The sequence below is a fragment of the Actinokineospora lacus genome (assembly GCF_053813445.1).
On sequence record NZ_JBQERA010000001.1, the window covers coordinates 277681 to 391210 of the forward strand.

General features: G+C 72.1%; 107 protein-coding genes, 2 tRNA genes and 1 pseudogene (2 of these 110 running past the window's edge). 42 read left to right on the top strand and 68 right to left on the bottom strand.

Annotated elements, in window-relative coordinates; genetic code table 11:
- Nucleotides 1-1079, top strand: the 3' portion of a protein-coding gene (locus ACTG9Q_RS01395) for an APC family permease (protein WP_455570705.1). 109 nt of this gene lie to the left of the window's left edge; only the last 1079 of its 1188 coding nucleotides appear in the window; the start codon falls outside the window, past its left edge; its stop codon occupies nucleotides 1077-1079.
- Here ACTG9Q_RS01395 and ACTG9Q_RS01400 read toward each other — a convergent pair.
- Both ACTG9Q_RS01400 and ACTG9Q_RS01405 read right to left on the bottom strand, forming a co-directional pair.
- The gene (locus ACTG9Q_RS01400) at nucleotides 1057-1212 is read right to left on the bottom strand and encodes a hypothetical protein (protein ID WP_455570706.1); all 156 of its coding nucleotides are present in this window, start codon (nucleotides 1210-1212) and stop codon (nucleotides 1057-1059) included. The two genes, ACTG9Q_RS01395 and ACTG9Q_RS01400, sit on opposite strands and share 23 nt — an antisense overlap.
- Nucleotides 1212-2078, bottom strand: a complete 867-nt coding sequence (locus ACTG9Q_RS01405) for a class E sortase (RefSeq protein ID WP_455570707.1) — start codon at nucleotides 2076-2078, stop codon at nucleotides 1212-1214. The genes ACTG9Q_RS01400 and ACTG9Q_RS01405 overlap by 1 nt, the downstream gene beginning before the upstream one ends.
- Nucleotides 2079-2203: 125 nt before the next feature.
- Here ACTG9Q_RS01405 and crgA point away from each other — a divergent pair, with 125 nt between their 5' ends.
- Both crgA and ACTG9Q_RS01415 read left to right on the top strand, forming a co-directional pair.
- A complete protein-coding gene (crgA, locus tag ACTG9Q_RS01410) occupies nucleotides 2204-2470 on the top strand; it encodes a cell division protein CrgA (RefSeq protein WP_455570708.1) in 267 nt (88 codons plus the stop codon).
- A gap of 126 nt (nucleotides 2471-2596) precedes the next feature.
- Complete coding sequence (locus ACTG9Q_RS01415) at nucleotides 2597-3013, top strand: PH domain-containing protein (RefSeq protein WP_455570709.1); 417 nt, start codon at nucleotides 2597-2599, stop codon at nucleotides 3011-3013.
- A gap of 87 nt (nucleotides 3014-3100) precedes the next feature.
- Here ACTG9Q_RS01415 and ACTG9Q_RS01420 read toward each other — a convergent pair whose 3' ends face one another.
- Entirely contained in the window at nucleotides 3101-3967 is an 867-nt protein-coding gene (locus tag ACTG9Q_RS01420; protein ID WP_455570710.1) for a rhomboid family intramembrane serine protease, read from the bottom strand.
- A gap of 5 nt (nucleotides 3968-3972) precedes the next feature.
- Nucleotides 3973-4521: a peptidylprolyl isomerase gene (locus ACTG9Q_RS01425; RefSeq protein ID WP_455570711.1), complete on the bottom strand. Its 549-nt coding sequence runs from the start codon at nucleotides 4519-4521 to the stop codon at nucleotides 3973-3975.
- A gap of 98 nt (nucleotides 4522-4619) precedes the next feature.
- Here ACTG9Q_RS01425 and ACTG9Q_RS01430 point away from each other — a divergent pair, with 98 nt between their 5' ends.
- Nucleotides 4620-5282, top strand: coding sequence for a hypothetical protein (locus tag ACTG9Q_RS01430; RefSeq protein ID WP_455570712.1), 663 nt, complete (start codon nucleotides 4620-4622; stop codon nucleotides 5280-5282).
- Between the two features lie 47 nt (nucleotides 5283-5329).
- Here the strand turns inward: ACTG9Q_RS01430 and ACTG9Q_RS01435 are convergent, their stop codons facing one another.
- Nucleotides 5330-5860, bottom strand: a complete 531-nt coding sequence (locus ACTG9Q_RS01435) for a DUF2020 domain-containing protein (RefSeq protein ID WP_455570713.1) — start codon at nucleotides 5858-5860, stop codon at nucleotides 5330-5332.
- 120 nt (nucleotides 5861-5980) lie between these two features.
- Between ACTG9Q_RS01435 and ACTG9Q_RS01440 the strand changes: the two genes are divergently transcribed.
- Nucleotides 5981-6445: a DoxX family protein gene (locus tag ACTG9Q_RS01440; RefSeq protein ID WP_455570714.1), complete on the top strand. Its 465-nt coding sequence runs from the start codon at nucleotides 5981-5983 to the stop codon at nucleotides 6443-6445.
- Nucleotides 6446-6534: 89 nt separating this feature from the next.
- Here ACTG9Q_RS01440 and ACTG9Q_RS01445 read toward each other — a convergent pair whose 3' ends face one another.
- The 11 genes and pseudogenes from ACTG9Q_RS01445 to dnaN form a co-directional block, all read right to left on the bottom strand.
- Nucleotides 6535-7380 carry an alpha/beta hydrolase family protein gene (locus ACTG9Q_RS01445; RefSeq protein ID WP_455570715.1) on the bottom strand — a complete coding sequence of 282 codons (846 nt, stop codon included), beginning with the start codon at nucleotides 7378-7380 and terminating at the stop codon, nucleotides 6535-6537.
- A 391-nt stretch (nucleotides 7381-7771) separates the two neighbouring features.
- Nucleotides 7772-7844 (bottom strand) — tRNA-Ala (locus tag ACTG9Q_RS01450).
- 34 nt (nucleotides 7845-7878) lie between these two features.
- Nucleotides 7879-7995: pseudogene (locus ACTG9Q_RS01455) on the bottom strand (DLW-39 family protein); the annotation flags it as partial.
- Nucleotides 7996-8115: 120 nt separating this feature from the next.
- A tRNA-Ile gene (locus ACTG9Q_RS01460) sits at nucleotides 8116-8189 on the bottom strand.
- 53 nt (nucleotides 8190-8242) lie between these two features.
- Complete coding sequence (locus tag ACTG9Q_RS01465) at nucleotides 8243-9097, bottom strand: DUF3566 domain-containing protein (protein WP_455570716.1); 855 nt, start codon at nucleotides 9095-9097, stop codon at nucleotides 8243-8245.
- A gap of 12 nt (nucleotides 9098-9109) precedes the next feature.
- Entirely contained in the window at nucleotides 9110-11611 is a 2502-nt protein-coding gene (gyrA, locus tag ACTG9Q_RS01470) for a DNA gyrase subunit A (RefSeq protein WP_455570717.1), read from the bottom strand.
- 35 nt (nucleotides 11612-11646) lie between these two features.
- Nucleotides 11647-13629, bottom strand: a complete 1983-nt coding sequence (gene gyrB, locus ACTG9Q_RS01475) for a DNA topoisomerase (ATP-hydrolyzing) subunit B (protein WP_455570718.1) — start codon at nucleotides 13627-13629, stop codon at nucleotides 11647-11649.
- A gap of 206 nt (nucleotides 13630-13835) precedes the next feature.
- Nucleotides 13836-14351, bottom strand: coding sequence for a DciA family protein (locus ACTG9Q_RS01480; protein WP_455570719.1), 516 nt, complete (start codon nucleotides 14349-14351; stop codon nucleotides 13836-13838).
- A 205-nt stretch (nucleotides 14352-14556) separates the two neighbouring features.
- A complete protein-coding gene (recF, locus tag ACTG9Q_RS01485) occupies nucleotides 14557-15711 on the bottom strand; it encodes a DNA replication/repair protein RecF (protein WP_455570720.1) in 1155 nt (384 codons plus the stop codon).
- A gap of 2 nt (nucleotides 15712-15713) precedes the next feature.
- Nucleotides 15714-16625: a phosphogluconate dehydrogenase (NAD(+)-dependent, decarboxylating) gene (gene gnd / locus ACTG9Q_RS01490; RefSeq protein WP_455570721.1), complete on the bottom strand. Its 912-nt coding sequence runs from the start codon at nucleotides 16623-16625 to the stop codon at nucleotides 15714-15716.
- 22 nt (nucleotides 16626-16647) lie between these two features.
- On the bottom strand, nucleotides 16648-17781 hold the full coding sequence (gene dnaN / locus ACTG9Q_RS01495; RefSeq protein ID WP_455570722.1) for a DNA polymerase III subunit beta: 1134 nt from the start codon (nucleotides 17779-17781) through the stop codon (nucleotides 16648-16650).
- 658 nt (nucleotides 17782-18439) lie between these two features.
- Between dnaN and ACTG9Q_RS01500 the strand changes: the two genes are divergently transcribed.
- Nucleotides 18440-19543 (top strand): S1 family peptidase, encoded by a 1104-nt coding sequence (locus tag ACTG9Q_RS01500; protein WP_455570723.1) that lies wholly within the window; start codon nucleotides 18440-18442, stop codon nucleotides 19541-19543.
- Nucleotides 19544-19645: 102 nt separating this feature from the next.
- Here ACTG9Q_RS01500 and dnaA read toward each other — a convergent pair whose 3' ends face one another.
- Nucleotides 19646-21166 (bottom strand): chromosomal replication initiator protein DnaA, encoded by a 1521-nt coding sequence (dnaA, locus tag ACTG9Q_RS01505; protein ID WP_455570724.1) that lies wholly within the window; start codon nucleotides 21164-21166, stop codon nucleotides 19646-19648.
- Nucleotides 21167-21551: 385 nt separating this feature from the next.
- Here dnaA and rpmH point away from each other — a divergent pair, with 385 nt between their 5' ends.
- From rpmH to ACTG9Q_RS01545, 8 genes are all read left to right on the top strand, one after another.
- Nucleotides 21552-21689 carry a 50S ribosomal protein L34 gene (gene rpmH, locus ACTG9Q_RS01510; RefSeq protein ID WP_455570725.1) on the top strand — a complete coding sequence of 46 codons (138 nt, stop codon included), beginning with the start codon at nucleotides 21552-21554 and terminating at the stop codon, nucleotides 21687-21689.
- Nucleotides 21690-21703: 14 nt separating this feature from the next.
- Nucleotides 21704-22072, top strand: coding sequence for a ribonuclease P protein component (gene rnpA, locus ACTG9Q_RS01515; protein ID WP_455570726.1), 369 nt, complete (start codon nucleotides 21704-21706; stop codon nucleotides 22070-22072).
- Nucleotides 22069-22353 (top strand): membrane protein insertion efficiency factor YidD, encoded by a 285-nt coding sequence (gene yidD, locus ACTG9Q_RS01520; protein ID WP_455570727.1) that lies wholly within the window; start codon nucleotides 22069-22071, stop codon nucleotides 22351-22353. Before rnpA ends, yidD begins: the two co-directional genes overlap by 4 nt.
- 3 nt (nucleotides 22354-22356) lie before the next feature.
- A complete protein-coding gene (gene yidC, locus ACTG9Q_RS01525; protein WP_455570728.1) occupies nucleotides 22357-23463 on the top strand; it encodes a membrane protein insertase YidC in 1107 nt (368 codons plus the stop codon).
- 41 nt (nucleotides 23464-23504) lie between these two features.
- Nucleotides 23505-24020: a Jag family protein gene (locus ACTG9Q_RS01530; protein ID WP_455571294.1), complete on the top strand. Its 516-nt coding sequence runs from the start codon at nucleotides 23505-23507 to the stop codon at nucleotides 24018-24020.
- Between the two features lie 139 nt (nucleotides 24021-24159).
- On the top strand, nucleotides 24160-24822 hold the full coding sequence (gene rsmG / locus ACTG9Q_RS01535; protein ID WP_455570729.1) for a 16S rRNA (guanine(527)-N(7))-methyltransferase RsmG: 663 nt from the start codon (nucleotides 24160-24162) through the stop codon (nucleotides 24820-24822).
- Between the two features lie 54 nt (nucleotides 24823-24876).
- Nucleotides 24877-25773, top strand: coding sequence for a ParA family protein (locus ACTG9Q_RS01540; protein ID WP_455570730.1), 897 nt, complete (start codon nucleotides 24877-24879; stop codon nucleotides 25771-25773).
- Nucleotides 25770-26735 carry a ParB/RepB/Spo0J family partition protein gene (locus ACTG9Q_RS01545; RefSeq protein ID WP_455570731.1) on the top strand — a complete coding sequence of 322 codons (966 nt, stop codon included), beginning with the start codon at nucleotides 25770-25772 and terminating at the stop codon, nucleotides 26733-26735. The genes ACTG9Q_RS01540 and ACTG9Q_RS01545 overlap by 4 nt, the downstream gene beginning before the upstream one ends.
- Before the next feature lie 88 nt (nucleotides 26736-26823).
- Here the strand turns inward: ACTG9Q_RS01545 and ACTG9Q_RS01550 are convergent, their stop codons facing one another.
- The gene (locus ACTG9Q_RS01550; protein ID WP_455570732.1) at nucleotides 26824-27774 is read right to left on the bottom strand and encodes a D-alanine--D-alanine ligase family protein; all 951 of its coding nucleotides are present in this window, start codon (nucleotides 27772-27774) and stop codon (nucleotides 26824-26826) included.
- 74 nt (nucleotides 27775-27848) lie between these two features.
- On the bottom strand, nucleotides 27849-29168 hold the full coding sequence (locus ACTG9Q_RS01555) for an aminotransferase-like domain-containing protein (protein WP_455570733.1): 1320 nt from the start codon (nucleotides 29166-29168) through the stop codon (nucleotides 27849-27851).
- 145 nt (nucleotides 29169-29313) lie between these two features.
- Here ACTG9Q_RS01555 and ACTG9Q_RS01560 point away from each other — a divergent pair, with 145 nt between their 5' ends.
- A complete protein-coding gene (locus ACTG9Q_RS01560) occupies nucleotides 29314-29943 on the top strand; it encodes a GNAT family N-acetyltransferase (RefSeq protein WP_455570734.1) in 630 nt (209 codons plus the stop codon).
- Between the two features lie 85 nt (nucleotides 29944-30028).
- Here the strand turns inward: ACTG9Q_RS01560 and ACTG9Q_RS01565 are convergent, their stop codons facing one another.
- The 9 genes from ACTG9Q_RS01565 to ACTG9Q_RS01605 form a co-directional block, all read right to left on the bottom strand.
- Nucleotides 30029-31165, bottom strand: coding sequence for an N-acetylmuramoyl-L-alanine amidase (locus tag ACTG9Q_RS01565; RefSeq protein ID WP_455570735.1), 1137 nt, complete (start codon nucleotides 31163-31165; stop codon nucleotides 30029-30031).
- A gap of 168 nt (nucleotides 31166-31333) precedes the next feature.
- Entirely contained in the window at nucleotides 31334-31663 is a 330-nt protein-coding gene (gene trxA / locus ACTG9Q_RS01570; protein ID WP_455570736.1) for a thioredoxin, read from the bottom strand.
- A gap of 22 nt (nucleotides 31664-31685) precedes the next feature.
- Entirely contained in the window at nucleotides 31686-32672 is a 987-nt protein-coding gene (gene trxB, locus ACTG9Q_RS01575; protein WP_455570737.1) for a thioredoxin-disulfide reductase, read from the bottom strand.
- 123 nt (nucleotides 32673-32795) lie between these two features.
- Complete coding sequence (locus ACTG9Q_RS01580) at nucleotides 32796-33542, bottom strand: hypothetical protein (protein WP_455570738.1); 747 nt, start codon at nucleotides 33540-33542, stop codon at nucleotides 32796-32798.
- A complete protein-coding gene (gene sigM / locus ACTG9Q_RS01585; protein ID WP_455570739.1) occupies nucleotides 33539-34165 on the bottom strand; it encodes an RNA polymerase sigma factor SigM in 627 nt (208 codons plus the stop codon). The genes ACTG9Q_RS01580 and sigM overlap by 4 nt, the downstream gene beginning before the upstream one ends.
- A gap of 53 nt (nucleotides 34166-34218) precedes the next feature.
- Entirely contained in the window at nucleotides 34219-35769 is a 1551-nt protein-coding gene (locus ACTG9Q_RS01590) for a protein kinase family protein (protein WP_455570740.1), read from the bottom strand.
- A gap of 167 nt (nucleotides 35770-35936) precedes the next feature.
- Entirely contained in the window at nucleotides 35937-37556 is a 1620-nt protein-coding gene (murJ, locus tag ACTG9Q_RS01595; RefSeq protein WP_455570741.1) for a murein biosynthesis integral membrane protein MurJ, read from the bottom strand.
- A gap of 17 nt (nucleotides 37557-37573) precedes the next feature.
- Nucleotides 37574-39736 (bottom strand): DUF6049 family protein, encoded by a 2163-nt coding sequence (locus ACTG9Q_RS01600; protein ID WP_455570742.1) that lies wholly within the window; start codon nucleotides 39734-39736, stop codon nucleotides 37574-37576.
- A complete protein-coding gene (locus tag ACTG9Q_RS01605; protein ID WP_455570743.1) occupies nucleotides 39733-40281 on the bottom strand; it encodes an NUDIX hydrolase in 549 nt (182 codons plus the stop codon). The genes ACTG9Q_RS01600 and ACTG9Q_RS01605 overlap by 4 nt, the downstream gene beginning before the upstream one ends.
- A gap of 153 nt (nucleotides 40282-40434) precedes the next feature.
- On the opposite strand from ACTG9Q_RS01605, the gene ACTG9Q_RS01610 reads away from it, so the two are divergent.
- The gene (locus tag ACTG9Q_RS01610; protein ID WP_455571295.1) at nucleotides 40435-41898 is read left to right on the top strand and encodes a CCA tRNA nucleotidyltransferase; all 1464 of its coding nucleotides are present in this window, start codon (nucleotides 40435-40437) and stop codon (nucleotides 41896-41898) included.
- Here the strand turns inward: ACTG9Q_RS01610 and ACTG9Q_RS01615 are convergent.
- Nucleotides 41815-43038, bottom strand: a complete 1224-nt coding sequence (locus ACTG9Q_RS01615) for an MFS transporter (protein ID WP_455571296.1) — start codon at nucleotides 43036-43038, stop codon at nucleotides 41815-41817. The two genes, ACTG9Q_RS01610 and ACTG9Q_RS01615, sit on opposite strands and share 84 nt — an antisense overlap.
- Nucleotides 43039-43345: 307 nt before the next feature.
- Between ACTG9Q_RS01615 and ACTG9Q_RS01620 the strand changes: the two genes are divergently transcribed.
- Both ACTG9Q_RS01620 and ACTG9Q_RS01625 read left to right on the top strand, forming a co-directional pair.
- Nucleotides 43346-43927: a YqgE/AlgH family protein gene (locus ACTG9Q_RS01620; protein WP_455570744.1), complete on the top strand. Its 582-nt coding sequence runs from the start codon at nucleotides 43346-43348 to the stop codon at nucleotides 43925-43927.
- Nucleotides 43928-43950: 23 nt separating this feature from the next.
- Nucleotides 43951-44508: a DUF1349 domain-containing protein gene (locus ACTG9Q_RS01625; RefSeq protein WP_455570745.1), complete on the top strand. Its 558-nt coding sequence runs from the start codon at nucleotides 43951-43953 to the stop codon at nucleotides 44506-44508.
- Here the strand turns inward: ACTG9Q_RS01625 and ACTG9Q_RS01630 are convergent.
- Nucleotides 44505-44909 carry an SdpI family protein gene (locus ACTG9Q_RS01630; RefSeq protein ID WP_455570746.1) on the bottom strand — a complete coding sequence of 135 codons (405 nt, stop codon included), beginning with the start codon at nucleotides 44907-44909 and terminating at the stop codon, nucleotides 44505-44507. The two genes, ACTG9Q_RS01625 and ACTG9Q_RS01630, sit on opposite strands and share 4 nt — an antisense overlap.
- A 196-nt stretch (nucleotides 44910-45105) precedes the next feature.
- Between ACTG9Q_RS01630 and leuS the strand changes: the two genes are divergently transcribed.
- Nucleotides 45106-47916 (top strand): leucine--tRNA ligase, encoded by a 2811-nt coding sequence (leuS, locus tag ACTG9Q_RS01635; RefSeq protein ID WP_455570747.1) that lies wholly within the window; start codon nucleotides 45106-45108, stop codon nucleotides 47914-47916.
- Nucleotides 47917-48116: 200 nt separating this feature from the next.
- The gene (locus ACTG9Q_RS01640; protein ID WP_455570748.1) at nucleotides 48117-48581 is read left to right on the top strand and encodes a hypothetical protein; all 465 of its coding nucleotides are present in this window, start codon (nucleotides 48117-48119) and stop codon (nucleotides 48579-48581) included.
- A 7-nt stretch (nucleotides 48582-48588) separates the two neighbouring features.
- Here the strand turns inward: ACTG9Q_RS01640 and ACTG9Q_RS01645 are convergent, their stop codons facing one another.
- Both ACTG9Q_RS01645 and ACTG9Q_RS01650 read right to left on the bottom strand, forming a co-directional pair.
- Nucleotides 48589-49431: a ribokinase gene (locus ACTG9Q_RS01645; RefSeq protein WP_455570749.1), complete on the bottom strand. Its 843-nt coding sequence runs from the start codon at nucleotides 49429-49431 to the stop codon at nucleotides 48589-48591.
- A gap of 264 nt (nucleotides 49432-49695) precedes the next feature.
- A complete protein-coding gene (locus ACTG9Q_RS01650) occupies nucleotides 49696-51816 on the bottom strand; it encodes an MMPL family transporter (RefSeq protein WP_455570750.1) in 2121 nt (706 codons plus the stop codon).
- Between the two features lie 138 nt (nucleotides 51817-51954).
- Between ACTG9Q_RS01650 and ACTG9Q_RS01655 the strand changes: the two genes are divergently transcribed.
- On the top strand, nucleotides 51955-52695 hold the full coding sequence (locus ACTG9Q_RS01655) for a TetR/AcrR family transcriptional regulator (RefSeq protein ID WP_455570751.1): 741 nt from the start codon (nucleotides 51955-51957) through the stop codon (nucleotides 52693-52695).
- Here the strand turns inward: ACTG9Q_RS01655 and ACTG9Q_RS01660 are convergent.
- From ACTG9Q_RS01660 to ACTG9Q_RS01685, 6 genes are all read right to left on the bottom strand, one after another.
- Complete coding sequence (locus ACTG9Q_RS01660) at nucleotides 52692-53249, bottom strand: TetR/AcrR family transcriptional regulator (RefSeq protein ID WP_455570752.1); 558 nt, start codon at nucleotides 53247-53249, stop codon at nucleotides 52692-52694. The two genes, ACTG9Q_RS01655 and ACTG9Q_RS01660, sit on opposite strands and share 4 nt — an antisense overlap.
- Nucleotides 53250-53277: 28 nt before the next feature.
- Nucleotides 53278-54168, bottom strand: coding sequence for a LysR family transcriptional regulator (locus ACTG9Q_RS01665; RefSeq protein ID WP_455570753.1), 891 nt, complete (start codon nucleotides 54166-54168; stop codon nucleotides 53278-53280).
- 36 nt (nucleotides 54169-54204) lie between these two features.
- The gene (locus ACTG9Q_RS01670) at nucleotides 54205-55386 is read right to left on the bottom strand and encodes a glycine C-acetyltransferase (RefSeq protein WP_455570754.1); all 1182 of its coding nucleotides are present in this window, start codon (nucleotides 55384-55386) and stop codon (nucleotides 54205-54207) included.
- A complete protein-coding gene (tdh, locus tag ACTG9Q_RS01675) occupies nucleotides 55387-56415 on the bottom strand; it encodes an L-threonine 3-dehydrogenase (protein ID WP_455570755.1) in 1029 nt (342 codons plus the stop codon).
- A 79-nt stretch (nucleotides 56416-56494) separates the two neighbouring features.
- A complete protein-coding gene (locus ACTG9Q_RS01680; RefSeq protein ID WP_455570756.1) occupies nucleotides 56495-56773 on the bottom strand; it encodes a DUF6191 domain-containing protein in 279 nt (92 codons plus the stop codon).
- Nucleotides 56774-56797: 24 nt separating this feature from the next.
- Nucleotides 56798-57001 carry a hypothetical protein gene (locus ACTG9Q_RS01685; protein ID WP_455570757.1) on the bottom strand — a complete coding sequence of 68 codons (204 nt, stop codon included), beginning with the start codon at nucleotides 56999-57001 and terminating at the stop codon, nucleotides 56798-56800.
- Between the two features lie 59 nt (nucleotides 57002-57060).
- Here ACTG9Q_RS01685 and ACTG9Q_RS01690 point away from each other — a divergent pair, with 59 nt between their 5' ends.
- Together ACTG9Q_RS01690 and ACTG9Q_RS01695 are read left to right on the top strand one after the other, a co-directional pair.
- A complete protein-coding gene (locus ACTG9Q_RS01690; RefSeq protein ID WP_455570758.1) occupies nucleotides 57061-57966 on the top strand; it encodes a helix-turn-helix domain-containing protein in 906 nt (301 codons plus the stop codon).
- Nucleotides 57967-57971: 5 nt separating this feature from the next.
- Nucleotides 57972-58139: a DUF397 domain-containing protein gene (locus ACTG9Q_RS01695; RefSeq protein WP_455570759.1), complete on the top strand. Its 168-nt coding sequence runs from the start codon at nucleotides 57972-57974 to the stop codon at nucleotides 58137-58139.
- Here ACTG9Q_RS01695 and ACTG9Q_RS01700 read toward each other — a convergent pair.
- The 4 genes from ACTG9Q_RS01700 to ACTG9Q_RS01715 are packed head-to-tail and all read right to left on the bottom strand — an operon-like array spanning nucleotide 58123 to nucleotide 61714.
- A complete protein-coding gene (locus ACTG9Q_RS01700; protein ID WP_455570760.1) occupies nucleotides 58123-58737 on the bottom strand; it encodes a DUF1707 SHOCT-like domain-containing protein in 615 nt (204 codons plus the stop codon). The genes ACTG9Q_RS01695 and ACTG9Q_RS01700 overlap by 17 nt on opposite strands.
- Before the next feature lie 9 nt (nucleotides 58738-58746).
- Nucleotides 58747-59382: a response regulator gene (locus ACTG9Q_RS01705; RefSeq protein WP_455571297.1), complete on the bottom strand. Its 636-nt coding sequence runs from the start codon at nucleotides 59380-59382 to the stop codon at nucleotides 58747-58749.
- A gap of 11 nt (nucleotides 59383-59393) precedes the next feature.
- Nucleotides 59394-60527 carry a MacS family sensor histidine kinase gene (gene macS, locus ACTG9Q_RS01710; RefSeq protein ID WP_455570761.1) on the bottom strand — a complete coding sequence of 378 codons (1134 nt, stop codon included), beginning with the start codon at nucleotides 60525-60527 and terminating at the stop codon, nucleotides 59394-59396.
- On the bottom strand, nucleotides 60524-61714 hold the full coding sequence (locus ACTG9Q_RS01715; RefSeq protein WP_455570762.1) for an AI-2E family transporter: 1191 nt from the start codon (nucleotides 61712-61714) through the stop codon (nucleotides 60524-60526). Before ACTG9Q_RS01715 ends, macS begins: the two co-directional genes overlap by 4 nt.
- A 62-nt stretch (nucleotides 61715-61776) precedes the next feature.
- On the opposite strand from ACTG9Q_RS01715, the gene ACTG9Q_RS01720 reads away from it, so the two are divergent.
- The 3 genes from ACTG9Q_RS01720 (at nucleotide 61777) to ACTG9Q_RS01730 (ending at nucleotide 69340) form a co-directional block, all read left to right on the top strand.
- Complete coding sequence (locus ACTG9Q_RS01720; protein ID WP_455570763.1) at nucleotides 61777-64014, top strand: hypothetical protein; 2238 nt, start codon at nucleotides 61777-61779, stop codon at nucleotides 64012-64014.
- Between the two features lie 188 nt (nucleotides 64015-64202).
- Nucleotides 64203-64961: a hypothetical protein gene (locus ACTG9Q_RS01725; protein ID WP_455570764.1), complete on the top strand. Its 759-nt coding sequence runs from the start codon at nucleotides 64203-64205 to the stop codon at nucleotides 64959-64961.
- Between the two features lie 197 nt (nucleotides 64962-65158).
- Complete coding sequence (locus ACTG9Q_RS01730; RefSeq protein WP_455570765.1) at nucleotides 65159-69340, top strand: beta strand repeat-containing protein; 4182 nt, start codon at nucleotides 65159-65161, stop codon at nucleotides 69338-69340.
- Nucleotides 69341-69412: 72 nt separating this feature from the next.
- Here the strand turns inward: ACTG9Q_RS01730 and ACTG9Q_RS01735 are convergent, their stop codons facing one another.
- Nucleotides 69413-70165, bottom strand: a complete 753-nt coding sequence (locus tag ACTG9Q_RS01735) for a dioxygenase family protein (RefSeq protein WP_455570766.1) — start codon at nucleotides 70163-70165, stop codon at nucleotides 69413-69415.
- A 178-nt stretch (nucleotides 70166-70343) separates the two neighbouring features.
- Between ACTG9Q_RS01735 and ACTG9Q_RS01740 the strand changes: the two genes are divergently transcribed.
- Nucleotides 70344-70709, top strand: coding sequence for a nuclear transport factor 2 family protein (locus ACTG9Q_RS01740; protein WP_455570767.1), 366 nt, complete (start codon nucleotides 70344-70346; stop codon nucleotides 70707-70709).
- Nucleotides 70710-70764: 55 nt separating this feature from the next.
- On the opposite strand, the gene ACTG9Q_RS01745 is transcribed toward ACTG9Q_RS01740, so the two are convergent.
- The 10 genes from ACTG9Q_RS01745 to ACTG9Q_RS01790 form a co-directional block, all read right to left on the bottom strand.
- A complete protein-coding gene (locus ACTG9Q_RS01745; RefSeq protein WP_455570768.1) occupies nucleotides 70765-71802 on the bottom strand; it encodes an MAB_1171c family putative transporter in 1038 nt (345 codons plus the stop codon).
- Entirely contained in the window at nucleotides 71795-72256 is a 462-nt protein-coding gene (locus ACTG9Q_RS01750) for a hypothetical protein (RefSeq protein WP_455570769.1), read from the bottom strand. The genes ACTG9Q_RS01745 and ACTG9Q_RS01750 overlap by 8 nt, the downstream gene beginning before the upstream one ends.
- Nucleotides 72253-72678, bottom strand: coding sequence for a helix-turn-helix domain-containing protein (locus ACTG9Q_RS01755; protein ID WP_455570770.1), 426 nt, complete (start codon nucleotides 72676-72678; stop codon nucleotides 72253-72255). Before ACTG9Q_RS01755 ends, ACTG9Q_RS01750 begins: the two co-directional genes overlap by 4 nt.
- A 337-nt stretch (nucleotides 72679-73015) precedes the next feature.
- Nucleotides 73016-75220 (bottom strand): replicative DNA helicase, encoded by a 2205-nt coding sequence (gene dnaB, locus ACTG9Q_RS01760; protein ID WP_455570771.1) that lies wholly within the window; start codon nucleotides 75218-75220, stop codon nucleotides 73016-73018.
- 407 nt (nucleotides 75221-75627) lie between these two features.
- Nucleotides 75628-76083 carry a 50S ribosomal protein L9 gene (gene rplI / locus ACTG9Q_RS01765; RefSeq protein ID WP_455570772.1) on the bottom strand — a complete coding sequence of 152 codons (456 nt, stop codon included), beginning with the start codon at nucleotides 76081-76083 and terminating at the stop codon, nucleotides 75628-75630.
- 14 nt (nucleotides 76084-76097) lie between these two features.
- Entirely contained in the window at nucleotides 76098-76346 is a 249-nt protein-coding gene (rpsR, locus tag ACTG9Q_RS01770) for a 30S ribosomal protein S18 (protein ID WP_455570773.1), read from the bottom strand.
- 37 nt (nucleotides 76347-76383) lie between these two features.
- Nucleotides 76384-76893: a single-stranded DNA-binding protein gene (locus ACTG9Q_RS01775; protein ID WP_455570774.1), complete on the bottom strand. Its 510-nt coding sequence runs from the start codon at nucleotides 76891-76893 to the stop codon at nucleotides 76384-76386.
- A 10-nt stretch (nucleotides 76894-76903) separates the two neighbouring features.
- Complete coding sequence (gene rpsF / locus ACTG9Q_RS01780) at nucleotides 76904-77194, bottom strand: 30S ribosomal protein S6 (protein WP_455570775.1); 291 nt, start codon at nucleotides 77192-77194, stop codon at nucleotides 76904-76906.
- Nucleotides 77195-77281: 87 nt separating this feature from the next.
- Nucleotides 77282-78142: a hypothetical protein gene (locus ACTG9Q_RS01785; protein ID WP_455570776.1), complete on the bottom strand. Its 861-nt coding sequence runs from the start codon at nucleotides 78140-78142 to the stop codon at nucleotides 77282-77284.
- Nucleotides 78143-78234: 92 nt separating this feature from the next.
- Nucleotides 78235-79260 carry a hypothetical protein gene (locus tag ACTG9Q_RS01790; protein WP_455570777.1) on the bottom strand — a complete coding sequence of 342 codons (1026 nt, stop codon included), beginning with the start codon at nucleotides 79258-79260 and terminating at the stop codon, nucleotides 78235-78237.
- Nucleotides 79261-79451: 191 nt separating this feature from the next.
- Here ACTG9Q_RS01790 and ACTG9Q_RS01795 point away from each other — a divergent pair, with 191 nt between their 5' ends.
- Nucleotides 79452-80222, top strand: coding sequence for a deoxyribonuclease IV (locus ACTG9Q_RS01795; RefSeq protein WP_455570778.1), 771 nt, complete (start codon nucleotides 79452-79454; stop codon nucleotides 80220-80222).
- 47 nt (nucleotides 80223-80269) lie between these two features.
- The gene (locus ACTG9Q_RS01800) at nucleotides 80270-81637 is read left to right on the top strand and encodes a glycosyltransferase family 87 protein (RefSeq protein WP_455570779.1); all 1368 of its coding nucleotides are present in this window, start codon (nucleotides 80270-80272) and stop codon (nucleotides 81635-81637) included.
- Here ACTG9Q_RS01800 and rarD read toward each other — a convergent pair.
- The 4 genes from rarD to ACTG9Q_RS01820 form a co-directional block, all read right to left on the bottom strand.
- Nucleotides 81634-82548 (bottom strand): EamA family transporter RarD, encoded by a 915-nt coding sequence (gene rarD, locus ACTG9Q_RS01805; protein ID WP_455570780.1) that lies wholly within the window; start codon nucleotides 82546-82548, stop codon nucleotides 81634-81636. The genes ACTG9Q_RS01800 and rarD overlap by 4 nt on opposite strands.
- Nucleotides 82549-82633: 85 nt before the next feature.
- A complete protein-coding gene (locus ACTG9Q_RS01810; RefSeq protein ID WP_455571298.1) occupies nucleotides 82634-84181 on the bottom strand; it encodes a glycosyltransferase family 87 protein in 1548 nt (515 codons plus the stop codon).
- A 228-nt stretch (nucleotides 84182-84409) separates the two neighbouring features.
- A complete protein-coding gene (locus ACTG9Q_RS01815) occupies nucleotides 84410-86824 on the bottom strand; it encodes a transglycosylase domain-containing protein (protein ID WP_455570781.1) in 2415 nt (804 codons plus the stop codon).
- Between the two features lie 655 nt (nucleotides 86825-87479).
- The gene (locus tag ACTG9Q_RS01820) at nucleotides 87480-87884 is read right to left on the bottom strand and encodes a DUF5318 domain-containing protein (RefSeq protein WP_455570782.1); all 405 of its coding nucleotides are present in this window, start codon (nucleotides 87882-87884) and stop codon (nucleotides 87480-87482) included.
- A 255-nt stretch (nucleotides 87885-88139) separates the two neighbouring features.
- Here ACTG9Q_RS01820 and ACTG9Q_RS01825 point away from each other — a divergent pair, with 255 nt between their 5' ends.
- The 5 genes from ACTG9Q_RS01825 (at nucleotide 88140) to ACTG9Q_RS01845 (ending at nucleotide 93044) form a co-directional block, all read left to right on the top strand.
- Entirely contained in the window at nucleotides 88140-88679 is a 540-nt protein-coding gene (locus tag ACTG9Q_RS01825; RefSeq protein WP_455570783.1) for a PadR family transcriptional regulator, read from the top strand.
- Nucleotides 88680-88754: 75 nt separating this feature from the next.
- Nucleotides 88755-89846: an inositol-3-phosphate synthase gene (locus ACTG9Q_RS01830; RefSeq protein ID WP_455570784.1), complete on the top strand. Its 1092-nt coding sequence runs from the start codon at nucleotides 88755-88757 to the stop codon at nucleotides 89844-89846.
- Nucleotides 89847-90067: 221 nt separating this feature from the next.
- Nucleotides 90068-92110, top strand: coding sequence for a PhoX family protein (locus ACTG9Q_RS01835; RefSeq protein WP_455570785.1), 2043 nt, complete (start codon nucleotides 90068-90070; stop codon nucleotides 92108-92110).
- Nucleotides 92111-92163: 53 nt separating this feature from the next.
- Nucleotides 92164-92841 carry an SDR family oxidoreductase gene (locus tag ACTG9Q_RS01840; RefSeq protein WP_455570786.1) on the top strand — a complete coding sequence of 226 codons (678 nt, stop codon included), beginning with the start codon at nucleotides 92164-92166 and terminating at the stop codon, nucleotides 92839-92841.
- 53 nt (nucleotides 92842-92894) lie between these two features.
- On the top strand, nucleotides 92895-93044 hold the full coding sequence (locus ACTG9Q_RS01845; protein WP_455570787.1) for a hypothetical protein: 150 nt from the start codon (nucleotides 92895-92897) through the stop codon (nucleotides 93042-93044).
- A gap of 352 nt (nucleotides 93045-93396) precedes the next feature.
- Here the strand turns inward: ACTG9Q_RS01845 and ACTG9Q_RS01850 are convergent, their stop codons facing one another.
- The 7 genes from ACTG9Q_RS01850 to ACTG9Q_RS01880 all read right to left on the bottom strand — a co-directional run bounded on the left by ACTG9Q_RS01850 (nucleotide 93397) and on the right by ACTG9Q_RS01880 (nucleotide 99853).
- Complete coding sequence (locus ACTG9Q_RS01850) at nucleotides 93397-94704, bottom strand: amidohydrolase family protein (protein ID WP_455570788.1); 1308 nt, start codon at nucleotides 94702-94704, stop codon at nucleotides 93397-93399.
- Between the two features lie 21 nt (nucleotides 94705-94725).
- Nucleotides 94726-95733 carry a nitric oxide synthase oxygenase gene (locus ACTG9Q_RS01855; protein WP_455570789.1) on the bottom strand — a complete coding sequence of 336 codons (1008 nt, stop codon included), beginning with the start codon at nucleotides 95731-95733 and terminating at the stop codon, nucleotides 94726-94728.
- A 78-nt stretch (nucleotides 95734-95811) separates the two neighbouring features.
- Complete coding sequence (trmB, locus tag ACTG9Q_RS01860) at nucleotides 95812-96450, bottom strand: tRNA (guanosine(46)-N7)-methyltransferase TrmB (protein ID WP_455571299.1); 639 nt, start codon at nucleotides 96448-96450, stop codon at nucleotides 95812-95814.
- An 86-nt stretch (nucleotides 96451-96536) separates the two neighbouring features.
- Nucleotides 96537-97109, bottom strand: coding sequence for a hypothetical protein (locus ACTG9Q_RS01865; protein ID WP_455571300.1), 573 nt, complete (start codon nucleotides 97107-97109; stop codon nucleotides 96537-96539).
- 308 nt (nucleotides 97110-97417) lie between these two features.
- A complete protein-coding gene (locus ACTG9Q_RS01870) occupies nucleotides 97418-98146 on the bottom strand; it encodes an ABC transporter permease (protein WP_455570790.1) in 729 nt (242 codons plus the stop codon).
- Nucleotides 98146-98910: an ABC transporter permease gene (locus ACTG9Q_RS01875; RefSeq protein ID WP_455570791.1), complete on the bottom strand. Its 765-nt coding sequence runs from the start codon at nucleotides 98908-98910 to the stop codon at nucleotides 98146-98148. The genes ACTG9Q_RS01870 and ACTG9Q_RS01875 overlap by 1 nt, the downstream gene beginning before the upstream one ends.
- 4 nt (nucleotides 98911-98914) lie before the next feature.
- The gene (locus ACTG9Q_RS01880; RefSeq protein WP_455570792.1) at nucleotides 98915-99853 is read right to left on the bottom strand and encodes an ATP-binding cassette domain-containing protein; all 939 of its coding nucleotides are present in this window, start codon (nucleotides 99851-99853) and stop codon (nucleotides 98915-98917) included.
- Between the two features lie 251 nt (nucleotides 99854-100104).
- Here ACTG9Q_RS01880 and ACTG9Q_RS01885 point away from each other — a divergent pair, with 251 nt between their 5' ends.
- Together ACTG9Q_RS01885 and ACTG9Q_RS01890 are read left to right on the top strand one after the other, a co-directional pair.
- Nucleotides 100105-100683, top strand: coding sequence for a TetR family transcriptional regulator (locus ACTG9Q_RS01885; RefSeq protein ID WP_455570793.1), 579 nt, complete (start codon nucleotides 100105-100107; stop codon nucleotides 100681-100683).
- Between the two features lie 16 nt (nucleotides 100684-100699).
- The gene (locus ACTG9Q_RS01890; protein WP_455571301.1) at nucleotides 100700-101605 is read left to right on the top strand and encodes an SDR family oxidoreductase; all 906 of its coding nucleotides are present in this window, start codon (nucleotides 100700-100702) and stop codon (nucleotides 101603-101605) included.
- An 8-nt stretch (nucleotides 101606-101613) separates the two neighbouring features.
- Here ACTG9Q_RS01890 and ACTG9Q_RS01895 read toward each other — a convergent pair whose 3' ends face one another.
- Both ACTG9Q_RS01895 and ACTG9Q_RS01900 read right to left on the bottom strand, forming a co-directional pair.
- On the bottom strand, nucleotides 101614-102270 hold the full coding sequence (locus ACTG9Q_RS01895; protein ID WP_455570794.1) for a response regulator: 657 nt from the start codon (nucleotides 102268-102270) through the stop codon (nucleotides 101614-101616).
- 34 nt (nucleotides 102271-102304) lie between these two features.
- Nucleotides 102305-103492, bottom strand: a complete 1188-nt coding sequence (locus tag ACTG9Q_RS01900) for a sensor histidine kinase (protein WP_455570795.1) — start codon at nucleotides 103490-103492, stop codon at nucleotides 102305-102307.
- A gap of 152 nt (nucleotides 103493-103644) precedes the next feature.
- Here ACTG9Q_RS01900 and ACTG9Q_RS01905 point away from each other — a divergent pair, with 152 nt between their 5' ends.
- From ACTG9Q_RS01905 to ACTG9Q_RS01925, 5 genes are all read left to right on the top strand, one after another.
- A complete protein-coding gene (locus ACTG9Q_RS01905; protein ID WP_455570796.1) occupies nucleotides 103645-105240 on the top strand; it encodes a dynamin family protein in 1596 nt (531 codons plus the stop codon).
- A 45-nt stretch (nucleotides 105241-105285) separates the two neighbouring features.
- Nucleotides 105286-105696, top strand: a complete 411-nt coding sequence (gene grpE / locus ACTG9Q_RS01910; protein ID WP_455570797.1) for a nucleotide exchange factor GrpE — start codon at nucleotides 105286-105288, stop codon at nucleotides 105694-105696.
- A complete protein-coding gene (locus ACTG9Q_RS01915; RefSeq protein ID WP_455570798.1) occupies nucleotides 105693-107525 on the top strand; it encodes a dynamin family protein in 1833 nt (610 codons plus the stop codon). Before grpE ends, ACTG9Q_RS01915 begins: the two co-directional genes overlap by 4 nt.
- Nucleotides 107526-107635: 110 nt before the next feature.
- Complete coding sequence (locus ACTG9Q_RS01920; RefSeq protein WP_455570799.1) at nucleotides 107636-108436, top strand: hypothetical protein; 801 nt, start codon at nucleotides 107636-107638, stop codon at nucleotides 108434-108436.
- Between the two features lie 363 nt (nucleotides 108437-108799).
- The gene (locus tag ACTG9Q_RS01925) at nucleotides 108800-110626 is read left to right on the top strand and encodes a phosphoenolpyruvate carboxykinase (GTP) (protein WP_455570800.1); all 1827 of its coding nucleotides are present in this window, start codon (nucleotides 108800-108802) and stop codon (nucleotides 110624-110626) included.
- A 118-nt stretch (nucleotides 110627-110744) separates the two neighbouring features.
- On the opposite strand, the gene ACTG9Q_RS01930 is transcribed toward ACTG9Q_RS01925, so the two are convergent.
- Together ACTG9Q_RS01930 and ACTG9Q_RS01935 are read right to left on the bottom strand one after the other, a co-directional pair.
- Entirely contained in the window at nucleotides 110745-111656 is a 912-nt protein-coding gene (locus ACTG9Q_RS01930; protein ID WP_455570801.1) for a MaoC/PaaZ C-terminal domain-containing protein, read from the bottom strand.
- Nucleotides 111656-113020: a 3-oxoacyl-ACP reductase gene (locus ACTG9Q_RS01935; RefSeq protein ID WP_455570802.1), complete on the bottom strand. Its 1365-nt coding sequence runs from the start codon at nucleotides 113018-113020 to the stop codon at nucleotides 111656-111658. Before ACTG9Q_RS01935 ends, ACTG9Q_RS01930 begins: the two co-directional genes overlap by 1 nt.
- An 87-nt stretch (nucleotides 113021-113107) precedes the next feature.
- Between ACTG9Q_RS01935 and ACTG9Q_RS01940 the strand changes: the two genes are divergently transcribed.
- On the top strand, nucleotides 113108-113530 hold the start of the coding sequence (locus ACTG9Q_RS01940) for an acetyl-CoA C-acetyltransferase (protein WP_455570803.1). Its footprint extends 858 nt past the window's final position; the window shows 423 of its 1281 coding nt (coding positions 1-423); its start codon is at nucleotides 113108-113110; the stop codon falls past the right edge of the window.

Sequence of the window (113530 nt, forward strand, 5' to 3'; positions counted from 1 at the left end):
TCCTGCTCGTCGCCCTGGTCGTGGCCGGGTTCGTCGCCTACTGCAACGCGACCGCCTCGGCCCAGCTCGCCGCGGTGTACCCGGCCTCCGGCGGCACGTACGTCCACGGCCGGGAGGTGCTCGGGCCCTGGTGGGGCTTCACCGCGGGCTGGGGGTTCGTCGTCGGGAAGACGGCCAGTTGCGCGGCGATGGCGATGACCTTCGCCGCGTACGCCGCGCCGGGGTTCGAGCGGCCCGCCGCGCTCGCCGCCGTCGCGGTGCTGACGGCGGTCACCTGCGCGGGCATCACCCGCACCGCCGCGGTCACCAAGGTGCTCCTGGCCGTCGTGCTCCTCGTCTTGCTCAGCACCGTGGCGGTGGCCCTTCCCGCCGCCCAGGCGCCGGACTGGGCGGGGAGCGGGCCGCTGGGCGTCCTGCAGGCGGCCGGGCTGCTGTTCTTCGCCTTCGCCGGGTACGCCCGGATCGCCACGCTGGGCGAGGAGGTCCGCGACCCGGCGCGCACCATCCCGCGCGCGGTGCTCGGCGCGCTCGCCGGGGCGGTGGCGGTCTACCTGCTGGTCGGGCTCACCCTGCTGCTCGTGCTCGGTCCCGCGCGGCTCGCGGCCTCGGCGGCGCCGCTGGTGGACCTGGTCGGGGCGGCAGGCCTGCCCGGCTGGGCGGTGGTCGTGCGGGTCGGCGCGGCGGCGGCGTGCCTGGGGGCGCTGCTGGGGCTGATCGCGGGCGTCGGGCGGACGAGCCTGGCGATGGCCCGCGAGCGTGACCTGCCCTCCGCGCTCGCCGCGGTCCACGATTCCACGCCGCGGGTGGCGCAAATCACAGTGGGCGTGGTGGTCTGCGTCCTCGTGGTGGTCGCGGACCTGCGGGGCGTGGTGGGGTTCTCGTCATTCGGGGTGCTCGTGTACTACGCGGTGGCCAACGCCTGCGCGTACCGGCAGCGGCGGCGGGTGCTGCACGCCGTCGGCCTGGCCGGGTGCGTGGTCCTGGTGCTGACCCTGCCGCCGTGGTCGGCGCTGGCGGGCGCGGGGGTCCTCGCCGCCGGGCTGCTCGGGCGGCTGGCTATTCGGTCGTCACCTCGTTGAACGGCAGCTTCGGCTCGACCCACGGGAACACGACGAACATCAGCAGCGCGACCACGCCCGCCGCCAGCAGGACCGCGGTCAGCGCGCGGACCGCGACCGGGCCGGGCAGGTGCCGCCAGATCCAGCCGTACATCAGAGCGTCTCCTTCAGCTCCGGCGGTGTGGCGCCGGGGTCGTCGGGGTTCTTCGCGTACTGCTTGACCAGCACGGCGTGCACGATGAGCCGCTGCCGGTCGGAGAAGCGCGGGTGGCACGTGGTCAGGGTCATCAGCGCCGCCTGCTCGCCGACGCTGCTCTCCGCCCCGGGACGGCCGGGGACGGCGGCGATGACCTCGCCCTGGCCCGGGGTGACGATCTGCTGCCCAAGCACCTGCTCGTAGGGCGCGCCCAGCGGGGACACCCCGGTGCAGCGCGGCTCGGCGGCGTGGGTGCTCGGCCAGTCGGCGGCCTCGCCCCGCTTGGGCAGCACCCGGTAGACGAACCAGCTGAGCCGGGTCTCCACCACGATCGCGTCGCAGGAGTTCAGCAGGTCGATGTCGTTGAACGGGGCGCCCTTGCCGACCCGGTGCCCGGCGACGGCGAAGTTGCCCGGCTCGCCGGGGTAGGCCGTATCGGGGTAGTGGCCGGGGCCGATCTCCAGGGTCCGCTCCGTGGTGCCTTCCAGGACCGTGAAGGCGTAGTCGGCGCCGAAGGCGGGGATGAACATCTTGGCGAAGCCCGCGCCCTCGTCGAGGCCGTCGAAGCGCTCGACCCGCCGCGGGTCGTCGGCCGGGGCCGGGTCGGCGTCCCAGCGCTGGTCCAGCGCCGCCGTGGCGTCCTCCTGCTTGGCCGCGGAGAACAGGTCGGTGACGTAGACCTCGTAGACCACGAAAAGCAGCACCACCAGGCCCAACGTGATGAGCGCCTCGCCGACACCGCGCACGGCCGCGCGCGCCCTGTCGCCGCGCCGCGGGCCGTCGGGGGCCGCGGGCGCCGCTGTGCCGACCATGCCCACCCGCATTTCTCCCCAGGATCGTTGGCGACTGGTGATCCGGCCACCTGCTCCGTTACGTTAACGTGTTGCATCGGCGCGAGTTGCGCCCATGCCGCGCGCACCCCGATTAGCTCCAGCCAGGCGAGGACAGCATGCCGAAGTCGAAGGTCCGCAAGAAGGCCGCCTACACACCTCCGGCCGACCGCCGGACACCGGTGAAGGTCAAGCCCGCCGGACCGTCCCACCCGCTCTACATCACGATCATGCTGGGCATCATGGTGCTCGGGCTGGCATGGCTGGTCGTGAACTACATCGCCGGGGACAAGATCCCCTTCATGGCGGATCTCGGAAACTGGAACTTCGCCATCGGCTTCGCGCTGATGATCGCGGGTCTCCTGATGACGATGCGCTGGCGGTAGCCGTTATCCACACACGGTCAGCCGATACCCCCGATCGGGGTCTCAAGGCTTGCGACGTTCAGCCCACAGGGGCTAAACCACACGGATGTAAGTCATCCCCATTGTGGATAACTGCTGTGGACAACCATGAGCGAGCCTGAGCTGACCTGGTCGCCCGACCCCGCCGCGGTAGGCGTGGCGTGGGCGCTGAGCGCCGCCGCGGTGGTGGCCGCGCTGCTGGTGGACGACGTCCGCGGCAGCGTGCTGCTGGTCGTGGCCGCGGCGATGCTCGGGCTGCTCGCCCTGTTCGGCACGGTGGCCCGGCCCCGGCTGGCAGCCGACCACGACGGGGTGAGCGTGCGCGGGCTGACCGGGCGCAGGCACTGGCGGTGGGGCGAGGTCAACGTGCGACTCGTGCGCACCCGCAGGCTCGGCCGCGACAGTGCCGCGGTCGAGTTGGACGCCGACAACGCCGAGCCGCCCGCCTTGGTCCTGCTCGGCCGCTTGGACCTGGGCGCCGACCCGGAGGACGTCGCCGAGGCCCTGGTCCGGCTGCGGACATAGGGCGCTGCGGACATAGGGCATCGGGTCAGTCCGGCTGCGGACATGGCGCGGCGGGTCCGCCGGCTGCGAGCCCAGAACGCCGCGGGCCTAGAACAGGGCCAGCAGCTGCGCTTGGCGGAACAGGACCAGGCCGACGAGCGCCACCGCGATGAGCGCCACCGCGCCCACCTGGAACGGGACGCGGCGCGCGGGTGGGGCGTAGGCGAAGGCGAAGGCCACCCCGGCGCCGACGACGAGCCCGCCCGCGTGCGCCAGCAGCGAGACGTTCGGGATCACCAGGCTGGTGACCACCAAGAGCCCGAGCACCATGAGGACCAGCTGCCACGGGTTGGCCGCCCGCTTGAGCCGGATCGCGATGACCACGAACGCGCCGAGCAGGCCGTAGATGGCCCCTGACGCGCCCGCCAGCGGCCTGCCGTCGCCGAACAGGAAGTCGGCGACCGAACCGCCGAGCATGGCCATCAGGTAGAGCACTGCGAAGCGCGCCCGCCCGAGCACGGTCTCCACGTCCCGCAGGAACCACAACGAGACCATGTTGACCAGCAGGTGCACCGGTCCGTAGTGCAGGAAGCCGTGGGTGATCAGCCGCCAGAACTCGCCCGCGGCGACCAGCGGGCTGAACTCCACCAGGGCGCTGAAGAACGCCGAGCGCTGGTTGCCCATGACGCTGCCCGCGAGCGCCGCGGTGATCACGTACATCGCGACGTTGACCGCGATCAGGGCGGGCACCAGCACCGACTGGGCGCCCGCCTCCGCGCCCGCGACCGTCGTGGCCCGCCGGACGGTCCTGCCGCCCTCGTTGACGCAGTCGACGCACTGGTAGCCGACCGACGCCTCCACCAGGCACTGCGGGCAGGACGGCCTGCCACAGCGCGTGCAGGACAGGCCAGTCGGCCGGTCGGTGTGCCGGGCGCAGACGGGCTGGCCCGCCTGCGCCCCGTGCGGTGTCCCCATGGCGCTCAGGCGCGCTCGATGGTGACCTTGGTGATCACGATGTCCACGGTGGGCCGGTCACCGGGGCCGGTGCTGGTCCTGCCGATGGCGTCGATGAAGTCGCGCGACTGCTGGTCGGCGGCCTCACCGAAGATCGTGTGCTTGAAGTTCAGCCAGGTGGTCGGACCCACCGTGAGGAAGAACTGCGAGCCGTTGGTGTTGGCCCCCGCGTTCGCCATCGCCAGCAGGTACGGCCTGTTGAACTGCAGTTCCGGGTGGAACTCGTCGGCGAACTTGTACCCGGGCCCGCCGCGGCCGGTGCCGGTCGGGTCACCCCCCTGGATCATGAAGCCGGAGATCACCCGGTGGAAGATCGACCCGTCGTAGAACGGGCCGGACTTGCCGCCTTGTGCGTTGGGCTCGGAGTAGTCCTTCGTCCCCTCGGCGAGGCCGACGAAGTTGGCCACCGTCTTGGGCGCCTGGTCGGGGAACAGGTTCAGGCGGATGTCACCCTGCGAGGTGTGCAGGATGGCCGTCACCTTGGTCCCGACGAGCGATTCGTTGCTGTCTGCCACCGCCCCATCGTGCCATCTTCGGCGGGATCGGTCGGGAAGGGGCAGGATTGGGCGGGTCACGTATCCGTTACCAACACAGAACGGACAGAGGTGAAGCCATGACCCGGGCCGGAGAGACGGTGGGCAAGGCCGTCGGCACCGGCTGGCGCGCTGTGCGCCAGGGTGCCGCTCGCGCCGGAGCCGCGGGCGCCGAGGCGGCCCACGCCGCCGAGCACAAGCTGGCGGCCAGGGGCTTGGCCCCGCAACAGGTCGCAGAGGCGATCGCCGAGAGCGCCCAGGTGGCTCGGCAGGAGCTGCAGGAGACCAGCAAGCGCACGCGCAAGCGCCTGGCCAAGACGGCCAAGCAGACGCGCAAGGACCTGGCCAAGGCGGCCAAGCAGGCCCGCAAGGACGCGGGCCGCTCACGGGCCGCCAAGGGTGCCGCCTCGGCGGTCGCACCGCTGCGGGCGCAGGCCAAGGCGCTGAAGAAGGATTACAAGCCGCAGGTCAAGCAGTACCAGGCCGAGCTGCGCGAGCAGGTCAAGGCGGCCAAGGCCGCGGCGAGGGCGGCCGCGAAGGACAACCGCTCGCCGCGGCGGTGGCCGTGGCTGGTGGCCGCGGTCGCGCTGGCCGCGGGTGCCGCGGTGGTCCTGCGGGGCAAGCAGGCCGAGCCGGAGCGGACCGCGCCCGTGGTGCCCACGCCCGCGCCCGCGCAGTCCGCCGCCGAGCGCAACGGGCAGACCAAGCCCGAGGTGCGGATCACAGCGGAGAAGAACAACTAGGTTCGGCAGTACTGGGCCGCACCCCCGTTGACGGGGGTGCGGCCCTTTCACATGCCCAGGCTGTCGATGACGGTCTCGGTGATGCGGCGGGCCTTGATGGTCTGCTCCTGGTTGGTGGTGACCACCACAGCGGCGCCGTCCTTGGCCACGGCGTAGACCGCGCCGTCGTCGCCGGAGAGCGAGCCGCCCTGCCACCCCGCGGGCGAGCGGGCCGGGTTCGAGGTGGCGACCGGGACGGCGGCGTCGACAACGGCGGTGGCCACCGCGGGCTCGCCCTGGTAGATCCGCACGGCGAGCTGGACGTCGCCGTCGGCCCGGTAGAAGAAGCACGCGGGCGGGTCGTCGGCGGAGATCCGGACCGCGCTGACCCGCTGGCCGTTGGCGTCGGCGACGTCGGCGTCGTCGAGGTACGGGCACGGCCCGTCGGCGCTCGGCTCGGGGGCCGGTGGGGCGGTGACCGGCGCGTCCACCGAGGTCGCGGGGGCCGTCGGGGTGGTCGTGGGCGCGGTTGCCTGCCCGGGCTCGGCGGAGCAGGCCGCGAGCGCGATCAAGGGCAGCACGAGGATGACTCGGTTCATGGCGGAGCCAGTCAACCAGACCCACTCGAATGTGATCTACGCCACTCGTTGAACCCACTTGAGTCCGCGAGCATTACTCCAGGTGTGGCCAATGCCACCCGAAAGTGAGCATTCTGCCGTTTGACTAGAGAGGGCCTGATCGAGATGGACCTGATCGAGCGGACAAAACCGCACGTCTTAGAGCTGTTCCGGGTCGTCGTCGCCTTGTTGTTCATGTTCCACGGCACCGCGACGCTGTTCGGCTTCATGGGCTCGCCGCGCGGCGGCGTCGCCCCGGAGATCGGCACCTGGCCGAGCTGGTGGGCCGCGGCCATCCAGCTCGTCGCGGGCGCGCTCGTGCTCGTCGGCCTCGCCACCCGGGTGGCGGCCCTGCTGTGCTCGGGCTCAATGGCCTACGCGTACTTCGTCGTGCACCAGCCGCAAGACCTCTCGCCGCTGACCAACGGCGGTGAGCTCTCGGCGATGTTCGCGTGGTCGTTCCTGCTCGTCGCCGTCGTCGGACCCGGCAAGTGGGCGCTGGACACCGCACTCGCCCGCCTCCGGACGAACTCCGCGGAACGGGACGCCGTCCTCCTCCCGGCCTGAGCCTCGGCGAGCGGCCTGCGCGGGGACCAGCGCAGGCCGCGGCCAAGGTTCCACGTGGAACCTCGCCGGGGAACCTCGCCGGGGGAACCTCAGCCGAGCGCCCGCTCCAGGAAACCGGCCACGACCAGCCGGTTCCACTCCACCAGCCCGTGCGGGTCGCCTCGCAACAGCGCCTCGGCGTCGGTGAACGACCCGTGCCCGGCGTTCGGCGCCGTCAGCGCGCTGTGCGACCCCGCCGAGTTCGCCATCAGCGCCCGCCACGACGGCGGCGGCGGTCCGGCGCCGACCAGGAGGAAGGGCCGGTCAGTGCCTTCCCTGGCCACCGCGAACAGGTCGGTGCCGTCGTCCTCGAAGGAGTAGGTCAGCGGCCCGTCGAAGTTCACCGCCGCCCCGACCCGCGCGTCGTCGCGCATGACCCGCAGCCCGGCCGACCCGCCCGCGCAGTGCCCCACCACCGCCACCCGCCGCAGGTCCATCCCGTACCGCGCTGCGATGTGACCCAGCTGCCCCAGCACGAACCGCAGGTCGGCGACCCGGGTGTCGAGGCTCGCCCTGTGCAGCTCCCGCGTCGGCTCCCGGTGGAACAGCACGCTGCGCTCGACCCGGCCGTCGGGGAACTGCACCCCGGAGGAGTCGTAGGTGTGGTCGACGGTGACCACGACGTACCCCCGGCTGACGAGGTCGTCCACCAGCGCCGTGTTCCACGCGCGGGCGTCGCCCAGCCCCGGGGAGTACAGCACCACCGGCCACCGCCCCTGCCGGACGGCCACGTCCCGGTACGCGTGCGTCGACGTCCCCGCCCAGTCGAACCCACCCGGCTCGACCCCGTAGTTGACCCGCCCGGCCAACTCCCCGAACGCCCGGGCCTCCCCCACAGAGAACTGCGCCGCCCGCTCCCCCGCCGCCCAACGAGCCGGATACCGGACATCGACCATCAGCTCCCGGTGGGAACGCCCCCCAAGGGGGTCCCCCCGCTGCCGGTCAACAACCCGCAACGAGGTCATGCCGACGGGATGGACACCGAGGGGCTCCGGAAGAGCGGCCACTGTGGACACAATCGCATTCTGCATACACACCAACGTAAGCAGACCCCCCACCCACCGAATCGGGGTTTACCCGGAACCTGACCCCGGAGCGAAACCAGGTGGACCCGGGTCCACCAAACGCTGGTTCGCGAGATACCGCACCGTGGGCGACCCACCCGATGCTTACGTGCCCTGGCGCCGGGTCGAGACGTACCGCACCGTGGGGGTGTGGGGCTCGGCCCCACAACGATGAAAAGCGACCCGGTCCACGCTTTCCGTGGACACAAGCCGCCCGAGCTTGTGGAGACGAGGGGAATCGAACCCCTAACCCCTGCCTTGCAAAGGCAGTGCTCTGCCAATTGAGCTACGTCCCCCTGCGGACACGACCGGAGCCGTGTCCGAGGCTTACTTGGCGGGGGCGGTGGCCTCGCGCCAGAGGTTGGCTTCAGCCTTGGCCGCGCTCTTGCGCCGCACCACGAACAGCACTCCGCCCACAACGGCGGCCAGCGCAAGAACCTTCTTCACGACCCCTGCCTTCCTTGAAGATCAACCAGGCACCCCAACCGGAGCGCCACGACCAGTCTAGCCACAACCGCCGGGGGGAATGACGAAGGGCGATCCGCGTACGCGAACCGCCCTTGTCCGTGGGCCTAGGAGGACTTGAACCTCCGACCTCTTCGTTATCAGCGAAGCGCTCTAACCGCCTGAGCTATAGGCCCCTGGGAACGGAGAAAGGCTACCAGCGCCGGGGCTCCGTCCCCAAACCGGGTGGTCACTCGCGTTCGGCGAGGGTGACCTCCAGGCCGCCCGCCAGGTCGGCGGAGACGTTGTAGACGAACGCGCCGACGGTGGCCAGGGCGCTGAACAGCACGATGTTGATCGCGCCGATGATGGCCGCGATGCCGAAGACGCGGCCCGCGCTGATCAGCGGCTCGCCGCCCGCGGCGGTGTTGGCGTTGAGGAGCTCGCTGGAGATGCCGTTGAGCTTGTCCCAGACGCCCATGCCGTCGAGGACGGCGTAGAGGGCGCCGACGGCGACCAGCCACACGAAGAACAGCGCCACGCCCAGGACCAGGGACAGCTTGAGCACCGACCACGGGTCGAAGCGCTTGACCTGCAGGTTGGCCCGGCGCGGGCCGCGGCCGGGCCTGCGCAGCGCCGACGGCGGGCCGCCGGACGCGCCCAGACCGCCGAGCGCGCCCGTGCCAAGACCACCCGTTCGGGGAGCGCTGTCGTGGCTGTCACCGCCGAAAAGCCGGGGCGCGGCCGTGCCGCTGACCGCGGGCCTGGCGACGGTGACGGTGGCGTCGTCGGCCGAGCCGGTCGGCCAGGCCGGGCTGCCGCCGTTCTGGGCCGCACTCTGGGCCGGGTTCTGGACCAGGTTCTGGGTGGCCTCCGCGTCCGGCTTCGGCTCGGCGGCCTGCTGCTGGCCAGACTGCTGATGACCGGACTGTTGGCCGGTCTTCTGCTGGTCAGTGGCGACGCGCTGCCACGGCGGCGGCGTCGTGGTCGCCGTCGGCTCGTCGTCGGGCGCATCCGCGGGGACGACCTTGCCCGCCGCGATGACCGTGGTCCGCTCGGCTGGCCGATCGGCCTCGGTGTCTTCCGGCTTGTCGGGTGATGTCACCTGCGAATTCCCCTACGTCTCGCTGCCTGCTTCGGTCAGCGCCTCGGTGTCCTCGTCGGGCTCCTCGGCACTGCGGGCGATGGCCACCAGAGTGGTGCCCTCGCCCAGGTTCATCAAACGCACGCCCTTGGTCTGGCGGCCCGCCCTGCGGACCTCGCGGGCGCTGGTGCGGATGACACCGCCCGACGAGGTGATCGCGTACACCTCGTCGCTCTCGTCCACGATCAGCGCCCCCACCAGCCTGCCACGGCGGTCGTCGTACTGGATGGTGAGCACGCCCTTCCCGCCGCGGCCCTGCACGGAGTAGTCACCCATCGCGGTTCGCTTGGCGTACCCGCCCCGGGTGGCGACCAAAACAAACGTGTCGTCGCGGACGACGCCGATGGTGAGCAGCTCGTCGCCGGAGTTGAAGCGCATCCCGGTGACGCCGGAGGTGGCCCGGCCCATCGGGCGCAGCGCGTCGTCGTCGGCGTGGAAGCGGATGGACTGCCCGAGCGCGGAGATCAGCAGCAGGTCGTCGTCGGAGGAGCACAGCACCGCGCCGACCAGCTCGTCGCTGTCGCGCAGGTTGATGCCGATGAGACCGCCGGAGCGGTTGCTGTCGAAGTCGCTCAGCCGCGACTTCTTCACCAGCCCGGCCCGCGTCGCCAGCACCAGGTACGGCGCGACCTGGTAGTCCTTGATCTGGATGACCTGCGCGATGGTCTCGTCCGGCTGGAAGGCCAGCAGGTTCGCCACGTGCTGCCCGCGCGCGGCCCGGTTCGACTCGGGCAGCTCGTAGGCCTTCGCCCGGTACACCCGGCCCTGGTTGGTGAAGAACAGGATCCAGTCGTGGGTGGAGCACACGAAGAAGTGCGCCACGATGTCGTCCTGCTTCAGCGCCGCGCCCTGCACGCCCTTGCCGCCGCGCTTCTGCGCCCGGTACAGGTCGGTCTTGGTGCGCTTGGCGTAGCCGGTGCGGGTGATGGTGACGACGACGTCCTCGACCGCGATCAGGTCCTCAAGGGACACGTCCCCGTCGAAGGGCACGATCCGGGTGCGCCGCTCGTCGCCGTGCTTCTCGACGATCTCCATCAGCTCGTCGCGCACGATCCCGCGCTGGAGCTCGTCGCTGGCCAGGATCTTGTTCAGCTCGCCGATGTAGCGCTCGATCTCGCCGAGCTCGTCGATGATCCGCTGCCGCTCCAGGGCGGCCAGCCTGCGCAGCTGCAGCTCCAGGATCGCCGTCGCCTGGATCTCGTCGACCTCGAGCAGCGCGATCAGCCCGGTGCGCGCCTCCTCGGCGTTGGGCGAGCGGCGGATCAGCGCGATGACCTCGTCGAGCAGGTCGAGCGCCTTGCGGTAGCCGCGCAGGATGTGGGCGCGCTCCTCGGCCTTGCGCAGCCGGTACCTGGTGCGCCGGACGATGACCTCGACCTGGTGCTTGACGTAGTGCCGGATGATCTGGTCGAGGCGCAGGGTGCGCGGCACCCGGTCGACCAGGGCCAGCATGTTCACGCCGAAGGTGTGCTGCAGCTGGGTGTGCTTGTAGAGGTTGTTCAGCACCACCTTGGCCACCGCGTCGCGCTTGAGCCCGATCACGATGCGCATGCCGCTGCGCCGGTTGGACTCGTCGGCGATCTCGGAGATCCCGGTCAGCTTCCCGTCGCGGACCAGCTGGGCCATGTTCTCGATCAGGTTGTCCGGGTTGACCTGGTAGGGCAGCTCGGTGACGACGAGGATCGTGCGCCCCTTGGCGTCCTCCTCGACCTCCACCACCGCCCGCATCCGCACCGACCCGCGCCCGGTCCGGTACGCCTCCTCAATGCCCGCGGTGCCCAGGATCAGGCCGCGCGTCGGGAAGTCCGGCCCCTTGATCCGCGTCATCAGCGCCGCGAGCGTCTCGTCCTCGGAGGCGTCGGGGTTGTCCAGCGCCCAGACGACACCCTCGGCGACCTCGCGCAGGTTGTGCGGCGGGATGTTGGTCGCCATACCGACGGCGATACCGCTGCCGCCGTTGACCAGCAGGTTCGGGATGCGCGCGGGCAGGACCTCGGGCTCTTCGGTCTTGCCGTCGTAGTTCGGCGCGAAGTCGACGGTGTCCTCGCCGATGTCCCGCAACATGTCCATGGCCAACGGCATCAGCCGCGCCTCGGTGTAACGCATTGCGGCTGCCGGGTCGTTGCCTGGGGAGCCGAAGTTGCCCTGGCCGTCGACCAGGGGGTAGCGCATCGACCAGGGTTGGGCGAGGCGGACGAGGGTGTCGTAGATGGAGCTGTCGCCGTGGGGGTGGTAGTTGCCCATGACGTCGCCGACGACGCGGGAGCACTTGACGTAGCTGCGGTCGGGGCGAAGACCGGTGTCGTACATCGAGTACAGGACACGGCGGTGGACCGGCTTGAGGCCGTCGCGGACGTCGGGCAGAGCGCGGGAGACGATGACGCTCATCGCGTAATCGATGTAGGAGCTCTGCATCTCCTGCTGGATGTCGACCGGCTCGATGCGACCGCCGGGCGGCGGCAGGGTTTCGGTCACGACAGGTAAATCCCTTCAAGCGGTGATTCGACGACTCACACGTCGAGGAAGCGGACGTCCTTGGCGTTGCGGGTGATGAAGGAGCGGCGGGCCTCGACGTCCTCGCCCATGAGCACGCTGAACAGCTCGTCGGCGGTGGCGGCGTCGTCGAGGTTGACCCGGAGGAACAGGCGGTTGGCCGGGTCCATCGTGGTCTCCCACAGCTCCTCGGCGTTCATCTCGCCGAGACCCTTGTAGCGCTGGATGCCGTCCTCTTTGTTGATCTTCTTGCCCGCGGCCACGCCCTCCTTGATCAGCCCGTCGCGCTCGCGGTCGGAGTAGGCGTAGTCCGGCTCGCTGCGCTGCCACTTGATCTTGTACAGCGGGGGCTGCGACAGGTACACGTGGCCGTTCTCGATGAGCGGGCGCATGAAGCGGAACAGCAGGGTCAGCAGCAGGGTGGTGATGTGCTTGCCGTCGACGTCGGCGTCGGCCATCAGCACGAGCTTGTGGTAGCGCAGCTTGGAGAGGTCGAAGTCCTCCTGGATGCCCGTGCCCAGCGCGGTGATCAGGCTCTGCACCTCGGTGTTCTTCAGCACCCGGTCGATGCGGGCCTTCTCCACGTTGATGATCTTGCCGCGGATGGGCAGGATCGCCTGGAACGCCGAGTCGCGGCCCTCCTTGGCCGAGCCGCCCGCCGAGTCGCCCTCGACGATGTAGAGCTCGCACTCGGCCGGGTTGGTGGAGCGGCAGTCGCGCAGCTTGCCGGGCAGGCCGCCGATGTCCAGGGCGCCCTTGCGGCGGACGAGCTCGCGGGCCTTGCGGGCGGCCATGCGCGCCTGGGCGGAGGAGACCGCCTTGGTGACGATCATCCTGGCCTCGGTCGGGTTGCGCTCGAACCAGTCGGCCAGCCACTCGTTGCAGGTGGCCTGGACGAACGTCTTGGCCTCGCTGTTGCCCAGCTTCTGCTTGGTCTGGCCCTCGAACTGCGGCTCGGCCAGCTTCACCGACACGATCGCGGCAAGGCCCTCGCGCACGTCGTCACCGCCGAGGTTGGTGTCCTTCTCCTTGAGTAGCTTCTTCTCGCGCGCGTAGAGGTTGACCACCCGGGTCAGCGCGGCGCGGAAGCCCTCCTCGTGGGTGCCGCCCTCGGGGGTGTTGATGGTGTTGGCGAAGGTGTGCACCGACTCGCTGTAGCCGGTGTTCCACTGCATCGCGACCTCGACCTGGATGCCGCGGGTCTTGTCCTCGGCCTCGAAGGAGATCACGTTCTTGTGCAGCGCCTCGCGCGCGTGGTTGATGTGCTTGACGAAGTCCTCAAGGCCGCCCGGGTAGTGGAACGTGCGCTCCTTGACGCGCACCGGCTGGCCGGAGGCGTCCTCCAGGGTCTCCTCGTCGGAGACGCGCTCGTCGCGCAGGGAGATCGTCAGGCCCTTGTTGAGGAAGGCCATCTCCTGCAGGCGCCGGGCCACTGTCTCGGCGTTGAAGGTGACCGTCTCGAAGATCGAGTCGTCGGGCACGAAGGTGATCTCGGTGCCGGTGTCCTCGGCGGTCTCGCCCTTGATGACGTCGGTGACCGGCTTGGAGTCGCGGTACTCCTGGCGCCAGACGTGGCCCTGGCGCCTGATGACCGCGAACAGCGAGGTGGACAGGGCGTTGACCACGGAGATGCCCACGCCGTGCAGGCCGCCGGAGACGGCGTAGCTGTCGCTGTCGAACTTGCCGCCCGCGTGCAGGACGGTCATGACGACCTCCAGCGCGGAGCGCTTCTCCTCGGGGTGCTCGTCGACCGGGATGCCGCGGCCGTCATCGATGACGCGGACGCCGCCCTCGCGCAGCAGGGTGACCTCGACCTTGGTGGCGTGGCCCGCCATGGCCTCGTCGACGCTGTTGTCGACGACCTCCCAGATCAGGTGGTGCAGGCCGGGCTCGGCGGTGGAGCCGATGTACATGCCCGGCCGCAGCCGGACGGCCTCCAGCCCCTTGAGGACCCCGATCGACCCGGCACCGTAAGTGCTCTCCTGCTTGTCAGCTGCCACGTGACCGGTGTCTCCTCGTGATCGGAACGCCTTCATCGGCGACGGTGCTTCTCCGGCGCCGTCCGGAGGGCTCCGCGCGCCCTCGTCCATACTACTGGTGCGCCCGTCCAGAAGTGGCCCAAGGACCCGCCTGACTTGCTCACAGAGCGCCGGATCGGAACCAGCGCGGGTCAGGACGCCAGCGACCCGCTCTCAAGCCGTGATATTCAACCGTAGGTGTCCCGCGGTCCGCGACCGGGAACCCGCCGGGGGCCGTGCCGCCAACTCGGCGCGCTCGGGCCGTGCACCTTGAGCCTGCGCACCACCCCGGGGCCGACGCCCGCGGCGATGCGGGCCAGCAGCTGGCGCTGGAGCAGCCGCAGCTGCGTGGCCCACGCGGTCGAGTCGGCCTGCACGGTCAGCTCGCCGTCCTTCAAGGCCAGCGGCCGGGCGTGCTCGGCGACCTCTGAACCGACCAGCGCGGCCCACTTGCCGAACACCCGGCCGCCCGCCAGGTGGTCGGCCCACCCTCGGTCCGTGGCGATTCTACTGGCCAGTCGGCCCAGCGGCTGCGGGTCGCGCTCATCGGCGCCCGGTCCTGACCAGCGGCGACGCCGCCGGGCGCCGGTCGCTGTTCCACGTGGAACACCGCGCTTGGGTTTGGCGCGGGCGGTTTTGCGGGCCGCGTCCAGGGCCGCGCGGGCCAGGTCGGAGCCCCGCAGCGGCTTGTCACTGTCCGTCACCGAGGAGTCCGGAGGCGACGGAGAACCACCCGACTGTGTGGATGACTCGCCGAATCCGGTGGACCGCGTTGGGCCGAACGCCCGCTCGGTGACCGTGTTATCCACACTATCCACAGGGTTGTCCCCAGATGTGGGGTCTTTCCGCGCCCGGCCGGTCACACCTTGTGGTGGGACCTTAGGCCGATCGAGTTGCCCGCCGAACAGGTCATCGGTCACGCCGCACCTCCCCATCGGCCACGGTGTACCGGGCGCCGGACAGCTCTGTGGGGACATCCTCGGCCACCGCGGCGGTCACGATGACCTGTTCGGCCAACACGGCGGTCTCGGCGAGCCGCTCCCGGCGGACCCGGTCGAGTTCGGCGAAGACGTCGTCGAGGATCAGCACCGGCTCGCTGCCCTCCGCGCGCAGCAGCTCGTAGGACCCCAGCCGCAGCGCGAGCGCGAACGACCAGGACTCGCCGTGGCTGGCGTAGCCCTTCGCGGGCAGGTCGCCGAGGACCAGCTCCAGCTCGTCGCGGTGCGGGCCGACGAGGCTGACCCCGCGGTCGAGTTCGGCGTCGCGGCGCGCGGCCATGCCCGCCAGCAGCGCCTCGGCGACCACGGCCTGGTCGGCGGCGACCCCGCCGGGCACGCCGTACCCCTCGGGCAGCTCCACCCCGGCCCGGTAGGTGATGCGGGCGGGCGCGGACTCCGGCGCCACCCCGGCGTACGCCTCGGCGACGCGGGGCCCCATCGCGGCGACCAGGTCGAGCCGGGCGGCGAGCAGCTGCGCGCCGTGCGCGGCCAGGTGGCCGTCCCACACCTCCAGCGTGGACAGCGCGTCCGGGTCGGCGCGGCGGGCGCGGCGGTTGGTCGCGGCGCTCTTGAGCAGCGCGTTGCGCTGGCGCAGCACCCTGTCGTAGTCCGCGCGCACCCCGGCGTACCTCGGGGCCCGCTGGACGAGGAGGTCGTCGAGGAAGCGGCGGCGCTCGCCGGGGTCGCCGCGCACCAGGGCCAGGTCCTCGGGGGCGAACAGCACCGTGCGCAGGATGCCGAGCACGTCGCGGGGCCTGCCGACGGCGCCCCGGTTGACGCGGGCGCGGTTGGCCTTGCCGGGGGTGATCTCCAGCTCGACGGTCAGCTCGCGGTCGTCGTTGACCACCACCAGCCGCACGATGGCGCGCGGGCAGCCGTGCCGGACCAGCGGCGCGTCGGCGGCGACCCGGTGCGATGCCAGGGTCGCCACGTAGCCGACCGCCTCGACCAGGTTCGTCTTGCCCTGGCCGTTGCGGCCGATCAGCACCGCCGCGCCCGGCTCCAGTTCCAGGTCCGCGTGCTGCCAGGAGCGGAAGTCGGCGACCTGCAAGTGCCGGACGTGCACTACTAGTTCGTCTCGCCGGACCCGGAGGTCGGTCCCGCCTTGTGCACCGCGTGCCCGCCGAACTGGTTGCGCAGCGCCGAGACCGCCTTCATCGCGGGCGAGTCGCCCTGGCGGGAGGCGAACCGGGCGAACAGCGCCGCGGAGATCACCGGGGCGGGAACGGCGTGGCGCACCGCTTCCTCGACGGTCCAGCGACCCTCGCCGGAGTCCTCGACGTAGCCGGAGAGCTCGGCCAGCCTCGGGTCCTCGTCCAGCGCCTTGACCAGCAGGTCGAGCAGCCAGGACCGGACCACGGTGCCGCGGGTCCACGCCTTGAGGACCCCGCGCACGTCGGTGACCTCGCTGGCGGCGTCGAGCAGCTCGTAGCCCTCGGCGTAGGCCTGCATCAGGCCGTACTCGATGCCGTTGTGGACCATCTTCGCGTAGTGGCCCGCGCCGGTGGCCCCGGCGTGGACGAAGCCCTCCTCGCGCGGGCCCTCGGGGCGCAGCGCGTCGAAGATCGGCATGGCGTGCTCGACGAACTTGGCGTCGCCGCCGACCATCAGGCCGTAGCCGTTCTCCCGGCCCCAGACCCCGCCGGAGACCCCGCAGTCGAGGTAGCCGACGCCGCAGGTGGCGAGCAGGTCGGCGTTGCCGCGGTCGTCGGTGTACCGGGAGTTGCCGCCGTCGATGACGATGTCGCCCTCGTCGAGCAGGTCGCCCAGCTCGGCCACGGTGGTGCGGGTCGGCTGGCCCGCGGGGACCATGACCCACACGGTGCGCGGCGTGGCGAGCGTGGCGACCATGTCGGCCAGCGACTCCGCGTCGCTGACCTCGGGGTTGCGGTCGTAGCCGATGACTTCGTGCCCGGCGGCGCGCAGCCGCTCGCGCATGTTGAAGCCCATCTTGCCCAGGCCGACGAGTCCGAGCTGCACGGTGATCCTCTCGGGTCGGGGGTCAGCCGGGAAGGCGGACCGGCATCAGCAGGTAGAGGTACCCGGGGGTGACCTCGCCATCCTCCCCGACGGGCTTGATCAGCGCAGGCCGGTTGGGCGTGGTGAAGGACAGCTCGGCGCGGTCGGCGTGCAGCGCGGCCAGGCCGTCCTGCAGGTAGGTCGGGTTGAACGCGATGGTGACCGGGTCGCCGGTGAACTCCACCGACAGCTCCTCCTCCGCGCTGCCCTCGTCGTCGCCGCCCGCGGTCAGGCGCAGGACGCCGTCGGCGAACTCCAGCCGGACCTGGGTGCCGCGCTCGGCGACCAGCGACACGCGCTTGATCGCCTCGACGAGCGGGGCGACGGCGATGATCGCCGCCGAGCTCTGCTCGGAGGGCAGCAGCTGGCGGTAGCGCGGGAACTCCGCGTCGAGCAGGCGGGTGGTCGCGCGGCGGCCGGAGCCGGACAGGCCGAGCAGCCCGTCGCCGGAGGACAGCGCCAGCTCGACGGTGCGCCCCGAGGTGCCCAGCGCCTTGGCGGCCTCGGCCAGGGTTCGGGCCGGGACCAGGACGGCGGCGTCCTCGACGTCGCCGCTGGGCTTCCACGCGAACTCGCGCATCGCCAGGCGGAAGCGGTCGGTGGCGACCAGGGTCAGCTTGTCGCCCGCGATCTCGACGCGGACGCCGGTGAGCATGGGCAGGGTGTCGTCCTTGCCCGCGGCGATGGCGACCTGGCTGACCGCCTGGCCGAAGACCTCGCCCGCGGCCTCCCCGGCGTGCTGGGGCATGGTGGGCAGGGACGGGTAGTCCTCGACCGGCATGGTCGGGAGGCTGAACTTGGCGTTGCCGCACGCGATCGCGACCCGGGAGCCGTCGACGGAGATCTCCACCGGCTGGGCGGGCAGCGCCTTGGTGATGTCGGCGAGCAGCCTGCCGGAGACCAGGGTGCGGCCCTCGTCGGCGATCGTGGCGGGCACGCTGACCGTGGCCGAGACCTCGTAGTCGAAGCCGGAGACGGTGAGCCCGTCGGTGCCGTCTGCCGAGCCGGCGTCCAAGAGCACGCCGCCGAGGACGGGCACCGGGGGCCGGGAGGGAAGGCTGCGCGCCACCCAGGCGACAGCGTCGGCGAGGCTGTCGCGCTCGACGCGGATCTTCATGGGAGTCCTTTCCACCGCCCGTGCGGGTCGCCGCACCGGGGGCGTGACCCGGGTGGGCTGTCCACGCTGTAGGGCCCAACCGTAGAGCGTTGGCCGCCCCGGCGTCATCCGGGGCTTGGGGCGCCGGGGACGGCTCGGCGGCGGTTGTCCCCAGATTCGGCCCGCCCCTGTTTCTAGCTTTTTTGTTCTTGGGGAAGAGAGAAAAGACAGTAGTAGTAATAAGGGCTGTGGATTGTGTGGACAACGCCTGTCCGCGCAGGTCACACGGCGCGGATCGATGTGGACGGCCGGTGGGTGCAACCGGTGGACAACTCGGGCCGTCGGTGGATGGTTTCGCGGCCCGTCCGATCCATCCACAGGCGGCCCGAGTTGTCCACAGTTCCATCCCCAGTTGTGCACCGAGTAGTACCCAGGCTGTCCCAGCTCTGCCCACAGGGCTGTGGATGGCCGAAGACCCCCATACCGGTGACGCAGATCTCCTGGGCACCCCCGAACGGGGCATCCACGGCGGCAATAAACCCTGGCGCCGGACGGGTGGCCATCCCGCGAATCTATGGCCAACTGTGATTGTTCCGCCCCGGACCGGCGACCGCATAGTTGCGGTGCGCCCCGCGCCACCCTGCGCGCGGGTCGAACCCTGCGGATGGAAGGAGCCGGTATGCGGCTTCGGAGGATCGTGGCGGGTGTCGCCGCGGCGGCGGCCTGCGCCGGTGGGCTGGTCGCGGTGGGCGGCCCCGCCCAGGCGGTACCGCCCAGCTCCACCCCCGGCGAGGTGACCCCGTACATCATCGGCGGCGTCCCGGCCACGGAGAACTACCCGTTCTACGTCAAGCTCTTCGCCAGCGGCCGGTTCGGCTGCGGTGGCTCGCTGATCGCGCCCACCTGGGTGGTGACCGCCAACCACTGCATCAGCGGCGTCACCTCGGTGCGCGTCGGCGGCACCACGCTCAACAGCGGCGAGGCCATCAACGTCGCCCAGCGGATCGCCGGTCCCAGCGGCTACGACATCGCGCTGCTGCGGCTGAGCAGCGCGTCGGCCTCCACGCCCATCAAGATCACCGCGACCACGCTGAACACCGGCACGGCGGTGCGGATCATCGGCCACGGCCAGACCTGTCCCACCCGCGGCTGCGGCAGCGCGCCGAACACCCTGCAGCAGCTGGACACCCGCCTGGTCACCGGCTGCACCGACCCGGCGTTCAGCCCGACCTACGAGCTGTGCGTCGGCGACCAGTCCGGCAGGGGCGCCTGCTACGGCGACTCCGGCGGACCGCTGGTCGTGCAGGCGGGCGGCCGCTGGGAGCTGGGCGGGGCGACCAGCAGGGCGGGCGCGCAGAACCCGACCTGCGCCACCGCGCCGTCCATCTATATGCGCGTCCCGGCGTTCAAGTCCTGGATCGAGGGCCACACCGGCGACCTGGACGGCCCTGGCCAGGACCCCGACCCGGACCCGGGCTCCTGCTCCGAGGCGACCTACACCGGCTCGCTGAACGCGGGCGCCTCGGTGTACCAGCCCAACGGCAGCTACTACTACAGCAGCGCCTCGGGTGCGCACCGCGGCTGCCTGACCGGCCCCTCGGGCGCGGACTTCGACCTGTTCCTGCAGAAGTGGAACGGGTCGACTTGGGCGAACGTGGGCGCGGGTGAGACCCCGGCGGCCGCCGAGACCGTGGAGTACACGGGCACCGCGGGCTACTACCGCTGGCGGGTGCTCGCCTACAGCGGCGGCGGCGCCTACACCCTGAAGACCGACAACCCCTGATGACGGCGGCTGCCTAAAGGACAACTGCCTGAAAGACAACTGCCCCCTCGCCGACGGACGGGTCGGCAAGGGGGCAGTTCCATGCTCTCACGCGCGGGGCGCTCAGGCGCGGGCGCGCTGCTTGATCCGGGAGGTCATCTCCTGGACCTGGTCGTAGACGCGGCGCCGCTCGGCCATCTCCTTGCGAATCTTCTTGTCCGCGTGCATGACCGTGGTGTGGTCGCGCCCGCCGAAGGTCTGCCCGATCTTGGGCAGCGACAGGTCGGTCAGCTCGCGGCACAGGTACATGGAGATCTGCCGGGCCTGGGCAAGCGCTTTCGTCTTGCCGGGGCCGCAGAGGTCGTCGATGCTCACGCCGAAGTACTCCGCGGTCACCGCCATGATCGTGGCCGCGCTGATCTCCGGCGCCTGCGAGTCCGGGATGAGGTCGCGCAGCACGATCTCGGCGAGGCCGACGTCGACGGGCTGGCGGTTGAGCGAGGCGAAGGCGGTCACCCGGATCAGCGCGCCCTCCAGCTCCCGGATGTTGGCCTCGACCCGCGCGGCGATGAACTCCAGCACCTCGCCGGGCACGGCCAAGCGGTCCTGGGCGGCCTTCTTGCGCAGGATGGCGATGCGGGTCTCCAGCTCGGGGGGCTGGATGTCGGTGATCAGGCCCCACTCGAACCGCGTGCGCAGCCGGTCCTCCAGCGTCTCCAGCCGCTTGGGCGGACGGTCGGAGGAGACCACGATCTGCTTGTTGGCGTTGTGCAGGGTGTTGAAGGTGTGGAAGAACTCCTCCTGGGTGCCTTCCTTGCCCTCCAGGAACTGGATGTCGTCGACCAGCAGCACGTCGATGTCGCGGTAGCGGCGCTGGAAGGCCACCTTGCGGTCGTCGCGCAGGGAGTTGATGAAGTCGTTGGTGAACTCCTCGGTGGACACGTAGCGCACGCGCATCCCCGGGAACAGGCGCTGGGCGTAGTGGCCGACCGCGTGCAGCAGGTGGGTCTTGCCCAGCCCGGACTCGCCCCAGATGAACAGCGGGTTGTACGCCCGCGCGGGCGCCTCGGCCACCGCGACCGACGCGGCGTGGGCGAAGCGGTTGGACGCGCCGATGACGAAGGTGTCGAAGGTGTACTTCTCGTTCAGCCGGGTCTTGGACGTCTGCGGCTGCGCGGGCGCGGTGTAGGGCTGGCCGATCGCCGGGCGGCCGTTGAACGTCGGCCAGATCTCGTGGACGGCGGCGAGCGCGTCGCCCTCCTCGTCGACCTCCTCGGAGTCGTCCTCCAGGAGGCCGTCGACCGGCGGCGGCTCGATGGGCAGCGTCACCGTCTCGGCGTCGACCGGCTCGGCCGCGACGGTGACCGGCTTGACCGGGGCGGGCGCGACGTCGACCTTCACCGCGAGCGAGACCACCCGGCCGAGCCTGCGGGAGAGCGCGCTGGTGATGGGCTCGCGCAGGGCGCGCTCGATGGCTTCCTTGGCGAACTCACTGGGGGCCGAGAGCAGCGCGGTGCCGTCCAGCAGGCCGATCGGCCGGGTCATGCGCATCCACGCGCGCTGGGACGGGGAGAGCGTGCCCGCTGACAGCTCGCGCACGACCTGCTCCCAGACCACGCCCAGGTTCATCTGGTGGTCGGACATCGACGCCGCTCCCTCCCCTGATCTGGCCTCCGCGCGCGCTCATCCACAGAGTTGTCCACAACTGTGCACGAAGGGTACGGCGAGCCGCGGCCGTGGCGGGTCAACGGTACTCAGTGGTCCGGCACGGTTGGCCCGGCAGGGGCTCCCATCGCGTCCGGCAAGCCAAGAGCCCGCACGCTAACAAGCCGGGCCGGTCGCCACAAGCGGCCCCGGTTTGGTCCTGGCCGAACGGGTGCGTACTCTCATAAGGTCTCCCGCTTGCGGCGGGCGAGTTCTGCGTGCCCGCACCTGTGGCGGCCCGCGCGCGTTCCGCCAGGCCGTGCCCGCGCGAGACCCGACCAACGGCCAGAACGACTGGCAGGGCTAGTACCCGGGAGATAGAGCTGTGAGCAAGCGCACCTTCCAGCCGAACAACCGTCGCCGTTCCAAGACCCACGGCTTCCGCCTGCGGATGCGGACCCGCGCGGGCCGCGCGATCCTCGCCGCCCGTCGGCGCAAGGGTCGCGACAAGCTGTCGGCCTGAGTCCACCCGCCGCCGTGCTCCCCGCGGCCGCCCGGCTGACCACCAGCGCGGACTTCAAGCTGGTGACCCGCGGCGGTCACCGGGCAGGCCGTCCCCGCCTGGTGGTGCACGCGGCGCGCAGCGGGATCGAAGCCGACCCTCGATCACCGAGGGTCGGTTTCGTCGTGAGTAAGGCCGTCGGCAACTCGGTGGTCCGCCACCGGGTGAGCAGGCGTCTGCGGCACGTCGTGCGCGAGCGGCTTGGAACTCTGCCGCCGGGCAGCGCGTTGGTCGTGCGAGCGCTGCCGCGCTCAGCCGAGGCGACCAGCGCCGAGCTGGCCGCGGACTTCGACGCCGCGATCCGCAGGCTTCGGCTGCAGGATGACAGTGGTGGTGCGTTGTGACGGTTGGGCCCGGCGCCAGGGTGCTGCTCGCACCGGTGCGCGTGTACCGGCGGTGGGTCTCCCCGCTGCTGCCGCCCGCCTGCCGCTTCTACCCCAGCTGCAGCGCGTACGCCGTGGAGGCGTTGACCGAGCACGGTGCGCTGCGCGGGTCGTGGCTGGCGCTGCGCAGGCTGCTGCGCTGTGGTCCATGGCACCCTGGCGGCCTTGACCCGGTGCCGCCGCGGCACCCCGAGAACTCGACCGGGACCGGCCCGGCTGACGCGAGAGCTGCCGAGGAGTAGTTCGTGCTTGATTTCATCTACTACCCGGTGTCCTTCATCCTCTGGTGCTGGCACTGGGTCTTCGGTCACATCTTCGGCGAGGCCAGCGCGATCTCCTGGGCGCTGGGCATCGTCTTCCTGGTCTTCACCCTGCGCGCGATCATGTACAAGCCCATGGTCAAGCAGGTGCGCTCCATGCGGAAGATGCAGGAGTTCGCCCCCGAGATCAAGAAGCTGCAGAAGAAGTACGCCAACGACAAGCAGAAGCTCGCCCAGGAGATGCAGAAGCTCCAGGCCCAGCACGGGGTGAGCCCGCTGGGCGGCTGCCTGCCGATGCTGCTGCAGATCCCGGTCTTCATCGGCCTGTTCCACGTGCTGCGCGAGTTCAAGCCGGGCAAGACCGAGAACTACTTCTTCGACGCCTCGGGCGTGGAGTCCTACCTCAACGCCGACCTGTTCGGCGCGCGGCTGAGCAACTGGATCACCCAGGCCCAGGCCGAGCTCGACCTGTTCAACGTCGAGCGGACCGCGGTCATCCTGGTGTCGATCCCGCTGATGATCCTCGCCAGCGTGCTGACGCACCTGACCGCGCGGCACTCGGTGGCCCGGCAGAACCCGGACGCGGCCACCCAGCAGACCGCGATCATGAACAAGCTGACGCTCTACATCTTCCCGCTGGGCGTGCTCGTCGGTGGCTTCTTCTTCCCGATCGGCCTGCTGCTCTACTGGCTGAGCAACAACAGCTGGACGCTGATGCAGCAGCACCTCGTCTACCAGAAGATCGACAAGGAGGAGGCCGCCGCGAAGGCGGCCGCCATCGAGAAGCGCACGGCCGCCGCGCCGAAGCCCGGCCAGAAGCCGAAGCGCGTCCCGCCCGTCGCCAAGAAGCCCGGCGAGATTGACGGCGTGGCCGGGGCCGATGCCACTGCGCCCGACGCCACCGCGCCGGAGCCCCCCGCGGGCCCGAGCAAGCCCGTCCCCGGCGCCAAGCCCCAGCCCGGCGCGAAGCCGCGCCCCGCCGCCAAGCCCGCCGCGGGCGCGAAGCCGTCGCCGAACGGCAAGGACGGCACCCCGGTTCCCGGTCTGAGTACGGACCGATCCCGTAAGAAGTCAGGTCGCAAGAACCGCTGAGGCGTCGCTCGACCTGGAGAGGAGTTACCGTGCCGGAGACGGTGCAGGAGTCCGAGACCACCGATCAGGAGGTGGGCACCGAGCGGGTGGCCACCGAGGACCTGTTGGTCAAGGAGGGCGACATCGCGGGTGACTACCTGGAGCGCCTGCTCGACATTCTCGACTACGACGGCGACATCGACCTCGACGTCGAGGCCAGCCGCGCGGTGGTGAGCATCGACGGCGGCGAGGACCTGGAGAAGCTGGTGGGCCCGCGCGGCAGCGTCCTCGAATCGCTGCAGGAGCTGACCCGCCTGGCGGTGCAGCAGGAGACCGGCGCGCGCAGCAGGCTGATGCTCGACATCGCGGGCTGGCGCGCGGGCCGTCGCGAGGAGCTGGCCGACCTCGGTCGCTCGACCGCGGAGAAGGCGCTGTCGACCGGCGAGCGCATCCGGCTCCAGCCGATGACGCCGTTCGAGCGCAAGGTCGTGCACGACGCCGTGGCGACGGTGAAGGGCGTGCACAGCGAGAGCGAAGGCGAGGACCCGCGCCGTCGCGTCGTGGTCTTCCCGCAGTAGCACTAGTCACCACGAGACGCGGTCCGCTCCGGCGGGCCGCGTCTCGTCGTTTCACGTGAAACACCGGAGCCGGGGTCAGGGGGCTTCCGGGGCATCGGCCACAATTGGCGGACTGTTTCACGTGGAACATCGGAGTGGCATGACGAATCTGGATCGGGACCGGGTCGAGTCGGTCTTCGGTGACCGGACCGGGCTCGCGGAGCGGTTCGTCGAACTGCTGGCGGTGCACGGGGTGGACCGCGGGCTGATCGGGCCGCGCGAGGTGGACCGGCTCTGGGACCGGCACGTGCTGAACTCCGCCGTGGTCGCCGAGGTGCTGCCCGAGGAGGCGCGGGTGGTCGACGTGGGATCGGGCGCCGGGCTGCCCGGCATCCCGCTGGCGATCGCCCGGCCGGACCTCTCGATGACGCTCGTGGAACCGATGGCGCGGCGGGTGGCATGGCTGACCGAGGTCGTGGAGACTCTGGGCCTGTCGTCGGTCGTCGTGGTGCGCGGACGGGCCGAGGAGCCCGCCCTGCGCGGCGAGGTCACCGGGACCGATGTGGTCACCGCCCGCGCGGTCGCCCCCCTGGGCAAGCTCGGCGCGTGGTGCCTGCCCCTGCTGCGGATCGGTGGCCGGATGGTCGCGCTCAAGGGGGCCAGCGCGTCCGAGGAGATCAACCGGGACCGCGCGGAGATCCGGCGCGCGGGCGGCGGGGACCCCCGGATCGTGCGTTGTGGAGTGACGGTGGTCGACCCGCCGACGACGGTTGTGGTGGTTGAGCGTCTGCCACGGAAGGATCAGCGTGCACGTCGAGGCTGAGAACGGAGCGAGGATGTTCCACGTGAAACAGCGATCGGTCATGGGGTGTTGTCGATGACCCAGCCCTCCGCCGCGTCCGTCGCCGGGTGGACGCCCATCGCCGAGGAAGCCGCCAGGGCGACCCGGGTCAAGCACCCGGACCGGATGTTCCCCCGGCCCCGGGGCCGCCGGGTGCTGACCGTCTCCAACCAGAAGGGCGGCGTCGGCAAGACGACCAGCACGGTGAACATCGCCGCCGGTCTCGCGCTGCACGGCCTGCGGGTGCTCGTCATCGACCTCGACCCCCAGGGCAACGCCAGTACCGCGCTCGGTGTCGAGCACCGCTCGGGCACGCCGTCGATCTACGAGGTGCTGCTCGGCGAGATGTCGGTGGCCGACGCCGCGCAGACCAGCGACCAGTCGGAGCGCCTGTTCTGCGTGCCCGCGACCATCGACCTGGCGGGCGCGGAGATCGAGCTGGTCTCCATGCAGTCGCGGGAGTCCCGGCTGAAGGAGGCGCTCTCCCCCGAGGCGCTCGACCAGATCGACCCGGACTACGTGTTCATCGACTGCCCGCCGTCGCTGGGCCTGCTGACCGTCAACGCGATGGTCGCCGCGCAGGAGGTGCTCATCCCGATTCAGTGCGAGTACTACGCGCTGGAGGGGCTGAGCCAGCTGCTCCGCAACATCGAGCTGGTGCAGACCCACCTCAACCGCGCGCTGACCGTCTCCACGATCCTGCTCACCATGTACGACGGCCGCACGAAGCTGGCCGACCAGGTGACCAACGAGGTCCGCACCCACTTCGGCGACACCGTGCTGCGGACCGTCATCCCGCGCAGCGTGAAGGTGTCCGAGGCGCCCGGGTACGGCCAGACGGTGCTCGCCTACGACCCGGGCTCGCGAGGCGCGATGAGCTACCTCGACGCGGCCAGGGAGATCGCTGAACGAGGAGCAGGAGAGAGCACATGAGCGCAGCCGGAGCAGGCCGCAAGGGCGGGCTGGGCCGTGGCCTGGCGGCGCTGATCCCGCAGGGACCGCCCGCGGCGCCCGCCATGGGCAACGGCCTGAAGCTGTCCACGCCGCCGGAGGCCCGGCAGGCGGAGCCCGCTCCCCCGGTGGCGGGCGCGGTGTACCGCGAGGTGCCCATCGCCTCGGTCACCGCGAACCCCAAGCAGCCCCGCCAGGTCTTCGACGAGGACGCCCTCGCCGAGCTGGAGCACTCGATCCGCGAGTTCGGCCTCATGCAGCCGATCGTCGTCCGCGAGCTGGACGCCTCGGGGTACGAGCTGGTGATGGGCGAGCGCCGCCTGCGCGCCGCCCAGCGCGCGGGTCTTGAGCGCATCCCCGCGATCGTCCGGCAGACCGCCGACGACGCGATGCTCCGCGACGCCCTGCTGGAGAACATCCACCGGGTTCAGCTGAACCCGCTGGAGGAGGCGGCGGCCTACCAGCAGTTGCTGGACGAGTTCGCGGTGACGCACGAGGAACTGGCGGGCCGCATCGGCCGCAGCCGCCCGGTCATCACCAACACCATCCGCCTGCTCCGCCTCCCCCTGCCGGTCCAGCGCCGCGTCGCCGCGGGCGTGCTGTCGGCAGGCCACGCCCGCGCCCTGCTCGGCCTGGACGAGCCGGGCGCCCAGGAGGACCTGGCCACGCGGATCGTTGCGGAGGGGCTGTCGGTCCGCGCGACGGAGGAGGCGGTCACCCTCGCCAAGGGCGCTCCTCCGGCCAAGGCCAAGCCCGCCGCGCGGAAGCCGATGCACGCGCCGGGGCTGCAGGACGTCGCTGAGCGCCTCTCGGACCGCTTCGACACCCGCGTCAAGGTCGAACTCGGCAAGCGAAAAGGCCGCATCGTCGTCGAATTCGGGTCGGTTGACGACCTGGAGCGGATCGTGGAGCTGATGGCCAAAAATGGGATGAATCAGACATGATTGACCCCTAAGGGATCACACCAGCCTGTTTCGTCACGGTGACGATGACGTTCCGTCGCGGAATCGTGACGGAACGTCGTGGGTCGGCTCAGTGCCCGCGGGCGATCGCGCGGTCGACCAAGGCCGCGTAGATCTCCCCGAGGGAGCGGCCCGCGGCCTCCACGGCCATCGGCACCAAGGACGTCTCGGTGAGCCCCGGGGAGAGGTTGACTTCCAGGAAGTGCACGTCGCCGTTCGCGTCGACGACCGCGTCGGTGCGGGAGATGTCGCGCAAGCCGAGCAGGCGGTGGGCCGAGAGCGCCAAGTCGGCGACCTTGGCCGCGGTGGCGTCGTCCAGGCGGGCGGGCGTGTGGAACTCGGTGAGCCCCGCGGTGTAGCGGGCGGTGTAGTCGTAGACGCCGTTGTGGGCGGTGATCTCGACGGCGGGCAGGGCCAGCGGGCCCTGGGGCCCGTCGACCACGGTCACCGCGACCTCGGTCCCCTCGACGTACCGCTCCGCCAGCACCGCGTCGCTGTAGGCCAGGCAGCCGACCATCGCGGTGGGCAGGTGCGCGGCGTCGCGCACGACCTGGGCGCCGAGGGCCGAGCCGCCCTGGTCGGGCTTGAGCATCATCGGCAGGCCGAGGCGCTCGACCATCGCGTCGAGCACCGGCTGCGCGCCCAGCTCGCGGAAGCTGCCGTGCGGCAGGACGACCCAGTCCGGGGTGAGCAGGCCGCTGCGGGCGAGCTCCGCCTTCGCGGTCGGCTTGTCCCAGGCGCGGCGGCAGGCGTCGGGGTCGGCGCCGACGTACGGGATGCCGAGCAGTTCCAGGATCGTCTGGATGGAGCCGTTCTCCCCCTCGCCGCCGTGCAGGGCGATGACGACCGCGTCCGGGCGGTGCTCCCGCAGGCGGGGCAGCAGGGCCGCGTCGGCGTCCCACTCCTCCACCGCGACCCCGGCCGCGCGCAGCGCCGCCGACACGCGCCTGCCCGAGCGCAGGGAGACGTCGCGCTCGTGGGACAGGCCACCGGCCAGGACGGTCACCCAGCGATCGGACACAGCGGACTCTCCTCGGACTCCTCAGCGCGTGCGGAAACGTGCCGACCGTACACCGGCACGATTGCGCTGCCCGCTCAGGCGGTGTCCGGCGAAGGGGTCTGCGGCCCCGACAGCGTGCGGCTGGTTGACGGGCCGAAGGTGCGCAGCAGCTCGAGCTCCTCGGCCAGCACCCCGGCCAGCCTGCGCACGCCCTCGGTGATCCGCTCCGGCGGCGGGTAGCAGAACGACAGGCGCATCTGCCTGCTGCCGAACCCGTCGGAGTAGAAGCCGGTGCCCGGCACGTAGGCCACCCTGGCCGTCACCGCGCGCGGCTGCATCGCCTTGGTGTCCACGCCCTCGGGCACGGTCAGCCAGACGAAGAAGCCGCCGTCGGGGCGCGTCCACGTGCAGCCCGGCGGCATGTACTGCTCCAGGCCCGCCAGCAGCGCGTCGCGGCGCTCGCGGTACATGGTCTGGAAGGACTTGATCTGGCCCTTCCAGTCGTGCGTGGCCAGGTAGCGCGAGACCACCAGCTGGTTGAGCGTCGGGGGGCACAGCGAGGCCGACTCGGCGGCCAGCACCAGCTTCTCCCTGACCCCGTGCGGGGCCAGCGCCCAGCCCACGCGCAGGCCGGAGGCGAAGGTCTTGGAGAAGGAGCCGAGGTAGATGACGTTGTCGCGGTCCATCGACCGCAGCGCCGGGTAGATCTGGCCGTCGAAGCCGAGCAGGCCGTAGGGGTTGTCCTCGATGACCAGCACGTCGTGGCGCAGGCAGATGTCGAGGATCTCCGCGCGCCTGGGCACCGCCAGGGTCACGCCCGCGGGGTTCTGGAAGTTCGGGATCGTGTACAGGAACTTGACCCGCCGACCGGCGGCGCGCACGGCCACGATGGCCTCCTCCAGCGCCGCGGGGACCAGGCCGTCGGAGTCCATGGCGACGTGCCGCACGTCGGCCTGGTAGGAGGCGAAGGTGCCCAGCGCGCCGACGTAGGACGGGCCCTCTGCCAGCACCACGTCGCCGGGGTCGCAGAAGATGCGGGTCACCAGGTCCAGGGCCATCTGCGAGCCGACGGTGACGACGAGGTCGTCGGGGTGGCCGTGCACGCCCTCCAGGGCCATGACCTCGCAGATCTGCTCGCGCAGCACCGGCACGCCGTGCGCGGAGCCGTACTGCAGGGCGGTCATGCCCTCCTCGGCGATGATCGCGGCCATCTGCGCGGAGAGCGACTCCAGCGGCAGCGCGGCCAGGTTGGGCATGCCGCCCGCCAGCGAGACCACCTCGGGCCTGCTCGCCACGGCGAAGAGCGCGCGCACCTCGGAGGCGGTCATGCCCTCCGCCCTGGCCGCGTAGCGGCTCAGGTGCGGGTCGAGGCTGCGGGCCCCTGCTCTGTCCGGCGGCTGTCCCACGCTGCTCATCGGCGCTCCGTTTACGTCGCGGGCGATCGATCGAGTGTAACCGGAGGGGTGACGTCGGCCTGATATCGCCGTCCACGGTTCCGGCGCAGGTCACATCGCCCTATCCTGGGGCGGTAGGAAGTCGGTGCCAGGCGGGGGAGGTTGGGTGTCGCGACGCGTCGTCGGCGTCACGCTGGACAACCTGGAGCAACTGCCCAAGCAGTGCAGGTCCTGCGTGTACTGGGAACTCGCGCCGCACCTCAAGGAGCAGGCCGAGGAGTTCGGCACCACCGAGCTGGAGAAGGAGGCGTGGGTCTCCAGCGTGCTGCTGGAATGGGGCTCCTGCGGGCGCATCGTCTACAGCGAGAAGCTGCCGGTGGGCTTCGTGTTCTACGCCCCGCCCAACGCCGTCCCGCGCGCCTCGGCGTTCCCGACCTCGCCGATCAGCCCCGACGCCGTCGTGCTGACGGGGTTCCACGTGCTCCCGGAGTTCCGCAAGGGCGGCCTCGGCAGGCTCCTGGTCCAGTCGGTGGCCAAGGACCTCACCCGTCGCGGCGTCCGCGCCATCGAGACCTTCGGCGACATGGACCCCGACGAGGACCACAGCTGCGTGGTCCCGGCGGAGTTCCTGAGCAGCGTCGGGTTCAAGACCGTCCGCCCGCACCCGAGGTGGCCCCGGCTGCGCCTGGAGCTGCGCTCGGCGATCACCTGGAAGGAAGACGTCGAGGCGGCCCTCGAACGCCTGCTGGGCACGGTCACCATCAGCACGGTCGGCACCCCGGCCATGCAGCGCTGACCGGCCCGGCTGCCCAGCCCCAGGACTGGTCGGCCCCGAGATTGGTCGGCCCCGAGATTGCCCAGCCCCGGCTGCCCGGTTTCGCCTACTCGGCCTTGGCCAGTTCGTGGGCCAGGACGTCGGCGAAGGTGAAGGTGCCGGTGGGCTGGTCGTTCTGGCCCAGCAGGTAGAGGCGCTTCACCGCGACCAGGATGCCCTCGGCGACGACGTCGCGGAACGCGGGCTCGCCCAGGCGGCGGCGGTCCTCCTCGTTGGTCAGGTACCCGATCTCGATGCGCACGGCCGGGCAGCGGGTGAGCCGCAGCAGGTCCCACGTCTTCGGGTGGGCGCCGCAGTTGCGCATGCCGGTGCGCATGACCAGCTCGCGCTGGATGAGACCGGCCATGGCCTCCCCGAGGGTGGAGGTCGCGCCGTTGCCGGTGCCGAAGTGGAAGGCCGCGACGCCCTGGGCCAGCGGCGAGCGGTTGCCGTCGGTGTGCAGGGACAGCACGAGGTCGGCGCCCGCGTCGTTGGCGAAGTTGGCCCGGTCGGCCTCGTCGGGGCAGCGGTCGGGGCCGCGGGAGAGCAGGGCCTCCATGCCGGTGGCGACCATCTTGCCCTCGAGGCGGGTGGCCAGGTCCCACATCAGGTCGGCCTCGTTGAGGCCGCCGATGGACAGGCCGGTGTCGGCGCCGCCGTGGCCGGGGTCGATGACGATGCGCTTGCCGCGCAGCCGTGGCCCGGCCTTGCGGACGCGCTCCTGCTCGCGCAGCAGGACCGGGCGGCCGCCGCGGGCGCGCGGGGAGAGCTGGCGCAGGGCGCGGACGGTCTCCGGGCCGCAGATGCCGTCGACGGTGAGGCCGTAGTCGCGCTGGAAATTGCGCAGCGCGGCCTCGGTCTGGGCGCCGAAGACGCCGTTGGAGCGCCCGGCGTCGTAGCCCATCTCCAGCAGGCGCTCCTGCAGCGTGAGCACGTCGTCGCCGGACAGCGGGGCCGAGACCAGGTAGGCCAGCGGACGGCCGCCGAGGGAGTAGGTGGCGTCGCGCAGGGCCCGGTAGGTGGCCGCGCCGACGACGCCGTCGGTGATCAAACCGCGGCGCTGCTGGAACGCGCGCACGGCGTGCTCCATCGCCGCGTCGAACACGGCCGCGTCCTGGATCGGGGGCACCAGGCCCAGCGCGGTGAGCGTGGATCGAACCTCGGCTACGGCCTGGCCCGTGTCGCCGCGGCGGAGAACCCGCATGCACCCTCGCTCTCGAGTCGGTGGGAATCCCTGACAGTCGACCATTGTGCCTGCCGGTGCCCGCGATCCGCGCACCGGTGGGGAGCGGGGGCCTCCTTTTCGCCGAAACACGAAACCGGGGCCCGTGCCCCACTCAACGAGACGGACGGACCCCGGGTTCGGGTTGCCTCAGGCCAGGACGTCGTCCAGGTCGCTGAGCAGGGCGGCCTTCGGCTTGGCGCCGACGATGGTCTTCACCGGCTCGCCGCCCTGGAACAGGATCAGGGTGGGCACGGACATCACCTGGTAGTCGCGGGCGATGCCGGGGTGGGCGTCGATGTCGAGCTTGGCCACGGTGATCTTCTCGGCGTGCTCGCCCGCGATCTCCTCGAGGACCGGCGCGACCATCCGGCACGGGCCGCACCAGGTCGCCCAGAAGTCGACCAGGACGGGCTTGTCGCTCTTGAGGACGTCACCGGCGAACGAGTCCGCGGTGACGGTGACAGTGTTGCTGGCCATCTTCTTCTCCTCGTGGTGTTCTCTAGTTGCTCTTGCCGTAGCCGCCGCCGACCAGCTCGGCGGCCATCTCGGCCTCGCCGGTGCCGTGCTCGGCCAGCCAGCGCTCGGCATCGATGGCCGCCGCGCAGCCGGAGCCCGCGGCGGTGATGGCCTGCCGGTAGGTGTGGTCGACCAGGTCGCCCGCGGCGAAGACGCCGTCGAGGTTGGTGTAGGTCGTGGTGCCCCGGGTGATGACGTAGCCCTCGTCGTCCACCTCGACCTGGCCCTTGACCAGGGCGCTGCGCGGGTCGTGGCCGATGGCGAGGAAGAAGCCGGTGACGTCGAGCTCACCGGGCTCGCCGGTGACGGTGTCGTGCACCTTCACGCCGGTGACCTTCGTGTCGCCGACGACCTCGTCCACGGCGGTGTTGAGCTGCCAGCGGATCTTCTCGTTCGCCTTGGCCCGCTCCAGCATGATCTTCGAGGCGCGGAACTCCTCGCGGCGGTGCACGATCGTCACCGACCTGGCGAACTTGGTCAGGAAGGTGGCCTCCTCCATCGCCGAGTCGCCGCCGCCGACCACGGCGATGTCCTGGTCGCGGAAGAAGAAGCCGTCGCAGGTGGCGCAGGACGACACCCCGCGGCCGAGCAGCCGCTGCTCGCCGGGCGCGTTCAGGTACCGCGCGGCGGCGCCCATCGCCAGGACGACCGCCTTGGCCGCGTAGCGCACGCCGTTGGCCTCGACGTACTTGACCGGGCCGGTCAGCTCGACCGACTCGACGTCCTCCGGGCGCAGCTCGGCGCCGAAGCGCTCGGCCTGGGCGCGCATCTGCTCCATGAGGTCGGGGCCCATGATGCCGTCGCGGAAGCCCGGGAAGTTCTCGACCTCCGTCGTGGTCATCAGCGCGCCGCCGAACTGGGCGCCCTCGAAGACCAACGGGTCGAGCTGCGCGCGCGCGGCGTAGACCGCCGCGGTGTATCCGGCGGGTCCGGACCCGATGATGATCAGGTTTCGGATCTGCGCAGACATTCGCCCTCCAACGGCTCCGCCGGACGTGATCGCCCGGTCGCACTGGTGTCAACGCGATGGTATGGGGCGGTTGTTCCGCGCGGACCCGGCGGCGTGCCGTGAGCGTCCAGCAGGTGGGACGAATCAGTTGATCGTGTCGTTGAACAGCGCCGAGCAGTCCGGGGCGACGACCAGCACGCGGAAGGTGCCCGGCTGCGAGGTGAGCATGAGCGCCATGACGCCCGGCTTGCCCTCAAGGGTCACCGGGCGCACGCCGACGATCTGCTCCTCGGCGGGGTCGAGGTCGTTGGCGCCCAGGCAGCGGTCCAGCCCGGCCTTGTCGTCGAGCGGGCCGTACTCGCGGGCGCCGACGACGTCGTTGACCGACGCGCCGATGTCGCCCTGGCTCAGCGCCAGCGGCGGCTCGGCGGCGGGCTGGCTCGCCGCCGGCTGCGGCGCGGCGACCCCGCCGGTGGTGTCCTGGGAGTCCGGCAGCGCGACGAAGGCCACCGCGACGGCGGCGGCCGCGGTGGCGAGCACCCCGACCCCCCAACCGGCGAGCCTGCCGCGCTTGCGCCGGGCCGCGGCGAGGTCGACCACGGGAGCGGGCTTGCCGAAGGCGCGCCTGGCCTCCTCCGCCATCGCGGCGTCGAGGCGGGCGGCGAAGTGCTCGGGCATCGGCGGGGCGGGCGCGGCGCCGTAGCCGCTGAGGTCGGCGCGCACGGAGTCCAGGGCGTCGAGGACCGCGCGGGCATCAGGATCGGCGCCCACCCGGGCGCGGACGTCGGCGGCCCGGCTCGGTTCCAGCACGCCCGCGTGCAGGTCGGCCAGCAGGTCGACGGGCCATGGCGGGCCGTCGGGGCCGATACTGCCCCGAATCTTGTCCGTCATCGTCCCTCCCCGTGGCGGCGCTCTGGCACGCCTCGCCGTTCAACAGCGCCACCTGGGACGTTCGCATCTGCACCGTGGTTCCGCAGATGTCCGAGCAGTTTGGCGAGCTTGGCCCGGCCGCGCGCGCAGCGGCTCTTGACCGTGCCCTCCGCGATGCCCAGCAGTTTTGCGGTCTCGGCGACGGAGTACCCCTCGACGTCGACGAGCATGATCGGCATTCGCTGCTCGTCGGACAGCTCGGCGAGCGCGCGCCGCACGACCAGCTGGGTCTCCCGGTCGGCCATGGCGTCGCGGGGCATGACCGGCTCGCCGGGGCCCGCCTCGGGCAGCGGCACGGTGGGGCGGGCGTTGCGGCGGCGGATGCGGTCCAGGCAGGCGTTGACGACGATGCGGTGCAGCCACGTGGTCACCTGCGACTCGGCGCGGAAGGACCCGGCGGCGCGGAAGGCGGAGATGAACGCCTCCTGGAGGGCGTCGGAGGCTTCCTCGGGGTCGCGCAGCGTGCGCAGGGCGACGGCCCAGAGGCGGTCGCGGTGCCTGCGGACCAGTTCGGAGAACGCGCGCGGGTCCCCGGCGGCATGCGCCGCGATGAGGTCGGCGTCCGAGCTGGCGGCGGCGGTCACCGGGACAATGTATCGGGCGGCCCCGGGCGCGTGAGCGCTGAGGTAACCGCCGGTCACTGGGCCCGGACGAACCTGATCTCGGTCAGTTCGGACATGTTGCCCTCGGCCAGGGCGGTGATCCAGACGAGCACGTGCTGGGTCGGCTCGGCGCGGTCGAGCTGCAGCTGGGTCTGGCCGGGCCGCAGGGTCGCCTTGCCGATGACCTTGGTCTCCTCCAGCGTCGGGTTCTCCGACGGGGCGCTGCGGACCTCCACGACCGTGCCGTCGCTGGGCGAGTCGACGGTCACCTCGGCGAGGACGACCGGCTCGGCGAAGGAGGCCATCAGGCCGATGCCGGGCTTGAGCGCGGGGAATGGCTGCTTGTAGGTGTCGGTCTTCCAGGCCGTGGCGGGGTCGCCGTCCACCGCGCGGCTGGCGCGGCGGGGGTTGTCCGGGGTGCCCGCGACGTTGAAGACCTCCACCCCGGCGGCCTTGATCGGCCCGGCGGCCACGACCGGCGGCGGGGCGGGCAGGCCGCTGGCGCCGGTGTTGTTGCCCGGGGCGGTCGCGGTGACAGTGGGGCCCGTGGTGCCGCCGCCGTCGTCGAAGAAGCTGATCAGCTGCACGCCGAGCCAGGCGAGCACGCCGACGGTGGCCACGGCCAGCACGGTGACGCCGACGGCCAGCTTGCGCCGCTTGGCCCGGTCGTTGCTGGGCGGGCGCGTGGTCCAGACCGTGCCGTCCTCGGCGTAGGTGACCTCGGGCTCGATCGCCCCGAGCCGCTGGGTCTGGTCCTCGGTGATCCGGGCCCGCTCCAGCACCTGCAGCAGCGCCGCGCCCGTGCGGATGCCGCCGCCGTCCTCGGCGAGGCAGTGCACGGCGGCGACGGAGAGCTCCATCGGGATGTACGGGAACAGCGCGCGCGGCGGGACCACCGCGCCGTCGGGACCGCGGGGGGCCGGGGGGACGCCGTCGGGGCCGCCGGGCAGCGGCCAGCGGCCGGTGAGCAGCAGGTACAGGACCGCGCCGAGACCGCGCACGTCGTCGCGCAGGCCCGCGTCGGGCAGCGGGCCGGGGAAGGCCAGCCGCAGCTGCCCGTCCGGGGTGACGCGCACCCGCTGCGGGTGGTCGAGGCCCAGCACCAGCCCGGAGTGGTGGGCGGTGTCGACGGCGGAGGCCAGCGGCTCGACCAGGCGCGCGGCGGTGCCCGGGGGCAGCGGGTGCTCGGCGATCAGGTCGATGAGGTCGGTGCCCGCCGCCCAGTCGGCCACGACCAGGCCGAGCACGCCCTCGCCCGGGGCGAGCCCGGGGCCGGGGGCGACGACGTCGAGCACGCGGGCGGTCCCGGGGTGGTCGAGGCGGGCGGTGTGCGCGGCCCGTTCGAGCACGCGGCGGGCCTGTCCGGCGGCGTGGCCGTCGCTCGGGCCGCCCATGAGGACGGTGAGGGCGACGTCGCGGCGCAGGTGGTTGTCGCGGGCCCGCCAGAGCTGGGCGCCCGCCCTGGTGTCGACGCCGTAGTGGACGAGCAGCCGGTAGCGGCCCTGCCCGACGAGGCCGCCGGGAACCAGCCCACCGGGAACAGGGCCGCCGGGAACAGGTCCACCGGGGACGGCGGGAATGGGCACGCCAGGAATGGGCACACTGGGAACGGGCGGGACGGCGGCGGCTCGATAGCCTGCCGACTCCCCGCTCGCGGGCATCTCGGGTCGCCTCGTCGTCACCGTGCTCTCGCTTCTCGCTGCGCTCCCGCCTGAGGGTACGGGAATCCGACCCGCCCGCGGTGACGAGCGGATCAGCCCCGGCGCACGAGGCGGGCGATCCGGGCGGTGGCCGGCTTGAGCTCGGGCACCTTGAGCAGGGCCAGCACGCCGAAGGCGACCCCGCCCGCGACGAGCCCCTGGACGAGGACGGCGACCCACGCCGTGGCGAGCGAATCGATGCCACCAGGCAAGATCATCTTGGTGGCCAGCCAGGCGACGCCCACTCCCGCGAGCCCGGCGACGACGGTCTTGGCGATCAGCCAGACGATCTTCTTGCTGCGCAGGTGGCCGAGTCGGACCCACAGCCACATCTGCCCGGCGACCGCGCCGATGACGTAGGTCAGCGAGTTGACGAGCATCACACCGATGACGACCTGATCCGGGTCGAGCACCGCGCCGCACATGTAGAGCAGCGGGACCTTGACGACGGTCATCCCGACCATGATCAGGGTGGGGGTGCGGGCGTCCTTCATCGAGTAGAACACCCGCAGCTGGAGCATGACCAGCGCGTAGGGCAGCAGGCCGAACGCGGAGAAGGCCAGTGCCGCGCCCAGGCGCTCCGCGTCGGCCGGGGTCCCCTCGCCGACGCTGTACACGGCGAGGCCGATCGCCGTGCCCGCGACGGTGAGCACCGCGCTGATCGGCACGAGCATGACCGCGGAGAGCCTGCTGCCGGTCGATAGGTCGTCGATGAGGCCCTTGATGTCGTTGTTGGCCGCGGACCGGCTCATCCTCGGCAGGATCGCGGTGAGCAGGGAGACGCCGATGACGCCGTACGGGAGCTGGAACAGCAGCCAGGCGTTGCTGTAGATCGACACCCCGCCTTCCTCGCCCGCGGTCAGCACCCGCTGGGTGACCACCATGCCGACCTGGCTCACCGCGACGTAGCCCAGCACCCAGAGCCCGAGCCCGGCGAACTCCCTGAGCCGCGAGTCGAACCCCCAGGTCCAGCGGAACCGGAAGCCGATGCCGCGCAGGGCGGGCAGCAGCACCAGCGCCTGCACGACGATGCCGAGGGTGACGCCGATGCCCAGGACCAGCAGCTTCGGCTCGCCCATCCGCACCGGGTCGATGGTGATCTCGCCGGGGACGAGGGTGTAGACGACCAGCGTGGCCATGACCACCAGGTTGTTGACCACCGGCGCCCACGCCGTCGGGCCGAACACGTGCCGGGCCTGGAGGATCGCGCTGAGCAGGGCGAACAGGCCGTAGAACAGGATCTCCGGCAGCAGCAGGTAGGCGAAGGCGGTGGTCAGCTCGGGGCTGGCCTCGCCGGTGGAGCCGTCGACGTAGAGCCGGGTGAGCAGCGGGGCGGCGGCGATGGTGATGACCGTGCCCACCGCGAGGCCGGTCATGGCGACGGTGAGCAGCCGGTTCGTGTACGCCTGGCCGCCGTCGGGGTCGTCCTGCGAGCGCACCAGCAGCGGCACGACCACGCTGGCCAGCACACCGCCGATGAGCAGCTCGAAGATGATGTTGGGCAGCGTGTTGGCGATGGTGAAGGAGTCCTGCACCACGTTGAAGCCGATCAGCCAGGCCAGCATCAGCTTCCAGCCGAAGCCGGTGATCCGGCTGACCAGGGTCGCCACGGCCATCATCGAGCTGGACCTGGCCAGCGACGGCACCTTCGGCTGCTCGCCGCCCTGCTTCACTCGCGCTCCCGCCTGGGTCAGAGGTCGGCCCCGGCGGAGTCCGCGGCCTTGGCCGCACGAAGCCTACGCACCAGGCGCAGTCCGACGAGCAGCACCAAGGCTCCCGCCGCCGTCCCGGTGATCACGAGAGTGATGGCGCCGAAGGAGGTGGAGTTCAGCTCGACCCTGGAGGTGCCGCCCAGCGTGGTGCCGCTCTGCGTGGTGAGCCAGACGTTGACGGTGAAGCGGCCGGAGCGGGTGACCTCGGTGGCCAGGTAGCGCGGGGCGGTGGCGTGGGCCGGGATGCGGACCAGCACCTCCTCCATCGGGCGCAGGCCGGGAGTGGTGCCGACGTTGATCTTGGCGAGCACGGTCACCGGGAGCTTGTTGCTGATGTAGACCGGCAGCGGGCTGTCCTTGGAGGCCAGCGAGAGCGGCCTGCCGGGGTCGGTCACCGACACCTGGTCGAGCATCCCGCCGAGCGCGGCGGACACCCCGGCCACGGCCTGCTCCGCCCGGCGCGGCTCGGGGCGCCACGCGCTGGAGGCCGCCCTGACCAGGCCGCGGCGCAGCGGGGCCAGCAGCCTGCTCGGCTCGACCTGGGCGGTGGCGTCCTCGAAGAGCACCTTGTCGAGCAGCTCGCGCTGCACGCGCTCGACGCGGGCGATGCGGGCGGTGATCGGCGCCGGGATCTCCTCGGTGGCGTCCTGGGCGTTGTACTCCACCGCGGACGCCGTGCCGTTGGCGCCGCCCGCCAGCAGGGTCGGCAGGCTCAGCGGCGTGGTGTAGCGCCGGGCGCCCAGGGCGCGGACGGTGTCGAGGAAGACCCGCAGGTCGTCCTCCCCCGCCGTCCAGCGCCGGGGCGGGGCGACGATCACCGGCTCGGGGGTGGCGGCCAGCCCGCCGCGGAAGACCAGGGCGGACAGGCCGTTCTGCACCGACGAGGTGGCCACGGCCCCGTCCGCGCCCCGCACGCGCGGGCGCAGCGACAGCGCGACCAGGCCGTCGTACGGCGTGGCGCGCAGGTTGGCGGCCAGCGCGTAGGGGGCCGAGCCGGTGGCGCCCGCGAGGCGGGTGCTGTCGGCCAGCACCGTGGTCGGGCGGGCGGCGGCGAGGTCGGTGAGGGTGCGCGGGTCGAGGGTGCCGCCGATCGGCCACACCGCGCCCTCGACGGGGTCGACCTCCAGCACCGCCCGGACGGTGTCGGCGCCGCTCAGCGCGAGGTCGCGCAGGTCGACGGTCTCGGCGCGGGAGAGCGCAGCCAGGTCGGCGTCGGCGAAGGGCAGCGCGATCACGCACTGGTCCCGCGCCAGCTCGCGCAGCGTGGCCAGCCACAGCTCGGCCGTGGACGCACCCCTGCCGTCGACCATGCCGTCGCCGCTGCGCACGCGGTAGCCCTGCGCCATCGCCGCGGCCGTGTCGAGCAGGTCGGGGTCCACGGCGAAGCACAGCGACCGCAGCACCGAGCGGTCGGTCTCCGCGGCCTGGCGCACGACGTCGAGCAGGGTGTGGAGCCGCCCGCCCACGGCGAGGGACCGGGCCAGCTCGTCGTCGGTCAGCACGGCCGAGCCGCCCGCCAGCGGGCTCTCCACGCGGCGCGGCTGGTCCACCAGCGGCCACAGCACGCTCAGCGGGGTCGGGATCGCGGGCGGGGACACGCCGGGGCCGCCGCCGGGCAGCGAGAGCACCGGCAGCAGCGTGCTCAGCGAGCCGATCCGCTCGGTGGTGCCGTAGTCGGGCACCCCGTTGAAGTTCAGCGCCAGCGGGTACACCCCGGGCCGGTCGATGCGCAGCGCGTCCTTGCCGACGGCGACGGTCACCTCGAAGGACACGCTCGCCCCGCGCGCCAGCTCCTTGGTGACCTCCTCGAAGGTCGAGGTCGCCGCGGGCCGGTTCAGCGCCGAGGTCAGCGACGGGTCGGTGATCGCCTCGCGCAGCCCGGCCTCGGTGTTGAGCAGGTCGCCGCGCTGCACGCGCAGGTCGACGTTGCGGATCAGGCGGTCGCCGGTGTTGGTGAGCGTGCCCGCCACCGTCAGCGTCGAGGTCGACGCCTGCACCACGCGCGGGGTCAGGGTGTCGAGTTCCACCCGCAGCCTGCTGCTCGACTGGGCGTGCGCGGGCGCGCCGGTCAGCAGCGTGGCGGCGAACGTCGTCACGACTGCTGCCACCGCGGCGGCGACGCGGCGCGGGCGAGCGGTCACGTGGGCTCTCCATGCGGGGACAGGTCCCGGTCGGGACCGGGGATGAGGGGCTGCTCGGAGAGTAGTTGGCGGGCCCTGCGCACCAGACGCCGCTCGTCGCCGTAGGCCAGGCGCGCCTCCAGCTCGGCGATGTCGACCCAGGCGACCTCGCTGACCTCGACGTCCTCGTCGGAGAGCTCGTAGGACTGGGCGATCAGCAGGAAGTGGTGGACGGTCTTGTGCACGCGCCTGGTGCCGTCGGCGATGAACCAGTAGTCGATGGTGCCCAGCGGCCGCACGACCTCGCCGTCGATGCCGGTCTCCTCGGCGATCTCCCGGACGGCGGTCTGCTCGGGGGTCTCACCGGCCTCGATGTGGCCCTTGGGCAGCGACCACAGCAGCTGCCCGCGCCGGTCGAGGCGGCCGATGACGGCGACCCGGCCGCGGGCGGCGTCGATGACCAGCCCGCCCGCCGAGGTCTCGTCGACGGTCTTCAGCGCGCGCCCGCGCCCTCGGGCGCGGCGCCCGGAGCGGGCACCGCGGGACCTGCCGGACGACGGGGGCACCTGTCCGATGGTAGTGCGAATGGGGTAGTGCGAATGGTTGGTGCGAACGGCGCAGTGCCGGACGGCCCGGCACCGGCCCCGCGCGCCCGGATACCCTCGATCCTTGTGTCCAGTTCGCCGGTTACCCACCCCTCGCCCGAGCAGAAAGCCGTGATGGACCTGCTGCGCACCGCTCCCGTCGTGGACGACCTCGCCGCGCGCTTCGCCGCCGCGGGCCACCGGCTCTACCTCGTCGGCGGCAGCGTGCGCGACGCGCTCATCGGCAAACCGGGCACCGACCTGGACTTCACCACCGACGCCCGGCCCGAGCACGTCATGGCGCTGGTGAAGGACTGGGCCGACGCGGTCTGGGACACCGGCATCGCCTTCGGCACCGTCGGGGCGGCCAAGGGCGGGCAGACGTGCGAGATCACCACCTTCCGCGCCGACGCCTACGACCGGGTCTCCCGCAACCCGCAGGTGCGCTTCGGCGACACGATCGAGGGCGACCTGGTGCGCCGGGACTTCACCGTCAACGCGATGGCCGTCGACTTGTCGACAAAGGAGCTGGTCGACCCGCACGGCGGCGCCGCGGCGCTGAGCACCCGCGTGCTCGACACCCCGGCCACCCCGGAGGAGTCCTTCGCCGACGACCCGCTGCGGATGCTGCGCGCCGCGCGGTTCGTCAGCCAGCTCTGCTTCGTCCCCGCGCCGCGCGTGGTGGCGGCGATGACCGCGATGAGCGCCGAGATCGCCAGGATCACCCCCGAGCGGGTGCAGGCCGAGCTGTCCAAGCTGCTCTGCGGCGACCACCCGCGCGCAGGCGTCGAGCTGCTGGTCGACACCGGCCTCGCCGACCACGTGCTGCCCGAGATCCCGGCGCTGCGCCTGGAGATCGACGAGCACCACCAGCACAAGGACGTCTACGAGCACTCGCTCGTCGTCCTCGAGCAGGCCATCGACCTGGAGGAGGACGGCCCCGACCTGGTGCTGCGGCTGGCCGCGCTGCTGCACGACATCGGCAAGCCGGACACCCGCAGGCACGTGCCCGACGGCGGGGTCAGCTTCCACCACCACGAGGTGGTGGGCGCGAAGATGTCCCGCAAGCGCTTGCGGGCGCTGCGGTACTCCAAGGACATCACCGAGGACGTCGCCCGGCTGGTGTTCCTGCACCTGCGCTTCCACGGCTACGGCAAGGGCGAGTGGACCGACTCGGCCGTGCGCCGCTACGTCACCGACGCAGGCGACCTGCTCACCCGCCTGCACAAGCTCGTGCGGGCCGACTGCACCACCCGCAACCGCCGCAAGGCGAGCATGCTCCAGCGCACCTACGACGGCCTGGAGGAGCGCATCGCCCGCATCGCCGCCGAGGAGGACCTGGCGCGGGTGCGCCCGGACATCGACGGCAACGACATCATGCTGCTGCTCGGCCTGCCGCCCGGCCCGCTGGTCGGGCAGGCGTGGCGCCACCTCAAGGAGCTGCGCCTGGACCGCGGCCCCCTCGACCGCGACGAGGCCGAAGCGGCGCTGCGCGCGTGGGCGGCCGAGCGCGGTCTAGGCGTGCCCGCGGCTGGCCAGGGCGAACCCGCCGAGCCCGGCCAGGTAGACGACGGCGGCGGCGGCGATCAGCCCGGGTGAGGCGCCGTCCCCGGCCACGACCAGCGCGGCCAGCGACAGCGACACGACCTGGGCGAGGTTGAACAGGGTGTCGTAGAGGGCGAAGACCCGGCCGCGGCTCTCGTCGCCGATGTCGCGCTGCACCGCGGCGTCGACGCAGAGCTTGACCACCTGCCCGACGAAGGACACCACGAAGGCCGCGGCCAGCGTGGTCGCCATGGTCATCGGCAGGCCGAGCGCCAGGATGGCGACCGCGCCGACGACCATCGCCGCGCCCATCGTCCGCCGCCTGCCGACGGTGGCCACGATGCGCGCGGTGGTCAGCCCGGCGGCCAGCACGCCCAGGCCGAACAGCCCGGCGACCTGGCCGAGCCCGGGCAGGCCCGCGTCGAACCGGAACCGCGTCAGCAGCACGGTCAGCAGCAGCAGGACGCCGAAGACCGCCCGGTGGGCCAGCAGCGCGACGAACCCGGCCAGCACCGACGGGGTGCGCACGGCGACCCTCGCGCCGTCGAACAGGCCCCTGGCCACGGCGAGGACGGTCCCCGCGGGCTCGTCGACCTCGTCGGGGCCCAGCGCGTTGCGGGCGAAGCGGCCCGCGACCACCGCGGCGGTGATCGAGCCGATCACGGCCACGGCGGTGGTCAGCCCGGAGCCGGTGTCATCGTCGCCGAGCAGCGCGCGCAGCCCGACCGCGCACCCGGCCCCGAGCACGGCGACCACCGCGCCAAGTGTGGTGGCGATGGCGTTGGCCTCGACCAGGTTGCGCACCGGGACCACGTGCGGCAGCGACGCCGAGAGCCCCGACCCGACGAACCGGCTGATGCCGACCACGACCAGGGCCAGGGTGAACAGGAGGGTCCCGCTGCCGCCCGCGACCACGCAGGCGGCGGCGACCAGGATCATCAGCCCGCGCAGCAGGTTGGCCGCCACCAGCACGCGGCGGCGGTCCCACCGGTCGAGCAGGGCGCCCGCGAACGGCCCGACCACCGAGTACGGCAGCAGCAGCGCGGCGAAACCCGCGGCGATGGCCAGCGGGTCGGTCTCGCGCTCGGGGTTGAACAGCACCGCGCCCGCCAGACCGGCCTGGAACAGCCCGTCGCCCCACTGCGCGGCGAAGCGGCTGACCAGCAGCCTGCGGAACCCGGCGAAGCGGAGCATCCGCCGCGGCCCGATCCGGTCGTGGTGGTGCTCGTGTCCCGCTGCCCGGCCCGCGGTCTGCGCCGACGTGCTCACGACGGTCCAGCCTACGGGGCGCGCCCGGCCCGGGGCGAACGAACGGGCGGCCCCCGGCAGGGGGCCGCCCGTCCCGGTCGACGCCCGGTCGCCTCACGGCGGGTCGCGCGACGTGGCTCCAGCCGAGCGGTATTCCACGAAGGCGGTTCTTGGTTGAGCCCGGGGGACACGGTGGCGCCGACCGCCCTGTTCAACGAACGGGGTGCCCGGGTTGTTCCGGGCGGATGGGATCATGTCGCTCGTGTCGTCCGACGTCGCGGTGGAGCCGGGAACACTGCTGGTCGCCGCGCCCAGCCTGCTCGACGAGAATTTCCGTCGCACGGTGGTCTTCGTCATCGACCACCGGGGCGAGGGCACGCTGGGCGTTGTGCTCAACCGACCCAGCGAGGTGCCCGTTGGTGAGGTGCTGCCCACGTGGGGCCCACACGTGACCGACCCGGCGTCGGTCTTCGTGGGCGGTCCCGTGGAGCAGAAGACCGCCCTGTGCCTGGCGGCCATGCGCACCGGGGAGTCCGTGGACGGGGTGCGGGGGCTGATCGGGGTGCGCGGCCCGGTCGCGCTGGTCGACCTCGACACCGACCCCGAGCACCTGGTGCCCAAGCTGCGCGGCGTGCGGGTCTTCGCGGGCTACTCCGGCTGGGAGGTGGGCCAGCTGGCAGGCGAGATCGACCGCGGCGACTGGATCGTGGTCCCGGCGCTGCCCACCGACGTGCTCGCCCCGCCCGCGCAGGACCTGTGGGGCCGGGTGCTGCGCCGCCAGGGCATGCCGCTGGCGCTGCTGGCCACCCATCCCGGCGACGTCCGCCAGAACTGACCCGGCGCGGGCATCATGGCCGAATGACGATCACGGTTTTCGGCCGGGACCAGTGGCAGTGGGTCAACGAGCCCCGTTCCTGGTCCGACCAGGGCGGGCTGACGGTCACCGCCGACCCCGACACCGACTTCTGGCGCACCACCCACTACGGCTACGACCGCGACTCCGGGCACGTGCTCGGCGTGCCGGTGGCGGGCGACTTCACCCTGGTCACCTCGTTCACCGCCGACTACGCCGCCCAGTACGACCAGGCGGGCGTCGCGCTGCGCGTCGACGAGCGGAACTGGATCAAGGCGGGCGTCGAGCTGGTGGACGGCGAGTTCCAGATCAGCACGGTGGTCACCCGGGACTTCTCCGACTGGTCCGTGCTCGCCGTCGGCCAGGTCGACCGCGTGAGCATCTCGGCGGTCCGCGAGGGCGACGCGGTCACGATCAGCTACGGCCTCGGCGACGCCGAACCGGCCACGATGCTGCGCCTGGCCTACTTCCCGCCCGGGGTGTCCACGCTGGCCGGGGTGATGGCGGCGGCGCCGACCGGGCCCGGCTTCACCACCCGCTTCGACCGGCTCCAGATCAGCTAGGCCCTGCTGAAGACCCCGCAGCCGCCGCTGCCGCACTGGCAGCCCTTGCAGCCCGCGGGCACCGCCGCGGCCGGCTCGGGCACCGCGGCGGCGGCGCGGGCGCCGAGCAGCCCGCCCGCGACGGTGATGACCAGCAGGCCGACCAGGGCGAGCACGCAGGCCAGGACCGGGCTGGGCATCAGCCAGCCGAGCACCGCGCCGAGCACGCCGACGGCGCCCGCCACCGCGATCGGCAGCCCCGCCACCTTGTTGCCGACCCGGAAGGCGTCGTCGTCGCGCAGGGTCGACGCGGTGCGCACGCCCGCGTAGCGGTTGCGGGGCAGTCGCCCGGTGAACCCGAGGAACCCGACGACGAGCAGCGAGAGGCCGGCGACCAGGGGCGCGAGCGGCAGCAGAGTCACGGTGTCGATGGTAGGTCGTGGGCCCGGTCACGTCGCATACCGCTGGACCCCCTGCGCTACGCTGGGTGGCATGTGCACGGGTCACCTGCTCCTCAGCGGGCCGTGCTGACCGGCACTCGGTGAGCACGGCAACCCCTCATGCCCTCGGGCTGAGGGGTTTTCGTTTACCCGGAGCAGGACTGGAAGGAACTTTTCGATGAGCGACGAGCCCGCCCACCGGTACACCGCCGCGCTGGCAGGCGCCATCGAGCGCCGCTGGCAGGACCACTGGGAGAGCAACGGCACGTTCCACGCGCCGAACCCGGTCGGCAAGCTGGCCGGACCCGTCCCGCCCGACAAGCTGTTCGTGCAGGACATGTTCCCGTACCCGTCCGGGGCGGGCCTGCACGTCGGGCACCCGCTGGGCTTCATCGGCACCGACGTCTACGCCCGCTACCACCGGATGACCGGCCGCAACGTCCTGCACACCATGGGCTTCGACGCCTTCGGCCTGCCCGCCGAGCAGTACGCGGTGCAGACCGGGCAGCACCCGCGCACGACCACCGAGGCCAACATCGAGACCTACCTGCGCCAGATCCGCAGGCTGGGCCTGGGCCACGACGACCGCAGGCGGATCTCCACGATCGATCCGGACTACTACCGCTGGACTCAGTGGATCTTCCTGCAGATCTTCAACTCCTGGTACGACGAGTCCATCGGCCGCGCCCGGCCCATCGCCGAGCTGGCCGCGCAGTACGTCACCGGGCAGCGCCCGACGCCCGACGGGCGCTCGTGGGCGGAGCTGTCGCACGCCGAGCGCCAGGAGCTGCTGAACGAGCACCGGCTGGTGTACCTGTCCGACGCGCCGGTGAACTGGGTCCCCGGCCTGGGCACGGTGATCTCCAACGAGGAGGTCACCGCCGACGGGCGCAGCGAGCGCGGCAACTTCCCGGTGTACCGCAAGAACCTGCGCCAGTGGATGATGCGGATCACCGCCTACGCCGACCGGCTGATCGACGACCTGGACCGGCTGGACTGGCCGGAGAAGGTCAAGTCGATGCAGCGCAACTGGATCGGCCGCTCGCACGGCGCGCGCGTGTCCTTCGCGTGCGGGGCCGATTCCATCGAGGTCTTCACCACCCGCCCCGACACCCTGTTCGGCGCGACCTACGTGGTCCTGGCCCCCGAGCACCCGCTGGTCGACGCCGTGCTGGCCGAGGCGTGGCCCGCCGGGGTGGACAGCCGGTGGACCGCGGGCGCGGCGACCCCGGCGCAGGCGGTCGCCGAGTACCGCCGCACGGCGTCGACGAAGTCGGACCTGGACCGGCAGGAGAACAAGGTCAAGACCGGCGTCTTCACCGGCGCGCACGCGGTCAACCCGGCCACCGGCGGGCAGATCCCGGTGTTCATCGCCGACTACGTGCTGATGGGCTACGGCACCGGCGCGATCATGGCCGTCCCCGGGCAGGACCAGCGCGACTGGGACTTCGCCACCGCGTTCGGCCTGCCCGTCGTGCGCACGGTCACGCCGTCGGAGGGCTTCGACGGCGAGGCGTACACCGGCGACGGGCCCGCGGTGAACTCCGGCTTCCTGGACGGGCTGGACATCGCCGAGGCGAAGAAGACGGTCATCGCCTGGCTGGAGGAGCACGGCCACGGCCGCGGCACCGTGCAGTACAAGCTGCGCGACTGGCTGTTCTCCCGCCAGCGCTACTGGGGTGAGCCGTTCCCGATCGTCTACGACAGCGAGGGCGTGCCGGTCGCGATCCCGGAGTCGATGCTGCCGGTCGAGCTGCCCGAGGTCGACGACTACTCCCCCGCCACCTACGACCCCGAGGACGCCGACACCTCCCCGTCGCCGCCGCTGTCGAAGGCGGCCGACTGGGTGGAGGTCGAGCTGGACCTGGGCGACGGGCCGCGGACCTACCGCCGCGACACCAACACCATGCCCAACTGGGCGGGCTCCTGCTGGTACCAGCTGCGCTACGTCGACCCGACCGACGACGCGCACCTGTGCGCCCCGGAGAACGAGCGCTACTGGCTGGGCCCGCGCCCGCGGGATCACGGCGCGAACGACCCCGGCGGCGTGGACCTGTACGTCGGCGGGGTGGAGCACGCGGTGCTGCACCTGCTGTACGCGCGGTTCTGGCAGAAGGTCCTGTTCGACCTGGGCCACGTCAGCGGCGACGAGCCATACCGGCGGCTGTTCAACCAGGGCTACATCCAGGCCTACGCCTACTCCGACGCCCGCGGCGTCTACGTCAACGCGCACGAGGTCGTCGAGCGCGACGGCAAGTTCTTCCACGGCTCCGAGGAGGTCACCCAGGAGTACGGGAAGATGGGCAAGTCGCTGAAGAACGTGGTGACCCCCGACGAGATGTGCGAGACCTACGGCGCGGACACGTTCCGGCTGTACGAGATGTCGATGGGCCCGATGGACGTCTCGCGGCCGTGGGCGACCAAGGACGTCGTCGGCGCGCAGCGGTTCCTGCAGCGGCTGTGGCGGGCGATCATCGACGAGGAGACCGGCGAGGTCCGCGTCGTCGACGGCGAGGTGGACGAGCCGACGCTGCGGCTGATGCACAAGACGGTCGCCGGGGTGCACGAGGACTACGCGGGCCTGCGGTACAACACCGCGGGCGCGAAGCTGATCGAGCTGACCAACCACATCACCAAGCACCACGGCGCGGGCTGCCCGCGGCTGGTCGCCGAGACGATCGTCCCGCTGCTGGCCCCGATGTGCCCGCACGTCGCCGAGGAGCTGTGGTCGCGCCTGGGGCACACCGAGTCCCTGGCGCACGGCCCGTTCCCGGTCGCCGACGAGCGCTACCTGGTCGAGGACACCGTCGAGTACCCGATCCAGGTCAACGGCAAGGTCCGCGGCCGGGTCACGGTCTCGGCGTCGGCGGGGGCCGAGGAGATCAAGGCCGCGGCGCTGGCCGAGGAGAAGGTCGCCGCCCTGGTCGCGGGCGCCACCCCGCGCAAGGTGATCGTGGTCCCGGGCAGGCTGGTCAACGTGGTGCTGTGACGGGTGGCAACGCCCGTTCGGCCGTGGCGCCGGTCTGCCGTCGAGATCCACTTCGGCGGCGGGTCGGCCCAATTTCGTTGACAGGGTTCGGCGCGGTGATCTAGTCACTGATCATGGGCCGTTGTTCGGCGGTCCTTCCCTGGAGTAGGCCGGGCTCGCGTCCCTCGGGCCCGTCCACGCCGATCAAGGAGTCAGCTCCGATGAGATCAGCGACCAGCACCCTGTCCTGCGCCCTCGCCCTGGCCGCCACCGCGGTCTTCGCGGGGAGCGCGTCCGCGGCCCCCACCGTCCCGTTCGCGGGCAGCCACCTTGACCGGTGCCTGTCCAGCGGCACCAGCGGCGAGCTGGCCTGGCAGGACAACCGCCTGACCGCGGTGGCGGTGACCGGCTCGGTCACCTTGCGCGATCCGCGGCAGTGCACCTTCCCGTCCACTCCGGTCGCGGTGGCGGTCTTCACCGCCTACAGCGGCCTCGCGGTCATCGACACCCGGCGCGAGAGCACCCCGGTGGGCGCGAAGACCTTCCGGTTCGTCCTGACCGAGGAGGTCAGCCCGGTGCCCGTCCTGCGCCCCATCGACCGGGTCACCGTGCAGGTCTGCCACACGGCGCCGTCGACCTCGCCGGTGCGCGTGACCTGCGGGGAGGTGTCCACCTACAAGCCGTGACGGCGGGTCAGCCCAGCTCGGCGGCCGTCGGGTAGGACGGCTGGGCGCCCGGGCGGGTGACCGAGACGGCGGCGACCCGGCAGGCCCACCCGGCCGCGGTGACCAGGTCGTCGCCCGCGGCCAGGCGGTGGGCCAGCGCGCCCGCGAAGGCGTCGCCCGCGCCGGTGGTGTCCACCGGGGCCACGCGCGGCGCGGGGACGCTGGTCACCCCGTCAGGGGTCAGCACGTCCGCGCCGCGCGGTCCTCTGGTGATGACCGCGCTGCGCGGGCCCAGGGCGAGCAGGTCGTCGCCCAGGGCGGCGGCCTCGTGCTCGTTGACGATCAGCGGGTCGAGCCCGGCGAGCGTCCGCGGCGACAGCTCGGCGACCGGCGAGAGGTTCACCACCGCCCGCACCCCGGCGGCGACCGCCAGGGCGACCGCGTGCTCGACCACCGCGACCGGCACCTCCAGCGAGGCGACCAGCAGCCCGGCCCCCGACAGGTCCACGTCCTCGGGCCGCAGCGCGGCGTTGGCCCCCGGGGAGACCACGATCGAGTTCTCCCCGTCGGGGGTCACGGTGATGAACGCGGCCCCCGTGGGGCGCTCGACGACGCGGACACGCCCGGTATCAACCCCACAAGTGTGCAACGAATCCAACAGCATCGAACCGTGACCATCGGCGCCGACCGCGCCGAGGAAGATCACCCGCGCGCCGAGCCGCGCCGCGGCGACGGCGGTGTTCGCGCCCTTGCCTCCGGGAAGAATCCGCACGTCAGAGCCCAGAACCGTCTCACCGCCGCCGGGCCGGGCCGCGACGTCGACGACCAGATCGGCGTTCGCCGAGCCGAGAACCGCCACCCCTGGAGCCACCGCGCGCCCTCCCACTGCGTTGCCGTAAACGGAAGCGAACGTGCGCAAGTGTGAACGAATGCGTAGTCGAACGGCTCCTGAGTGCCACAATTGACGTCAACGTTTCACGGAGGCCGGGAACCCGGCCCCCGTGGTCGAGAACCCCGGGGCCGTCACTGGCCCCGGGCGCCGGTCAGGGCCAGGGGGCCACGACCGGCACTGGTCACCGGCGTCGATCGCGTAGCCCCCCGAGCGATCGGCGCCGGTGCCACCCTCTTGACGGGGTCAGACCCGTTCCAGCTCCCGCGGCTTCTCCGCCTCGGAGAGCCCGGCGCGCTCCTGGAGCCTGCGCAGGCCGCGCGGCGCCCACCAGGACGCGTCGCCGAGCAGCCGCAGCACCGCGGGCACCAGCAGCATCCGCACGACGGTGGCGTCCAGCAGCAGGGCGACGATCATGCCGGTGCCGATGAACCGCATGCTCGCCAGCGACGACATCGCGAACGCGCCGGTCACCACGCCCAGCAGCAGCGCCGCCGCGGTGATCATCCGGCCGGTGCGGACCAGCCCGGTGCGCACGGCCTCCGGCGTGGACTGCCCGGCGTTGCGGGCCTCGACCATCCGGGAGAGCAGGAACGTCTCGTAGTCGGTGGACAGGCCGAACACGACCGCGCCGATGAGCACCATCATCCCGGCCTGCGCGGGCTGCGGGGTCACGCCGAGGGCGTCGGCGAAGTGGCCCTGCTGGAAGACGAACACCAGCACGCCGAAGGTCGCCGACAGGCTCAGCGCGCTCATCACGACCGCCTTGACCGGCAGCAGCACCGAGCCGAAGGCCAGGAACATCAGCAGCAGCGTGGCCCCGACCAGAATCGCGATCATCCACGGCACCTGCCCGACGATGGCCTCGACGCTGTCGGCCACCGCCGCCGGGAACCCGCCGACGAGCACCTCGCCGTCGGCGGCGACGGCGCGCAGGCCGTCCACGGCGTCGCGGGCCTCATCCGATGACGAGTCGCCCACCAGCGGCGCGGTGAAGGCGAAGGTGTCGCCGTTGACGCCGCTGGGCACCACGTCGAGCACGCCGGGCACCTGCTTGGCGGTGGCCACGAACTCGGCCGCGGCGGCGTTGTCGGCCCCGCGCAGCACGATCTCGGCGGTGTTGGAGCCCGCGCCGGGGAAGTTCTCGGCGATCACCTCGGCGGTGACCCGGTTCGGGTCGCCGGGCGGGAGCTGCTTGACGTCGGAGCCGCCGAAGCGCACGTCGCCGAAGGGCAGCGCGAGCAGGACCAGCACGGCCACGATCGGCGCGGCGAACCACACCGGGCGCTTCATCACCGCGTCGCCGATGCGGCCGAGCAGGCGGGAGTCGCCCGAGCGGCGCCGCCACGGCACCGCGAGCCGGTCGACGCGGTGGCCGAGGATGGCCAGCAGCGCGGGCAGCAGGGTCAGGGAGATGACCGCGGCGATGGCGACGGCGGACATGCCGCCGTAGGCCATCGACTTGAGGAAGTCCATCGGGAAGACCAGCAGCGCCGAGAGGGCGATGACCAGCAGCGTCGCCGAGAACGCGACCGTGCGCCCGGCGGTGGCCACGGTCCTGCGCACCGCGTCGCGCGGGTCGGCGCCGCCCGCGAGCTCCTCGCGGAACCGCCCGACGATGAACAGCCCGTAGTCGATGGCCATGCCGAGGCCGAGCAGGGTGGCCACGTTGACGGCGAAGGTGTTCACCTCAAGGCCCAGGCTCAGCGCCCGCAGCACGCCCAGCGCGCCGAAGATCGACAGGCCGCCGACGAGCACCGGCAGCGACGCGGCGACGGCGCTGCCGAAGATGACGACGAGCAGGATCAGGGTGACCGGCAGGGAGATGGCCTCGGCGACGACGAGGTCGGAGTTCGACTGCTCGGTCATCGCCTGCTCGGTGGGGGCCCGGCCGCCGATCCTGGTCTCGACGCCGTCGACGGCGAGCTGGTCCTTGACGGCGGCGTAGTTGGCCTGGCGGGTGTCGTAGTCCTCGCCCGCGAGCGTGATCGTGGCGAGCGCGAGGTCCTTGCCCTGGCTGGCCATGCCCGGCTGCTGGGTGCTCCAGTAGTCCAGCCGCTGGGCCACGCGCTCGGCGGGGAGCGCGTCGAGGGCCTGGGTGACCTTGGCCGCGACCTCGGGATCGTCGACGGTCGTGCCCGCCGGGGCGGTGTAGACGACCACGATGTCGGTGGGCCGCTTGCCCATCGTGTCCTGCATGATCTGGCTCACCTGGGCCGACTGGCTGCCCGGGTCCTCGTAGCCGCCCTGGGTGAGCTTGTCGAAGACGCCGAGCCCCCATAAGCCGCCGGTCACCGTGAGCACCAGGACCGCGATGAGCACCGCCCACCGCCGCCGGTGCACCCGCTCGCCCCACGTCTCGAACACTGTCGAACCCCTCCCGCTGGGTGGCCATCGCGGCCGCCGCCGACTACGGTGCGATGACCACGCAATGCGTAAACACCGTTCACTCAAGTCGTACGGTACGGGTGAGTTAACGGCGTTCACAAGAGCACGGAGTAAGAGATGACGCAGGCCACACGCCGCGACCGTGGCCGCGCGGACACCGATCGGGCGATCCGCGCGCAGGCGCGGGCACTCTTGGTGAGTGACGGACCCCAGGCCGTCACCCTTCGGGCGATCGCGCGCGAAATGGGCATCACCGCGCCCGCGCTGTACCGGTACTACGCCTCGCGTGAGGACCTGATCGAGCACCTGCGCACCGACGTATGCGAGGACCTCGCCGCCGAACTGGTCGCCGACCTCGCGGTGCTGGCCGACGACGACCGCGCGGGCCAGGTCCTGGCCGTCTGCCGCGGCTTCCGGCGCTGGGCGCTCGGGCACCCGCAGGAGTTCGTCCTGGTCTTCGCCTCGCCGGCGGAGGCATCGGCCAACTGCCCGGTGGGCGAGGGCGGCCAGGACATCTCGAAGGACTCCTTCGGCCGGATCTTCCTCTCCGTCGCCGGGCGCGTGCTGGCGTCGGGCCCCCTGACCATGCCCCCCGACGAGTCCGTCCCGCCGTCCCTCGTGGACGACCTGACGGCGTTCCGCGGGGAGTTGTTGCGGGTGATCGGCGAGACCGGGGTGGAGGTGCCCGCCGAGCGGCTCAGCGTCGCCACGGCGTACGTCATGCTCCAGTTCTGGGTCCGCCTCTACGGGCAGGTGGCGCTGGAGGTCTTCGGCCAGTACCCCTTCCCGGTCACCGACGCCGAGCACCTGTTCGAGGTCATGCTGACCGACCTGACCCGCGACGTCGGCCTCGTCTAGGCCGCGACCGCCTTGACGAACAGGTCGGCGACCGCGCGGCCGTAGGACCCCATGTCCAGGCCCTCCGCCGCGCGCTCGACCGCGCCGTCGACGGCCGAGCGGATGGACTGCGCGGTGACGGTGACGTCGATGTCGCCGAAGGCGCCTTCCGCCTTGCCCTGGGCGAGCTGGCGCTCCAGGCGGCCGAGGCGGAAATCGCGCAGGACGGCGGCGAAGTCGGGCACGTTCCGGCCGATCTCGACGATGGCGCGCGCATAGGTCGGGTGCAGGCGCAGGAGGTCCACCTGGGACTCGATGTACGCGCGCAGCATCTCGACCCGGTCGGCCGTGCCCGCCAGGCGGTCGTTCATCAGCTCGTCGGCCCGGCCGATGGTGACGGTGAGCAGGGTCATGAGCAGCTCGTTCTTGTCCTGGAAGTGGTAGGACACCAGCCGGGTGCTGCTCAGCCCGGCCTCCTCGGTGATGCGCTTGAACGTGCACTGGGCGAAGCCGTGCTCGCCGATGATGTCGATGGCCGTCTGGGCGATCTGCGCGCGGCGATCCGTTACCTGCATGAGTAACAGAGTAACTTGGCTGAGTAAATCAGGCCAGGGCGGTCGCGGCTTCGCGCAGCGCCCGGCCGACGGCGGAGACCAGCGGGTGGTCCTCCCGGCCCCGCCGTACCGCGGCGAACACCCGGCGCGTGGGCGGCTCCCCCGCGACCGGGACGCCCCCGCCGCGCGCGGCCGTCCTCGGGATGAGCGCGACGCCCACCCCGGCGGCGACCAGCGCGGCCTCGGCGGCGAAGTCGTCGGAGGTGTGGGTGATCCTCGGGGCGAACCCGGCGTGCTCGCAGGCCAGGACGACCACGTCCCGGCACGGGTTGCCGAAGGCGGGGGCCACCCAGTCGTCCTCGGCGAGGTCCCGCACGTCGACGGTGGGCCGCCCGAGCAGCCGGTGCCCCGGCGGCAGCACGGCGTCGAAGGGCTCGGCGTAGAGGCGGTCGCGCACGATCCGGCTGTCGTCCTCGGCGGGCGTCGCGCGGTACTCCATGGTCACGGCGATGTCGATCTCCCCGTCGAGGAGCATCGGCAGGCTCTCCTGGCCCTCGGCGTCGCACACCAGCACCGCCACCCCCGGCGCCCGCTCCCGCAGCACCCGCACCGCGGGCGCCACCACCTGCACGATCGCCGAGGCGAACGCCGCCACCCGCACCTTCCCCGCCTGCCCGGACGCGTGCGCCGCCAACCGCGCCTCGGCCCGGTCCAGTTCGGCGAAGACGGCGTTGGCGTGCTCGACCAGCATCTCCCCCGCCCCGGTCAGCCACACCCGGCGCCCCTTGCGGCGCAGCAACTCCTGCCCCGCCTCACCCTCCAGCGCCGCCAACTGCTGCGACACCGCGGACGGGGTCAGGTGCAGCGCCTTGCCCGCCGCGGTCACCGTCCCGTGGTCGGCCAGCGCCCGCAACACCCGCAGACGGCGCGGGTCGATCACGGCTGAGCCACCACATCGGACATACGCCAGACGGTACTAGCCCAGCTTCTCCCGGGCGGTGATGAAGGCGTCGACAGCGCGGTTGACGTCGTCGGTGGAGTGGGCGGCGGACATCTGGGTGCGGATGCGGGCCTTGCCGTGCGGGACGACCGGGTAGGAGAAGCCGATGACGTAGACGCCCTGCTCCAGCAGCAGGTCGGCGAGCTGGGCGGCGCGGGCGGCGTCGCCGATCATCACCGGGATGATGGGGTGCTCGCCGGGCAGGAGGTCGAAGCCCGCCTCGGTCATGCGGGTGCGGAACAGGGCGCTGTTCTCGCGCAGCCGGGTCAGCAGGTCGGCGGAGGAGTCGAGCAGGTCCAGGCAGGCCAGGCTCGCCGCGGTGATGGACGGGGCCAGGGAGTTGGAGAACAGGTACGGCCGGGAGCGCTGGCGCAGGACCTCCACGATCTCGGCGTGGGCGGAGACGTAGCCGCCGCTGGCGCCGCCGAGGGCCTTGCCGAGGGTGCCGGTGTAGATGTCGACGCGGTCGCCGACGCCGAAGTGCTCCGGGGTGCCGCGGCCGGTCGGGCCCATGAAGCCCACCGCGTGCGAGTCGTCCACCATGACCAGGGCGTCGTGGCGCTCGGCGAGGTCGCAGATCTCGTCGAGGGGGGCGAGGTAGCCGTCCATGGAGAAGACGCCGTCGGTGGCGATGAGGCGGTAGCGGGCGTCGGCGGCCTCGACCAGCCGCGCTTCCAGCTCGCCCATGTCGCGGTTGCGGTAGCGCAGGCGCCGCGCCTTGGACAGGCGGATGCCGTCGATGATCGACGCGTGGTTCAGCTCATCGGAGATGACGGCGTCCTGGTCGGTCAGCAGGGTCTCGAACAGGCCGCCGTTGGCGTCGAAGCAGGAGCTGTAGAGGATGGTGTCCTCGGTGCCGAGGAACTGCGACAGCCGCGCTTCCAGCTGCTTGTGCGGGGCCTGCGTGCCGCAGATGAACCGCACCGAGGCCATGCCGAAGCCCCACTCGTCCAGCGCTGACTGCGCGGCCTGGACCAGCGCCGGGTGGTCGGCCAGGCCGAGGTAGTTGTTGGCGCAGAAGTTCAGCACCGGCTCATCGGCGCCGACGGTCACCGCGGCGCGCTGCGGGCTGGTGATCACCCGCTCGGACTTGTACAGCCCGGCGGCGCGGATCTCGTCGAGGGTGGTGCGCAGGTTCGCGCGCATCTCGCCGAACATTCAGCTCTCCCAATCCATGATGACCTTGCCGCAGTGCCCGCCCCGGGCGGTGTCGAAGGCCGCGGCGTGCTCGGTGTGGTGGAACCGGTGGGTGATCACCGGGGTGAGGTCGAGGCCCGCGCGCAGCAGCACCGACATCGCGTACCAGGTCTCGAACATCTCCCGGCCGTAGATGCCCTTGATGGTCAGCATCTTGAGCACGACGGTGCTGAAGTCGACGGCGATCTCGCGGGCGGGCAGGCCCAGCATCGCGATCCGCCCGCCGTGGGTCATGGTGGAGATCATCTCGCGCAGGGCGGAGGGCTGCCCGCTCATCTCCATGCCGACGTCGAAGCCCTCGGTCATCTCCAGGCGCCCGCACACGTCGGCGATGGGCCCCTCACCCACGTTGAGCGCCACGTCCACCCCGAGCTTGGCCGCCAGCTCCAGCCGCGCGTCGCTGATGTCGGTGATCACCACGTTCCGCGCGCCCGCGTGCTTGGCCACCGCGGCGGCCATCAGCCCGATCGGGCCCGCGCCGGTGATCAGCACGTCCTCCCCCAGGACGGGGAAGGACAGCGCGGTGTGCACGGCGTTGCCGAACGGGTCGAAGATCGCGGCGACGTCCAGGTCGACGTGGTGGTTGTGCACCCAGGCGTTCTGCTCGGGGAGGGTGACGTACTCGGCGAAGGCGCCGTTGACGTGCACGCCCAGCCCGATGGTGTTGGCGCAGAGGTGGCGGCGGCCCGCCCGGCAGTTGCGGCAGGTGCCGCACACGATGTGGCCCTCACCGCTGACCAGGTCGCCGGGTTTCACCCGCGTCACCGCGGCGCCGACCTCGACCACCTCGCCGACGAACTCGTGCCCGAGCACGAGCGGCGCCTGGATGGTCCGCGCCGCCCACTCGTCCCAGGCGTCGATGTGCAGGTCGGTGCCGCAGATGCCGGTGCGCAGCACGCGCAGCAGCACGTCACCGGGACCGGGTCGGGGGTCGGGCACGTCGACCAGTTCGAGCCCGGGGCCCGGGGCGCCTTTGACCAGAGCCTTCACGCTGTCCTCCACGAGTTCTCATCGCGGAGTCTGGCCCCGCCGCGCTGTGCGGTCCATCCGAAGTTTCTGCAGTGCTTGTTCAGTGATCCTTTACAGGCGGCACCACCAGGCGCACCGTGCCCGCGGAGAAGTCGACGACCGTCCGCGGCGGCGCGTTGTCCCCCACCTCGTCACGCATCATCAGCGAGTGCGCCTTGTGGTCCCGCTCGATGAGCTTGTTGGCCTGGAAGACCCCGGCGAAGTCCTCCAGCCCGGCAGCCGAGACCGGCAGCCCATCCGCCCCCCGCCGCCCCCGCTTCGCGAACGCCTCCACGGCGGCCACCACCACCAGGAGGAGGACCAGTCCGGGAAGCGTCATCGACCACAACCACCCCATGCCTGCTCAACGCCGCAGCCCCTCGGCCGGTTCCGAGACGGCCTTGGCCTCCAGCAGGTTGACGATGGAGTAGAAGTGCGGCTTCAACCCATCCACCTCGGCGGCGACGTCCCGAGGATCGGCGGTGAACTCGGTGTCCTCCTCCGGCACGACGCTCACCGTTAGCTGCCACCGACCGCAGACGCCCGAGATGGTCCAGGTTTTCTCCATGGGGGAACGATCACCCGGCTCCTGAGCGGGGTGCAAACAGCGGGGGGTTTGGTTCCACCGTGGAGACAGCCGATAACAAAGTCATGGGTGAACGGAGTGGAGTGTCGGTCCGCCAGCGGCGGGTGTCGGCGGAGCTGCGGGAGTGGCGGAGGAAGGCGGGCCTCACCTGCAAGGCGGTGGCTGAGGCACTGGATGTGTCGGTGGCCAAGGTCAGCCGGATGGAGACCAGGGAGCGCGGACTCCACGCGGACGACGTGTCGGCCCTGCTGGGCCTCTACCGGGTTCCACAACAGCGCAGACTGGAACTCCTGGAGATGGTCCGCAATTGCCACGAACCCAACTGGTGGCAAATCGTGGGGACGGCTCTGCCGAAGGACCTGCCAAAGTCGTGGACCGAGGTGGCTGACCTCGAGTCGAGAGCGGCGAGCATCATCAACTTCGAGACGATGCTGGCTCCTGGTCTTGTGCAGACACCGGAATACACGGCCGAGATTCTGCGCGGCGCGTCTTGGGACACCCCGCCTGAGGCATTGGTGCAGAAGCTGGTCGCGGCTCGGATGGGGAGGACGCGGATTCTGTCCACCCGCCCAGCCCCGGCGATCTCGCTGATCATGGACGAAGCCGTGCTGCACAGGTCGATCGGCGGTCCGCGAGTGATGGCGGACCAGTTGCACCACTTGCTGAATTGCGCGCGCCGCGAGAACGTGACGGTCCAGATACTCCCGTTCTCGGCCGGGGTGACGCCAGGTTTGGAAGGACCGTCGGTTCTCTATGACCTGCGAGACGGCACGAGCCTTGTCTATGCCGAGGGGCGCGGAACGAGCGCGTTTCTAGGAGAGGAACCGGCGATCCGTCGAACGCGCCTCGCGCTGCGTAAGATCGCCAAATCGGCGTTGTCGCCAGCGGACTCGGCCCGGCTCATCGCACGAGTGGCGGAGCAGCTAAACACATCAGGCAAGGAGTAGCGGTTATGGCAACCAGCTGGCGCAAGAGCAGCTTCAGCAGCACTGATGGCAACTGTGTCGAGGTGGCCTTCGCAGATACCGTCGGCGTGCGGGACTCGAAGAACGTTCCCGGTCCCCTGCTGACTTTTCCGACCACCTCGTGGAAGGACTTCCTGGCTAGCTCTCCCAGGTGACCTTCCAGGGCCTGCGGACCACCATGTTGCCGATGCGCACGTACTTCGGCTTCCGCAGGGTCAGGGAGCCCGCTGTCACCGAGCCCGTCACGATGAACTTGGGGTGGCCCGGTCCGCCGTGGGCCTTGTTCGTGACGCTGCCCGCGATGACGTTGACCTCGTCGGCCTCCACCGTGGCGTTGTCCGGCAGCAGCAGGTCCATCGAACCGCCCGCGAGGTCGACCTCGACGTGGACCTGGGCGTGGTCGATCACGGCCTCGGTGAAGTCGAGGTACGTCGAGCCCATGCGGTTGTAGACGGAGATCGACTGGGGCACGACCCAGCGGCCGTCGCGCTTGGTGGAGGACATCGTGTTGCGGAACTCCACCGGCTTGCCCGGGGGCTGACCGGAGTCCGGATGCGCGACGCCCGGGAGGTCCACCAGGACCGCGTTCAGCTCCGCCCGGGTGCGCGACGCCAGTGCCAGGTCGGTGCGGCGGGTGAACTCGTCGAGGTCCAGCAGGCCCCGGCCGATGGCCTTCTGCAGCACGTTGACCACGTGTTCGCGCTCGGCGTCCGACACGCGCAGGTCGCGGGGGTTGATCGGAGCTGGGTGCATACCCCGAGACTACTGCTCCGGGTCGTCGTCGAGGCCGTGTTCGATGGCGTAGCGGGCCAGTTCGACGCGGTTGTGGAGCTGGAGCTTGCGCAGCGTCGACTGCACGTGGTTCTCCACGGTGCGGTGGGAGAGCACCAGGCGCTCGGCGATCTTGCGGGCGCTGAGGCCCTTGGCGACCAGGCGCAAAACCTCGGTCTCGCGGTCGGTCAGCCGGGGGCCGTTGTCCGCCGGGCCCGCCGCCATCCGCCGGTACTCGCCCAGCACCAACCCGGCCAGCCCGGGGGTGAACACCGCGTCCCCCGCCGCCGTCCTGCGGACCGCGTCGACCAGCTCCTCCGCCGAGGCCGACTTGACCAGGTACCCCGACGCCCCCGCCTTCACCGCCTCCAGCACGTCGCTGTGCTCCCCGCTGGCCGAGAGCACCAGCACCCGCACCTCCGGCGCCTCGGCGGTGATCCGCGCGATCGCCCGCACCCCGGACTCCCCCGCCAGGTTCAGGTCCATCAGCACCACCTGCGGGCGCACCGTCCCCGCGATCCGCACCGCCTGCGCCGCCCCGGATGCCGTCGCGCGCACGTCGAACCCGCGCTCGGCCAGGTCCCTGGCGACGCCGTCGCGCCACATCGGGTGGTCGTCGACGACCATGACGGTGATGCTCACCTGCTGCCCCGCTTCCCGTTCCGGCGCGGAATCCGCACCTCCCACTCGGTTCCCTCCGCGGGCGCGGTGTCCAGGGTGACGGTCCCGCCCAGGTCGGCCACCCGCCCCTTGATCGACTTGGCCACGCCCAGCCTGCCCTCGGCCGCCGCCGTGCGCAGCCGCCCGCCCGCGATGCCGACGCCGTCGTCGCGGATGCTCAGCACCACCTCGGCGCCCAGGTCCTCCAGCAGCACCCACGCCCGCGCCGCCGGGCCCGCGTGCCGCTCGACGTTGGCCAGCGCCTCCCGGACGAGGTTGCCCAGCTCGCCCGCCGTCCGGCCGTCGACCACGACCGGCGTCGCGGGCACCGAGACCTGCGCGCGGTCGGTCGCCAGCACCTGCAGCAGCCCGCGCAGGTCGACCTCGTCCGCCCCCGAGTCCAGCGGCGCGGCGGCGACCAGCGCGCGCAGCGCCACCTCCTGCCTGCCCGCCAGCTCCGCCAGTTCCGCGGCCTCCCCGCCCAGTTCCCGCCCGCGCTTGCGCACCCGGGCCAGCACCTGCAGCACCCCGTCGTGGATGGAGCGGGCCAGCCGCTCGCGCTCCGCGGTGGCCGCCTCGACGCGCAGCGCGCGCTCCAGCCGCTCGGCGGAGCGCCGCGACGTCGTGGCCGCCAGACCCAGCACGAACCCGATCGCGACGAGCAGCACCATGTCCCGGGTCAGGTCCGTGTCGACGTAGCCGCGCAGCCCGTAGTTGAACAGCCCGACGACCGCGCCGAACGCCGTCCCCCCGACCGTCCCGCCCCGGACAGCGCCGACAGCCACCACCGCGGTCACCCACACCGTGGTCACCAGCGGCACCGCGTGCACCCTCAGCTGCGCCTCGGTCAGGGCCAGCGGCGACAGCGACATGATCGCGCAGCACACCGCCAGGTCCAGCCCGGTGAACCACGCCGAGGGCGAGGACCGCAGGTAGTGGACCGCCGTCACCGCCGTCCACGCCGCCATCAGCCCGACCGCCAGCCACGCCACCGCGACGTCGGCGTACTCGCCGTGGTGGAGCCCGACGACGCCCGCGGCGAAGACCAGGGTGATGACCCGCAGCAGGACCGCGGCCCGCCACAGCGGTGTCGTGGGGTCCTTGCGGCTCACGTCTTGCGGTCTCCCCAGGGCGGGGTGCCATCGGCCTCGCCCGGCACCGACCCGGTGTCGTCGAGCACGTCGACCGCGTCCGGCTCGGGCTCCTCGTGGGCCACCAGCGACCGCACGCCCGCGTTGAGCACGGCCAGCAGCGGCACCGACAGCAGCGCCCCGGCGATCCCGGCGGCCACCAGCCCGACACCGATGGCGAGCACGACCGCCAGCGGGTGCAGCTTCACCGCCCGGCCCAGCAGCCACGGCTGCAGCACGTGGCTCTCGATCTGCATGACGCCGATCACGACGGCCAGCACCACCAGCGCCGCGACGAAGCTGTTGGCCACCAGCGCCACCAGCACCGCGATGGTGCCCGCGAGCAGCGCGCCGATGATCGGGATGAACGCGGTGAGGAACACCAGCGCGGCCAGCGGCACGAACAGCGGCACCCCGACGATCCAGAGCCCGATGCCGATGCCCACGGCGTCGAAGATCGCCACCGCCGCGGTGGCCCGCACGTAGCTGACCAGCGAGGAGAACCCGCGCCGCCCGGCCACGTCGACCCGGTCGCGCACCTGCTGGGGCACCCCGCGCACCACGAACCGCCAGATGCCGGGGCCGTCGTAGAGGAAGAAGATCAGGACGAACACGGTCAGCAGCAGGCCGGTCAGGACCTCGCCGATGGTCGCCGCGGTCGTGATCGCCCCGGAGGTGATCGCCGACTGGTTGTCCTTGAGCGTGTCGATGACGGTGTTGATGTACGCCTGGATCTGGTCCTGGCGCAGGTGCAGCGGCCCGGTGGCCAGCCAGTCCCTGATCGTCTCCAGGCTCTCGTTGACCTGGCGCTGCAGGTCCGGCAGGCCGGTGGTGAACTCGGTGATCACGAACGTCAGCACGCCGCCGACCACCGCGATCCCGCCGACCATCACCACGGCGGTGGCCAGCCCGCGCGGCACCCGCATCTCCACGAGCTTGTGGACGCCGGGGGCCATCAGCGCGGCCAGCAGCAGCGCGATGGCGATCGGGATGACCACGTGGGCGAAGTAGCCCAGCAGCCAGATCACCACGTACAGCGCGCCGATGACCATGAGGAAGCGCCAGGCGAGCGCGCCACCGACGCGCAGACCCTGGGGAACGAGTGGGGTGACGTCGGCCAGCGGCGTCTTCGGGGCGTGCTTGCGACCCGCGACGCGGTTCCTGTTCATCGCTGGTCACGGTATCTGCCGAAACGCCGCGGACGCGACGATTTCTCTGATCTCATGGGCGCGTGTCCGAGTACGTGTCCTACGTACCCCTGGCCGGCCTGACCGAGACCGAGCACGAGGTGCTCGACGCCTTCGGCACCGGCTTCCGGCTCGACCTCGGCGGGCGCGCGGTCCGCGGCCCGGTGCTGGCCGGGCTGCTCAGCGGCGCCTACCCCCTCGGCGAGGGCGCGATGCCCGCGCTGCGGCTGGACCGGGCCAGGATCACCGGGCGCTTCGACCTCGAAGGCCGCACCGTCGGCCACGTGATCACCCTGCGGGACTGTGTGTTCGAGCGCACACCCGTGCTGCGCATGGCCCGGCTGGTGTCGCTGAACATGCGCGGCTGCCGGGCGCCCGGCCTGCGCGCGCGGAACCTGCGCGTGGCCAGCGACCTGCTCCTGGAGGCCGGGTTCACCTGCGAGGGTGTGCTCGACCTCACCGACGCCACCATCGACGGCACGCTGCGGATGGCCGGGGCGACGATCAGCCACCCCCGCGCGGGCGCGCTGCTGGGCGCGCGGCTGCGGGTGGCGGGCTCGATCCAGGCGACCGCGCTGCGCGCCGAGGGCGAGGTGCGGCTGCGCGGGGCGCACATCGGCGGCAGCGTGCACCTCACCGGCGCCGCGCTCTCGAACCCGAAGGGCGACGCGCTGGAGGCGACCGGGATGGTCGTGGAGGGCAACCTGTTCTGCGACAGCCTCCAGCGCCAGGGGTTCGACTCCGCGGGCGTGGTGCGGCTCAGCGGGGCGCGCATCGGCGGTGACGCGGTGTTCTCCGGGGCCACCATGCACGACGGCGCCGACGAGGGCGCGGTGCTGGTCCTGCCGCACGGCATCGCGGAGGACCACACCGTCCTCGACGGCGACCGGCTGCGGGTCGACGGCGACGTCAAGCTCGACGCCGGGTTCACCGCGCGCGGCTCGGTCGCGCTGCGCGGCGCCCGCATCGGCGGCCACCTGCTGCTCTCCGGCGCGCGCATCGGCAGGCCGTCGGTGGTGCGGGAGATGTCCGCCGCGTTCCAGGCGGCGCGGGCCGTCGAGCGGGTCCCGGTGGCGCTGCTGGCCGACGGCGTCGAGGTCGGCGGCGACGTCGAGGCCCGCGGCGACTGGCGCGGGCGCGACTCCGACGGCGACCCGCACGGCGCGCTGCGGGCCTACGGGCAGGTCCGGCTGGTCGACGCGACGGTGCACGGCAGCGCCAGCCTGTCGCGGGCGCGGCTCTACGGCCCGGCCATCGACGTGCTGTTCGCCGACCGGCTCACCGTGGGCGGCACGCTGTTCCTGCGCAAGGTCAGGGTCAGCGGGTCGGTGCGGCTGCAGAACGCCCACATCGGGTCCAGTTTGGACTGTTCCGGCGCGCGGCTGCGCAAACCCCGGCTGCGGCCCAACGGCACCGTCAAGCCATCGCTGGACGCGCGCGTGGCGACCATCGGCAAGGACCTGCTGTGCAGCCGTGGGTTCGTGGCCGTCGGCGGGGTGCGGGTGCGGCTGGTCGAGGTCGGCAAGATGGCCAGCTTCCACGGCGCGCGCCTGGGCGGGCGCACCCATCCCGCCCACCCGCGCACCGACAAGGCGCTCTCGGCGTACGGCCTCTCCGCCCAGGAGCTGGTGCTGGTGTTCCCGCCGCGCTTCCCGCCGCGCGGATCGGTGATCCTCACCCGCGCCAAGGTCGTCTCCGTCATCGACGGCCCGGCGCTGTGGGAGGCCGTCGGCGGGGTGGACGTGGAGGACTTCGCCTTCGAGGCCATCGCCGCCCAGCCCGAGGTGCCGGTGCGCACCCGGCTGGCCTGGCTGCGCGCGGTGCAGCCGGACTTCGCGCCGGGGCCCTACGAACAGCTCGCCGCGGTCTACTCCGCCGGTGGCGACGAGGAACTGGCGCAGCGGGTCCTGATGGAGCGCCAGCGCCGCCGCTACGCCGAGCTGCACCTCGCGGGCCGGATCTGGGGCAAGCTGCAGCACGTCACCGTCGGCTTCGGCTACCGGCCCTGGCTGGCCATGGTGTGGCTGGCGCTGTTCTGGATCGTCGGCACGGTCTGGTTCGCCGACAACGTGATGGAGCGCCTGGACGCCGACCAGAACCCGGTGTGGAACCCGCCGCTGCTGGCCACCGACCTGCTGCTGCCCATCATCGATCTGGGGCAGGACAACAAGTGGCGGATGGTCGGCCCGTCGCAGTGGATCTCCGGCGGGCTGATCGCCGTCGGCTGGATTCTGGCCACCACCGCCGCCGCGGGCGCCACCCGCGTGCTCAAGCGGAACTAGCCTCGCGGTCCACCTGCGCCCTTTGCTGACCGTGATCCGTGAAAACACGCTCGGTTTGTCACACGATCAGGTGGCCATCGCCAATCACCCGTGCATAACGGGCTCGTGGGATGAAAGTGTCTGCCTTGCGCGGTAATCACCGTGCGGCCAGGCTGAAATGAAAGCGACGGAATTCCACCGTGGACCCAGTGCGACGCGAGCGGACCGCCACCCGGCGCCTGCTCAGCCGTGCGCTGCTGGTCCTCGGCGGCGCCGCAGCGGCCTGGGCGGTCTCCGCGGGCACCGCGGCGGCCGACGCGGGCGCCGGTCTCCCCCGGGACCTCGGCGTGGCCATCGAGGCCGCGCCCACGTCGTACCCGGTCCTGACCGAGGGCACGGCCGCGGTCGCCGATCTCGTCGGCGACGTGGCGCACGTGCTGCGCTCCCCCGTCGACCCGGTGATCGAGGACGGCGCCAACTCCGCCGTCCGCGAGGTGGCTCAGAAGCTCAGCCACACCACGCCCGGGCAGCAGGTGGACACCCCGCTGCCCCTCCTCCCCGACCTTTCCCCGCTGCCCGACTCCGCCGCGGCGGACGGCCCCCACGCCGTCGCGCCGGAAATCGAGCGGCCGGTCGCCGTGTCCGCTGCCGAAGCGCAGCGGCACGGCGAGCCCGTCGCGTCGGCGCTCTCCTCCGCCGACGCGGACACCATCACCAAGCGCGGCCCGCCGGAGACCTCGTCGCAGGCTCCCGTGCTGCCCAGCGGCCCCCGCCCCTTGGCGCCGCTGTCCGTGCCCGCCCCCGCCCCCTCGGGGCACTCGGGGACGGGCGCCGGGGACGCGCCGCACTCCGGCCTGCTGTCCACGGTCCCCGCGGCCACCGAGCCCGCCGTCGTGCGCACCCCGCACGCCGCCCGGGTCGACGTGCCCGCGACCGTCGACGCGCAGCCCGGCGTCACCCCCGACTGAATTCCCGCGCGGCCGCGGGCGCTGTGACAGCGCCCGGCAAGGCAGGCGCGTGGACCCCACACCTGCCCCAGGCCGCGCATTCCCGCCGCGGGCATTCCCGCACTCCCTGATCAGGGCGTGATATTCGGCCGCGCCTATTCCGCGGCCAACCGCCCACATCCCGCGCAACGCGGAAACCACTGAAGGAGAACACCAGAATGCAAACCTGGGCGAAGCGCGGTATCCAGACCGCGCTGGTCACGGGTGGCCTGTTGATGCTGGGCACCGGCATCGCGGCGGCCGACGACAACATCCACCCGGACACGCCACCCTCGCCGCTGGACGCGAGCGTGCAGGTTCCCGTCAAGGTCGGCGAGAACGTGATCGCCACCCCGCAGGGCAAGCGGCACCTGCCCGCGGTGGACCGCCAGATCGCGGTGACCCCCGCCGCGGTGACCCCGAGGGTCCCGGCGGCCAAGAAGGTCACCGAGAAGGTGGCGAAGGCGGCCGCCGACGAGAACGACGTGCTGCGCGGCAACAAGGCCGCGGGCAACGTCGTCGCCCCGGTGAAGGTCACCGGCAACGCCGTGGCCCTCGGCGACGACGTCACCGTGGCCGACAGCTCCAGCCAGCACGCCGCCCACACCCACGACATGTACACCGACGGCAGCGACAAGGCCCTGGCGGGCAACGCCGTCCACCTGGCCTACGGCCTGCCCATCGACGTCAGCGGCAACGCCGTCGCCGCGGGCGGCTCGGCCACCACGGCCAACTCCTCCGAGCAGAGCGCCGCGGCCGACGGCGACATCGCCACCAACGGCGACAAGGGCGTGTTCTCCGGCAACGTCATGGCCGGGCACGGCGCGACCCCGGTCGAGCTGAGCGGCAACGGCCTCGCGGCGGCGGGCATCGCCAACACCGCTTCCGAGGCGTCCTCGAGCGCCACTTCCGGCGGCACCATCGAGAACGGCGGCGACGACGGCGTGCTGTCGGGCAACGGGGGCGGCGCCCCCGTCGCCGTCCCGGTGCGCGGCTCCGGCAACTCCGCGGCCGTGCTCGGCATCGCCGACACGCGGTCCTCGGCCGACACCACCGCGCAGGCGGGCGACGAGCGGCCCGACCTGTACGGCGTGCCGTCCTACATCGAGACCGACGGCGGCCACGGCGCCACCATGTCCGGCAACGCCGCGCAGCCCGCGGTGTCCGGCCCGATCGCGCTGGACTGCAACGGCGTCGGGGGCGGCGGCAACGTCGACTCGCAGTGCGTCACCACGGCCGACGCGGGCGCGGGCGGCGGCACCCGCACCTTCGGCGACGCGTCGGTGCTCTCCGGCGCCATCGCCTCCGGGCCGGTCGCGCTGCCCGCCCAGGGGCAGGGCAACTGCGGCGCGGTGGCGGGCAACTGCGATGTCACCGCGGTCAACGAGGTCGGCTCCGACGCGGGCGGCGACGGCCACACCCGCGGCCACGACAGCGTGCTCTCCGGCTCCACCGGCACCGTCCCGGTCTCCGGCCCGGTCGACCTGTGCGGCAATGCCACCGGCGGCCTGGGCAAGACCGACGTCGTGTGCGACAACACCTCCACCACCCACGCGGGCGGCGCCACCGGCACCACCGGCTCGGACTCCATCGTGGGCGGCAACCACGGCTCGGCGCCCGTCGCCGTCCCGGTCGCGGGCCTCGGCACCACGGCGGGAGCGCTCGGCGACGCCGAGACCGTGATCGCGCAGGACAAGGTCGCCACCGCGGGCGGCGCCAACAGCACCGACGACGACGCCGCGCTCGGCGCGGCCAACCTGGTCACCGTCCCGGTCGCCGGGCCGGTGCAGAGCTTCAGCAACGGCGCGGGCGTCGGCGCCACCGTCGAGTCCGAAATGGACGGCACGACCGACGTCACCGCGGGCGGCCCATCGCGGGCCAAGGGCACGATGGGCACCGGATCGGGCAACGTCGGGCAGGTCCCGGTCGCGGCGCCGACGCAGCTGTTCGGCTCCGGCGCCACGGCCGCGGGCAACGGCAAGCACAACGGGGTCAACGCCACCTCGTCCGCCGCGGGCGGCCACGCGCTGACCGACGGCGCCGACGGCAGGGCCTCCGGCAACCTGGTCACCGTCCCGGTCGCCTCGACCGCGCAGGGCTTCGGCGTCGCGGGCGCCGCGGCCGGTGACAACGTCGCCGTGGCCGACAACGCCACCGCGACCGCCGCGGGCGGCGACGGCGCCACCAGCGGCAGGTTCGGCACCGCGTCCGGCAACGTCGTCGGCGCCCAGGCGCTGCCGATCGGGCAGACCTTCGGCCCGGCCGTCTCGGGAGCGGCGGGCGACGCCAGCGGCGCGGCCACCAGCTCCACCCACGGCACCTCCGGCGGGGACCTGAGCACCAACGGCGACCACGGGACGCTGTCGGGCAACCTGGTCGACAGCCCGGTCGCCGCCATGGCCCAGGGCCACGGCGACGGCGTGGCGGCCGTCGCGGCCGACTCCGCGGGCGTTTCCGACAACATCACCACCGGCAGCGCCGGTGGCGTCGGCACCACCAGCGGCGCGGGCGGCCGCCTCAACGGCATGGACGTCGCCACCCCGGTCGGCGCGGACGCGCCGGTCTACGACGTGCCGGTCGCGGTCGTGGCCGACGCCATGACCAGCGGCGTGCACGCCAACGACGTCACCGTCGGCGAGCGGGAGCCGACCATCGAGGTGCCGGAGACCAAGGTGCTCGAAGCCACCGAGCTGCCCACCCTGCCGAAGCCGGGAAGCCTGGCGCTGCCCAGGCCGTTCGCGCTGACCGGCGGCCAGGCCCGCGCGGGCGACCCGATCACGGGCCTGCTGGGCGGCGTGACCGCGGGCACCCCCGTGGGCGCCCTGACCGGCGGCACCCTGCTGGGCGGCGTGACCGGCGGCAGCAACCCCCTGGGTGGCCTGACCGGCGGGAACCCGCTGGGCGCCCTGACCGGCGGCGTAACCCGCTCCGAGGACCCGATCACGGGTCTGCTGGGCGGCGTGACCGGCGGCGACCTGCTGGGTGGCGTGACCGGTGGCAGCCCGGTGGGTGCGCTGACCGGCGGCGACCTGCTGGGCGGTCTGACCGGTGGGAACCCGCTGAGTGGCGTGACCGGCGGCCTGACCCGCTCTGAGGACCCGATCACGGGCTTGCTGGGCGGCATGACCGCGGGCACCCCGGTGGGTGCCCTGACGGGCGGCGACCTGCTCGGCGGCGTGACCGATGGCGACCTGCTGGGTGGCGTGACCGGTGGGAACCCGCTGAGTGGCGTGACCGGTGGCGTGACCCGCTCCGATGACCCGATCACGGGTCTGCTGGGCGGCGTGACCGCGGGCACCCCGGCGGGCGCCGTGACCGGCGGCGACCTGCTGGATGGCGCGAGCGGCAGGAACCCGCTGGGTGGCGTCACCGGTGGTCTGACCCGCTCTGCGGACCCCATCACGGACGTGCTGGGCAACCTGGTCGGTGGCCAGGGTGGTCCGCTGGGCGCCGTGACCGGCGGGGACCTGCTCGGTGGCGTGACCGGCGGGAACCCGCTGGGCAGCGTGACCGGCGGTGGCCTGACCCGCTCTGAGGACCCCATCACCGGCTTGGTGGGCAACCTGGTCGGTGGCCAGGGTGGTCCGCTGGGCAGCGTGACCGGCGGCGACCTGCTCGGCGGCGACCTGCTGGGTGGCGTGACCGGCGGCGGCCCGCTGGGCGGTCTGACCGGTGGCCTGACCCGCTCCGAAGACCCCATCACGGGCCTGGTGGGCAACCTGGTCGGTGGCCAGGGTGGTCCGCTGGGCGCCGTGACTGGTGGCGACCTGCTCGGTGGCGTGACCGGTGGCGACGCCCTGGGCGGCCTGACCGGCGGCGGCCCGCTGGGTGGGCTGACCGGCGGCCTGACCCGCTCCGTCGACCCCACCCGGACCGTGGCGGACGAGCTGCCCGCCCGCGGGGTCAGCGACGCGGCCAAGAAGGTGGTCCGCGACGTGGTGGGCCAGAGCGCGCTGGGTGGCCTGTCCCGCTCCGGTGAGCCCGCCTCGGGCCAGCTGGACGGCGCCAAGGGCCTCAGCCCGATGGGCAGCCTGACCGGCGGGACCACCGCCCTGCAGGGCCTGGACGACATCACCATCCGCACCGTCACCGGGATGGCCGCTGGCCTGCTCGGCGCGGACGTGCCCACCCCCCGCGACGCCGCTCCGGTCATGCCCGGCCTGACCGGCGTCTCGGGTCTGGAGAACGTCGAGGGCTCCTTCTCCGGCACCCTCGTCGAGACCCCCGCGGTGGACCGGTTCCCGGTCCGGACCCCCGCGCTGTCGGACCTGGACTCCCGGTTCGCCCTCCCGACCGCCGACGGCTCCTCCCTGGCCGACACGCGGTCGCGGCTGAGCGGGCTGGTCGGCCGGATCGGCTGACCACCGATCCACAGTGGACAGGCCCGGGAGTGCTCCCGGGCCTGTTTGCTGTCCGCGGTATTTCGCGGCGGGTTACCCGAACTGCCAGGAGCGCTTGGCCAGGCCGTACCAGAAGCCGTCGATCACGCTGTGCCCCTGCTCACCCCCGGCGGCGCCGAGCGCGACGAACAGCGGCGCGAAGTGCTCGGTGCGGGGGTGCGCGAGCGCCGCGGCGGGGGCCTTGCGCTGGAAGTCGACGAGGGCGTCGAGGTCGCCCCCGCTCAGGGCCCGGTTGCCCCAGTCGTCGAACTCGCTCGACCAGGCGGGCGGGGCGCTGCCGGGGCGGGCGGCGCCCATGCCGGAGAGGTTGTGGGTGAAGAAGCCGCTGCCGATGATCAGCACGCCCTCCTCGCGCAGGGGCTTGAGCCGGGCGCCGAGGGCGATCAGTTCCCCGGGGTCCAGCGTGGGCATGGAGATCTGCAGGACCGGGACGTCGGCGTCAGGGAACATCTCGACCAGCGGCACGTAGGCGCCGTGGTCGAGGCCGCGCCCGGGATCGTCGGCGGTGTTCTTGATGAGCGCGCGGACCTTGGCGGCCAGCTCGGGGGCGCCGGGAGCCGGGTAGGTGACGCGGTAGTACTTCTCCGGGAAGCCCCAGAAGTCGTAGGTCAGCGGCACGGTCCCGGTCGCGCCCAGCAGGACCGGCGCGGCCTCCCAGTGCGCGGAGACGACCAGGATCGCCGTGGGCCGGGGCAGGTCCGCCGACCACGCGGCCAGCTGCGCGGTCCAGGCGCGGTCGTCGGCCAGCGGCGGCGCGCCGTGGCTGAGGTAGAGCACGGGCTGCATCGGGCTACTCCCTTGAATATTAAACAATCTATCCGACGCCCCGTGCCCCGGCGATATTCCCTGACGCGGCCCTGACCCCGACCTGACGCGTGATCGACTCGGCGCGCGGTGTGCCGGCAAGGTGGACTCGTTGCCGGCCGCGACGGACTCCACCAGCTCTCTATGAAGGGGAATTCGCGTGAGCGACCTCAAGGAACTCGTCGACCGCTACCTCCAGGTGTGGAACACCCCCGACGCCGACGCCCGCCAGGCCATCATCGCCGACCTGTGGACCGCCGACGGCGTCTACGTCGACCCGCTGATGGACGTCCAGGGACCTGAGGCCATCAACGCGGGCATCGGCGCCGCCCTGGCCCAGTTCGCAGGCCACGACATCACCCTCCTCGGCGAGGTCGACGCCCACCACAACACCGCCCGCTTCCGCTGGCAGCTCGTCCCGGTCGGCGGCGGCGAGTCCGTCGTCGAGGGCTTCGACGTCGTCGTCGTCCAGGACGGCCGCTTCTCGGGCGTCTACGGCTTCATCGACAAGATGCCCGCCGCCTGACCTCACGCGAAAAAGGCGCGGACCCGCTGGGGTCCGCGCCTTTTGTCGAGAAGTTTCAGTGAGGATGTCGGAGACGGAAGGCGTCCGCGACCTCGCACAGGTACAGGGTGTCGCTGTCGAGGTCGAGCCCACCGGGGCCGGGTTTCCCCGGCCGGGCGGGCGATGCGGTCTCGGCGCGCGCGGTGATCGCCGCGGCGATCACCGCGGCTTCGACCGCTATCTCGTCCGCGCCGCCCGCCCTGGCCGTGGCGGCGACGTCCTCGTCCCGGTAGGGCTGGAGGTCGAGCAGGCCGTCCCGAATCTCGATCACCCGCCGGTACAGGCGCAGGCGCATGTTCCAGAACCCGATCCGCTGGGTCAGCGCGATGGCCGGGTCCGCCTCGTACAGCGCCTGCCAGAGCGGGCCCAGCCGCCGGTACCGCCGGTATCGGCGCCACCAGCCCGCCACCGCGGGGACGGCGACGCCGAGCAGCACGAGGAGGTGCGCGGTGTTGGGCGCCACCGCGCTGACCACGAACAGGTGCCCCAGCTCGTAGTCGAACCCGAACCGGCCGGACGCCGTGCGCACGACCCTGTTCACGAGGTAGGCCAAGGCCAGCGCGGTGCCGAGCACGATCAGGCGCAGGCCGATCCGCAGCGCGCGATCCGCCGTGACGCGGGCGTAGCGCAGGCAGAGGCGGATCACGTTGCCGAACGCGGGCGTCAGCGTCAGCAGGTAGACGACCCAGTACTCGAACACCCACGGCGAGTGCGGCCACAGGTCCGGGGTCAGCGCGTAGAGGAGGCACATCACCGCGAACATGCCCGTCGCCCACCACAGGTTCCAGCGGCTGCGGGGCAGGCCGTTCAGCTGGGCGAGGAGGTCCTGGGCCGACCACGCCACGAGCACCATGCCCGCGTGCCCCACGAGCCTGGCCAGGTTGACCGACCCGCTCAGCCAGGTGATCGCCGCGTGGCCCGCCGGGGTCAGCGCGGTCAGGGAGAGGGCGAGGCCCAGCAGCAGCCAGCGGAGCACGCCGCCACTCCCACGCCTGCCGAACAGCAGCAGCCAGGCGATGCCCGGCGGGACGTAGCGGACGAGCAGCTCACCCATGGAAGCCGTCGAAGGCGTTGCGCAGCCGGTCGGTCAGGGTCGCGTCGGTGCGGGCGCGCTGGCGGATCAGCGAGGCCAGCATCTCCGCCTCGCGCTCCTCCTCCGTCGAGTACCCCGCGCGGCCCAGCACCCGTTGCACCAGCGCGGGATCAAGGCTGGGCAGCAGCGTCATGGCCTGCTCGGCCAGGCTGAGCGAGACCGGGTAGTGGTCGCACAGCACGTGTGCCAGCTCGTGCAGGACGATGTGCTCGCGGTGCGGCGGAGTGGTGTCCTGTTCGTAGAAGACCAGGTCGACGGTCTCGGTGGCGATCCACAGCCCGCACACGCCGGTGAGCCCCGCCATCGGCACCAGCCGGATCGGCCGCCCGCGCCGCGCGGCGATCCGCTCGGTCAGCGCGCCGAGGTCGAACGGCACGGGAATCTCCAGCCCTCGCAACCGCTTGCGCAGGCTCACCGACCGCCGTCCGACTCGGGCAGGCCCTCCAGCTCCCGCACCCGCTCGACCATGTCGGCGATGGTGGCCAGGCTTTTCGCGGACAACCCGGTGGCCCGCAACGCGATCTGCCGCACCGGCGTGTTCCGGAAGGCGTTCAGCAGGGCCAGTTCCGCGTCGATCCGCGCGGCCTCGGCGTCATCGAAGAAGTACGCGGGCGGCACGCCGAAGAACCCGGCCAGCGCCTCCAAGTGGCGCTTCGTCGGGTTGTCCCGCTGCCCCTTGCGCAACTGCCACACGTAGGTCGCCGAGATCGTCGGCCCACCCCTGGCCCTGATGGCCTCGGCGACCTCTTCGAAGGTGTACTCGCGGCCGTCGGCGGGCCGCACCGTGCGGAACAGGTGATCGACCCGCGCGGCCAGCCCTCCCACGCCCCCGGACATGGCGCTCAGCGTAGCGCCCGCACCGGCTCGGGTGGAGGTTCCGCTTCCACCCCTGTTGACGGCCCGCTTCGTTTTCAGTTTACTGGTGGAGTCGTCTTCTTAGCTGAGATGAATGACGCTCCGCATGGCGCGGGAGGAGACTCCCAGCGCCGGAAGATCACCCAGCGGACGCGCGCAGCGCAAAGCGCGGCGTCGCATGGCGTCGCGTCGGATGGACGCTGCTGGTCGGTGCCGCAGGCCGCTGTGGGGGGATCAGCGGCGTCGGACCGACCGGCACGTCGATTCCGAAGCGACGATCGAGGCCCGACCACTGGCTGGTCGGGCCTCGACCCTTTTGTCACCCCTGGGCCAGGTCGGCGAAGCGGCTGTAGTGGAGTTGGTGGGCGACGACGACGGTGGCTGTGGGGCCGGCGCGGTGCTTGGCGAGGATGAGGTCGGCCTCGCCCGCGCGGGGGTCGTCGCGCTCCCAGGCGTCGGGGCGGTTGATGAGCAGGACGATGTCGGCGTCCTGCTCCAGGGAGCCGGACTCACGCAGGTCGGAGAGCATCGGGCGCTTGTCGGTGCGCTGTTCGGGGCCGCGGTTCAGCTGGCTGATGGCGATGACCGGGACTTCCAGCTCCTTGGCGAGCAGCTTGAGCTGGCGGGAGAACTCCGAGACCTCCTGCTGGCGGGACTCCACCCGCTTGCCCGAGGACATCAGCTGCAGGTAGTCCACCACCACGAGCCGCAGGTCGTGGCGCTGCTTGAGGCGGCGGGCCTTCGCCCTGATCTCCATCATCGTCATGTTCGGGGAGTCGTCGACGAACAGCGGCGCCTCGCTGATCTCGCTCATCCTGCGGGCCAGCTTGGTCCAGTCGTCGTCGCCCATGCGGCCACCGCGCATGTCGGCCAGCCGAATCCGGGCCTCGGCGGAGAGCATGCGCATGACGATCTCGGTCTTGCTCATCTCCAGGCTGAAGATGACGCTGGTCATGCCGTTCTTGATGGAGCACGAGCGCGCGAAGTCCAGCCCCAGCGTGGAGTTGTGCGTGGGCACCATGGATCGCCCGGCCAGGTACAGGTGGTCGGCGTTGTCCACCTCGACGCACCGCACGGCGACGCTGGCGACAGGCCGGACGTCGGTGATGCGGCGCGACCCGGCCGGAGCGGGCGACGCCGCCCGGCGCTCCTTGAGCAGCAGGCGCTTGCGCTCCAGGCGGAACACGTCGTCGTCGGTGCCGAAGGTGACCGAAGCCGTGCCCGCCTCGCAGTGGTGGCCGAGACCGGCGATGAGGTCGCGCACGTCGTCGGCGAGCTCGTCGGTGCCCGCGGCGAAGCGCACCAGGCCGTCGTCGGTGACGTCGCCGTCGATGTCCAGCAGGCCCGCCAGCAGCGCGCGCCGCTGGTCGAGGGAACCGCGCAGGTACACCGCCGGGATGCGGGTTTCACCGCAGGGGGCGGCGGCATCGTGGCCCTCCGCCTCGACCTGGACGGCGATCTCCTCGTCCACGGCCGAGCGCCCGAGCCGGACACCCAGCACGTAGGGCGGCAGCGGGAGCAGGCGCGCAGGCAGGTCGAGCGGGGCGCTGTTGACGACCCGGTGGGTCGCGCGCGGGGTCTCGGCGAGCCGCGCGGTCGTCCGGACCTCGGCAGGCGCGCCGTCGCTCTCGGTCAGCCACTGGTGCTCGGCGTCGGCGACGATGACCGTGCCGTCGGAGAACTCCACCTCGTAGCACGGCCTGCCTGCCAGCACCTCGGTCGCCGCGACCACCGTCGTCGGGCGGCCGTCGGCGCCCAGGAGCCGGTCGCCGACAGCGACGGCGCCCATCGTGGTCCACCCGGTCGGGGTGGGCAGGGGGGTGTCGATGGCCAGGGCCTTCCCCACGCCGGGACGGGCCGCGACAATGATCATCTGGCCCGGGTGCAGGCCGTTGGTGATCTCGTCGAGGTCGGCGAACCCGGTGGGGATGCCCAGGGAGTTGCCGCCGCGGGAGGCGATGGCGTCGATCTCGTCCATGGTGGGCTGGAGGAGGTCCTCCAGCGCCACGTAGTCCTCGCTCATGCTGCGCTCGGTGACCTCGTAGATCGAGGCCTGCGCGCGGTCGACCACCTCGGTCACGTCGGCACCCTCCGCGCCCTGGTAGCCCAGCTGCACGATGCGCGTGCCCGCCTCCACCAGCCGCCGCAGGATGGCCTTCTCGGCGACGATCTCGGCGTAGTAGCCCGCGTTGGCCGCGGTCGGGACGGTCGCGATCAGGGTGTGCAGGTAGGGCGCGCCGCCGACGCGGCGGAGCTCGCCGCGGCGTTCGAGCTCGGCGGAGACCATGATCGGGTCGGCGGGCTCGCCGCGGCCGTAGAGGTCGAGGACGCAGTCGTAGATGATCTGGTGCGCCGGGCGGTAGAAGTCGCCGGGGCGCAGGGCCTCGACCACGTCGGCGATGGCGTCCTTGGACAGCATCATCCCGCCGAGCACGCTCTGCTCCGCGGCCAGGTCCTGCGGCGGCTGGCGGTCCATGCCGTGGTTCTGCGCGGGGGGCGGCGTTCGGTCGTCTGTCAGCGCCACAGCAGTCCCCTCGCGTTCGCGCCCGGTCTCCCGAGCGCTCGGAACGGTACGTCTCCCACCCGACAAGATCGCCGGGAAGCGGGCCCGTGAGGCGACGGTAGGGCACCCGCGCGGCCCGCCACAAAACGCGCCTGTGGATAACTTGGGGATGGTTCGGCAGGGCTGAGCACAGGTCCCCACCGCCCTGTGGACAATCTGGGGACAACTTGTGTGGCATTCACCGAACTAGCAGGTCAGAGCCTGTGCACAGGGTGTGGGCAAATCCGTGCGGCGTGTCGCGCCGGTTGGGCTGTTCGGCGTGTCGCGAAGGCCCGCCGTCGAGGCGGGGACGGGTAGCCTGTGGACAGGTTGTGGACAAGCGAAGCGCCCCTCCCGAAAGCCGGAAGGGGCGCTTTCTCGCGCGGAGATCAGCCCGCGGCGGACACCTCGACGGTGAACGCGGCGTGCACCTCGGGGTGCAGGCGGACGCTCACCGAGTGCTTGCCCACGGTCTTGATGTGGCTGTCGACCTCGACCGCGCGCTTGTCCAGCACGGGGCCGCCCGCGCGCTTGACAGCGGCGACGATGTCGGCGGTGGTGATCGAGCCGAACAGCTTGCCCGAGCCGGAGGCGGCCTTGGCCTTCAGCGGGACGCTGCCCAGCGAGGTCAGCTTGGCCTTGACCTCCTTGGCGTGGTCCAGGTCGCGAATCCGGCTGGCCTCCTGGGCCCGGCGGATGACCTGGACCTGCTTCTCGGCGCCCTTGGAGGCGACGATCGCGTAGCCGCGGGGCAGCAGGTAGTTGCGCCCGTAGCCGTCCTTGACCTCGACGATGTCGCCGGGGCCGCCCAGACCGCTGACGTCCTTGGTGAGGATGAGCTTCATGTCGCGTCCTCTCCTTAGCGGGCGGTCGAGGTGTAGGGCAGCAGGGCCACCTCGCGGGCGTTCTTGACCGCGATGGCGACGTCGCGCTGGTGCTGGCTGCAGTTGCCGGTCACCCGACGCGCGCGGATCTTGCCGCGGTCGGAGATGTACTTGCGCAGCAGCGTGGTGTCCTTGTAGTCGATGTTGACCGGACGCTGCTTCTTCTCGTCCTTGCAGAACACGCAAACCTTCTTCTTCGGCTTGCGGATGGGTGGCTTCGCCACGTCGTCTCCTGGATAGATCTAAAGAAAGGGGAAGGTCTTAGAAGGGCGGCTCGTCGTTGAAACCAGCACCGCCACCGCCGCCGCCGCCACCGCTGGACGCGGGCGGCGCGGAGCCCCACGGGTCGTCGGCGGGCGGGCCGGACTGGCCACCGCCACCGCCGAAGCCACCGCCGCCGGAACCGCGGCTGACCTTGTTGACCTTGGCCGTGGCGTACTTCAGCGATGGGCCGATCTCGTCGACCTCCAGCTCCATGACCGTGCGCTTCTCGCCCTCACGGGTCTCGAACGAGCGCTGCTTGAGCCGCCCGCTCACGATGACCCGCGCGCCCCTGGTCAGGGACTCGGCCACGTTCTCCGCCGCCTGGCGCCAGATGTTGCAGCGCAGGAACAGCGCCTCGCCGTCCTTCCACTCCCCCGACGCCTTGTCGAAGGTGCGCGGGGTGGAGGCCACGGTGAAGCTCGCCACGGCCGCCCCGGAGGGGGTGAACCGCAGCTCGGGGTCAGCGGTCAGGTTGCCGATGACGGTGATCGTCGTGTCGCCAGCCATGTCGCGGGCCTCAGGCTGTCTCGCGCCGCAGGACCTTGGTCCGCAGCACGGACTCCTGCAGCGAGAGCTGGCGGTCCAGCTCCTTGACGGCGTCGGGCTCGGCGTTGACGTCCAGCACCGCGTAGATGCCTTCGGTGTGCTTCTTGATCTCGAACGAGAGGCGGCGCTTGCCCCAGATGTCGACCTTCTCGACGTTGCCGCCCGACGTCCGGATCACGTTGAGGAACGTTTCCAGCGACGGGGCGACGGTGCGCTCATCGAGTGTGGGGTCGAGGATGACCATGACCTCGTAATGACGCATGAAGACCACTCACCTCCTGTGGACTCGGCGGCCACGGACGTTCCGTGGCAGGAGGGTCTGCAGGGCGGAGCGTAACAGCCGCGGTGCCTAGGCCCTGCGCAGCACCCAGGTACGCACGAGCGCACCGGTGACCACCGACAGGAGCAGCACCGCCAGCAGGATGGGGAACGCCACCTGGCCGCCGCCGACCGGCAGCAGGGCCTGGGCGCCGCCCGCGGTGCGGACGGCGGCCTCGTCCTGGCCGAGCAGGCCGAACTGCGGGGTGTAGCCGGGCACGGCGCCGTAGCGGGCGTCGGGGCTGGGCAGGAACAGGCCCGCGCGGGCGGCGGGGACCTCGCCGTGGTCGCGCTGGGCGGCGCGGGCGAACCGCGCCGGGTCGTAGAGGGCGACCTCGCCGGGGGCCGGGTCGGCGCCGCCGACCGGCTGGGTGTTGGGGGTGGTCGACGGGTCGCCGCCCGCGCCGGGCTTGGCGGGCGGGGCCACCGGGGTCTCGCCGGGTGTCTCGCCCGCCGGGTCGAGCGCGCGGACGTCCATGCCGCAGGAGTCCGCGACCAGCGCGCGCACGGCCTCGGTGGCGACGTCGGCGGCCGGGGCGACCTCGGGCATCGGGGCCACGACCTCGGCCACCGCGTCGGCGATCGCCGCGCCGGTGATCCGCCCGTCGCCGCCGGGGACCGTGCCGACCGGGATGGCCGGGCCGAGCGGGAAGGCCAGCCCGACCGACGCCGAGCGCAGGGTGCCGAGGCCCTCGGTCTGCCGCACCGCCGTGGTCACCAGCCGCGACACCGCGATCCGGGACAGGTGCACCGGCTGGCCGCGGAAGGCGTGCACCGTCTGCGCGCAGTCCACGGCGAGGAACGGCAGCGGGGCCGCCGTGGCGGTGGGGCCCAGGCTCGCCGCGGCGCCCGCGGCCACGATGACGAGGGCCGAGCCGAGCAGCCTGCGCACGCGCGTGTCCCTTCATACGATCGGGTGACGGCCAGAACGATAGATCGTTCCGGTGGCTGCCGCTTGATCAGCCGCTTGATCAGGCTGCTTGATCAGGCCGCGGCGGTGCGGCGCAGGACCCAGGTGCGCACCAGGGCCGCGGTGACGCCGGACAGGATGAGCACGGCCAGCAGGACGGGCAGCGCGACGCGGTTGCCGCCCGCCGGGCCGATCGCCTCGGCGTAGCCCGCCGCCTGCACGCCGTCGCTGTCCGCCTCGCTGCCGAGGATGCCGAACTCCGGGGTGTAGCCGGGCACCGCGCCGCCGTAGCGGATCGCGGGTGACGGGGAGAACGCGCCGGGGGCGAAGGCGGGGATGCTGCCGTAGTAGTCCATGGGGACGCGGCCGAGACCGTTGTACAGCGGCACGCCGCCGGGGCCGACGCCGCCGACCACGGGGTTGGTCAGCGGCGGGGCGCCGCCACCGCCTCCGCCACCCGCGGGCGGGCCAGGTGTGCCGCCACCACCGCCACCGCCGCCACCGGGCGTGCCACCGGGGTTGCCCCCGGGCCTGCCGGGGTCCCCGGGCTGGCCGGGGCCGGGTGGCACGGGCTCGGTCACCTTCCTGGCGACCTCGCCGACCTTCTCGACGCCCTCCTGCACGGGCGCCGCGGCGGTGTTGACGACGTCCACGACGATGCGGCACGCGCCCGCCAGCGTGTCCTGCACGCCGGTGACGATGCCGCCGAGGACCGGTCCGATCAGCGGGACGCCCTGGATCGCCGACCTGATCCGCGGCACGGCCGCGGCGGCGATGGTGGTCCCGCTGATGGTGGTGTCCGCGTTCGGGATGACGCCAAGCGGGATGTCGCCCATGCCGCGCACCGCGCCCGCCACCCCGCCCGCGAGGGTGGGGCCGAGCAGCGGCACGGCGCGCACGACCGAGAGCACCGGGTCGAGCACCGCGCTGGGGCTCAGCGAGAGGGGTGTGCCCGGGGCGCCCTTGACCGACGCCGAGCAGCTGCCGACCACGATGGGCGCCGCGGCCGCGGCCGAACTCGTGCCCACCACCAGACCGGCGGAGGCGCCTCCCAGCACCAGGGCCAAACCCGCCGCGATCGTGCCGAGGCGCCGCCGCATCGTCAACCTCCCGGGTACCCGCGAGTAGCTTTCATTGGTAAAACGACGGTAACCCCATCGCGTGACGCCGACCAGGGGAGTTTCCCTACTTTGAGCGACGAGTGGCCCGGATGGAGCAGAGGGTGACCACTGGCGGTGCGGACGCAACCGAGGGCTACCGTCCGCGCCCGCGGCGACTACGCTCGCATTCCATGAGCATCGGCGCCCACGTCCGCGACGACGACCCGATCGGCGCGGCACGCGAACGCGAGGCCGACGTCGTGCAGTTCTTCCTGTCCGACCCGCAGGGCTGGGCCGCCCCGAAGCCGCACCCGCAGACCGCTGAGCTGCTCGAATCCGACCTGACGGTCTTCGTCCACTCCCCGTACCGGGTCAACCTCGCCAGCACGAACAACCGCATCCGCATCCCGTCGCGAAAACTCGTCGCGCAGCACGCGGAGGGCGCGGCCGCGGTCGGCGCGAAAGGGCTGGTCGTGCACGGCGGCCACGTCACCAAGGACGCCGACCCGGCCGAGGGCCTGGTCAACTGGCGCAAGTTCTTCGAGCGCCAGGACAAGGAGGGCGGCTTCGCCGTCCCCATCCTGATCGAGAACACCGCCGGTGGCGACAACGCGATGGTCCGCAGGTTCGACATGCTGGCCCGGCTCTGGGACGAGGTGGGCGAGTTCGGCGCCGGGTTCTGCCTGGACACCTGCCACGCCTTCGCCGCGGGGGAGGACCTCGTGGGCATCGTCGACCGGGTGAAGGCGATCACCGGGCGTATCGATCTCGTCCACCTGAACAGCTCCCGCGACGAGTTCGACTCCGCCCGCGACCGGCACGCCAACATCAAGACTGGCACGATCGAGGCCGAGCAACTCGTGGCTGTCGTGGCCGCGGCGGGCGCGCCGGTCGTCGTCGAGACCCCCAGCGAGGGCCAGGCGGAGGACATCGCGTTCCTGCGCGCCGCGCTCGGCGGGTGAGCGCGGTGGCCCGCGGCGTCACGGCATCAGGGAAGGCGGACACAGCGGTGCCCGATGCGGACCCCCGGTCCGGGGCCGGGCTCGGTCGCGTCGCGCTGGCCGTGCTGGTGCTGGCCTGCGGCGTCACGATGCTGCTGGGGTTCGCCAACAAGGACCGGTGCACCGGCCCCCTGTTCGACGCCTGGGGCCGCAGCGGCCCGGACTTCGACGAGCGCAAGTACGCCGACGCGTGCTACTCCGACATCCAGTACCTGTGGATCGGCCGCGACATCGACCGGCACGTGTTCCCGTACGTGCACGGCGGCATCACCGAGCGGGGCGAGCTGACCGGCGGCGCGGTCGAGTACCCGGTGCTCACCGGCCTGCTGATCTGGGCGGGCGCGCTGCTGGTGGACACCGACGCGGGCTTCCTGCTCGCCTCGGCGCTGCTGATGGCCCCGTTCGGCCTGGTCACCGCGTGGCTGCTGGGCAGGCTCTCCCGATGGCGGGCGCTGATCTGGGCGCTGTCGCCGCCGCTGGTGCTCTACGCCTTCCACAACTGGGAGCTGCCGGTCGTGGCGTGCGCGGTGGCCGCGGTCTACGTCGTGCACCGCGGGTGGGGCGCGCTCGGGGCCGACCGCCCGCTGCGCCCGCGCGCCGACGCCGCCGCGGTGCTGCTCGGGCTGGGGTTCGCGTTCAAGATCTACCCGGCGATCTTCGTGCTGCCGCTGATGCTCTACGTGCTGACCGGCGGGCGCGGCGGTCGCGAGCTGCCCGCGGGCAAGGTCCGCGACGTCGCGGGCATGGTCCGCACGGCGCTGGTGGCGATGGGGACCGCGGTCGCGGTGAACGTGCCGTTCGCGGTGGTCGGGTTCGACGGCTGGCTGGCGTCGTTCGTCTTCCAGGGCCAGCGCAAGGCCGACATCACCGCGAACTCGATCTGGTTCTGGGCGCTGCGCCCGGACTCCAACCCGGACAACGCGGTCGTGCACCGGCTCATCGACATCGCCTCGCCGGTGCTGATGCTCGCCTCCTTCGCCGTGGCCTGCGCGTACGGGTGGTCCCGCTACCAGCGCGAGGGCACCTACCCGTGGGTGGCGGTGTCCGCGGCGATGCTCTGCGGGTTCCTGCTGCTGCACAAGGTGCACTCGCCGCAGTACGCGCTGTGGCTGGTGCCGATGTTCGTGCTGGTCCGGATCAAGTGGGGCTGGCTGGCCGCCTACTTCACCGCCGACCTGGCGATGGGGGTCGGCATCTTCCTGTGGTTCGCCGCCATCGCGCGCGACGACCCCGCGGGCATCTACGACGGGTTCGCCGCGCAGGCGGTGATGATCGGCGTGTGGGGCCGCGCCGCGCTGCTGGTCGGGCTGTTCTTCGCGTTCCTGTCCACCCCGACGACGGTGGACGAGGACGAGTTCCTGCCCGCGCCGCGCTAAACCAGGTGGCGCTGGACCAGCGCGGGCCTGCGCACGGCCCGGCGCCGGTGGGCGAGCGACTCCGCGGTGATGAGCAGCAGCGCCGTCCAGACCAGGCCGAAGCCGATCCAGCGCGCCGGGGTCATCTGCTCGTGGAAGACGACGAGGCCGAGGATGAACTGGATGGTCGGGGTGACGTACTGCAGCATCCCGAGCGTGGCCAGCGGCACCCGGGTGGCGGCCCCGCCGAAGAGCAGCAGCGGGACCACGGTGACCACGCCCATGGCCACGAGCAGCGCAGCGTGCGCCCAGCCCGCGCCGCCGAAGTGGCCACCGCCGCCGCTGTGCAGGACGAGCAGGTAGCCCGCGGCCAGGGGCATGAGCAGCGCGGTCTCCACGGCCAGGCCCTCGACGGCGCCGATGTCGGCCTTCTTCTTCATCAGCCCGTAGGTGCCGAAGGTGGCGGCCAGGCCGAGGGCGAGCCAGGGCAGCCTGCCGTAGTCGACGGTCAGCTGGACCACCGCGGCGAAGGCGACGGCCAGCGCGGCCCACTGCCGCGGGCGCAGCCGCTCGCCGAGCACGGCGACGCCGATGAGGATGGTGACCAGCGGGTTGATGAAGTAGCCCAGCGACACCTCCACCACGTGGCCGTTGTTGACACCCCAGGTGAAGCCCAGCCAGTTGGCGCCGATGCAGACCGCGCCCACCGCGATGAGCCCGAGGGTCCTCGGCGCGCGCAGCACCGCGCGCAGGGTCTGCCAGCGGCGGATGGCGAACAGCAGGGCCGCCACGGCGACCAGCGACCAGACGATCCGGTGGGCCAGGATCTCCACCGCCCCCGAGGGCTTGAGCAGCGGGAAGTACAGCGGGAAGAAGCCCCAGCAGAGGTACGCCCCGAGCCCGAGGAGGAAGCCCTTCCGCTGAGTGCCCACGCTCGCCCCCCGATCATCCGACCATTGAGGCATGGTCTACCGGATCGCAGCACTCCGGGGCGAGCCCGTTATTCCCCGAGGTGACCTAAGTCGCCGGGACCGGCTCGCGCTTGTGCCGCAGCGTGAACTTGTCCGGCGCGTCCTCGATGACCCCGCCGAGGGGGTCGTCGTCGCCGTGGGCGCGCACGAGGTCGCGGTGCGGGCGGTAGATCTCGACGAGCACCATGACGCACAGCGCGATCACCGCGAGGTCGCGGGCGACGACGAAGCCGAGGAACCAGTCCTGCGGCAGGCCCTTGTTGTCGGTGCCCAGGTAGAACAGCATCCGCGGCGCCCACAGCGCGGCGTCGACGGCCATCCACGCCAGCAGCGGCTTCCACCTCGGTATCGCCAGGATCGCCAGCGGCACCAGCCACAGCGAGTACTGCGGGCTCCACACCTTGTTCGTCAGCAGGAACGCGGCCACGACCAGGAAGCACAGCTGCGCCACCCGCGGCCGGGTCGGCGCGTGCCAGGCCACGAACGCGATGCCCGCGCAGGCGACCAGCAGCAGCACGATGGTCACCGCGTTGAGCACCGACGGCGTCTGGCCGAAGGTGAGCGGCCCGTCGAAGCCCGGCCACTGCAGCCAGTGCATGACCACGTTGTAGAGCGAGTCGGGGTCGGCCCCGCGCAGCGAGTTGCGCCGGAAGAACTCGCCCCAGCCGCGCGCGGTCTCCTCGGACAGGATGAACGGCACGTTGACCGCCAGCCAGGCGATCACCGCGGCCAGCGCGGCCTGCCACCACTCGCGCATCTTCCCCGAGCGCACGCAGAGCACCAGCAGCGGTCCGAGGAAGAACACCGGGTACAGCTTCGCCGCGGCGCCGAGCCCCAGGAGCACGCCCGCCAGCACCGGCTGCTTGCGCGCCCAGGCGAGCAGCCCGACCGCGGCGAACGCGGTGGCGAGGGTGTCGAAGTTGGTGAACGCGTGCACCAGCACCAGCGGGGACAGCGCGATGAACGCCGCGTCCCACTTGCGGCGCCGCGCGCTCATCGCCACCGCCCAGATGGTGATGAGCCAGGCCAGCGCCAGCCAGATGGCGGTGATGTCGAAGTAGACGACGACGTCGAGCCCGCCGGGCAGCCAGCCGTCCTGGGACAGCGCCACCCAGCCCTGCGCCATCTTGGCGTTGACCCACATGAACATGCCGGTCAGCACCGGGTACTCCATGTACCGCTCGTGCTGGGTCGGCTTGCCCTCGTCGTCGTACCACATGGTGGCGTAGGGGAAGCCGCCCTTGTCCAGCCGCTCGGCGCCGTAGAGGGGGACGACGTCGGAGTAGCACATGGCGGTGAACTGCCTGCTGCCGCTCCAGTCCAGCCCGAAGGCGCCGTCGGCGCCCGCGTTCTGCTGGATGCACGCCGCCTTGCCGAACCAGCTCAGGGCCAGCGTGATGACGGCCAGCAGCAGCCCGACCCGCAGCGGCGTCCAGAACCAGTGCCTGCCCACCACCGCGTGCTCGCCGATCGGCCCGCCCAGCGGGACGCTGGCGTCGCGGGCCAGCGACTCGGTCAGCGACGGGCGGACCCGTTCGTCGGGCCCGAGCGAGGCGGTGTCGGGCACCCCGTCGACCCCGTCGGACTCCCCCACGGGCGACTCGTCACCGCGCCCACCCGCGGCGCCCCGCTCGGCAGCCCGCTCCTCGACAGGCTGCTCGTCGGCAGCCCGCCCGTCGACGGTGTCTCGCTCGTCGAGACTCTCGTCACCGAGGGCGTCGACACGGCCCTGCTCGACACGGCCCTGCTCGTCGCGGCGACCCGGATCACCTGGCACGGCGCGATGCTACGGCCTGCGGTGTTCGTTCGGGATCAGGCCGGGTCAGTTCCCGGGCAGCGGCAGCCCCGGCCCGTCGCCGTCACCGGGTCCGCCCGGGCGGGTTCGGGTGGTGGTCGTCGTCTCCTCGGGATCGGTCGTGTCCGACGGCTCGGTGGGCTCCGTCGGCTCGGTCGTGGTGGGGTCGGTGGTCTTCTCGGGCTTGCTCTTGGTGGGCTCGGTCGTGGTCGTGGGGGCCTCGCTCGTCGTGGTCGGCGGGACGCTCACCTGCTCGACCCGGCCGATCGGCTCGTACGGGCCGAAGTCGACCTCGTCGGCGCCCTCGAGGTAGCGGTCCATGAACAGCTTCCAGATCTCGCCGGGGAGCCCGCTGCCGTAGATGATCCGGCCGCGGTTGTCGATCAGCCGGGGCTCGGTCTTGGTGTCGCCGGTCATCGAGACCGCCGTGGAGATCTGCGGGGTGTAGCCGACCATCCACGCCTTGGCGTTGTGCTCGGTCTCCACGCCCTGGCGGTTGACGTACTGGTGCGTGCCCGTCTTGCCCGCGCACTCGCGCCCGCCCGAGCACTCGATGCCCGCGTAGTCCGGGATCGGCAGCAGCGACTCGGTCACGTTGCGCGCGATCTGGGAGTTGAGCGCCTGGTCCTGGTCGAAGGCGGGCGTGTCCTGGAAGTCCGGGTGCGTGTCGCCGTTCCAGACGACGTTGCCCTGCGGGTCGAGCACCTTCTCCACCAGGCGCGGGGCCCGGTAGACCCCACCGGCGGCGAAGGTGGCGTAGGAGGAGGCCATGTCGACGGTGGTCACCATCGTGTCGCCGCCGCCGATGGCGATGTTGATGTTGCCGTCGGCCTTGTCCAGCGAGCTGCGGACACCCGCCTGCTTCGCCGCCTCGGCCACGCCCTTGGGCCCGACGTCGTTGAAGACCATGTCGCTGAACACCACGTTCAGCGACTCCTTCATCGCCTCGGCCACCGTGCACTCCGAGCCGCACCGCGGCTGGGAGGCGTTGCGCACGACCTTGCTCTCGCCGAACGCCTTGGGGGTGCTGCTGTAGAGCTCGCCGAGACCTTTGCCCTGCTTGAGCAGGCCGACCAGGTTGAAGGGCTTGAACGCCGAGCCGGGCTGCTGGCGCGCGGAGGCGTAGTCGAACAGCACGCCGTTGGCGCCGGGGTAGTAGGCGCGGATCTTGCCGGTGTTCGGGTCGATGGCGACCATGCCGGTGTTCAGGTTCTTCGGCTGGCCCTTCATCACCTCGGCCACCGACTTCTCGGCGATGTCCTGGGCGCGGGGGTCGATCGTCATGACGATCGTGTAGCCCTTGGCCTTGATCTCCTCCTCGGTGATCCCGCGGGCCTCCAACTCCTCGAAGGCCAGGGCGGGCAGGCCCTTGCGCGGGCCGGGCAGGGAGGTCTTGGTGGCCGAGGACTCGACCGGCTTGGGGAACTCGCCCTTCTCCGCCGCGGTCATCCAGTTGTTCTCGATCATCCGCCCGGTCACGTAGCCCCAGCGCTGGAGCTGGTAGTCCGGGTTGTTGCCGCGCCCAGGGGACTGGATCATGCCCGCGAGCAGCGCGGCCTGGGGCTTGGTGACCTGCTTGATGTCATCGATGTTGAAGTACGCCTTGGCCGCGGCGGCGACGCCGTACGCGCCGCGCCCGAAGTAGATCGTGTTCAGGTACGCGGTGATGATCTCGTCTTTGTCGTAGGTCTCGTTCATCTTGTACGCCTTGACGAGCTCGAACCACTTGCGGGTGAGCGTCTGGTCGTCATCACCGCTGGCGACCTTGATGTACTGCTGGGTGATGGTCGAGCCGCCGCCCGCCTTGCCCCTGACCTGGTTCCACACCGCGCGGGCGATGCCGGTCATGTCGAAGCCCGCGTTGGTCTCGAAGGTGGTGTCCTCCGCGGCGTAGACCGCGTGCTTGATCTGGTCGGGGACCTGGTCCTTCGTGAGCATGATCCGGTTGCCGCCGTCGTCGGCGACCTTGGTCATTTCCTTCTCGTTGGCGTAGAGGAAGGTCACGACCTTGCTCTGGTCCTGCGCCACCGTCGCCGGGTCATCGATCTCGACCAGCTGGTAGGTGATGAAGAACGCCACGATCGGCAGGATGATCCCCAGCGCGGTGCCCACGTACGCGGTGCGCCGCACCCGCCGCCAGATCTTCTTGCGGCGGGCGAGGCGCTGGTTGGTCGCGGGCGCGTGGTCGTCGTAGTCGTCGTCGTAGCCGGGGTCGTAGAAGTCGGCCTCGTCGTCGGGCTCGCGGTGGGTCAGCAGCGCGGGCTCGGGCAGGGAGCGGTCCTGCGGCGGCGGCTGGCGCAGCAGGATCGTCGGGTCGTCCGCGGGGTCGCGGCGCTGCGGCGGGGGCGCGAAGCCCGGCGGCGGCGTGTGCTCGGCGCCGCGGTAGCCGGGCGGCGGGGTGTGCGGGCCGCCGGGGCCCATCGGCCTGCGGCCGGGAGGCACTCCGGGGCCGTGCGGGCCAGGACCGTTCGGACCACCAGGTCCAGGTCCATTGGGACCACCAGGTCCACCAGGTCCACTGGGGCCGCCGGGTCCCATGCCCATCGGCCTCGGGGGACCACCAGGACCACCAGGGCCGCCCGGTCCGCCGAGGCCACCAGGTCCGCTGGGGCCACCAGGACCGCCGAGACCGCTGGAGCCCGCGGGCAGTGGGAAACGGCCGCCCGGTCCGCCGGGGCCGCCCGACCCTCCGGGACCGCCGGGACCGCCGGGGCCACCGGGACCGCCGGGACCGCCGGGACCACTGGGTCCACCGGGGCCACCAGGACCACCGGGTCCATTGGGGCCGCCCGGGCCGCCCGGTCCGCCGGGACCGCGTTGCGGTCCGCGCGGGGGCTGGGGCGGGCGCGGCGGTCCGCCCGCCGGTGGGGACTGCCGGGGCGGAGGACCGCCGGGGGCGTCGTCGTCCTCCCACAGCGGGCTCCAGAAACCGGTGCGCTCCTCCTGACGGCCCGAGTCCGGGTCGTCGCCAGAAGGCCAGTCGGGCTGGTCGCGTCGGCGGTGGTCGTTGTGGTCGTTCACGCAAAGCCTCCAGGTCGGCGCCCCGATAAAGAGCGTCGTCGTGCCCGGCGGGCCGCGTCAGGCCGTGACACGGTGCTCACTCCGCCGCTGTTTTCCTGCGGTTCTTGGGCGCGCGCACGCCCCCGGTCCCCAGGACGTATGACTGCACCAGGTGGTTCCACGAACATGTGCGGCAGACCTCGACGACGTGGACGGTGAACTCGGTGAACACCGCCGCCATCCTGCCCAGCTCGTCCGGGGTGCGGGCGGAGCCCGCCAGGTGCTTGATCTCATCGCCGAAGACCCAGTTCACCCGGGTCAGCTGCTCCTTGCGGCAGACGGGGCAAGCCACCTCGGTGGCCTCGCCGTGGAACTTCGCCGCGCGCAGCAGGTACGGGTTCGCGTCGCACACCTCGCCGGTGCCGACGCGGCCCGCATGGACGTCGGCGAGCAGCGTCCTGCGCTGCAACGCGTAGTCGACCACCTGCCGCTGGGTTCGCACCTCGACAGCGTACGCGGGCGCAATATCACGGTGCCGCGCCGATCGGGCGAGCCGACGCGCGGAGGTGGGGGAGATCGTCGCCGGGATACCCCCTGACCGGCCCGGTTGCCGACTTGGCAGCTCCGGGCGGACGCGGGGTGGGGATTGACACAGGCGCTCGAGTTGTGGGGTCACTGATGTATCGGCACGATATAAACAGACGGTAGGTCGGAAGGTCTGCGCGAAGCTCCGCGAGTGAACCAGGGGAGGGTGCCCGTGCTCGACTTCGCGATTCTCGGGCTGCTCCACGAAGCTCCGATGCACGGGTACGAGCTGCGCAAACGGCTCCATGACGTGCTCGGCGCCTGGCGGACGTTCTCCTACGGCTCGGTGTACCCGACCCTGCGGCGGCTGCTGCGGGGCGGGCTGATCGTCGAGGAGGCGCCGGACCCGCCGCAGTGGGGCAGGCGCGCCAAGCGCGTCTACAAGCTCACCGCCGAGGGCAAGGAGCACTTCGCCGGGATGCTGGCCGACGCCGGTCCGCAGACCTGGGACGACGACTGCTTCGGCGTCCACATGGCGTTCTTCTCGCGGACACCCGCCGAGGTCAGGATGCGAATCCTGGAGGGCAGGCGACGCCGCGTCGAGGAGCGCCGCGAGGGGTTCCGCAGCTCGATGGCGCGCGCGGGCGAGCAGATCGATCGGTACACGCGCGAGCTGCACCGGCTCGGCCTGGAAGCAAGCGAGCGCGAAGTGCGTTGGCTCAATGAGCTGATCGCGCACGAACAGCGCGAGCAGCGCGACACGACCGACTGACCGCAAGGGGCAGGCGACGTCGCCTGGAACTACACCGCGCTCCGCGCGGCTGGAAAACGAGAAGGAGATCCGACAATGGGCGGTAACCGCCGGAGCGTGCGGGTGGCCATCGTCGGCGTCGGTAACTGCGCGGCGTCGCTAGTCCAAGGTGTGCACTACTACCGCGACGCTGATCCCAAGACGCGGGTCCCTGGACTGATGCACGTCCAGTTCGGCGAGTACCACGTCCGGGACGTGGAGTTCGTCGCCGCGTTCGACGTCGACGCCAAGAAGGTCGGGCGCGACCTGTCCGAGGCCATCGTGGCCAGCGAGAACAACACCATCAAGATCTGCGACGTGCCGCCCCTGGGCGTCACCGTGCAGCGCGGCCACACCTTCGACGGCCTGGGCGAGTACTACCGCCAGATCATCACCGAGTCCGACGAGGACCCGGTGGACGTCGTGGCGACCCTGCGCGAGGCCGAGGTCGACGTGCTGGTGTCCTACCTGCCGGTGGGTTCAGAGGACGCCGACCGCTTCTACGCCCAGTGCGCCATCGACGCGGGCGTCGCCTTCGTCAACGCGCTGCCGGTGTTCATCGCCTCGGACCCGGAGTGGGCGGCGAAGTTCACCGAGGCGGGCGTGCCGATCGTCGGCGACGACATCAAGTCCCAGGTCGGCGCCACGATCACCCACCGGGTGATGGCCAAGCTGTTCGAGGACCGCGGGGTGGAGCTGCAGCGGACCTACCAGCTCAACTTCGGCGGCAACATGGACTTCATGAACATGCTGGAGCGCAGCCGCCTGCAGTCGAAGAAGGTCTCCAAGACCCAGTCGGTGACCTCCCAGATCCCGCACGAGATGGCCAAGGCCGACGTCCACATCGGCCCGTCGGACCACGTGCCGTGGCTCGACGACCGCAAGTGGGCCTACGTGCGCCTTGAGGGCCGCTCCTTCGGCGACACCCCGCTGAACCTGGAGTACAAGCTGGAGGTCTGGGACTCCCCGAACTCCGCGGGCGTGATCATCGACGCGGTCCGGGCCGCGAAGATCGCCCTGGACCGGGGTATCGGCGGGCCGATCCTGTCGGCGTCGTCGTACTTCATGAAGTCGCCGCCGGAGCAGTACTCCGACGACGACGCCTTCCAGGCCGTCGAGGCGTTCATCCGGGGCGAGGTCGAGCGCTGAGCCCGCCGGGCCGCCGCGGGGTGTTTCGCCACCCGGCGGCGGCCCGGTCCGGTTCCGGTGCGCGACCGTGGCGGCACGCACCGCAGCGACCTGCGATGACACAGCAGTGTTCGCTGCCCGTTCACCCCGATGTCCGCCGCGCATGGTTTCCGGCTCTTAGGTTCGCGCCCGTTCCCACCTGACGCGAAACGGCTGTCACGGACAGCCCGAGGAGGCCCACTGTGTCGCATGACGGCCGGATCAACCTGCCGCTGCTGCCGCCGAACCACCCGCTCGGCCGCGCGGCGGTGACTTGTGAGTACCGCTGCGGCAACGCCTGTTCGCACGAGGCACCGAACACCTCCGACAACCAGTACTTCGGCGACGTGGTCCGCTCGATGGTGTCCCGGCGCGGGATGCTGAAGGCGGGCGCGGTGCTGGGCCTGACCGGCGCGGGCATGGCCGCCCTCTCGGGCAGCGGTGTCGCGGCGGCGGCGCCCCACGGCCACCGCCCCCCGCGCGGGCTGGACTTCCGGGCCGTGGCGCCCAACACCGCGGACACGATCACCGCGCCCGCGGGCTACCGCAGCGACATCGTGATCCGCTGGGGCGACCCGGTGCTGCCCGGCGCGCCCGCGTTCGACTTCGACGCCCAGACGCCCGCGGCGGCGGCGCGGCAGTTCGGGTTCAACAACGACTTCTGCGGCCTGGTGCCGCTCGCGCGCGACAAGTGGCTGATGGTCAGCAGCCACGAGTACACCTCCGAGCCGTTCATGTTCAAGGACTACGACCCGGCCGCGCCCAAGCGCGAGCACGTCGAGATCGCTTGGGCCAACCACGGCCTGTCGGTGGTCGTCGTCGAGCGCGACAAGCGCGGCGGCACGCTGAACGCCAAGGTGGACCGGCACTACAACCGCCGCGTCACCGCGACCAGCGAGTTCGCCGTGTCCGGCCCGGTGGCCGGGCACGACCTGCTCAAGACCAAGGCCGACCCGAGCGGGCGCAGGGTCCTGGGCACGCTGAACAACTGCGCCGGCGGCGTCACGCCGTGGGGCACGATCCTGTCCGGCGAGGAGAACTTCAACCAGTACTTCGCCAACGGCAACAAGGTCACCGACCCGGCCACGCTCGCCCGGCTGGCCCGCTACGGCATGGTCAGCGGCGCCAGCGGCCGCAAGTGGGAGAACTTCGACGAGCGCTTCGACCTGTCGAAGGAGCCCAACGAGGCCAACCGCTTCGGCTGGATCGTCGAGATCGACCCGTACGAGCCCGACGCCAAGCCGGTCAAGCACACCGCGCTGGGCCGCTTCAAGCACGAGGGCGCCACCGTGCACGTGGCCCGCGACGGCCGCGTGGTCGCGTACATGGGCGACGACGAGCGCTTCGACTACATCTACAAGTTCGTCTCCAAGGAGCGGATGCGCCCCGGGCACAGCCGCCTGGCCCGCGCGCACAACAAGAAGCTGCTCACCGAGGGCACCCTGTACGTCGCGAAGTTCACCGGCGACTCCCCCGCGGGCGAGATCGGCACCGGCGAGCTGCCCGCCGACGGCGCCTACGACGGCCGGGGCAAGTGGATTCCGCTGGCCAGCGGCCGCAAGTCGTTCGTGCCCGGCATGACCGCCGAGGAGGTCTACACCTTCACCCGGCAGGCGGGCGACATCGTCGGCGCGACCAAGATGGACCGCCCCGAGGACATCGAGGCCAACCCCCGCGACGGCCGCGTGTACGCCGCGCTGACCAACAACACCGACCGCGGCAAGCCGGGCAAGGAAGGCCCGACCGAGATCAACCCGCGCAGCGGCAACCGCCACGGCCACGTGCTGGAGTGGGAGGAGGACCGCCGCGACCACACGGCGCTGTCCTTCACCTGGCGCCTCCTGCTCGTCTGCGGCGACCCGGCCTCGGGCGACACCTACTTCGGCGGCTACGACAAGTCCCAGGTCAGCCCGATCTCGTGCCCGGACAACCTGGCCTTCGACGGTCACGGCAACCTGTGGATCTCCACCGACGGCAACGCCCTGGGCTCCAACGACGGCCTGTTCGCCACGGCCACCTCCGGACCCGAGCGCGGCCACCTCAAGCAGTTCCTCACCGTGCCGCGCGGCGCGGAGACCTGCGGTCCGGTGATCGAGGACGAGTTCGTCCTGGTCTCGGTGCAGCACCCCGGTGAGATCGACGGCGCCAGCGCCAACAACCCGCTCTCGCACTGGCCCGACGGCGGCGACTCCCAGCCGCGCCCGTCGGTCGCCGTGGTGTGGAAGCCGGGCGGCGACATCGGCTGATCCGCTCCGGAGTGGACCGGCGCCCCTCCCGGGCGCCGGTCTACATTCGGGCCATGACTCGCCCGCTCGCGCTGATCACGGGGGCGTCGCGCGGCATCGGCGCCGCCGTGGCCGCCTCGCTCGCCGACACCCACACCCTCCTGCTCGGCGGCCGCGACCCCGCCGCGCTGTCGTCGCTGGCCGACGCCCTGCCGGACGCCCGGCCGTGGCCCGTGGAGCTGACCGACGCGGCGGCCCTGGCCACCGCCGTCGCGGGCGTCGACCGCCTCGACGTGCTGGTCCACTCCGCGGGCATGGGCCGCGTCGGCCCCCTCACCTCGGCGTCGGCGGAGCTGTGGCGGCGGATGTACGAGGTCAACGTGATCGCCGTCGCCGAACTCACCCGCCTGCTCCTGCCCGCCCTGCGCGCCGCCCGCGGCCGCGTGATCCTGCTGAACTCCGGCGCGGGCCGAGTGGCCAACGCGGGCTGGGGCCCCTACGCGGCGAGCAAGTTCGCCCTGCGCGCCTACGCCGACGTCCTGCGCGCCGAGGAACCCGACCTCCGCGTCACCACCGTCTACCCCGGCCGCACCGCCACCGACATGCAGCGCACGGTCCGCGCCGACGAAGGCGGCGACTACGAACCCCACCGCTACCTGCGCCCCGAGTCGGTGGCCGCCGCCGTCCACCACGCCGCCACCGCCCCGGACGACGCCCACCTCACCGAACTCATCGTCCGCTCCCGCGCCTAGGGTTTGTCCTCAAACCCCGATCGCGATAGCCGGGCCCTGGCCCCGCGAAGGAGATGGCTGTGCTCGTCGGCGCTCCCGGCCGCGAACCGGCCTTCGCCAACGCCCCCTCAGCCGACCTGGCCCTGGCAGACCACCGCACCCTGGACGGCCGAATCCTGCTGATCGAATACCGCCCGACCGGCCACGGCATCCCCCAAGCCTGACCACCCGAGCCACAAGGGCGCCACCACCCGACCGCGCCACCCACCCAAACCTGCGCACGCGTCCCACCCCTGCCCCGCGCAGCCACCCGACTTCGCCGCACATCCGACCCGCACAGCCCCCTTGCCCCCCCACGACCCGTGCACCCGAGATCCCGCGCACCCGACCGCTGCCCACCCGACTTGCGCGGCCAGCCACGTCGCGCCACGCCCCACATGACCTCATCCCCCGCCACACCACTGGGGGGTCGGCCCTGGGCCAGTCTATCGGCGGTGGGGGGTCGCGAAGGCGGGTTACTGGTCGGTTGTGGACAGCTGCGTTGGCTGTGGATGGCGGTTTGACGTGGGGTGCCTGTTATGCGGTCAGCCTGGCGGTGATGGTCGCGGTGGCGGACTGGGCGGCGGTGCGGTCGACCTTGGTGGGTTCGCGGTCGGCGATCACCAGCTCGCCTGCCACCCAGACGTCGGTCACCGTGCGGGAGCCCGCCGCCCAGACGAGGTTGGCGATCAGCTGGGTGTCGGAGACGTCGAGGCCGCCCGCGAAGGCGGGGTCGTCCACGCCCACGTGGACCAGGTCCGCCCACGCGCCCGGTTCCAGGGCGCCGATGTCGGTGCGGTGCAGGGCGGCGGCGCCGCCTCGGGTGGCCATGAGCAGGACGTCGGGGGCGCCGAGGACGGTGGAGTCCATCGTGGACACGCGGGCCAGCATGGCGGTCCAGCGCATCTCCTCCCACAGGTCCAGGTCGTCGTTGCTGGCCGGGCCGTCGGTGCCCAGGCCGACGGGGACGCCCGCGGCCAGCAGGGCGGGGACGCGGGCGATGCCGGAGGCCAGCTTGGCGTTGGAGCCCGCGCAGTGCGCCACCGAGACGCCCGCCGAGGCGAACAGGGCGATGTCCGAATCGGACAGGTGGACGGCGTGGGCGGCCAGGACCCGGCCGCCCAGGAGGTCCGACGACGCCAGCAGGGCCGGGACCGACCCGTGGGCCTCGCGCTGGGCGACGTCCTCCGCCAGGGACTCGGCCACGTGGATCTGCACCAGGGCGCCGCGCGCGCGGGCGGACTCGCCGACCGCGGTCAGCGCGGCGGGGGGCAGGGTGTACGCCGAGTGGGGGCCGTAGCCCAGCTCCACCCGCTCACCGGGGCCGAAGCGCAGGCCGTCGGCGTCGATCCAGGCGTCGACCTCCGCCAGCAGCGCGCGCCAGTCCCAGCCGGGGGCGTCGATGATGGCGGGCGCCAGCACGACCCGGGCGCCGGTCTCCAGCACCGCGGAGGCGACCTCGGCGCCGTGGAAGTACATCTCCGCCGACGTGGTGACGCCCGCGCGCAGCATCTCCACCGAGCCCAGGACCATCCCCGCGCGCACGTCGGCCGGGGTCATCCTCGCCTCGGTCGGCCAGATCACCTCGGTCAGCCAGCGCATCAGCGGGAGGTCGCCGCCCATGCCGCGCAGGACCGTCATCGGGCTGTGGGCGTGGGTGTTGACCAGGCCGGGCATGAGGATGCCGCTGAGCGCGCGGACCGGCGCGTCGGAGGCGGGGGCCGAGGCCGCCGCCCCGCAGTAGGTGATCCGGCCCGCGTCGTCGACGTCCACCACGGCGTCGCGCAGAACCGAGCACGCCGGGTCACAGGGCAGGACGATGGGAGCACGCAGACGCGAGGACATGCCCGCGATCCTGCCAACCCCTCAGCGGCGGCGGAAGCCCGGCCGCCCCGGCGCCTCGGCCGCGGGCACGTACGCCTCCGGTGAGTGCTCCACCGCCACCCCGGCGGTGTCGAAGGAGTGCAGCACCGCCCGGTTCAGCTCGACGGCGACGCGCTCGCGCCAGAGGGTGCGCTCGGAGGTGGTGTCCAGGCCCAGGCGCTCGGCGATGACCGGGGCGAAGCCGTAGGCGGCCTCGTCGGCCAGGACGTCCTCGCCGACGGCGCGGCACAGGTAAACCCCGTTGTACGGGGTGGAGGGGTACTCGATGCCGCCGATGGTCAGGCGGGTGTTGCTGATCACCGGCACCGCGTGCCAGCGCAGCCCCAGGCCCGCCAGCCACGGCAGGTCCGGGTGTGCCAGCGGCACCTCCAGCACCGCCTCGCGCGGCAGCGTGTGCGCGCGCACGCCCTCGTGGTCGGTCTCCACGACCAGCGGCAGGTGGTCGAACGCGCCGCGCGTGCTCGGCGGGCGCCAGCCCAGGCGGCACACCCCGGTGGTGAAGTCGACGTAGCGGCGGTCGCCCACGACCCGGTCCGCCATCCGGTAGCCCGCGTAGCGCACGAGCTGGTCGTTGCGGATGCGCGGGCCCGGCCGCCACGGGGTGTCCGGGGCGAAGACGGTGACCACCGGCTGGACGGCGCCGCCGCCCGCGGCCATCACCAGGTGCTGGGCGCAGTGCTCGGCGACGGCCGCGGAGTCGCGGACCTGGCGCAGGTCGCGCACCAGGATGCCGCGCCACGGCACCGCCGAGGGGCACCAGCCGCTGTCGCGCAGCGCGACCCGGGCGCCGAAGGCCAGCTCGGCGGGGGTGTGCCGGTAGGTGCCGGTGGCCGCGATCTCGGCGCGCACCTTGGCCATCCGCGCGTCGACGCTGCCCGCCTTGGGGCGCGCGGCGTGGAACTCCCGCAGGAACGCGGCGGCCTCGGCGAGCAGCGGGTTCCGCGCCGAGCGCGCGGAGAGCGTCGTCGGGTCATCGCGCAGAGCGGTCACATCACTGATATCGGTACCCGGGCCGCCCGGCTCGACTACTCGACCGTGTGATGTCGCGCTGGCTGGAGTCACGCAGGGTCAATCCGTCACCCGGTGGAACATCAGGTCTCGGGAGACGCGCCCCTCGACGTCGGCCCGGGACTCGAACTTCGTCACCGGCCGCCAGTCCGGCCGCGGCGCCCAGCCGTCGTGGGCGTTGCGCAGCCTGGGCTCGGCGGAGAGGACGGCCAGCATCTGCTCGGCGTACTCCGCCCAGTCGGTGGCCAGGTGCAGGACGGCGCCCGGGGCCAGCCGGGAGGCGGCCAGCGCGATGAAGCCGGGCTGGACCAGCCTGCGCTTGTGGTGGCGCTTCTTGGGCCACGGGTCGGGGAAGAAGATCCGCAGGCCCGCCAGGGAGTCCGGGCGGATGTGGTCGGTGAGCAGGTCGACGGCGTCGCCGCGCAGCATCCGCAGGTTGGCCAGGCCCAGGTCCTCGGCGCGCAGCAGCAGCTGGGCGAGGCCCGGCTGGTAGACCTCGACGGCGAGGTAGTTCAGCTCCGGCGCGGCCGCGGCCAGCCGCGAGGTGGTCTCGCCCATGCCGGAGCCGATCTCCAGCAGGACCGGCGCGTCCCGGCCGAACCAGGCCGCGAGGTCGAGCGGGCCCTCAGGCAGCTCGGCGACCTGGCGGCCCAGCTCCGGCCAGCGCCGCTCCCAGGCGCGCGCCTGCCCGACGGTCATCCGGCCGCCGCGGTGCACGAAGCTGACGACGGAGCGCCGGTGCTGATTCGTCGATTCCACGCGCGCAAGCCTGCCACGCGCCCAGGTCAGGCCCTGATGGACTCCAGCATGGCCAGGTTGGAGCGCAGGTCGGCCAGCCCGGCGACGGGGATCGGGGCGGGCGGCTTGCGGGCGTGCACGCCGATGACGTCGATCCAGCCCCCGTGTCTGCTGGTGTGGGCGAGGGTGGTGGGCACGCCGGGCTCGCCCAGCGTCCGCTCCGACGGCATGAACTCCCAGTAGCCGGTGTCGCCGTCGATGGCCCACGGCACGAACACCCAGCCGGGGCGGGCGGAGAGCAGCTTGGCGACCCGGTCCTCCACGGCGAAGCCCTCGCGTCTGCTGCTCAGCGTGCCCTCCGCGACCGCGTGCAGCCACCACGGGGCGGGCAGGTGGGGGTCGGCCGCCGCCGCGGCCCGGTACAGGGCGACGACCTGTGGCTCGGGGGCGCGGTGCAGCCAGGATCTGCGCGCGTCGGCGGGCGCGGCGGCGGCGAGACCGCTGGGTTGCTCGATGGCGTCGGACCACTCCAGGCCGATGAGGGGTTCGACGTGCAGACCGCCGCGACTCTGCGGTGTCGGCTCGGACTGTGACTGCCGAGGGATGCTGGCTTTGACCACCGTCAAGGTTCACCTCCAGGGGCTCCTGTGACGGGCTCTGCCCTCCATATGACCGTGCGGAATCCCCATTGTCCGCATTCTGTGCGCGACCTCACCACCGCTTAACGTGTATTTAATGAACTCGCTCGTTCATCGAAACCAAACCGGGTGAATATCCCGCTTGGGGCATGAAAATTGCCACCTGCCCGCGAAAGGCGCAGGTGGGAAGCGCGAAGCCCGGGTCGCCCCCCGAAAGGCGACCCGGGCTCCGTCATTTCCCCCGGCCGGTCCCGCGCGCTCCCCGAATTTCGCGCGCCGGACCGGTGGCGCTAGGCGTCCCGCTTGCGGGCCACGACCAGCGCCGCGATGAGCAGCGCGACGCCGACGCCCGCGAAATAGGCCAGCGAGGCCCACGGGCCCAGGGGCCGCTCCTCGTAGGGCCCGAGCAGGAAGTTCTCCGACATGGCGAACGGCATCCAGGAGCGGATGTCCTGCCCGACGTTCGGGATCAGCGTGACCAGGTTCTCCACCAGCATCGACCAGATCAGCAGCAGCGCGATCGCCCCGGCGGACTGGCGCAGCAGGACGCCCACCGCGACGGCCATCACCGCCGCGACGCCGAAGACCATCGGCACGCCCAGGATGACGCGCCACTCAGCGCCGGAGTCCAGGGCCAGGTTCGCCTCGGGCATCAGGAACACGCCCACGGCCAGCGAGCCGAACGCGGCGACCAGGCCGATGGCCACGGCCAGCAGCGCGACCACGGCGGTCTTGGCCAGCAGGGCCGCGCTGCGGTTCGGCACGGCCAGGAAGGTGGACTTGATGGTGGAGAAGCGGTACTCGGTGGTGACCGCCAGCGCGGCCATCACCAGCACGACCATCAGCCCGAACTGGTAGCCGAACTGGGTCTGGGCGACCTCGACCTCGCTCGGGCGGCTGGCGTTGAGCGCGAAGATCAGCGCGAAGCCGATGGTGAGGCCGAGCGCGGCCAGGGCGGACCACCACGGCGAGCGGGTGGTGAGCAGCTTGATGCGCTCGGTGGCGAGCAGCGTGGTCATCAGGCGTCCCTCTTGTTGGCCGAGACGATCGACAGGATCAGCAGGAGCAGGGCGAACCCGGCGAAGTAGGCCAGCGACCACCACGGGCCCAGCTCCGCGGTCGAGGGCGGCGGGCCGAACTGCACGTCGCGCGGGCTCGGGTCCGGGTTCCCGGTGACGAAGTTGTTGGCCACGTTGAACGGCAGCCACCGGTAGATGTCGTCGCCGACGTTCGGGATGAGCTGGACCAGGCCCTCGACGAGCTGGGAGTAGATCAGCAGCAGCGAGATGGCGCCCGCGGAGTGGCGGATCAGCGTGCCCACCGCGATGGCGATGATCGCGGAGAAGAAGTAGACGAGCCCGACACCGGCGACCGCGCGCCAGGCGTACGGGGTGTTCAGCGCCAGCTGGGCGTCCGGGGCGAGGAGCCTGGCCATGCCCCAGGAGCCGAAGGCGGCCAGCGTGCCGATGATCCCGCCGAGGGTGGCCACGACGGCGGTCTTGGCCAGCAGGGCGGCGGTGCGGTTCGGCACGGCCAGGAAGGTGGCGCGGATCGTGGAGAAGCGGTACTCGGTGGTGACCGCCAGCGCGGCCATCACCATGATCACCACGACGCCGAAGCCGTAGCCGAACTGGGTGGCGGCCAGGTTCATCGGCGCGGTGTCGTCGGCGGTGCCCGCCATCAGCGCGGCGAACCCGATGGTGAGCAGCAGCGCGGCCAGGGCGGACCACCAGGGCGAGCGGGTGGTGAAGAGCTTGATGCGTTCGACGGCGAGCAGGGTCATGACGTCACTTCCCCGCGGTGATCAGGTCGGCGACGGCGGGGTCCAGCTCGGTGTGGTACTCGACGGAGTCGCCGGTCAGCTGCATGAACGCCTCCTCGAGGGAGCCGCGCTGCGGGCTGAGCTCGTGCAGCACGGCGCCGGTGGCCGCGGCCAGCTCGCCGATGTCGGCGCAGTCCATCCCGGACACGACCAGGCTGTCGCCCTCGTCGCGCACCGAGACCCCGGTGCGGCCCAGCGCGGCGCGCAGGGCGGGCAGCTGCGGGCTGCGCACGCGCACGGTGTTCTCCGACGCGGCGTTGACGAAGTCCTCGGTGCTGCTCTGCGCGATCAGCCTGCCGCGGCCGATCACGATGAGCTCCTGGGCGGTCAGGGCCATCTCCGAGAGCAGGTGGCTGGAGACGAAGACGGTGCGGCCCTCGTCGGCCAGGCGGTGCATGAACTTGCGGATCCAGAGGATGCCCTCGGGGTCGAGGCCGTTGACCGGCTCGTCGAACAGCAGCACCTGCGGGTCGCCCAGCAGGGCGCCCGCGATGCCGAGGCGCTGGGACATGCCCAGGGAGAACCCGCCCGCGCGCTTGCTGGCGACCCCGCTGAGACCGACCAGCTCCAGCACCTCGTCGACCCGCGTGGCGGGCAGCCGGTTGGACTTGGCCAGCCAGCGCAGGTGCGCGCGGGCCGAGCGGTTCGGGTGCACCCACTTGGCGTCGAGCAGCGCGCCGACGGTGCGCAGCGGGTGCTTGAGCTGCGCGTAGGGCTTGCCGTCGATGAGCGCGGAGCCGCCGCTGGGGGTGTCGAGGCCGAGGATCATCCGCATGGTGGTGGACTTCCCGGCGCCGTTGGGACCGAGGAAGCCGGTCACCCGACCGGCGGTGACGGAGAAGGAGAGGTTGTCGACGGCCAGCGTCTTGCCGTACCGCTTGGTGAGGCCCCGTGCCTCGATCATTGGTGGCTCCTCGGTGTTTCAGTGCCTGTGGTTCCACGCATCCCCGGCGCGGCATCCCCCGTAATGACTCCATCCTGCCCGTGTCAAGAGCCGGCGGCGTCGTCCTGCGGTAGCGACCTAGGGTCAGCTTCCGGGTGTAGCTTCGCTCAGCCGAACGAGTGATCTCGTCAGTGATGACCCTGATGGCACCCTGATTCCCGGTCACGCGGGGTAGGGGTGGCGGTAGTTACTGAATGGTGGTTCAATAAAACGTGCCCCGCCCGCGCACCATCAGCGACCAGCGCCTTCTCGACGCGACGTCGCGCGTGATCGCCCGGGAGGGGCCGGGCTTCACCATCGCGGGCGTGGCCGCCGAGGCGGGCGTGTCGGTGGGCACGGTCGCGGGCCGGTTCGGCTCGAAAGCGGGCCTGCTGCGGGCGCTCACCGCGCACTTCAGCGCCAGGGCCTCGGTGGCGATGCGCGCGGCGCGCGACGCCGCGCCGGACCCGGTCGCCGGACTGGTCGCCGCCGCGACGGTGTCCTATCTCGACCTGGGGGACGCCACGGCGGCCGGGAACCACCTGGCACAGCTCGGCGTGGACCTGCAGGACCCGGTCCTGCGCTCGATGCTGGGCGAGAACTACGCGGCCGCGGAGGCCGAACTGGAGCGCGCGTGCGCGGCGGCCGCCCCGGCGCTGCCCGGGATGCCCCCGCCCGCGCGCGCGGCCCGGGTGCTGCTGGCGCTGACCAACGGCGGGGCGCTGGACTGGTCCATCCGCCCCAGTGGCCGGATGGTCACCCGACTGACCGAGGACATCGATGCGGTGCTGGAGGGCTGGCGCCGCGACTGAGGAGGGGCTGGACATGCTGCGCGACAAGATCGCCGTCGTCACCGGGGCGACCAGGGGTTGCGGGCGGGGGATCGCGGTCGAACTGGGGGCCGCGGGCGCGACGGTGTACGTCACCGGGCGCACGACCAGGGAGTCGGCGTCGCCGATGGGGCGGAAGGAGACCATCGAGGAGACCGCGGAGCTGGTCGACGCCGCGGGCGGGCGGGGCATCCCGGTGCGCTGCGACTTCACCGTCGTCGACGACGTGCGCGCGTTGCGGGATCGGGTGTCGGCCGAGCACGGCCGGATCGACGTGCTGGTCGACGACGTGTGGGGCGGCGATCCGTTCGTGGAGTTCGACAAGCCGCTGTGGGAGTCCGACCTGGACAAGGCGCTCGGGGTGGTGCACAACGGCCTCGACACCCACCTGATCGCCCTGCACACCCTGCTGCCGCTGGTGGTCTCGGCGGGCGGGCTGGTCATCGAGGTGACCGACGGCGACGACGACGTCTACAGCTACCCGGGCGTCGGCGTGCCGTACTACCTGGTCAAGTCCGGCATCCGGGCGATGGCCCGCGTGCTGGGCACCGACCTGCGCGGGCACGGGGTGGTGGCGATGGGCGTGACCCCGGGATTCCTGCGCTCGGAGATGATGCTGGAGCACTTCGGCGTCACCGAGGCCACCTGGCGCGACGCGCCGGACCCGAACTACGCCATGTCCGAGACGCCCCGGTACCTCGGGCGCGCGGTGGCCCACCTGGCCGCCGACCCGGAGGTGGCGCGCTTCGCGGGCCGGACGCTGGCGAGCTGGACGCTGATGCGGGAGTACGGCTTCACCGACGTCGACGGCAGCAGGCCGGACTGGGGCCGCTGGTTCGACGAGGTCGTCACGCCCGGGGTCGATCCGTCCACGGTGGACGCCGAGCGGTTCCGCCAGGTCTGAAACACGGCCTAGAGGTCGCCGGGGCGCACGAGGCCGGTCTCGTAGGCCAGGACGACGGCCTGCACCCGGTCGCGGATGTCCAGCTTGGACAGCACCCGGCCGACGTGGGTCTTGACCGTGGCCTCGGACAGGAACAGCTTGCGGGCGATCTCGGAGTTGGACATGCCCTGGGCGACGAGCACCAGCACCTCCCGCTCGCGCTCGGTCAGGGCGTCGAGGACCTTCGCGTCGCGCAGCTCGCCGCCGTTCTGGCCCAGGAAGCGGTCCAGCAGGCGGCGGGTGACGCTCGGGGAGACCACCGCGTCCCCGCTGGCCACCGAGCGCAGGGCGGAGACCAGGTGCGCGGGCGGCGTGTCCTTCAACAGGAAGCCGCTCGCGCCCGAGCGCAGCGCCGAGAGCGCGTACTCGTCGAGGTCGAAAGTGGTCATCACCAGGACCTTCGACGTGCCCGCCGCGGTGATCGCCTTGGTCGCCTCGACGCCGTCGAGCACCGGCATGCGGACGTCCATCAGCACCACGTCGGGGCGCAGCCGCTCGGCCAGCTCGATGGCGGCGCGGCCGTCGCCCGCCTCACCGACGACCTCCATGTCGTCCTGGGCGCCGAGCACCATGCGGAACCCGACGCGCATCAGCTCCTGGTCGTCGACCACCACAACGCGGATCACGCGACCAACGTAGCGCCCCGATGCTGAACATTCTTTAAGCGGCCGTGACCGGGAGCACGGCGCGCACCCGCCAGCCGCCGGTCGGCAGCGGCCCGGCCTCCAGCGTGCCGCCGAAGACGTGCGCGCGCTCGCGCATGCCGATCAGGCCGTTGCCGCCGGAGACCTCCGACAGGCCCCGCTTCACCCCGCGGCCCCGGTCGGTGATGTCCAGCTCCACCTGGTCGCCCTCCCGGCGCACGCGCACCGCGGCCGACGCGCCGGGCCCCGCGTGCTTGATCGTGTTGGTCAGCGCCTCCTGGACGATCCGGTACACGCCGAGGCCGACGCCCGCGGGCAGGTCGTCCAGCTCGCCGGTCAGCTCCAGCAGGACGGGCACCCCGACGGCGCGGACCCGCTCGGCCAGCTCGGAGATCGACTGCGCGCCGGGCTGCGGCGCGCGGCCGGTCTCGGCGTCGTCGCTGCGCAGCACGCCCAGCAGCCGCCGCAGCTCGGTCAGGGCGTCGCGGCCCGCCTGGGCGACCGTGCGCATCGCCTGCTCGGCCAGCTCCGGCTCGCCGCGCACCGCGTAGGCCGCGCCCTCGGACTGCACGACCATGACGCTCACCGCGTGGGCCACCACGTCGTGCAGCTCGCGGGCGATGCGGGCGCGCTCCTCCCCCACCGCGATGCGGGCCTGGTGGTCGCGCTCGGTCTCCAGCAGCGCCAGCCGCCGCTCCACCTCGACGTGGTAGGCCCGCCGGGCGCCCGCGAACTCCCCCAGCACCCAGCACAGCGCGAAGGTCACCGTGACGAACAGGATCATGATGACGGCCTCTTGCAGCGTGAAGCGCCACACCGCCCACACCCCGGTGCCGATCGCCAGCCACAGCACGTACAGCGCCGCCTGGCGCCTGCCGACGTAGGCCACCAGCGTGTACAGCGAGATGCCCAGCGCCAGGTCGGCCAGCCGCAGCCGCAGGTCCGGTGTGGTGTCGGTCCCCGGGCCGTGGGTCACCAGCTGCACCGCCCCGGCGGCCAGCACCAGGTACGCCGAGAGCATCGGGTTGCGCCTGCGGATCACCAGCGGCGCCACCAGGCCCAGCCCGACCAGGACGAACACGATCGTCTGCGCGCCGCCCTGGGAGGCGGCCACCAGGGGCAGCTCGAACAGGGCGAGGGCCACCGCGATGTGGGTGTCCCCCGCCATCGGGTGGGCCCGGAACCACAGGCTCAGCCTTCGCACCCTGGAAGCGTAGGCAGCCGCGGCCCGCCCCGGCGTCCGTCTCGCGTCGCACCCCGCCTACGCCCTGCGGCGTAGGCGGGGCGAACTGCCAGGACCGCCCGCGCGTCGGCCCCCCGGCATGGCACGATCTCTGGCGTGCCGAGGGGAGAAGCGTGACCGAGCAGCCGAACTTCGCCGGCCCGCTCTCGGCGGCCGTCGCCCACCTGTGCGGGCGCCTGCAGCCGCAGGTGTCCGCGCGCACCGCGGCCGGGTTCCGCGAGGTGCTGCGCAGGCTCGGCGCGCCGCTGCAGGTCGCCGTGGCCGGGCGGATCAAGTCGGGCAAGTCCACTCTGGTCAACGCGCTCATCGGCCGCAGGGTCGCCCCGACCGACGTCGGCGAGTGCACGCGGCTGGTGACCCGCTTCCAGTACGGCTCCGTCGACCGGGTCGAGCTGGTCTTCTTCGACGGCCGCAAGCAGGTGCTGCCCTTCGACGCCGCGGGCATGATCCCCAAGGACCTGGAGGTCGACTTCGACAAGGTCTCGCACCTGGAGGCGTACCTGACCAACGCCGTCCTGCGCGACCTGACCGTCATCGATACCCCCGGCCTTGGCTCGCTCGACCTGGCCTCGGTCAAGCGCACCGAACAGCTGCTGGGCGCGGCCAAGCACCGCAAGGACCCCGAGGACGACGGCGACAGCGAGACCGATGGCGACGGCAAGGACAACGAGCTCGACGACACCTCGCGCAACGCCGTCGCGGGCGCCGAGGCCGTGCTCTACGTCGTCACCCAGGGCGTGCGCGCCGACGACCAGCAGGCCCTCGCCGCCTTCACCGCCGCCACCGCCAGCCGGGACGCGGGCCCGGTCAACGCGATCGCGGTGCTGAACAAGGCCGACACCATCACCCCGGAGTCGGTCGCGGGCAGCGACGGCGACATCTGGAAGGCCGCATCGATCATCGCCGCCAAGCAGGCCGAGACGCTCAAGCCGCGCGTCGCCGACGTCATCCCGGTGATCGGCCTGCTCGCCGAGTCCGCCGAGTCCGGCGGGTTCACCTCCGCCGACGCCGACGCCCTGCGCGCGCTGTCCAAGCTGGACGACGCGACGTGGGAGACCATGCTCATGTCCGCCGACATCTTCACCGGCTGGGAGTGCGACGTCCCGGTCGGCACCAGGCTGCGGCTGCTGGAGACGCTGGACCTCTACGGCGTGCGCACCGCGGTGGACGCCCTGCGCGCCGACCCGGACCTGACCGCGGGCGCGCTGCGCCGCCGCCTGCTGGAGTCCTCCGGCCTGGCCAGGGTGCGCGCCCGCCTCGACGGGGTCTTCCGCGCCCGCGCCGACGGGATCAAGGCCGCCGCCGCGCTCGCCTCGGTGACCGCCCTCGCGCACGCCTCCGGCGACCCGGGCGAGCGCCAGCGGGTGCACGACGCCATCGAGGTCCTGCTGGCCAAGCCCGAGGCCCACCAGCTGCGGATGCTGGAGGCGCTGACCCTGGTCGCCTCCGGCGCGGTCGACATGCCCGAGGACCTGGCCGACGAGGTGCTGCGGGTGGGCAGCACCGCCGACGTCGGCGAGCAGCTGGGCATGCGGGGCCGCCCGCCCAAGGAGCTGTCGGCCTACGCCCTGGAGCGCGCGGGCTGGTGGCGGTCCTTCGCCTCCTTCGGCGCCACCCCGGCCCAGAGCCGCGTCGCCCACGTCGTGCACCGCTCGTACTTCTTGATCTGGCAGCAGCTCAAGGCCCAACACGGCGCGGGCTCCCCATGAGCCCGCGAGCAATGGCAACAGCTCAACCACAGGCTGGGTGAACACATGGCTACCTGGTTCAAGGGCAAGCGCAAGGACGAGGCCACCCAGCAGGTGGAGGCGCGGGTGGTCGCCGCCCCGGAGTACGCGCCGCCGCCCGCGGTCGACCCGCTCGTCGAGCAGCTGAGCGCCGAGCGCCGGGCGATGGTGGCGCTGTGCCTCTACGCCCACGACCGCGCGCGCAGCTCCGGCGTCGCCGAGCGCATCGAGGAGGGGCTGGCGGGCGTCGGCGTGCTGGCCCTGCGCCCGGACGGGCAGCACTTCGACCCGGCCGTGCACGAGGCGGGCGGCACCGCCGACACCGACGACCCGGCCCTGGACGGCACGGTCGCCGAGACCGAGGTCGTCGGGTTCAGCGACCGCGGCCAGGTGCTGCGCCCGCCGATCGTCACCGTCTACAAGGCGCCCACCGCATGACCAAGCCCCAGCCGCCCTCGCTGCCCAAGCAGGTCGCCCACGCCAGGGAGACCTTGCTCGCGCTGCTCAAGGACATCGAGCCGGAGGCGGCGCGGTGGGTGGAGGACGCCCGCGGCAAGCGCGGCAAGAAGCCCTCCGCGGTGGTCGTCGGGGAGACGAACCGCGGCAAGAGCTCGCTGGTCAACGCCCTGATCGAGGCCCCGGGGCTGTCCCCGGTCGACGCCGAGGTCGCCACCGCGACCTACCTGGTGTTCGACCACGCCCCGCAGTGGCACGCCCGCGCCTGCTACCCCGGCCAGCACGCGCCGGTCCCGGTCGAGCTCGACCGGCTCGTCAACTGGGTCTCCGCCGCCCACGACCTGCCCGACGGGGAGATCCCGCCGCGCTACGTCGAGATCGACGGACCGGCCGAGGTGCTGGAGAAGCTGGTCATCGTCGACACCCCGGGCGTCGGCGGGCTGGACTCGGTGCACGGGGAGCTGGCCGTGGAGGCGGCGTCGACGGCCACCGCGCTGCTGTTCGTGGTGGACGCCTCCGCCCCGTTCACGGTGGGGGAGCTGAACTTCCTGGCGGGCATCGGCGACCGGGTGGAGACGGTCGTGTTCGCGCTGTCCAAGGTGGACGCCTTCCGCGGCTGGCGGCAGGTGCTGGAGGCCAACCAGGCGCTGCTGGCCGCGCACGCCCCGCGGTTCGCGGGCGCCACCTTCCACCCGGTGTCCTCGCGGATGTTCGAGATGGCGGGCAAGGCGCCCAGCCCCGAGGCCGCCGCCATGCTCAAGGAGCGATCCGGCGTCACCGAGTTGCGCGCGGCGCTGCAGTCGCTGCTAGTGGGCCGCTCGGTGATGCTGGCCGAGGCGAACACGCTGCGCGCGCTGTCCTCCGCGCTGCACGAGGTGACGGTCACGCTGGAGGCCGAGAAGCGGGTGCTGACCACCGGCGAGGCCGAGGCCGAGGCGCTGCGGGCGCGCAAGGACGAGCTGACCGCCGAGCGCCGCTCGTCCACCAGGGGCTGGCAGGTGAAGCTGCGCAGCGAGGTCCAGCGCGCGCGGCTGGACAACGCCCACGAGGTCAGCCGGGAGATGCGCGACCTGCAGACCTGGTTCCGCGCGGCCATCGACGCCGCCGACCGCGACCGCATCCGGGAGCTGCCCGGCCAGGTCGACGCCGCGCTGCAGATGGTCTCCAGCCGGGTCGGCAACTCGGTGGGCAACCGGCTCAACCAGGTCGCCGACCTGGTGCTGGCCGACCTGTTCAGCGCCGACGAGCTCGCCGTCATCCGCGGCCAGTTCGCGCGCGCGGGCGGCGCGCAGGTCGTGCTGCGCGCCGCGGAGAAGCGCACCCCGACCGCCGAGGACAAGCTGCTGGTGTTCATGGGCATCTCCGGCGGCTTCGGCGCGGGCAAGATGGCCGTGCTGCCGCTGGCGGGCGCCGTCGTCGCGCCGATCCTGCTGGTGCCCACGGTCATCATCGGCCTCGGCGCGGGCTGGTGGATCGCGCGCACCCGCAAGCACACCGCGGACAAGCAGCACATGAAGCAGTGGCTCTCCGACGCCATCGCCGATTCGAGATCCACTTTGGACCAGCTGGTCTCCGAGCAGCTCATCGACGCCGAGTCCCAGCTCTCCCTGGCCCTCGACGAGGCGCTCGGCAAGCGGATCACGGGCATCGAGGAGCAGTTGCGCGAGGTCGACAAGGCACTGCGGCTCGACGTCAGCGAGCGCCAGAAGCGGGTCACCGTGGTGAACAAGCGGCTGACCGACGTCGTGGCGGGCCGCGAGCGCGCGGAGAAGCTGCTCGCCGGTATCCGGTCCCTGCGCGACAAATCCTGACCTTCCCGCCCGCCGTGAGGAACATCCGTAACGGCGGGAACCGCGCCGACGAAGCGTCAGTCATACCCGCATTGGCAGAACATCCCGCGAGGGAAGAGCAAGGGGGCACTGTGTACGTGGACGAGACCGGCGGCATGGACAGCACTGACACCACTGACGCCACCAGTGACGCCGGTCACGACGAGCTGACCGTCGAGGTGGGTGGCGAGGAGTACGAGGTCACCGAGAACTACGACTACGACTCCGACGGCGACAACGACGCGGCCGTGGTGCAGACCGAGGACGGCTACATGGCCTTCCACGACACCGACGGCGACGGCACCGCCGACACCATGGTCGAGCTCGACGCCGAGGGCAAGGTGACCGGCGCGGCCGAGTACGACGAGGCCAGCGGCGAGTGGACCGCGGCCGACCCCAACTCCGTCGACGCCCCCTCCGGCGACGGCGCGGACAGTGGCACGGACGGCGGCACGGGCTCCGACGGGGGCACCGAGGCCACCGACACCACCGAGGCCACCGACACGACCGAGACGACGGACACCACCGAAGCCACGGACACTTCTGGGGACACCTCCGGGGACGACTCCGCCGAGACCACCGGCGGCGGCGAGCAGATGACCGTCGACACCGCCGAGGGCGAGATGCAGGTCGGCGCCGCGGAGTACGACTCGGACGGCGACGGCACCAACGACACCGCGATCGTCACCGACGAGCAGGGCAACACCTACGCCTTCGTCGACAGCGACGCCGACGGCCAGGCCGACGAGGCGGTCGTGATCGAGGCCGACGGCGACGTCACCGTGGCCCAGCACACCGGCGAGGACGAGTGGACCACCGTCGAGACCGGCCAGATCAACGCTGACGGGACCTACACCTCCGACAGCGCCAACGACGCCGCCTGGCAGAGCTGATCGAGCCCCGCTCGACACCGGAAAGAGTCCCGTCGCACCCCGGTGTGGCGGGATTCTTTCTTTGGTAACCGCGATCACGTGGGCGGAATCACGGTTCAATCGCGGAGCGCCGCAAAACGGACAGGTGTTTCGCATCGCAATCGGGTACTGAATCGATCACCTTATCGTTCCTGTGAGAGAACCGACAGGACAGTGTCCGGCCACCTGCCGGTCACTTCGCTAGCCTCAGTTCATTCCTTCCGGCGACTACCCGCTCTCACCAGGGCGGGTGTTCAGCCGTTCGATGAGGACGCCGACGTCCCCGGTCCGGGTGCGACGACGTCCTGATCGGCGTTTCGGCGTTCAGTCAGGAGACGAGGCGAGATGACGGCAGTGACCATCCCAGGTCTTGACCAGGCACCGACCACGCACACGAGGCTCGTGGCGTGGGTGCGGGAAGTTGCCGAGCTCACCGCGCCCGAGCAGGTTGTGTGGGTCGACGGCTCCGAGGAGGAGTGGACCCGCCTGACCGACAGGCTGGTCGAGGCGGGCACCTTCACCCGCCTGGCGAAGAAACCGAACTCCTTCCACGCGGCGTCCGACCCCAACGACGTCGCGCGCGTCGAGGAGCGCACCTTCATCTGCTCGGCCGACGAGGCCGATTCCGGGCCCACCAACAACTGGATGGCCCCGGACGAGATGAAATCGATCATGACCGAGCTGTACCGCGGCTCGATGCGCGGTCGCACGATGTACGTGATCCCGTTCTGCATGGGCCCGCTCGAGGCCGAGAAGCCGATGCTCGGGGTGGAGATCACCGATTCGGAATACGTCGTGGTCTCCATGAGGATCATGACCCGGATGGGTGCGAAGGCGTTGGCGCGGTTCACCGACGCCGACGGCACCGAGCGCGACTTCGTCCCCGCGCTGCACTCCCTCGGCGCGCCGCTGGCCCCCGGCCAGGACGACGAGCCGTGGCCGTGCAGCGACACGAAGTACATCGTGCACTTCCCCGAGGAGCGGCTGATCTGGAGCTACGGCTCCGGCTACGGCGGCAACGCCCTGCTGGGCAAGAAGTGCTACTCGCTGCGCATCGCCTCGGTGATCGGCCGCGACGAGGGCTGGCTGGCCGAGCACATGCTGATCCTCAAGCTGGTCTCCCCCGAGAACAAGGTCTACTACGTCGCCGCGGCCTTCCCCAGCGCTTGCGGCAAGACGAACCTGGCGATGCTGGAGCCGACCATCCCCGGGTGGCGGGTCGAGACCCTGGGCGACGACATCGCCTGGATGCGCTTCGGCGAGGACGGCCGCCTCTACGCGGTCAACCCCGAGTTCGGCTTCTTCGGCGTCGCGCCGGGCACCAACTGGAAGACCAACCCGAACGCGATGCGCACCATCGACAAGGGCAACTCGCTGTTCACCAACGTGGCGCTGACCGACGACGGCGACATCTGGTGGGAGGGCATGGAGAACCCGCCCGCCCACGCCACGTCGTGGAAGGGCCAGGACTGGTCGCCGGAGTCCGACGAGCTCAGCTCGCACGCCAACTCCCGCTACTGCACGCCGATGGCGCAGTGCCCGGTGCTGGCCCCCGAGTGGGACGACCCGAAGGGCGTGCCGATCTCGGCGATCTTCTTCGGCGGCCGGCGCGCCACGACGATCCCGCTGGTCAGCGAGTCCTTCGACTGGCAGCACGGCACCTTCCTCGGCGCCACGCTGTCCTCGGAGAAGACCGCCGCGGCCACCGGCAACCTCGGCGAGGTCCGCCGCGACCCGATGGCGATGCTGCCCTTCATCGGCTACCACGCCGGTGACTACTTCCGGCACTGGATCGAGACCGGCAAGCGCGCCGACGCCGACAAGCTGCCCAAGATCTTCTACGTCAACTGGTTCCGCCGCGGCGAGGACGGCCGGTTCCTGTGGCCGGGCTTCGGCGAGAACTCCCGGGTGCTCAAGTGGGCCATCGAGCGCATCGAGGGCAAGGCGGCCGCGCACGAGAGCCCGGTCGGCTGGGTGCCGACGGCCGCCGAGCTGGACCTGTCCGGCCTGGACGCCGACCCCGCCGACATCGACGCCGCGCTCGCGGTGGACGTCGAGGAGTGGCGCGCCGAGCTGCCGCTGATCGAGGAGTGGTTCGACAAGATCGGCGACAAGCTGCCGACGTCGCTGCGTGACGAGCTGGCGGCGCTGAAGCAGCGTCTGGCCCAGTAGCCCTTCGATCACACAGTAGTCCTTCGAGCACACCAGTTTCGGCACACCAGTTCTTTGAACACAACAGTTCTTCGAGCACAACGGGAAAGGCCACCGCGCTCGCGGTGGCCTTTCCCGTTCACGCCTCGGTGATCGTGCCTTCCAGGTGTGGCTTTCCGGTGCGGGCGTCGGCGAGGTGGAAGCCGAAGCCGCCGGGCCGGGGCGTGGAGGCGAACCCGACCCTGGCGGGCAGCAGGACCGGGAGTCTGAACCGGACGTCCACTGTGCACGCCTCGGGGAGCCTGCCCTCGAACGCGGCCAGGCAGCGGGCTTTCGTCCACATGCCGTGGGCGATGGCGCGCGGGAACCCGAACAGCCTGGCGGTCAGCGGGTGCAGGTGGATCGGGTTGCGGTCGCCGGAGACCCGGCCGTAGCGGCGGCCGATGTCCTCGGGCACCGTCCACACCGCGCTCGGCTCGGGTCGTCCTGACTGCCCGGATCTCTCCCGCCCGGATTTCTCGGGCTGCCCGGATTTCTCAGATCGCCCGGACTTCTCGGGCTTCCCGGCGTCCGGCTCCGACCCGGTCCCGCCGCGGCGCAGGTAGGTGCTCACGTCGTGCCAGAGCGGCTCGCCGCCGACGAACGCCTGGCTGACCATGTCGAACTGCCTGCCCTTGGCGTGCGGGCGCAGGTTCTCCACGTGCACGCGCAGGTCGAACTCCTCGTCCACCCGAAGTGCGCGGGTCTGGGTGATGCGATTGGCCACGTGCACCGATCCGACGAGCGGGAACGGGAAGTCCGCGTCCGTCATCAGCCGCACCTGCATGGGGAAGGTGAGGACGTGCGGGTAGGTGATCGGCAGCTCGTCGGTCAGCCGGAACCCGCACACCGAGTCGTAGGCGGCCAGGTGCGCGGGGTCGACCCGGACGCCGCGGCGCTGGTAGGAGCGGTCGGGCAGCTCGTGGCCGCCCTTCTTGGCGAGCCCGGCGACGACGGCCTTCGGGAACAGCAGCCCGAGGCGCGGGGACTCCTGGAGGTCCACCACCGCCATCACGCCCCCAGCAGGCTCTGGCCGCACACCCGGACCACGTTGCCGCTGACCGCGCCGGAGGCGGGCGCGGCGAACCACGAGACCGTCTCGGCGACGTCGACCGGCAGCCCGCCCTGGGACATGCTGTTCATCCGCCGCCCGGCCTCCCGGATGACCAGCGGCACCGCGGCGGTCATCCGCGTCTCGATGAACCCCGGCGCCACCGCGTTGACGGTCACGCCCTTCTCCGCGTACAGCGGCGCGTAGGCGTCGACCATGCCGATCACCCCCGCCTTGCTGGCCGCGTAGTTCGTCTGGCCCAGGTTGCCCGCGACACCGGCGATCGAGGACACCCCGATGACGCGCCCGCCGCGGCCGAGCACCCCGGAGTCCAGGAGCGCGTCGTTGATCCGCAGCTGGCTGGCCAGGTTGACCGCGATCACCGAGTCCCAGGCGCCGTCGGTCATCTTCGCCAGCGTCTTGTCGCGGGTGATCCCGGCGTTGTGGACGACGACGTCGACGCCGCCGTGGCGCTGCCTGAGGAACTCGACGAGCCTGGCCGGGGCGTCGGCGGCGGTGATGTCGAGCTGCAGTGTGGTCCCGCCGACCCGGTTCGCGACCTCGGCCAGGTCGGCGCCCTGGGCCGGGACGTCCAGCACGACGACCGTGGCCCCGTCGCGGGCGAGCACCTCGGCGATGGCCGCGCCGATGCCGCGCGAGGCGCCGGTGACCAGGGCGGTCGTGCCCGCCAGCGGGGCGGCCCAGTCGCGCGGGTCCGGCGCGTCGCCGCCGTGCGCGCCGACGCGCACGACCTGGGCGTCGACGTAGGCGGACTTGGCGCTGAGCAGGAACCGCAGCGTCGACTCCGCCTGATCCTCGGCGCCGGGTTCGACGTAGACCAGCTGTGCCGTGGCGCCGCGCTTGAGCTCTTTGCCGACCGAGCGGACGAAGCCCTCCAGCGCGCGCTGGGCGATGGCCTCCCGCGGGTCGCCCGCGCGCTCGGGCGGCGTGCCCAGCACGAGCACGCGCCCGCACGCGGCCACCGAGCGGATCACCGGGTGGAAGAAGTCATACAGCGCCCGCAGGCCCTCGGGTGTGGTGACGCCGGTGGCGTCGAAGACGAGCGCGCCGTACCTCGGGCCGGTCTCCTCGCCCGCGGGCAGTGGGGGCGGGTCTGCGAGCACGTCGACGCCCGCGGACTTCAGCACCGCGCCGACCGGTTCCAGCAGTCGGCCGCCCGGGGCGCCGCCGAGCAGCGCCGGGCCGGGCAGCGGCGGCTCGCCGGGCCGGTGGCGGCGCAGCGGCGTCGGGTTCGGCAGTCCGAGGCGCTTCACCAGTGCCCGCCCGAGGCCGGTCGTGCTGAACTGCTGGTAGCGGTCCGTCATGGAGAACGCCTTCCTACTCGCCGGTAATCCTACTTATGAGTAGGTTAGGATGGTACCGCAGGAGCAGACCGTGTTCAGGAGGTTGGAATGGCCCCGAGTCCCGTGCGCCGGGTGGCGATCCTCGGCGGGAACCGCATCCCCTTCGCGCGGTCCAACGGCCCCTACGCCCAGGCGTCGAACCAGGACATGCTCACCGCGGCCCTCGACGGCCTCGTCGCCCGCTTCGGCCTGCGGGACCAGCGCCTCGGCGAGGTCGTCGCGGGCGCCGTCCTCAAGCACAGCCGGGACTTCAACCTGGCCAGGGAGTGCGTGCTGGGCAGCAGGCTCTCCGCGGACACCCCCGCCCACGACGTCCAGCAGGCGTGCGGCACCGGCCTGCAGGCGATCACCCAGGTCGCCAACAAGATCGCCCTCGGCCAGATCGACTCGGCCGTCGCCGGGGGCGTGGACACCACCAGCGACGCGCCGCTGCAGGTCAACGACAAGTTGCGGCGCATCCTGATCTCGCTG

Bases quoted from the DNA above. Each gene is read 5' to 3' on its own strand.
- ACTG9Q_RS01790 (WP_455570777.1), bottom strand. From the start codon at position 79,260: ATGCGGCGGCGCCTCGGCACGATCGCGGCGGGTTTGGCCCTGGTGCTG.
- rplI (WP_455570772.1), bottom strand. From the start codon at position 76,083: ATGAAGCTCATCCTCACCAAGGACGTCAGCGGTCTGGGCGGCCCCGGC.
- ACTG9Q_RS01655 (WP_455570751.1), top strand. From the start codon at position 51,955: ATGACGCAGGCCACACGCCGCGACCGTGGCCGCGCGGACACCGATCGG.
- trxB (WP_455570737.1), bottom strand. From the start codon at position 32,672: ATGTCTGCGCAGATCCGAAACCTGATCATCATCGGGTCCGGACCCGCC.
- ACTG9Q_RS01730 (WP_455570765.1), top strand. From the start codon at position 65,159: ATGCAAACCTGGGCGAAGCGCGGTATCCAGACCGCGCTGGTCACGGGT.
- ACTG9Q_RS01415 (WP_455570709.1), top strand. From the start codon at position 2,597: ATGAGCGAGCCTGAGCTGACCTGGTCGCCCGACCCCGCCGCGGTAGGC.
- ACTG9Q_RS01660 (WP_455570752.1), bottom strand. From the start codon at position 53,249: ATGCAGGTAACGGATCGCCGCGCGCAGATCGCCCAGACGGCCATCGAC.
- ACTG9Q_RS01875 (WP_455570791.1), bottom strand. From the start codon at position 98,910: ATGACCCTGCTCGCCGTCGAACGCATCAAGCTCTTCACCACCCGCTCG.
- ACTG9Q_RS01850 (WP_455570788.1), bottom strand. From the start codon at position 94,704: ATGTCCTCGCGTCTGCGTGCTCCCATCGTCCTGCCCTGTGACCCGGCG.
- ACTG9Q_RS01580 (WP_455570738.1), bottom strand. From the start codon at position 33,542: ATGACGGACAAGATTCGGGGCAGTATCGGCCCCGACGGCCCGCCATGG.
- grpE (WP_455570797.1), top strand. From the start codon at position 105,286: ATGGCTACCTGGTTCAAGGGCAAGCGCAAGGACGAGGCCACCCAGCAG.
- ACTG9Q_RS01445 (WP_455570715.1), bottom strand. From the start codon at position 7,380: ATGGTCGATGTCCGGTATCCGGCTCGTTGGGCGGCGGGGGAGCGGGCG.
- dnaN (WP_455570722.1), bottom strand. From the start codon at position 17,781: ATGAAGATCCGCGTCGAGCGCGACAGCCTCGCCGACGCTGTCGCCTGG.
- ACTG9Q_RS01755 (WP_455570770.1), bottom strand. From the start codon at position 72,678: ATGTCCGGGGGCGTGGGAGGGCTGGCCGCGCGGGTCGATCACCTGTTC.
- ACTG9Q_RS01715 (WP_455570762.1), bottom strand. From the start codon at position 61,714: ATGAACAGGAACCGCGTCGCGGGTCGCAAGCACGCCCCGAAGACGCCG.
- leuS (WP_455570747.1), top strand. From the start codon at position 45,106: ATGAGCGACGAGCCCGCCCACCGGTACACCGCCGCGCTGGCAGGCGCC.
- ACTG9Q_RS01400 (WP_455570706.1), bottom strand. From the start codon at position 1,212: ATGTACGGCTGGATCTGGCGGCACCTGCCCGGCCCGGTCGCGGTCCGC.
- ACTG9Q_RS01685 (WP_455570757.1), bottom strand. From the start codon at position 57,001: ATGGAGAAAACCTGGACCATCTCGGGCGTCTGCGGTCGGTGGCAGCTA.
- ACTG9Q_RS01840 (WP_455570786.1), top strand. From the start codon at position 92,164: ATGACTCGCCCGCTCGCGCTGATCACGGGGGCGTCGCGCGGCATCGGC.
- ACTG9Q_RS01545 (WP_455570731.1), top strand. From the start codon at position 25,770: ATGAGCGCAGCCGGAGCAGGCCGCAAGGGCGGGCTGGGCCGTGGCCTG.
- ACTG9Q_RS01540 (WP_455570730.1), top strand. From the start codon at position 24,877: ATGACCCAGCCCTCCGCCGCGTCCGTCGCCGGGTGGACGCCCATCGCC.
- ACTG9Q_RS01915 (WP_455570798.1), top strand. From the start codon at position 105,693: ATGACCAAGCCCCAGCCGCCCTCGCTGCCCAAGCAGGTCGCCCACGCC.
- ACTG9Q_RS01615 (WP_455571296.1), bottom strand. From the start codon at position 43,038: ATGCTCCGCTTCGCCGGGTTCCGCAGGCTGCTGGTCAGCCGCTTCGCC.
- ACTG9Q_RS01680 (WP_455570756.1), bottom strand. From the start codon at position 56,773: ATGACGCTTCCCGGACTGGTCCTCCTCCTGGTGGTGGTGGCCGCCGTG.
- ACTG9Q_RS01405 (WP_455570707.1), bottom strand. From the start codon at position 2,078: ATGCGGGTGGGCATGGTCGGCACAGCGGCGCCCGCGGCCCCCGACGGC.
- ACTG9Q_RS01705 (WP_455571297.1), bottom strand. From the start codon at position 59,382: ATGGTCGTCGACGACCACCCGATGTGGCGCGACGGCGTCGCCAGGGAC.
- ACTG9Q_RS01625 (WP_455570745.1), top strand. From the start codon at position 43,951: ATGACGATCACGGTTTTCGGCCGGGACCAGTGGCAGTGGGTCAACGAG.
- ACTG9Q_RS01930 (WP_455570801.1), bottom strand. From the start codon at position 111,656: ATGGCGGTGGTGGACCTCCAGGAGTCCCCGCGCCTCGGGCTGCTGTTC.
- dnaA (WP_455570724.1), bottom strand. From the start codon at position 21,166: ATGTCCGACCACCAGATGAACCTGGGCGTGGTCTGGGAGCAGGTCGTG.
- ACTG9Q_RS01735 (WP_455570766.1), bottom strand. From the start codon at position 70,165: ATGCAGCCCGTGCTCTACCTCAGCCACGGCGCGCCGCCGCTGGCCGAC.
- ACTG9Q_RS01925 (WP_455570800.1), top strand. From the start codon at position 108,800: ATGACGGCAGTGACCATCCCAGGTCTTGACCAGGCACCGACCACGCAC.
- ACTG9Q_RS01700 (WP_455570760.1), bottom strand. From the start codon at position 58,737: ATGCACCCAGCTCCGATCAACCCCCGCGACCTGCGCGTGTCGGACGCC.
- trmB (WP_455571299.1), bottom strand. From the start codon at position 96,450: ATGACCGTCGGGCAGGCGCGCGCCTGGGAGCGGCGCTGGCCGGAGCTG.
- ACTG9Q_RS01870 (WP_455570790.1), bottom strand. From the start codon at position 98,146: ATGACCACGCTGCTCGCCACCGAGCGCATCAAGCTGCTCACCACCCGC.
- trxA (WP_455570736.1), bottom strand. From the start codon at position 31,663: ATGGCCAGCAACACTGTCACCGTCACCGCGGACTCGTTCGCCGGTGAC.
- ACTG9Q_RS01430 (WP_455570712.1), top strand. From the start codon at position 4,620: ATGACCCGGGCCGGAGAGACGGTGGGCAAGGCCGTCGGCACCGGCTGG.
- rsmG (WP_455570729.1), top strand. From the start codon at position 24,160: ATGACGAATCTGGATCGGGACCGGGTCGAGTCGGTCTTCGGTGACCGG.
- ACTG9Q_RS01795 (WP_455570778.1), top strand. From the start codon at position 79,452: ATGAGCATCGGCGCCCACGTCCGCGACGACGACCCGATCGGCGCGGCA.
- ACTG9Q_RS01640 (WP_455570748.1), top strand. From the start codon at position 48,117: ATGAGATCAGCGACCAGCACCCTGTCCTGCGCCCTCGCCCTGGCCGCC.
- crgA (WP_455570708.1), top strand. From the start codon at position 2,204: ATGCCGAAGTCGAAGGTCCGCAAGAAGGCCGCCTACACACCTCCGGCC.
- rpsF (WP_455570775.1), bottom strand. From the start codon at position 77,194: ATGCGTCATTACGAGGTCATGGTCATCCTCGACCCCACACTCGATGAG.
- ACTG9Q_RS01620 (WP_455570744.1), top strand. From the start codon at position 43,346: ATGTCGCTCGTGTCGTCCGACGTCGCGGTGGAGCCGGGAACACTGCTG.
- ACTG9Q_RS01935 (WP_455570802.1), bottom strand. From the start codon at position 113,020: ATGACGGACCGCTACCAGCAGTTCAGCACGACCGGCCTCGGGCGGGCA.
- ACTG9Q_RS01745 (WP_455570768.1), bottom strand. From the start codon at position 71,802: ATGGGTGAGCTGCTCGTCCGCTACGTCCCGCCGGGCATCGCCTGGCTG.
- ACTG9Q_RS01610 (WP_455571295.1), top strand. From the start codon at position 40,435: ATGGACCTGCTGCGCACCGCTCCCGTCGTGGACGACCTCGCCGCGCGC.
- ACTG9Q_RS01555 (WP_455570733.1), bottom strand. From the start codon at position 29,168: ATGAGCAGCGTGGGACAGCCGCCGGACAGAGCAGGGGCCCGCAGCCTC.
- ACTG9Q_RS01670 (WP_455570754.1), bottom strand. From the start codon at position 55,386: ATGTTCGGCGAGATGCGCGCGAACCTGCGCACCACCCTCGACGAGATC.
- ACTG9Q_RS01845 (WP_455570787.1), top strand. From the start codon at position 92,895: ATGGCTGTGCTCGTCGGCGCTCCCGGCCGCGAACCGGCCTTCGCCAAC.
- ACTG9Q_RS01435 (WP_455570713.1), bottom strand. From the start codon at position 5,860: ATGAACCGAGTCATCCTCGTGCTGCCCTTGATCGCGCTCGCGGCCTGC.
- ACTG9Q_RS01830 (WP_455570784.1), top strand. From the start codon at position 88,755: ATGGGCGGTAACCGCCGGAGCGTGCGGGTGGCCATCGTCGGCGTCGGT.
- ACTG9Q_RS01500 (WP_455570723.1), top strand. From the start codon at position 18,440: ATGCGGCTTCGGAGGATCGTGGCGGGTGTCGCCGCGGCGGCGGCCTGC.
- ACTG9Q_RS01880 (WP_455570792.1), bottom strand. From the start codon at position 99,853: ATGATCGAGGCACGGGGCCTCACCAAGCGGTACGGCAAGACGCTGGCC.
- ACTG9Q_RS01565 (WP_455570735.1), bottom strand. From the start codon at position 31,165: ATGCGGGTTCTCCGCCGCGGCGACACGGGCCAGGCCGTAGCCGAGGTT.
- ACTG9Q_RS01695 (WP_455570759.1), top strand. From the start codon at position 57,972: ATGGCAACCAGCTGGCGCAAGAGCAGCTTCAGCAGCACTGATGGCAAC.
- ACTG9Q_RS01420 (WP_455570710.1), bottom strand. From the start codon at position 3,967: ATGGGGACACCGCACGGGGCGCAGGCGGGCCAGCCCGTCTGCGCCCGG.
- ACTG9Q_RS01775 (WP_455570774.1), bottom strand. From the start codon at position 76,893: ATGGCTGGCGACACGACGATCACCGTCATCGGCAACCTGACCGCTGAC.